The organism is Alicyclobacillus sp. CIJ1 (assembly GCF_057538885.1).
Map to the genome: position 1 here is coordinate 1 of NZ_BAAJPH010000067.1, position 115,343 is coordinate 115,343.

The following is a 115,343-nucleotide window of genomic DNA, read 5'->3' on the forward strand; positions in this document are numbered from 1 at the left end:
CGGGAGCATTACCGAGTATCCATCAAGTGGTCACGTCTTCCGCGGCGTCCAATACGCTTTTTGGCTACTCCAATCCCACTTCTCCCTTCCCAGGATGGCAACATCCGTCGCCTAACAATTACACGTTTACCCTGCCGCCGGAAGGCTGGTGGAATACGTTATTTGGTGGCGGCGCGATCAAACAAGTAGCCAATTTCATTGCCGATTTGGTGTCGCAAGGCTTAGCATGGGCCTTTCATATCGTGATCACGATCGCCGTGGACTTCACGAACCCAGCGTGGTTGGTGACCCCCATCGCGAAGCGGATGGGCGTGTCGTTTTCGCAGGCGTATTCAAATGTCTTCCTGCGTCTACTGCCGTTTCTCTGTCTCGCCGTGGCCATCTATATGGTTTGGCACTACTTGCGAGGTCACAACACCAAGATCCTGACGGCTTTGTTCACCACCACGGCGATGGCAGGATTACTGTTCGCGTTTTTTACACACTTTTCGGCGATCTTCCAGATTGTGAATAACCTCTCGGAAAACCTGGACAACACCGTGAGTGAGGCCATCGAATCCGTTGCCGATCTCAGCGCCAGCACCATCTATGATGCGGCATGGGATATTTATGTGCTGGAACCTTGGGAATTGGCTCAGTTTGGGCATGAATCGAACGACTTGGCCAAGTTTAATGTTTCCTCTGCCTCGGTGGGACAAAGTTACACGACAGACAGCGGGGATTCAGCAACGATTCAGCCTGGCGACAACTGGGTTGTACTCTTTATGAAGAATACGACCGCGCAAGCGCGGGATAGCTTACTGAACGACATCCTGAACACATCGCAACCTTTTGCCCAATCGTCGTGGACAAGCACGAGTGTCAAGAACGCCAATCCGTACAACAACATCATCTTCTTGCTGGTGATGTTCGTTCTTGGATTGCCGTGTCTCGTGTTTCTCGCGTTCATGGCGTTTATGCTTTTTGGTCTAGAATTGGCGTTTTTGTTCAGCGCGTTCATGGGGATCTTCGTGTTGCCGCTTGGCTTTGTGCCTGAGATCGGTTGGTGGATGGTGCAAAAATGGGTGAAAAAATCACTCGGTTTCTTACTGCTCAAGCTCGCCAATGTGATCTACATGGCGATCACGTTTTTGCTCGTCACGATCGTGATGGATTCGGTGTCGCTCACAGGGGATGAAGCGACGCTCATAACTGGTGCCATCACCAGCGGGCTCATCTTTCTGGGGGCACTCATGATGCGTCACCAACTGTTCTATATCTTTGTTCAACCGATCGTGGCGCGCGTCGAAAACGCCATCTCTTCAAACGGTGATGAGAAGCAGGCGAGCCTCGCAGACGAATGGCGGCGTCGTGCCCGCGAGGCTTGGAATCGGCGCTGGGATTCCCAAGGGCGGCAAGATGACGACGACAATTCAAACAACCATGGAGGCAGCGGTTCTCTTGTTCAGAAGACTTTGAGCGCAGCCTTTAGCACAGCATATCGCGGAGGTGGGACTGGGGGACACGGAACGCCATTTTCGGGTAACGCAAACTCCACAACGTCATCGCGCTGGACTTCGTCAGGAGGTCAAAACTCAGGCGGTTCGGGGAACCCTGGTAGCGCGACTGGCGGGGCGTCGATGAGCGGAGCGTCATCAACTCCGTCATTTCCCGCACCATCATCTTCTTCGTCAGTCCGTCGCGATGATGACGATACTCAAGAGCCCACCCTGAAACTTCAACCTAATTTATTGAAAAATGATCGCGACGATCACGCTGCTCAAGGTTCGTTGGTGATGTCAAAAACGAATATCTCGGAACCGAGTGTGCAATCGGGAGCGTCTCAGCTTTCCGATGAGCCTGTTGCGACTGTGGAAGAAGAGGCCAACGTGCCAGAAACCGAAAACGCAGATGTCGCTGAAAAGGCTCAAGCGTCTGATGGAGACGTGGCGGTGTCGGATCCCTTGAAAGACGAGGTCGCGGAGACAACGGGCACGCGCTCGGAAAGCGGTGAAGAAGACGGAACCCCAAGTTCTGTACAGGATAGTGCGCTTCAGCGAAAAGGCGAACCATTGAGGCGTCAACCGGAAGAGGATCTGGCAGTCGCCGCTTTGGCGGATGCTTTTGCGACCCCGGACTTTGCTTCCCGTGCCGGAGTCTCGTCGGCGCGACGTCGCACGACAGACGAATCGGGCGAGGAACCAGATGTCGCGGAATACCAGACAGAAACGACTCGCGAAGGAGCAAGAGAAGAGGACGTTCCATCGCAACAGTTGGTTTCTGAAGCGTTTGTTGCGCCGGAACCTGAATCGAGGTCTTCGGAACATCGTGACATCGATGAATGGAGGGTAGAGAACTCACCGGTTGCACAAGACGGATCTCGTGAATCGGACATTCCTGATTCAAAGGCGCGTCGTGAGGAAACGCCCGCCGTTGAACGTTCGGCTGAACGTCCGGATGAAGCTTATGACGAAGCAGGCGCATTGGCGCGGAGTTTTGATACACCTGCACCGACACAAGCAGAAGCGGCACAAGCCAGCCATCGGGCAATCTCTGAAACAGCCACGGACCCGATGGCTGATGAAGTCCACACCGTAACAATGGATGAGGCCCACGCCCATGAAGCAGCGCCCGCTTCTCAGGTGAACGCCACTCACATGAAGATCGGGGATCCTCGCGCGGACGTTGGATCGCATACCGAAGTGCCAGCAAGGGTAAATGACGCGGAGAAAACGAACGAGGCGAAAGCTGACGCAACGCTCAGTTCTGGATTCTCGCGAACATCTGAACCTGTTGCGTCCGATCCCGTTTCGGTGCCTTCTGCCACAATCCGCCGAAGCGAGGTTCCGCATGACGCAGAACGTGATCAGGACGAGTCTCTGGCACCTGCCCAATCTCCAAGCCGTCAGCACAAACCAGGTCCTGTGATTCGATTGCAACCCAAGGAACAAAGCAAGTCTGTGCAAGCTTCCAAGACATCAGCAGGGAAGCGTGATCGGCAAGACGAGAACCGACGTATACCTCCGAGCGTTTCGTCGCGGCCGACACAGCATCCGCGTCAACGGGCACGAATGGGTCAACCGCTTCGTTTTGATCCGAGGCGGAATCGAAATCCAAGGGACAATGCGTAAACCAACAAGCTGACGCAGAGGAAGTGGATCCATGAGTCGGACTTGGATACGCCTTCGTCGCGGTCTCGGAATCGTTATTCCCGCGATTGCGCTGAGCGTGAGCTCGTACTGGAGCCTTGTGCTCCATTGGCAAGCGTGTGTGATGTGCTGGTCGGAACGCCTGTTGCTACTTGCCACAATGTTGGGATGGACGATCGACGTCCCGTGGTTCGTGGCCTTTGCTTCCGCCTCCGGGTTGGTGGTCTCGGTATCGCAATGGTGGATGCAGCTTCGCGCAGTCCATGCGGCTTTTTGTTCGATGACGGCGCCATGTGACGTGTCGTACTTCCAGTGGGGGCCGTTCACGACGGCCGGGCTTGCAACCCTCGTATTTGCGGTGCTCCTCCTGCTGGCGATCGATCGGTGCGCGCCTCGGCCACTGCAATCGAACCTGCTTTCGTTTCCCCACAAAGCATCGTAAGGCCCGCCTGAACAGTCAGGCGGGCTTTTTTGCATGCCATTGGCCGTTTAAGTAGAACGGGCATTCCAACTGATTCGCCGGGAGGTTGATCAAATGGATCGTATGGATACGTTGTTGCCGTTTGAGTACGAAGGCAAGCAGGTGCGCGTGGTCGTGGTCAATGGCGAGCCTTGGTGGGTGGCGAAGGATGTGTGTGAGGCCTTGGAGATTAGCAAATACCGTGATGCTGTCGCTAAGTTAGACGACGATGAAAGGGCGTCCATGACCGTGGACACCCTTGGTGGCCCGCAAAACATGACGGTTGTGAACGAAGCCGGGCTATATAGCTTGATACTCGTGGCAAGCCGCAAACCCGAAGCGAAAGCCTTTAAGCGTTGGATCACCCACGACGTGTTGCCGACGCTCCGGAAAACGGGTCGCTATGAAATGCCCCATCGTAAGTCGACCGAAGACGAGGAAATCAAACGAGAACGGTTGGCTGTGATGCGGATGAACGCACAAGCGCGACTGGCCAAGGTCGTGCTCGACGCAGCGCAGAAGTTCCGGGATCAAATTTCCCAAACGGCGATCGAGTCGTTGCTGTTTGCAGCCGTCAATATCGCGGCTGGACGCGAACTCTTGCAGCCACCTGCCAAGGAACGCCTGTACTCCGCGACGGAAATCGCGGAAGAAGCCGGTGTCAGCGCAAATCTTATTGGCCGTATCGCCAATCAGTACGGGCTCAAAACTCCGGAATTCGGCGAGTTTGTGTTAGACAAATCGCCGTATAGCGACAAACAAGTGTCGTCGTTTCGCTATAATGCCCGAGGCAAGGCCAAACTCTTGGAACTACTCGGATTGCAAATGGAGGAACCGCTTCGTCACTGAGCAAACATCGTGGTTTGCATGCCACCCCGCTTCTCCTCAGAGAGGGGGTGGCTTTTTGATACATACCACGCACGCTGTGTTCGCAGCGGCGCTCACCGAAGTCATCTTGGCATCTGAACACGCGCCCATCACGTGGCAGGCCGTCGCCACTGCCGCGGTAGCCTATGCGGTTGCGCCGGTGCCGGACATCGATCAACCCGAGTCCTGGGTTTCTCGGCATCTTCCGGGGGCTTCGATCGTGTCCATGTTCGTGCGGCATCGGACGTTGACCCATAGCTTGCTCGCGTCCCTGTTGCTTTATTTGGTGCTCTTCGGGCTGGGCTTTCATATTCCCCAGTGGTTAGCGACCGGGATCGTGGTGGGATGGGTGAGCCATTGGCTGATCGATCTGGTGAATCCCATGGGCGTGCAGCTCCTTTATCCGCTGCCATGGTGGGTGAAACCGCCTGTTCCGTGGTTGGCCATCGGCGTAGAAAGCGCAGGCGAAACTGTCATTCGTGTCGTCTTGACAGCATTCGTGCTGATTTTTGCTCTTGCGTACCTGTTGCTTCACGCGCCTGTGGAAGTTCAGCGGGCTGCGGCACATCTTTTGCCTGCCGCGCGGCGTTTGGTGGGTGCCGTGACTTGGCCATGGCTCGGTGCGTGTTGTCGTTTCTTGCATCTTACATAAGGAGGAACACGGAAATGAACGGGACGGGAACTACGCTTTCGGATATTTCCAGCAACCCTTTGTGGAGTTTGTTGGATCCTATTTTTTCAATTATGGGCGTCGTGCTGATAGCCGTCATCGTGTACCGGCTCTTCCGGCACTACGTGAAGGGTGATCATTCCAACATGATGGTCTCCGTAGTGTTTGGCATGCTGGCGCTCTTTTTCTTGCTCGCACCCACGGTGTTCTTCCCCATTGTTCAATGGCTTGTGGGGAAGATCGCCGGATGAGTCTCAAGGCGAGGCGACGTCCTCGCCTTGAGATCGTCTGGAGGGAAACCGAGTGCCAAGGACATACCAAAAGCTGTTCAAGCAGAAAGCGGTGATTACCAATATCGACCGGAAAGTTCGCTTGGGGTTCCGGTTGTATTGGGACGATCTTGCCACGTTCGCGATCTCATGGATCGTGTTTGCGATGTTGGATATGGCCTCGCCCTATCGCATCATCAACCTTTTCATGAATCGTTGGGTCGCAGTTACGCTCAGCGCCGGGGGATTCACATGGTTGGCGCGCAAGCTGGATCCGGACGGCAAGTCGTTAGTCAAGTATTTGTATGGTTTTGTGGCGTATCCGTTTCGCAGTCATGTAAGTGATGGATTCGTGCGGAAACCGCGAACGCTGGTATGGCGCAGGGGACGACGAAGTGTATTTCGAGTGTGCGCGCGGGCGTGGTGGACGCGAGGAGACTTGCGATTGCCGGTTCGAATTCAGCTTCGTTCACCGACAACATGGCATTTCGAAAACAGCGTGCATGTAGATGTAAAACTTCGCCGTCGTCATGTGGATTTCCATCCTGCAAGGCGCATGCGTCGGCCTGGACGCTATCGACTCGTCGGCCTTCGCCCTGGCACGTATCAAGTCGAAGGGCGAAAGGTAACGAAAATCGATCGCTAAAATGCCTGCCAACTCCACATCAGATGAGGAACTTGTGTTTGAAAGGGGATGTTCAATGTGAACAAATGGACAGGATGGAGCTTGGCGTTTGTGACGATGGGGGCATTCGCATTGACAGGGTGTGGAACTCATCCAACTTCCAACGCATCAAATACCATTCCCGTAGCACACACCACGACAGGGGCTGCGACATTCCATACGCATTCCGTTGCTCCAGCGAAAGAAATTCCGGTGCCGACAAAGTCACTGCCCGTGCAGGTCACGCAGCACTTGAAACCGTATGCCAGCCGTCTGGAACACGTGACGTCCCTTCCCGTCACCGTGCCACGCGACACGCAAAATGTACTGGTCATCAGTGCCCTGACAGCGTATGCAATTCCGCAGTTTCAACAGGTATGGTCGCAGTTGTCTAGCAAGCCAGCCGTGGTGTGGGTGGGCTTGACCCAAGCCCAGACGGAGCAAGTGTGGAAGCAGGCGGGGTACTCAAGTGATCCGCTTCCGAGTCCTGTGACCCTGTACGAAAGCATCTCCATGCCCGTCCCGATCGCGTATCACCGCGTGAACAACGGTTGGGAAGCGGTGCCTGGCATCTTGCCACCATCGCAGGCGCATGACTGGGTGGCGTTCTTCGAGGGGGCAACATCGCGATGAATCGAGGGTGGACTTGGACGGTTGTTGGCTGCGCAGCCATGTTCGTGACGGCGTGTGGGCTGATGGGGGGACCTCATACGCCGTCTCACACATCGACGCACGCGCAGGTCGTCGTTTCATCCGACTCGTCTTCTGCGCGCACAACTTCGGATACGTGGGATGGATTGTCGCTGGCCCCTGCGTCTTTGGTGCAAACTTTGGAAACTGCTCAAGTCGACACGGCGTCCGGAGAAGCTGTGAAGCTTCCTCTGGATCGTCCTGTGGTCGTGTTTGCGCCGTGGTGCGAGTATTGTCATCGATTGGAACAGATGCTGAGCCGTGAGGGGTTGTTGGATCAAGCAACGTGGGTGGCGGCGGGATTTGAAATCTACGAATATCCGATCACCCAGAACGCCACGACAACGCGCTCGCTCTTGACACTTGCAGAAGCGGAACAAAAGGTGAAAGCATCCTATGCGGCTCTCCATCTCCCGATGCCAACGCATGTGCTGTATGCGATGCCTGGCACACCGCTGGCAGAGGCTGTTCGAGGGTATCCTGACGTGTTCGTTTTGCATGATGGGCGATGGTATTTGCAACCGGGATACGTAGATGCTCCAGGCTTTTGGAAGACGATCCTTGCGTAAGGGAGGGAAGCGGAGTTGACGGCGATCCTAGGGAAAATCGGACTTCGCATCGGTCTGCGATTGGCTCGCCGTTACTGGCCGCTTCTCCTTCTTCTAGCGATGCTACTGGTCGGCATGCAAGCTTTCTTTTTCATGCTCCTGTTTGTGGCGGTACTTGCGGGTGGCAATGCGTTGAATACGGCGGTGCCTTCTTCCTGGAATGGTCAGATTCCCACAGATGTCTCGCCCGCAGACGGAATTCCAGCGCCGTTTGTGGCTTATGTGCAACAAGCGAGTGAAACGTATCAAGTACCCATGCAGTATATCGCTGCCACAGCGCTGCACGAATCGTCATGGGAACCGAACGCCTACGCGGATTACGACGGAAGCCATGCCATGGGGCTTATGCAGTTTGAGCCGGAAACGTGGAGTGGGTGGTCCGATCCCTATGTGCAGATTGACGAACCGGATACCGATGCGCTTCGGATCACCCAGTACGGTGGTTATGGCGTGGATGCGGATGGGATATGGGCGCCTATCGGCACGCCGGCTGAAGCCGCGCTCCAACCTCAGCAATTGGATGTGATGAACGAACAGTGCCAAGCAAACGGCAATCAAGGATGTGCGCCCTATGCGTCGCCTTATGATCCCGACGACGCCTTAAACGCCGGAGCAAAATATTTGCACACGCTTTATCTCATGGCCGGAAGTTGGCCCGGTGCGAGCGCGAAGTACTACGGAACAAGTGACTACGCCGCAATTGAAAACTACATTAACGCCTTGGTGCGCATGACGGCGGCGTACGTGATGGATACGCCGCCTGTCCAGTTGCCGGGACAAAACGGGTATTGGTTGTTTGGTGACGCCAACCTCACGTTTACGCCGTCGCCAGGCGGATGGGAAGTAAAAGCGGACAACAACGATCATAATTCGCCACTTGCGGCGGAGTGGTTGCCCTCTCTCCCTATCATCTCGCCAGCTAGCGGTGTGGTCTCGTGGACGGACAATCCACAGACCCACATCGCGACCATTTCGTTACCGTTGCCAAGCGGCGCGACTGTAGAAATCCAAGCGCCAGAAAATCAGGTGATGAAATGGGATCTCGGAGAACAGCAAGTGTCTACGAACGTCGCGGCGGGTGATCTTGTAGGATTTATCGACGTGCTAAAGCCCATTCAAATTTCGAGCGCGATCGCAGAACTCGATCCTAGGCTGTCCGCAGGTGTCGTGACGCCACCCGGTCAGCCTGTTCACGGAGGAGCGTGAGTTCAGATGTTGGAGCCATACGTGCAGTTTCTCCATCGTTTAGCACAAGGCGTGCCGTGGCGTGAAGCGCACATGCGTTTTTGGCTCGATATGCGGGCGTTTGGTGTAGAAGTGGACACGACGGACGGTGTGCTCACGCGCGGTGTGATCACAGGATCACCTGCTTGGAAAAGCGTGTTGCGAGTGCGCGAAATTCACTGTGCAGATGGCGTCTATCGGGTCTATTTTCGTGGGGACGCAACGCCGGAAGAAGAGGAGGCCGTTCAATTTGTCTTGGCGGCCGACGGGCTCTTGCACGATCATGAGCGCCTGAAAGAAGAGGCCACTCATGATCCGTTGACAGGATGCTTGAATCGGAAGGGGCTTCAAGAGTGGTTTGAGCGTCGACAAAAAAGTTTGAGCACCACGGAATTCGTGTTGGTTCTGATGGATTTTGACAAATTCAAACATCTCAACGATACCCAAGGGCATGCAAAGGGGGACGAGGCGCTCTGCGCCATTGCCCATGCCTTGGAGAAAAGTAAACGTCCTTCAGATGTGCTAGCAAGGCTAGGCGGCGACGAGTTTGTGTTGATCTTTGAGGCGTGTGCATGTCACGAGGGCATGATTCACCGACTCCAGCAATTGAAAAATCATCTGCCGCTTGACACGTACGGGCTGGACATTACATTCGGAACAGCGTGTTATCCCAAACACGGAGACACATTGGAACAGTTGCTGGCGCATGCCGACCTGCACTTGTACCACGGGAAATACCGTGGCGGCGGAGAGATCGTATGGGGGGATCCAGCGCATGGTGGAACTTGAGATCGGAACTCAAGGGACGATCGACGCCGTGCGCGGCGATCTCGAATCCGTCTTGGGATTTAAGCCGGACGAAATTCGCGGGCTGCCGAGCGATTTCTTACACATCGATTTGGCCAAACCGGGATTACATACGCTTTGGATGCGGTGCCGGAACGGGGAACCTACCCTGTTGCATGCTTTTGCGATACATATCGAAGGACGAACCTGTGTCTACTTGGCGCCCGTCTTTGATGAACATAGTCTTGAAGTGAAATTCGCCTATCAGTCCGCGCTTTTTCGCGGACTTGCGTTTGCGGCGGAATACGGTGACCCTGAACTCCTCAATCACCTGGCGCGTGTCGAGCGGTATACCATCTGGATCGCGAAAGATGCGCTTCAGTGGTCGCAAGCCGATGTTGCGCGCATCACCCTGGCGGCTTACGTCCATGATGTCGGGAAATCAGCGATTCCTCGAGAAATCCTGTATAAACCCGCTCGATTGACACCTGAAGAATACAGACTCGTTCAAACCCACACGCAAAAGGGCCGCGACGTGCTGACGCAGATCGAAGCCTATGTGCAGCAAGAATGCGCCTGGCTCTATGACGAAAAAGGCTGGCAGTGGGCCAAGGATGTGGCGTTGCATCACCACGAAAACTGGGACGGAACGGGCTATCCTACGGGCGTATCGGGCGAAAGCATTCCGCTTGTTGCGCGCGTGGTGAAGCTGGTGGACGTATTGGATGCGCTGTTGGAAGCAAGACCGTATAAGGAAGGGTGGCCTTTGGAAAAGGTCAGGCGGGAGATCGACGCCAAAAAAGGCGTTGAATTTGATCCTTATCTGGCGGAATGGCTGCTTGCGCAAGATTGGAACCTGATTCGAGAGATTGCCTGCCATTCACCAATGAGGGTGGAGGGGTGAACATGTCCGTTGCGATTGGCGGGCTTATGACGTTAGCGGTTTTGGTGGCCGTGTTAGGCACCTATTATGCAAACCAAGCGCAGGAGCGTCTGTTTCGACAATCCGTTCGCGGCGTGTTTGCTCGTCCGTCGAAACCAAAGCAGGGTTTTTTCGATACGCTGCATCGTCAGATGGTTTGGTTCGCGCGGGAAATCGGACACCCGGAATGGGCCGATCTCGCCTATCGGATCTCCTTCGCCATGCCTGTACTGGCTACTGCGGTGCTGGTGTTGATCGGACTGTGGTGGGCCTTTCCAATCGCATTCATGGCTTTCTTTCTGCCGTATTTCTATCTCAGTCGCCTGTACAAACGTTCGCGGTTGCTGCTCAAACAGCAATTACGCCAAGCCCGATTGCTGATTGCGTTGCTGACGGAGGCGGGCGCTCCCATTGAACGGAGCATCGTGGCTGCGGAGTCCGTGACAGGATATCCACTGAAACCCTATCTTCGTGACGTATGTATCGCGATTGGTGCTGCGGAGGGAATGGAGAATGTTTCATTGCGTGTGCAGACCGTGGTGGAGGCGTTCACTTCCATGGCAGAACGACTGAAATTGCCCGAAGCGACACAGTTTGCCCAACTCCTCTCTCAAGCCACGCGCTATCATACGCCGCTTGTCGATATGATGCTTACATCGCTTGACATTGAGGAACGCATTCGGGATGCCGAAGCTGAGCGTCTACACAATGCAGCGATCAGCAAGATTGGTTTGATTACCACGTTGGGACTTGGCATCCCGGTGTTTGGGTACATGTTTTTTGCCGTGTTCTCGTACATGTTGCAATTGATGAATCACATTGGATTCTGAGTTTTGCATGCCACTTCGTCGATTAATGAGGAACACATGAAAGGAGGTGAGGGCGATGAGGCGCTGGACGCGTGTCGGTTGTCTTCGCTGGCGTCGTGCCGGGACGGGCACCACGGCTTTGATGGTGAACGCCATCTGGGCGATTGCGGGCATCGGGGTGTCGGCCAGCGGGGCCACGTTGCTTGTGTTGGCTCTGCACAACAACATCATCCCCGAAGCCATTCAGGCGTTCACCGCCATGTTTGGGTCTTGAAGTTCTCCGTTACTACATAGTCGATTTCGCTTGCGTACATAAGGGAGGACGATCAACATGTCGAAGGTGTATGCGCGGTGGCTGCGGCTCCGCAAAGCGGCACCGGAAAACACCACACTGAGCAAGTCGATGTTCATGATTTTCGGGATTCTGTTGGGGATCGCGTTTATCGCGGCCATCGTGGTGCTTGTGTTCCACTTTATTAACGTCGCAAAAACCTCCGGTGAGAACGCGATGAATTCGATCACGCAGTCTTCCGGCACGGCCTCGTCGGGCGGCTATACGTCCAGTTACTCGGGCGTCGGGAACGTCACGCTCCCGAATTTCAGCGCCACGTCGGGGTCGTCGGGATCCTAATTCACACATGCGCGGGCGGGCTTCGGCTCGCCCGTTTTTTGTAGAGGTGGAGAACATGAGATGGCGGCGAGGTGGAACGGGAATCAGCGCGCTCTTCGCCGGGCTTGTGAATACAGGAATTGGTCTCGTGATCGTGGGATTGATGCTGACCTTTGTCACTTTTTTTCATATTCGTAATGTGATCGGTATCGCTGCGGAGAACGGCGCTCGCGCCGCCTCCATCACGGGAGATCCAAATTCGGCGGAACAGGCGGTCCAAAGCACGTTGCAGGCGGCCAATCTTCCGCTGACGTATCATGGGCAAACGCTTTGGAATACGTCGATGGTGCAGGTGACTGCGGACGTAGCCTCACCTGAAGTCCAAGTCACGGTACAATACGATGCGCCCTATCTCTTCACAGATTTGTTTGCGGCCCTGGGGATGCCGAACAGTTTTCCTGCGGTTTTGCCCATGTCCGCGACCGCCACGGACGTGAATGAAAGCTACTTTGGATCGGAGGGCGTGTGACATGGCCTTTGGCGAAGTGTTTAAGGGGCTGGTGTACGCCACGATCGGATTACTGCTTTTGATCTTCAGCATGACGCTGGCGGCGACGGGTGTGGGCTATTTCGAGCTCCGCAGGGCAGCCGAAGCGGCCGCATGGTCCGGACAATCTCAAATTGAACAGGATTTCACCAATTCGTCTGAAGCTCAAGGGTACTTTTCGTCTGGTTTGCAAGAGACGGGAGATCCGGTGGAAACCGCAGAACAACAATTCCAATCGAGCGCACAGGCGGAACATCTGTCGAATCTCTTTCAGGGTCTGCAAGCGCAAGTAACGGTTCAAGGCGGCGAAGTCACGGTGGAGGCAACCGGAACCTTGGAACTTTCGTGGCTGTCTCAAGCATTCCAAGCGATCATGGGCGGAAACGAGTCGGTGAATTGGCAAGTGCCCATGCGTGTGACGGTCACAGGTGGGAGTGTATGATGTGGCTTCGAGGTGTCGTGCAGGGACTAGCGGCCAGCGTGCTTTTGTGGAACGCATGGCGCTTGGGGCATGTACCAATCTTTTTGCCGTTCGCGGTATTGTTGGCGATCGAAGCGTGGATGCTCCTCAGGAATGTAACCAAGCGACCACGAGAAGTTCATCGCAGTGGATGGGCGTGGGCAGCGTCCGTTGGAGTCGCGTGTTTTCCTGTGGTGGTGGCATGGAGCGTTCGCGGCCCGATCCAAGAGCCTTGGTGGCGCTTTGAGCTCTCCTATGTCATCCAGCTTGTGGCGCTAGGGCTTGAGGTGTGGGCGCTCATCACGCTTCGAACCTGTTTCTCGCAATTGGCCGAAGCGCATGACGTGGTGAGACACGGACCTTATCGCTATGTGCGTCATCCGTTGTACATCGCGTACGGCCTCGGCATGTTCGGAAGTTGTGTAGGCGCGAACCGACTGGTATTGTGGGGTCTTTGGTTACTATTTGTGGGCATGGAGATTTTGCGGGCGCGAGCCGAGGAACAGGTCTTAGCGCGTGTGTTTCCGACGTACCGCGCGTATCAAGCGGAAACGGGCATGTGGTTTCCGCGTTGGCGTGGAGGTGAGGGGCGATGCTGAATGTAGAACACACCCTCGTGGGTGTAACGGCATTGGGGCTTGGGGCTGCCGCGGGTTATGGTGTTTGGCGGGACAAGGACAAGGTGCGTGCGGAGCGCAAACGCTACGAAGGACAGCCCAAAGCGCTGATTCCCCGTAGCCATCACGTGTACAACCTGCGTGAGGCAAGCGCGTGGCTCGCGCGGTTGTCGCACTTCCGCCGCACAAAGTCGGAACGCAGACAAAAAGGGCCGATTTGGTTTCGATTGCGGATCGAGAAGGATGTGAACGGCGAAGTATGGTTCTGGTTCATCGTGCCAGAAGATCGTGAACAAGGCGTGAAGGGTACACTTTCACCTACGTTGGAGTTGCATGAAGTTCCAGCAGAACGAAAACCGACCATTCGCCTCAACCCGAAGGTGCGGATGGAGGTCACCGCTCGATATGCACTCTTGCCGTTTGCGCGAGATGGGAAGCAGGATCCACTGGTGACGCTCCTGCGGGCCATGGGCAAGAACATGGCAGTCGAAATCGCCTTCAGCCCCATGGAGGAGCGCGAGGCGTTACGATGGGTGAAACGGGAACATCAACGTCTTGATCCCGAACTGCGTCAATCTGGTGGCAATCCGTGGACCAAGATCGCGGCGGATACAGCGGCGGAACTCGGTGCGGCGTTCACGGGCAAATCCGCCAACAAAGGAGCAACTTCCAAACCCCAAAAGCCGCGAGTTCTGCCCCACCAAAAACGACAGATCGGTGGCATCGTCCAGCGCTATGAGGAGTTGAGCGACCTTTTTCACGTGACCCTTCGTTTTGAGGGCGACGAGAAACATCGGGCGCAACCGTTCTTCCAAGGCATGCTCGGCGCGTTGCGGGATCTGGCGGCGGAAAATCAACTCGTAGCCTCGAAATCCCTGAAGCCGTTTGTCATGTCTGCAGAAGAATTGGCGCAACTCGTGCATGTGCCCTCTCCCGATGATTGGCCGCAGATGCCCGTCATCCGTGAACATGCCAAGACACTTCGCGACGACGAGTTCGCAGAAGGCGTGGCGATAGGTTATCTTCGCCATCCCACGCAGGCGTCGCGGCTTGTGCGGATTCCGTACGCGCAGTTTACGCGGCACTTCCTGATGACAGGGATGACGGGCGCGGGGAAATCGACAACGCTTATCTTTCTCCTTCAGTCGATTTTGGACGATTGGGTCACGCAAGCGCCGGAAAACCCCAAGCCGGGACTTACACTCATTGACCCAGCAGCAGAAACGACGCTCATCTTTTTGTCGCGTCTCCAGGCGGCGCTGCCGAAGGACAGCCCGCTTTGGAAGAAAGTCCATTACATCTCGTTCTCCAATCGCGACTATCCGGTGGCGCTGAACCTGTTGCAAGTCCTGACGACGGAGGCCATCGTGGCGACATTGAGCAAAGCATACGGCGGTGGCGCGCGCATTGATGAGATCATTGACATGTGTGTGCAGGCCTTCAAGGAAGACGACGAAGTTCAGCACGTCCTCGCTGGCATGATCCCGATGTTGAAAGACGAGAACTGGCGGCTGCAAGTCCTGCGCCGTCTGAAATCGCCTTTGGTGCGCACGTATTGGGAGCAGACGTTCCCAGCGCAAGCCAAAAACCCGGACTACTACGCGCCCGTGGAACGCCGCCTGCGTCCGTTCGTCACGAGCAGCACGGCGCTTTATTTCGGCCAACCGGAGTATGCGCTGCCGATCCGCCAGTGGATGGACGAAGGTCACATTCTGCTGATCGATGTGAAGGCGTTAAGTCCCGAACTCATGAGTCTCATCATGGGTGGGCTGATTGAGCAATACTACCACGTTGCCTTGACGCGGCCGGAAAGCACGTCGCTCACACACTTCTTGCTCGTGGATGAGTGCCACCGCGTCCAGACCGACATCATGGCGAAGATCATCGCCGAAACGCGCAAGTTCGGTTTGTCCCTTGGGATGATCACACAGTCGGTTGAGCAGTTTAGCGGCGAATTGAAAAAGGCGATCAAGGACGTACTTGGGAATTTCTTCTCGCTTCGCGTAGGAGCAGACAGCGCGCGGATCATGGCGGATTTGACCCAAGGGCATTTTACCCCGGAATATCTGCGGGCGCTGCCGGACAACGTGGCGGCAGTGTATACGGTCGTGAGCGGTAAGGCGCAGTCCTGTGAGACGCAAGCGCCACCTCCGGATATTTATGAAGGATTTGCGCCGAATGCTCGCGTCGTGAATTTCTTCGACAAGCCCGCGCTTCGCAGACGGTATGAAGAGCTTCGTGCATTCGGCTATGAGTTGCAGAAAGAGTTGGGACGCCCTGCTCATGAAGCGGAAGAGCGGTTGAACTTCTATTTGGAACACGGATACTGGCCTGACGACGAGGCGAAAATCTCCAAATCGAAACGTCGCGTGTCACGAGGTCTTAGCGCAGAAGAACTTTACGGGTGAAACGCCGTACCGGAAGGTGCGGCGTTTTGCCGTACAAATCGTCATAACACAAAGAGATCATGTGTTTGGCGAGCGTTTACTACGAAGTTCGAGAATTCGTTTGAGGACGTGTTGTTTAACAATGATTGGATATGTAAAGGTGCTTGCGAAGGAAGTAACAAAACCGAATATCATTCCTTCCACAACAGGGATCGTGTTATCTGACGAAGGAATTGTATTTAGAAAGAAAGTTCCAATTAATCCAAATACAATCGAGGCAAAGGAAACAGATCTGAAAGTTTCTAGGGTGGCTTCAGAATCCATCAGTAGCATGCGAATCCGCGATGTTTTAGTTCGCCGATAGCGAACGAAAAAGCGAACGTAAAGCATTCGATAACTGAATATGTTGAATATAGACGAAAAAGGCATTCCTTGTTTTCTGAGATGAAGAAACCAATTAAGAATGGTTGCTAGGGCAAAAGCACAGGAGGCAGAAAATATGAAAAGCAATAAGTGGAATTCAATCAAAAGTGTTGCGTGTTCTGATCCGTTGCTTGGCGTAATTATCAACGGTTGCTTTTTAATGGCTGCTTCGACGTGCGTATTTCTCATCGACGAAACCCTCTTCCGCCTTGCGTATCATTGGTCATGGATTGTGAAACAGGATATAGAAATATCGGCGTGGATTTTCAAACTCACATGGCTAGAAAACCTAGCCTGGGCGATATTGGGTGCGGTTTTGTGGATTGGCGACGCCAAAAAAAGATGGTTCAACTCGGCAAATATGTTCATCGGTTTTTTAATGATACAAGCATCAGGATTACCTTTGGCTTTATTGTCTTCTTCATGTCCCATCAATCAAGTGCTTTTTTGTTTCGAATACCTCTTCATGTGTAACGTTTTCATTTGGGGGGTATTTCTTATTGTCGATCTGATTTCAGATTCACCGGTTCTTCGTCGGGTACGAGAAAAATGTTTGCACAGGATCAAGTGCACGTAAAGCCCTTTTTGCCTTACATCTCTTCACTAAGCGAGGAAGGAACGATGATGCCTGAAGAACCACAGATTTGGCATGTGAAGCCTTACACGCTTCACATCTATATCCGGGATCCGACTCTGATTGCGTGGATACAAAGTCTCCCAACCCGTCATCGCTCGCGAGCAATCGAGGCGGCACTGCGTCGCGGATTGGATCGCTCGCCTTTTGAGTGGGATCACCTTCACATAGACGAGTTGGCGAAACGCATCGCGAATGAAGTTGCTGTCATATTGCAAGCGCAAGGCCTCGCTATGGCGGTTGAACAGCCACAACCGCTCAAGACACCTGAGATCCCGCGTAACCCCGTGACAGATTTCTTAAAGAGGTGGGATCTGGATTGATTCTGGAGTGGCGTGACAATGATTTTCCTCCTGAACAGAAGTTACTTGGTGTGGTGTATGACGCAGGCGTGATCCTACGGGAAGACGCCCAATTTCTTCTCGCATGGAATCCGAGCACATTCAGTAAGTACGTTCGACGCCTAAGACAAGCTCATTCTGAGCCCCTTCTTCGGGGCGGTTGGTTGATGAATCGTACGGCCTACGCGTACTTTCTCACAGAAGCAGGTGTGCGATATGTACATCACATGTTAGGGATCGACGCAAAGCCGATCACCATGGAAGCGCAATGGTCACATGCGTTGGGGCTCAACGCCATCTTGATGCGTTACCTGCGAAAGCACGGATTTGACGGGGTGAGGTGGTTTAACACAAGAGAAGCCAGTGATGAACTATGGTTTTTGCGTAAGCTGACCACGCACGCCACTGACGCCGATTTGCGTGCAACCGCGATTCGCCCAGACGCGTCCTTGCGTACGCCTTTAGGGTTTTGGTGGGTGGAGTTTGACAACGCGACGGAGACGTCGCGTCAATTGTGGCGCAAGTTCCAATTATATGTCACCAATCTTTCTGAACTAGATGAGTCTTTCCGTCGCGTGGTTTGGGTGACGAAGAACGAGGCGAGAAGGCGAAGCATGGAAATGATCTGGGCCAGGATGCCGAGCAACGACGTGAATATGCGCTTTTTCGTAGAAGGAGAAGAAGACTTTGAAATTTAACATTCAATACAATGACGATGCAATTACTGTATAAAAACCGTATATTCACTGTGCAATTATGGTGTTCCAAGGATGGTCTCAAAAGCCGGAGTGATGCTGCGTTGCGAACTGAATTGGTTCTGCTAGAATTCAATGCCTGCGCCATGACGTTGCTTATGGCTTTCTGCGCGGTGACGGATATTCTGTACCGACGTGTAAGCGAAACGGGACTGATCGCATTCACGATCTTCATGCTCGTTGCAGACGCTACGTGGCTCCATGCCGCCTGGTGGTTCCTGTTATCCATGTGCCTGTTTGGCATCGGACTTGGTGCCCTTTGGTGGTGCGTGGATCATGGCCATGCGCTCGGCGATGCTGAAATGGTGGGGTTGATGGGCGTAGGACTAGGTCTGTTGGCCCTTGTTCCGTTATTGATCGGGCTTGTCGCTGCACTGGTGTCTCGTCCTTTATGGCCGGTGCTTGCAGGCCCTCATGTTCCAACGGAAGAACGAGACCTGGCGCCGCTTGGCGTCTATTTCTTTTTTGGGGCCGCTTTAACAACCACTCTATTTCTGGTCGTTGTACGACCATAACTCTGGGGGTGGCAAATTTGAAAACCTGGCGTTGGAGACGAGCGGGGCCTGAAAACATGCCGCCTCGTCTGTTGATCATGATCGCCGTGATGACCATGAGTTTCGCAGGCATTGCGGCTTACTGGGTGTTGGGAGCAAACGGGTTATCACAAGTTACGCAGGAGCTTGACCAAGCTGGTTACATGCTATGGGGAAAACACGGCACGGCATACACCGTGAGCGTCAATGAGGGCAATGTGAACGTCATCGAGACAGGCGTCATTGGCATGACGCTGACACTCACTGGAACACCGACGGAAGTATTAGCTGGGCAATCTGCCACGTTGACAGGCAACGCAAGCGAATCCACAAACGGATACGAGTTGGGGATCTACGATGAAACGACGGGGCAGTGGATCACGGGCGGCAGTGGACAATCGATTTCGGCCACGGTGAGTCAACAAACGCCAGGCACCCATACGTATGTGTTGTACCTCGGGACGTCAGGTGGCGCACCGATTCAATCGTCGCCCCCCGTCCAAATTACGTGGGAATCTTTCCAAGTCAGTATTCAAGCGTCTCCGTCACCTGCGAATATCGGGCAGACGATTACAGTGAGCGGTCAGGTCACGGCAAATGGCAGCGGCGTGGCCAATATCCCCGTGTCGTTGCAGGCAAGCGGCGGGAACTTGGCAGCGGCCAACGTCACGACCAATGCGCAGGGGCAGTGGTCGACGACGTTTTCGGCAACGACAGCAGGTACATACACGATCACGGCGTCAGTCTATGGTCAAAGTTCGACCACAACAGTGCAAGTGCAGGGCGCAACGTCCGTAACGCTTACCGCGACGCCGGTTTCGACAGCGCCGGGTAACACGAGCGTGACGCTCACAGCCCAGGCGAATGCGCCGCTTGCGCCCAACCAGACCTTGTCTATTGTGGATGTCACGACAGGTCAGACGATTGCGGGGCCATCTTCGCAACAGACTTTGACGACGACGTACACCTTGGCCCAGGGCGCGACCAACCAGTTCATCGCGTATCTCAATACCAACTGAGCCGCCGACGGGCGGCTTGTGTTCGGCTTGCCTTCCATCTGGGTATGCCATAGAGGTGAAAGGAGGACAAAAATGGGGTTTTATGATCCATTTTTGTTGTCGATGATACATCAGTTTCGACAAATACGCACGAGGCATTTGCATCCCATTCTCACTCACGGTGATAGTTTGGTAGAATTAATTTTGTTTATAACTTTTTGGGTTGTGCTCTCTTTTCTTTTTATCCTTGCAATAGAACCAAACTCTTGCGACGAGGCCAGCAAGAATTGTGCTGAGGAAATAAATGTCAAGAATAAACACAAGAAAAAGAATAGATAAAATAAGCTCTGCCAAATTTCTGGGAGGGAACGGAATCAAAAACAACGTTGCCTTTCCTACCGAAATGGCGACCCACGTAGCCAATAAAGCGAAAGGAGTTCCAAGGACAAGTAGGTTAAGTTGTAATACTTTCTTTCTCATATAGAACTTTCTTTTACCAGAAGTATAGATAAATAATTCTGATAAAGATTGTATAAACCAACGGATCACTTCGAGCACCTACCTTATGAAAGGAGAATTCACATATGGTAGTTTTTAGTTCGTTGTTGGTTTTGGTGTGGGCAGTTTATTGTCGAATACACCACTTTAAAAAAGGCACCCCCGTATCGGTTATGAGTGTCGCTGCCCAATGGTATGCTCTGTTCTGGATTGCACTATTAACAGTAGTCTGGATTTTCTCGGGGATTTGGTTTTAAATTCGAAGTCTATCCGTTGCTGTCCTCCTATCAACAGTAAAAAGTTTGATTGTTGTCGCCAACGGGCGGCTTTTTTATTTTTGCATGCCAAGCCTTCATCTCATGGGGGGATGAATCATGAATAAATCGGAACTCGTCGCAGAAATCGCAGTACGGACGGGAATGAAACACAAGCAGGTGTGGCAAGCGCTCAATTCGCTCTGTGAAGTGGTCGCGGAGCGACTTCAGGCAGGCGAAGACGTGTGGTTGCCTCCTCTTGGCAAGTTTCGCTATGTTGTGCGAGCTCCTCGTCATGTTCGACATCCACACACAGGTGAAATCATGGAGGTTCCAGAAAGAGCGACGGTGACGTTTCTGCCGTCTCGCGCTTTGAAAGGACGTGTGAATTGATGAAGGTGTACTTGGCTTTAGGGGATACCTCTGCGGAAGCGTGGATTCATTCCACGCTTCCTGGCGTGGAATGGGTGGAGACGCCCGATGGGGCCGATCTCGCTTTGGTCACACAATTAGCGCACGCGAAGGCGGCTTTGCAGGCCAAGGTGCCAGTGAAGCTTGTGGCGGGCACGCAACAAATCGCGAAGAAAGCGCGGCAACTGGGACTCCCAGATGATCGCATCATGGTGGTTCCCGTCCTGAATCGACTCACGGCATCTCAAGTATTGGCTTTTTTGGTTCGCGACCTGGATTCGCCACCGGTGCGATACACACCTGCGCCGTTCAAGGTACAGGTGGTGTCGAGCCGACAGGCAGGCGGTACGTTTCTGGCCTGGAACCTCTTCCACGTGCTTGTGTCCCGCGGAGTGAAAGCGAAGCTTCTCAGCGCTTCCAGTGCCAGCCCGCTGGCGACGTGGGTATCGCCACCTTATCGCGACATGGTGTTCGGTACCACGGAGGCGGATGGAGGAGAGGTCTGGGTGATCGACACCTCCGACACCACAACGGAAGTGTCGGATGCGGACGCAGTGATCCTGGTGCAGGACTGCGATCCCGCGAAGGCTTTACCCGTCGTCAAAGATGAAACGTATTGGCTCGTGGTGAATCGCGTTCCCTATGGGCTTGAAGTGGGTTCAGAAGCGCACATGGTCATCCCTGATTTTGGCGCAGCAGCATATGAGGCCATGACGACCGGGATCCCTGTGGCAGCAAAGCACACGACATTTGCCACGGCTTTGTGGGAGCTTTGGCTGGCCATCGACCAGTACGAGCACAACATCCGTTTGGACGTCACCGTGAACGAAGGTGACGGTGATGAAAGCGCCGAGGAGCAGCAGGGATTCGTCATGGATGACGACGCAGGCGATGACGAGATCCATACACCGGAAGTTGCTGGTTTCGTGTTAGACGAATGAGGAGGTGACGAAAGCGCATGCTGGCGCTTCTTTGTGCAGGCGGCGCAGAAGGGATCTTGGAGCAGTGCGACGGGATCCTGGATGTGCGACTCGTGACGGCGATGAGCGAGTTGCGACGGTACGTGGCCACAGGGTACGTGGAAGGCATTGTCGTCGACGCCAGATTGGGCGTCACGGAAGCTGTCCGACAGCGTGTGCCGCAGGTGCCCATTTACGAATTCACGCCACCATTTGATCTGGCGGCGGTGATGCGATGGGAAGAGCAGTTGCGCATGCGTCGACATGCATCTGAAACGTCGGTGCCTTCGCAAACCACAACGGAGAATGCGACAAGTTCCACGTCGGAACCTATCGCTTCGAATCCAACGCCATCACTGCCAACTTCATCGCCGGAAGTGTTGACCAAGGTCACAACTGAGAACGTTTCGCAAACTGAGCGTTCGTCGTTATCTAGCGCATCGGGAACATCTCCACCGCATCATCCCATCGAGGAACTTCGACGAACATCGAGACCTGCCGTGCGTAGACGCGTCATTCCAGTGTTGATGCTCGACAGTCCCAAGGGCGGCGCTGGAAGGTCAACGCTCGGCGCGCACACAGCGTACTACGCAGCGCTAAAAGGCAAACGCGTGGCCGTGATTGATTTGGACGTCAATGGTGACATTGCACAAAAGTTTGGTTTCACAGATGCGCAGGATGTGCGCGGCTGGCGCGGTGGGTCGGTGGATGAAGCCGTGCGGGACGGTGTGTGCCTCGTGCACGAATCAGGTCTTCACATCTTCCCGTCGCCGCAAAGCCCCGAAGTGGTGCTTCAGTCACCGGACGATGCGGAGTACCTGGTGAATCTATGTCTCGAAGAAATGGATGTGGTGTTACTCGACATGCCACAAGGCTGGACGCCAATCCATCAGGCGGTGTTGCCGTACACCACGAAAGTCATGCTGGTGGTCAACCCCGCCGTCGACCAGTTAGCCAGAATCCAGGAACATGCAGACAAACTCGCGTTCTCGGGTCTAGACGCGTCTGGGGTGTCGGCCTTCGTCAACAAGTCCAAGCGTGTGCGTGCGGATGAACGCGCGATGCGGCAGTATCTGACGCCCTACACTGTGCGCGCTGTGGTCCCGTTTGATCCCACGATCGATAAACGAGGCGGACTGAACGGCAAACGCATTGTGCAGGCGATGAAGCCGTTTTGGGATGAAGTGTTTGAGTTTTCGGCAGTCAAAGCCAAACGCCGTTGGTTCGGCGCGCGCGCTTAATGCCATGCAGTCCTCATTTGGTTAAAGGAGGAGCGAGACATGAAACGGGCCGTCCTTAGTGCATGGATTGGTGGAGCGTGGCTGTTGGCGTTTGCCCCCGTCGCAAGCGCGCAAACGGTTCAAAGCAACACCGTTACGGTCACGGCGGGGCATTACGTGCAAACGGGCACTGAACAGGTGCCTGAAACCGTCGCTGTGCCTGAGCAGCAATGTCAGATGGTCACCGTGCCGGAAGAGGTTACATATCAGACGCAGGATATCGAGTTTTATCAGATGGACTGGAATACGATGGTTCTTGGTTCCCTGGAATATTCCGGACCCGTTACGTGGTCCAACGGGGAATATCCCAACGGATGCATAGCGTATCGCGACATGACGAATCAGACGCAGACGGGATACTGTGTCACCATAGGAGCGATAACGAGCTCTACCGTGATAAACTATGTTGCCCAACAGGAATGCCAGACGGTGTACGTGCAACAAATGCAATACGTAACTCAACCGACCTACACGTGGGTTCCAACAAGCGTGTCCTGATGCGTGTGATGAGAGGGGAGAAACCGATGATTGTGGGTGTGGATCTGGGATACGGGTGGATCAAAGCCACGAACGGGGAGCGGCAGATACGCTTTCCCGCGGTGATTTGCGATGCGCATGAGCTCATCATGGCGGACTTGTTCCAATCGCCGGAGTACGAAGCATTCATAGAGACAGCTTCAGGAACTCGGCGAGTGTTTGTGGGGGAATTGGCGAGGCGTGAGGGCGTGACGGCGCTGAATCTCGCGACGAAGAAGTACGAGGACGGGGATACGGAGGCCCTGTGGCTGGTGACGCTCGCACTCCTGGCGCAGGAAGGAGAGCCGCTGCATGTCGTGACAGGTCTGCCGCTCGCGCACTTCGAATCGCAACGGGAAGCGTTGAAGGAGCGCCTGCTCCACCTGCGCGGACGAGTGACCGTGCAGGATCGAACCATGGAGGTCGCGCCGCAAAGCGTGCGCGTGATCCCGCAGGCAATGGGGGCGATGATCGGGACGTTGCTCGACCCGACCACGCTCGAGTTACGGAATCCGGCGTGGATCGACCAAGGAGGCTATCTCTTGCTGGTGGATGTAGGCACGCGTACCACGGGGTTTGTCACATTCGAGACCAAACCCGAGTTGCGACTCATCAGCCGCTTGTCGGATTCAGTGGACGTCGGCGTTCACGATTTATATTTGGCGCTCGCCGGGATCTTTCGTCAGCGAACGGGGGAAACCCCTCCACTTTCCGATCCCATCTACGATGAACTTTACACACATGGAGAAGTTTACTACGGGGGACGGGTTGTATCCATCGAGCCCGAACGTTCTCGACACATGGAGCGCATGGGGCAGCTCATCGCGCGGCGCATCCAAGAACATCTAGGGGCGGATGCGATGAAACGTATTCACACGGTGTTTCTGGCTGGTGGAGGATACCGTCTGGCTCAGAATGTTCTCCAGCAAATCTTTCCACGGGTCTACGTTGTGCCCGATCCCCAACTCGCCAATGCTGAGGGCTATCGCTTGTATGGCTTGACACGCGAAGGGGGAGGCACGCCATGACCATGCGCCTTCAGCCCATCGTGCGCATTCCTCAGCGCACATGTGTCGGACACGAATTGCTCATCGCGCATCCGCGGGATACGTTGAATCTCGTAGCCCAAGCCGGATTGTTGGGGGAGTTGGACCGATACATTGTGCATACGGCGCAAAAACTTGCACAGGAGCGTCAGGCCTACGTCTTCGTCAACGTCACTTCGGAGCTCTTAAACGCGCGTTCTCTCCCCTTTGATCACAGAGATTCACTGCGCGGGTTGGTGCTTGAAATCACGGAACGCGGCCGCCTCGATGTGGAGGCGGTCGCGGCATATTTGGAACCCTTCCGAAAACGTGGGCTCGAAGTGGCTCTGGACGATCTGGGCACAGGTTACAACGGATTCTCAAGGTGGAGCGTCCTTCGTCCCGAGTGGATCAAAGCCACATGGAGCGAGGAACTGTTGGACTTTTTTCCAATGCTCATTGCAATGGCCCGTCGCTTAGGCGCGCGTTTCATTGTGGAGCGGGTTGAAATGCCGGAACAAGAATCGTGGCTCGTGGAACTCGGTGTGGAATATGGGCAGGGATTCTTATATGGACGACCGATCCCGCTGGGGGCGGTGTCATGAGAATCGTAGGGTTTGCGGGCTTCGCGAAAAGCTTCCTGGCATGGAATCTGGCAGGTGCCGTTGAACCGAGTGTGATTTACGCTGATCCACGTGCGCCGTATCGCGTGTGGAATCGCCATGTGCGTGTATACGAACAATGGCTGGATGTGAAGCGCCTACAACCTCAGCCTCTATTGGTCTGTGTGGATCATGAGGAACCCGACGTGACACCAGAGGTCGTAGTCTATGGCGTCACCCCCGATTTGGCGAGGATTCACAGAGCACTGCAAGCTGTTCGTCATGCAGAAAGACCGACTTTCTTGGTGTTGATCGGTTACGAAGAAACAGGCGTGCCGTGGATTTTTCCACGCGAATTTCAACCTTCGCTTGTGTTGCCATGGGATATGCGGCAAGCGACGTGCGCCATGGTCGGGGAACCCCTCACCCAACGCGATCCGATATGGCGACACAAATTTGAGACCTTGTGGAGCGTGATTCGCGATGTGGCTCGTGTGTGACCACGATCCGGTGCGTGCGGAGCGATTGCGAAAATACTTGGAAAAACAAGGTGTCCAAGTGAAGATTGCCACAAAGGAAGAGGAGATCCCGAACACCTGGGCTGAGGGGAAATTGGCGCTCTTTCTCGGAGGATGGAACCCAGCTACCGTGCAACACGTCAAGAACACGTTGGGCCTGCCAACACTTTACTGCACACTGGATACGTTGGCGCCCGAGCAATTTGAAGGCTTGCGGCAACAGGGATACGACGACGTGGTGCCCTATCCGCCCGCGGTGGAGTATGCACGTCGCTGGGAACGCGAGGTGAATACCGAGAATCCAACGACCTTGGCGAGTCTCGTGAAACGCCGAAAAACGACGTACACAGCGTATGTGGAATCCAAGCCCTTTCAACCACCTGCGCCAACGCCTCGCAGAGCCACCGTCATTTGCGTGACAGGGGTCAAGGGGGGTGTCGGAAAAACTACCATGGCAGTGCTGCTTGCCAATGCGATGGTCGCACGGGGAAAGCGGATCGTGGTCGCGGAACTCGACCCGTATGGAAACCTGGCCAATCTATTTCGTGTGGAACGCACGGTGACCGCAGACCGTTTCGAAACACTCCCAGACGTCTTGACTGATCCTGAGCTAGAGCAAAACATGTTGCGGACACCCGCAGGATGGTGGTTGATTCCCAAGGGAGATCGTCCGCTCGGATTAAGCAAAGACGGCGTGGCACGACTGATTCATCTCGTGGGACTGTATGCGGATGCGCTGATTCTGGATACCCATGCTGGGCACCTGATGTCGACCGTGGTGGCAATGCGCGAAGCCGATCGGGTGCTGGGCGTAACGACGGCGGATCGTACCACGTGGACCGATTTGCGCGCGTTCCTGCACATGAGTGAGCGTCCTGTGTATCTGGTGTTGAATCGCGTGCGTGAGCGTCCGCGAAAAGCCGCAGCCATCAGTGCATTTTTACAGAAGGAGATTGGCTTTCGGGTTGCGGCCATCGTCCATGAAGATGACACGCTTTACCAGCGCGTGCAACAAGGATTGACGCCGTTAGGTTCTCGCAAAACGAATGCTCGCATTCATCAGTTGATTCAAACACTCTCCATTTCGACGAAGGAGGCGAAATCGCATGAAGCGTAGTGCGTTTCTACTGACGGGCGTAGGACTTGCGTTGGCAGCAGGCGTGCTTTTTGCGGCAGGTTATCGACTGACAACCGCTACGGTGCCGGTGATCGCCGCCAACACATACATTCCCGCAGATACGCCAGTCGAGCCCAATGAACTGACGACGATCGCCGTGCCGCGTCGTTTTGCGAAACAGGCCGGCCTTTTGAATATCTCACCCTCGCAATTGGCGGGACACTACTTGTCCGTCTCCACGGTGCCGGGTGAGCCCATTAGTGTGAACATGGTTGCGAATACCAACGACCTGCAAGCGCTGCTCAATCAATATGTGTCGATCCATCACACGCAGGGTGTGGTCATGAACTTCACCGCCAATTCTGCACTCGCCAATCTGGTGGAGCCCGGGCAAATGATCGCGCTGACGGTGACGCCGCAGGGGCAAAACGCGACGCCTCAGCTTTATCCGGTCTATGTACTGTCGGTGTTGGAACCGCAAACAAGCAACAACTCGACGTTCGGAGGAAACTCATCATCTTCCAAAGTACTCTATCTGTTCGTGCCTATGAACGAATATCCGGTGGTGGCCAGCGCCGTTCTGGCGGGTAATGCCCAGGTTGTGCTCTACCCGACGGGAATGACGCTCCCATCAACGGCAAACAGCGCATCGTCCGTCGCTCCCAATGCTCCACAGTCGATGCCGGGCACGAATACTGCCAATGCAACGGGCGAGACGAACACCACTGTAACCTCCAATCCCACAGCTCCTGTGGTGCCACCATCAGCGTCGAAGCCGCCAACGCCGAGGCTATCCTCTTCTGAACAACGCCCCGTGCATGCCAAGTAACCCATACATAGAAGGGCGGCTAGGATATGGCCGCCCTTTATGATGCGAGGAGGGTCATGAATGCCGAATCTCCAAGAAATTGAGCGCGTCCAAACGCAAATGGAACAAATGCTGAAAGAAGATCCACGTGATGACTTTTATCGTGAAGCGAGCGAACATCACAAAAAGTTGATGGCCGAAATCCGTCGGCGCCAGGAATGGTGGCGGGACTTGCCGCCTCGTCGCGCGGCCTACGCGTATTTGGGCAAGATTGCGGGCGGGCTCGGGATCCCTCCCAACTATCGTGAGTATGTCATTACCATGGCGCTCAACGATATGTACTCGTATGGTAAAATCCAACATCTGATCGATGATCCGCTCGTTTCGGACATTCAAATTTACGGAGATCATTTCACCTTCTACATCAAGGAAGGCAAGAGATACATATCCACTGAGGGGTACATGGATAACGAAGAAGTATTGACTTTTGTTCAGAAAAAGTTGTCAGGAACAAATTATCGATTTGACATGACCAATCCATCTACGGACGCCATTCTTCCGGACGGGTATCGGATGCATGTGGTGGGCGGACCTGCAGGATGGACACTGCCAGAAGACGAGGACGGGCGTCGGCTGGAGAAGGATTGTTTGATCGTGACAATTCGTAAACCGCTTCGGAATTTCACGTTGCAGGAACTTCTCTCGCTGCACGTCTTCGACGAGAAAATCTATCTGTTCTTTCAGTGGATGCAGCGCTTGGCGAGATCGTTTGTGGTGGTGGGTGGCACCGGTTCATCCAAGTCGACGCTGATGGCTGCGCTTTTGGGATTGATTCCGCCCGATCGAATGAGTTGCATTATTGAGGAAATGCCTGAACTCCAGCCTCTGTGCGCTTGGGCGGCAAGGTTGTATGAACGAGCGCCGAATGCGGAAGGTCGCGGTGCGGTACGCATGGCGCAACAGATCGTCAACACGCTGCGGATGATGTTCGACAACGTTTATATCGGTGAGGTTCGAACGAGCATCGTATTGTGGGAGTTCTTCCAAGCCGCGGCGACGGTGACGTATCAGACGGCAACAACCCTTCATGTGGCCGGATTCGCAAACGCTGGCGCAGCGATTCGGCGAATGGCAGCGTTGCTTTCGAGTCACGAATCCAGGCCATCGACTGCGATGGTGGGGGACCTGATTTCCATGAGTGTACGGCACATTATCAGCATGCGCTCAGTGCCGGAGCGCGGAGGCAAGCGTGTCGTGGAAATTGCGGAAGTCCTGCCGTATGAGCCGCGTGAACAGCGCATCCCCTACGTGACCCTTGCGAAGTGGGATCCGCGAACGGATAGTTGGGTGTTCCACGGAATAACTGAACAAATGGCTGAAGAAGCTGCGCTTCATGGCCATACGATCTCCGAGTTGCCGATCCTCGAAACCCCGAACGTGCAATACGTCTACTTATGACGGAGGGAGGGCAACCATGACTGGACAAATCGTTGGCATCCTTGTGGCGTTGGCCATGCTTTGTTTTTTTGTAGAAGCCGACCTGCGCCGCGCACAAGAGGAAGCGCTGTGGCTGGCTTCGATTCGGGAACGTTATCACGATCGAACATCGCGTTGGAAAAGTGCTCAAGCGATTCAGCAACTCAAGCGAGAAGCACAGGAGGCAGGTCTGCGTCTGCCACCTGTGCTCATGATCGCTGTGAGCGGTTTTATTGTGGGGGCCGCCGCACTGAGCTTGGCGGAACAATCGGCGTGGTTTGGTGTGCCTGTAAGCCTTGGACTCACGATTCTCGTCACCGTGCTCTTTATCCGATCTCGCGCCAAGAAGAGAAAATATCAGTTTCTCCAAGTGTTCGTCCGAGAAGCCATGCCCATCATCATCACCACGCTTCGCGCGACGGATCGCTTTGACGAGGCGTTGATGGACGTGACTCAGATTGCGCGTCATCCGACGCTTCGAAGAGAATTCCAACTTATGACTCAAAGTTGGCGCGGACTTCGTATCACACCGGAAGAAGCGTTTGTGTTGGCGGCAGAACGATGGGGCATCCAAGAACTCATTCAGTTGGCTCACGCAACGGCAGTCGCTACGAAGTATCAGGCTGATCGGGCCAAACTGTGGCTGAGGTTTCGAGATCAGATCGAACGCGACGAAGACAAGCGGCGAGTCCTTCGGGCCAAGACGTTGGCGGGCCGCCGCAACGGCTTGATCTACGCGGGACTCATGGTGTCGATGTTCGGCTTGGCATATCCGCGGGTACACCGGTATATGACCCCCTTTGCTCGAGACGGATTTTGGATTGTGTTGATCATTCTCATCGGTTGCACGTGGTGGATCTGGCGAATCGGCGAGGTGATGGAAGTTTGATATTGGAAAAAGGCAAATCTTATACACCGGTGCGAACTTCTACACGGTTGACACGGCATTACACCGTAACCGTTGAGGATGGCGTAGCCGTGATGCACCATGCGCCGTCCTCATGGTGGCCTTGGTATTGGATGGACAGAGACAAGTTTCAGCGAGAACGCCTGCGGGCATACCGAAAACTGGCGCAGAGCGGTCGGACGGACATCCGCGAAGTGCGCGGGTACAGTCTCTGGATTGACTACACCCGGGACGGGTTCCAGCAACACGAAGAGCCGGTACAGTTCTGGCGTGACCAGATGGGTCTCGTCTTTCTCTGGCTTTATAACGTCTACAACTGGCGCGTGCTGCGCATTCCGAAGCTCATGCGCTTGCTCCAGCGGGACTGTGTGCGTGTGGGCACGATGGACTGGGAAACGTTTGTCAAGCGATTTGGGTGAGCATGACTATGAATCTCCTCCGCCTGCCGCTTCGCGTCTAGGCGGAGGAGGATTATTCTTGAGTGTTTGTAGTTGGGAGGAAATCATATGCCCGTGTCGAATCATACCATCATCCCTTTTTCGGCGACTGAGCAGCGGAACGTATACATCCATGGTCTGATAGTTGGAGAATGTCGAAGCATTGTCGACGAAAATGAACCTCCTCCGCCTGCCGCTTCGCGTCTAGGCGGAGGTTTCCGCCGTCTCCAGCGGAACTTCCTGCTTCGTCGAGCCATGGCTAGCCTGCGCGGATGCAGACCCCACCAGAGGGCTCTCCACAGGCGTCACTTCGGACCGTTCCGGCCCTACGCTTCGAAATCGCACGTGCTTGGTACGCACGTGTCGTTCTTGGAGTTCTTGGCTGTATTGACCTGTGAGAATGAGTTCGACGCCGCGACGCGCGATATTGATCGCCGCATTGACATCCGCATTAGCCTGGTGCCCGCAGCGTAAGCAGCCAAACTCGGCTTGTGTTTTCCGGTTGTCTGGCGACGTGTAGCCGCACACGGCACACGCCTGCGAGCTGTAGGCTGGCGGAACCAACACGACGAGCTTCCCCGCGCGCCGCGCCTTGTATTGCGTGTAGCTCAGTACTTGCCCCCAAGCCGACGCGAGAATTGCACGATGGAGCCCTGCTTTTCGGCTTGCTCCGTTCGCCCGAAACCTACCTCGGGCGTCTTGGCGTGCCTGGGGACGCTTGGTCATGTTTTGAATTGGAAGGTCTTCGTAGACGTAAACTTGATAGCGTTCGTCTGCTACCAAATGATGACTGACCTGATGTGCATAGTCCCACCGAACATTCGCTTCGTAGGCGTTGTACCGTGCAGCGCGCGCGTATGCTTTCTGTTGGTTTTTGGAACCCTTTTGGCGGCGCGCGGCGCGGCGTTGCCACTTGACTTTCTGACGCCGAGCTTTGCGAATCCGCTCCTTTTGAATCGGGAGCAAATCAAACATGCGCCCATCCGACGTCACGAGTGGTTTCGCGACACCGCGATCGAGTCCAAGGGTCCATGACGCCAGCTCTTCTCGCGTGCGGTGCTGCAAGGTCTGAACCAACGTCCGTTCGTCGAACCCCTGCGCGTCGTCTTCACAAGAGAAGGAAACGTACCAACGCCCGTGATGAACTTTGATGTGAATGGATGCAGGGATGCCATGGGGGCGATGTGCGCGATACCGAAGTTCACCCACGGGAAACTTCTTTGTTCCAACTAACAGTCGATAGCGCAGGACTTCACCCGTTTGTGGATCAACCACAGGTTCAAAACGGAAAAGCTCCGAGGTAAGCCAAACCGATTGTTCGCCATGTTTGCGTTTGAACGTAGGACGCTTCGCTAAACCGCGCTGATAGCGAAGATACGCCTGTCGCCACAACGCCGCGCCATTGCGCAAGACGACCGATGGCACTTCGTTGAGGTACGCCGTCTGCTCGCTTTTGAACTGTTTGAAAGTCTGATCAATCGGGAGGGGCGTGCCCGTCAAGGCGAGCATCCGATCTCGGAAGCGACGATGATACCGTTCTTCCTGCACTTTGGCGTTGTAAATGACCCGTTGGCATCCGATCCAGCGAAGCAGAATCTGCTCCTGCTCCTTGGTCGGATACAACCGAAACCGGAAGCCAAGCATGTTCGCCCCTCCTTTCGAAGAAAGATGGATTCTATCGAAATATTATACAATAAGAAATATGAAACCTTCCACATCAAACCATGCTGTGTATTCTCTGCGGTTGCATGTCGTCTTTGTGACAAAGTACAGACGCAAATGCATCACACCGGAGATGTTGTGTGATCTGCGGGACATCTTTGCTCGGGTTTTAGAGGGATGGAAGTGCCGGCTCATCGAGTTTGGGGGTGAAGCGGATCACGTACACTTGCTGATCGAAATCCACCCGGCACTCCAAATCTCCACGCTTATCAACAACCTGAAGTCTGCAAGTTCGAGGCGAATTCGAAATCGCTATGCCGAACACTTAAGACGGTTCTATAGGAAGCCGGTGTTCTGGCACCGTGCATACTACGTTGGGAGCGTCGGACACGCCAGTCTTGAAGTGGTCAAGCGATACATCGAAGCACAAGGTAATAAGTAATCGCCCGCTTATCCCCCTCCTGGCGCTTCGCGCCTAGGAAGGGGAATGCGCGGGCGCAGTTTGTTCAGTGATGTAATGACAGCCGGTTGGTTATGGGATTTTGACGAGTATACCATGTATGCAGTTCTTATGAATCGAGTAAGAAAGATGGAAACTGTCGAGTAAAGCGAGTGTCTTTTATGCCCTCCACCTCTCCTTTACATGAAGGAGGGGTTTTTTTATGACCATCTGCGCCGTTTGCAGCAGACGTCTCACGCACCCTGTGTCCGTCGCGCGCGGCACCGGACCCGTCTGCGCCAAGCACGTGGCCGAGTTCATTGCCATGATCTCGGCTCAGACCGCCGAGCGCATTCGTCAGTCGTGGGCACGGCGTCGGGACGAAATGGTCGGCGTGAACGAGATGGCCATCGCGAACGCGAAAGCCCGGTTTCTGGCGAGGATTCGTCGACAGCCGACGGTGCCGACATACACCGGCATGATCGCAGACCAGTTCAGCAGAACTCGCGAGCAGGAAGAGGTGCTCGAGTTCCATCACTTCGCCGACGCCGCCGTGCAGGTGCACTCCGAGTCGGGGCGCGAGTACGTCGTGACCACTGACCGCACGGGTGCCGTGGCCGTTGCATGCTCGTGTCCGGATCATCAGCACCGCCATCGGGTGTGTCGGCACATGGAGGGCTACAACCGATTCGCCGCTGAACGCCGGATGGTCGAGCAGTCCGAAGCCGAGCGCCAGCGTGTCGCAGAGGCGATGAGGTCGGAGACAAGCTCTGAAGTGCCGCTTGAGACCACGAGCCGCGTGTCCGCCGCGCCGACGATCCTGACCCATATCGTCGACGGCGAGGTTGCGTGGGACCACGAGCGCGACCGTGCGCTTTACGCCTGGCACGAGTTGCACCGCCACGACGGCGTGTACATGAGCTGGGACGACGTGCGGTGGCAGGCGTTTCGTGAGACTGCTGCGACTTTAGAGGGCCTTGGCGAGTACGAGACGGAGCGTGTGCTGGATGAGTCGGGTCTCACCTTTGGGATTGAACTCGAAGTGGAGAACGTCAATCGCGACGAGCTAGCGCGCGAACTGTATGCTTATGGATTCTCAACTGAACGGAACCAACAATCGTACGGTACTCGTGTGAGTGAATCGACAGGCTGGGTCGTCAAGTATGACGGCAGCCTACATGATGGAGGTGAGATTGTCTCACCACCACTGCGCGACACACCGGAAACATGGGAAACAATGCGCAAAATCACAGAGATCGCGCAAAACTTGGGTGCTAAAACGGACCGACACACCGGCCTGCACATTCATATGAGCCACTCGATCCTCGACGACCGGGGTTATCGCTGGCAACGGCTTGCGCGTTACATGTACTGGTTTGGCAACGAGTACTACAAGATGGGCGCGGCGAGCGACCGTCATTCCGTCACCGAACACCGCGGTTTGCGGTACGCAGGACCGTTGCGCCTGCGCGACTTGCGTCAACTGCGCCGAAATGACACCGCGATGTCGGCTTCGCGCAAGTTGATTGGCTATCGCTGGCACGAAGACCGATACAAGATCGTTAACACGGCCAAGTTCGTGGAGCACAACGTCCCAACGGTGGAATTCCGATACCCGAATGGCTCGTTGGACCCGATCATCATCCAGCGCCAAATCCAGTTGGCGAACGCCACGGTGATGCAGGCAGCGTATCTGCGCAAACACATGCCTGGTGCTGAGCGTCTTCCGGCGCTTTTCCGCGGCGACAGTTCAGATGCGCTGGCCGAAGGAGCGGAAGGCCGCTTCCGTCAGTTCCTCGATACACTCGGTAGCGACCGTCTGCGTCGCATCGCGACAGGGCTATGGGTTCGAGGCGAAATTCCTCTCTTTTATCAAGAACAAACACATGTTGACAGCAGAGGATGACAGAAGTATACTCGACTCAAATCAAGGTGGAGATTCCAATCAAGGTAAAAGGAGGGCGGTGCGGATGATCTATTTTGCCTATGGAAGTTGCATGAACGAACGTGACTTCCGGCGGACGTGTCCGGCCGCCCAAATGCTCTATGACGACGCAATTTTGTTCGGACATCGATTGGCGTTCAACGGGTATTCGGCACATCGAAACGGCGGCGTGGCGAACATCGTCCCGGCGCGCGGGCACACGGTGCATGGGGTGTTGTGGTGGGTCCCGGATCGAGAAGTGAAACGACTGGACCGCCGCGAAGGCGCGCCGCATGTCTATCATCGATTGTTGGTGTTCGTCCGGTGCGCCGGGGAGTGGGAAGAAGCCGAGGCGTATTTTCTCGTTCATCCGTTGGCCTATGAGGTTGCGCCGTCAAATGAGTATGCGCAGCTTATTCTCAGCGGCATTGTCAATCCAACCTATCGACGCCGGATCGAACGGCACATCGCTAAATTAAGGGAGGAAGGCACGTATGGAGCAGCAATTACAGCCTAATGCGGAGGCGTTGATGCAGCGGATCATGGACGGCACATTCGACACTGCTTGGCGGGCGAAGTTCTGGACGCCACTCAGGGAAGGCGAGGTCCCCACGAAGGAGTACATGGTGAAGTTCCTCGATCGCGAGGCGGCGGAAACGCATTGCCCGGTGGGGATCCTGACCTACGTCATGGACTACCCGTTTTTCGACACGGACGACGAAATCACTCGCGCGCTGATGCGGCTGGAGATCGTCAAGCCCCTGCATCACGACATGACGATGGTGGGGATCCGTTCGAAGATTGTGTACGGACCAGTGCTGATTCTCGACAACACACAGCCGCCGCCCTATGCAGACCCGGAAGAGGCGGAGGAATACGAGGAGATGGAGTGGAGCGGCGAAGAAGTCGAGTGGAACATCTTCAACGACCGGACGCTCATCCAGTCCTTGATTAGCAACGGCGCGCTGATTGTGATGGAGCGTGCGGATGTGCACGTCCTGCGCGGCGACGCGGCGCTGCGGAAGGTCAAAGAGGGGCATTGCGGGAGCTGCCGTTACTGGCGGGACGGTCTCTGCACGGCGTACTACCAGCGAACCGGAGAAAACGCGCCCATTGGCCGCTCATGCACGGACTTCTATCCGCGGCCCGAGAAAGAAAAGTCACCCTCGGATCGATACGTGCTGTTAGAGGCGGACGACATCTACGTCCCACCGTATACGGCGAATGCATTGCTGGAGGCGGACGGCACCGAGACAGCGTGGCTCAAGGAACTGAAGCAGGAGATCCGCGACAAGGGTCTGAAGACGGACTGAGGTGAGAAGTTGTGTTTCATCACTACCATTCGTACTCCCATTATTCGTATCACCCGTTGCTCCACGAGTTTGGGCGTTCCGTCGTGCACGGGTTCGGTTGGGGCATCGGCTGGCAATTGGCGCGGCATTTGCCGTTTGCCCTATTGCTTCTCATTGTTGTCGTAGTAGGTGTAGGATGGTTCATGATGAGACGGAGATATTGAGGAGGAGAATTCGGATGCTTGTGACAGGGTACGTTCGGAAAGTCGATCATCTCGGGCGACTCGTGATCCCGAAGCGCCTGCGGAAGGACTTGGCCATTGGGCAAGATGATTCGATCGAGATCTACGTAGAGGGCGACACCGTCGTTCTGAGCAAGTACGAGCCCAAATGCGTGTTCTGCGGCGAGAAAGCCGAGAAGATCTTTCACGAGCGAGCCGTCTGCGCGGGGTGCTTGGAGGAGTTGAAGACGAAGAGTAAAGTAAGCTGAGACCTGTCCTTCATCGCAGGTCTCAGCTCACTTATCTAGATCGATTTTTGCGCATACTCAATGCCGGGTAATAGACCTTCTTGCCTAAAAACTCCGGATCTCGTTCTAATTCTTCCATAAGAGAATGGTCGACTGTAATTAAATCTAAGCCCCAATCTAGTTGGCAGCTTATATGGAATGCATCTTTCGCACCGTATGTAGAATTTGCCCAGCGATCAATGGCCGTGACAACTTCTTTGTCGCTTAACGTGACGAGTTCTACGGCCCCAGACATTAAAAGGTCACGAATCGGAGCGGCGTATAACATTCTCACATCCCTTCGGGCCACACGCCCAGTTCGTTCTTTATAATTTTGAACTAATCTATGTAAGCATTCGTTGATAATGTCATAAGTGATATAAAAGCGAGGACCATGAGAGGCATTATACACGTAATTCTCAAAGAAATCTTCTACAGCGTCATGCCACACATCGTCTTGGTCGAAATGAGCGATTAAGACACCAGCATCGATTAAGAGATCGGCCGTGAATGGCCGTGGAAGTTCATCATTAAAGCACACAGCAGTAGCGCCAATCGGATGGATTGGCGCTAAAGAACGACGCTGATTCACGTACTAATCTCTCTCCTTCTCTTCGGCTCGTTTTCGATGGATGTATTCGCTCAGCGTCTCTCCTTCTTCTCCATGCGGGATGATACCTGTCAAAAGACCGCTTGTCCTCTTCCATGCTTCAATTTGGGGATGTCGAATCCGATAACGTTCGGCTGGCTCAGCATGAACGCCGGTATCGATAGACGGTGTCATGCGAATCACCTTCTTCTTGCCCGCGTCTTTGCTATCATCGTAGTGATTTGCATGCCAAAAGTCCATAGTGCTCTTCCTCCAAATTGTGACCTTGTAAAGTGTATGAGGCTCAGAGCAACATATGTTCTTTTGGCGCGCATCCGAAAAGTCCAATATATAGAGGCCCGCGGTTCATGCGGGCCCTTCAATATCGCACGGCTTCCTCGACCTTGGCCATCCGCTCAAGCGGTACCTGGACGGAGGAGCCTTCCGCTGAACGCAGATACAACCTCGAATCCTTCACGAACGGCACGCCCTCGAGAACTTTGTCTCCAAGCTTGCTCTTGAGGGTGATCCGAATCGGAGTCTCCGCTTCAATCGCTTCGCCGATGAGAACGGAGATCTCGTGCCACTCCGCTTCGGTAAAACCGTTGATGCGAGGTTCGGGATCTTCGACGACGGTGGTCGGCTTCTTTTTGGGCATGACGTTCCCTCCCAAAAGAAGAGTGACTTTTGAGAAAATCATACCGTAGTCGGACTCGAAATGCAAACGTGTGTTCGTATATCAGGTGCGCTTTCGCTCAAGATACTCCAAGTGTTGCTGATGCAGTCGGGTGGTGAATTGGAGTAGCCAGGGGATGGTCGTCTCAATCAGGCGCTCGGACGAACCGTATCGGAAGCGCGGCCAACGGAAGGGGCACACGTTGGGCCTGCGACAGTGCTTCTGATCAGTTTCGTGTGGGGCTGATTCTGTGAGTATGGGAGTATGTGTATACAAACTGAAATCGATGGAGTATTATACAACTCCATAAATGGCAATGCCCCAGGGAACCTAGACGTCGAGTAACAAGAGAGTTACAATTCGATTGTGGGTTGAGTGGTTTTTCCTGAAATCTCTAGGTTCGAAATGCCCGCAATCGTGCGTTTTTGAGGGCCCTTGAGGTCTAGTGGATCGTTAATTTTAATCCTGGTGGGCCCACCACGGGTGCAGGACGCCCCGAAACGCCCGACGACGGGACGTTTCGGGGCTGCGGCTTTTTGGCGGCCGCGGACGAGCGGAGGTTGCCTCGGCGGCAGAAGGATGGGATTCTTCGCTCAAGTCGGTTGCCGTCCGAGGCTCACTTGTGATGGCGACGCTTGCCGCGCGCCACGACCAAGATCCGCTGTCCAGGGTGGAGGACAACCACAATCGGCTTCTTATGCTTCACAGCTGCTCCTCCCTTCTGCACCGGATGTTGCATCGTACGGCTGAGGTCGTGCGTTGTCCACGGCGCATGTGCGAAGGGGTGAGGACTGTGCCGAGTGTTGTTGGGTATCAGCCTCCGGTGGGTGAGGTGCTGCAGGAACCGAGCCTTTGGATTTGTGTTGGAATGGCCGTTCTGCTCATCGCAGTGGGGCTCTTTTGGCGCCGCGTCTTTCTGGAGCATGGGGTCAAAGGTTTCGCGACTGCCTTTTGGCTGCTCGCCTGTGTGCCGTTTCTTCTGGCGGTGTACGTCTTTGTCTCCGGTCTCCGAAGCGGTTGGCGGCTCGTCGGCGGCGTGCTGCAGGTGCGCACAGACGCTGGTGGGACCGCGGTCGATCTCGCCCGCGCGCACGCGGCCTGGGTGAGCCAGAATGGCGTCTACGGCCTGGCGGATCGACTGCTCGGGACGGCCGCGGGCGCGTATGCGAGCGGCTTGTTTCGCCTGAACAATGGGCAGGTGGCGCATGTGTACGTCCTTGCCGGTGCGCCTCGGCTCGCCGTATCGGACGGCCACGCGCTCGTCATTCTCGGCACGCCCGGACTCGACGCGCTGGTGCGCCATGTGTCCATGGGGGTCGTTCCCGCTGTGCCGCCCACAAGCGTGTTGCCCTTTCATCCTGTTGCAGGTCTTGTCACGCTCGTCGTCTCTGCCGCGACCCTGCTGGTTCACGTGGCCATGTGGCACCGCTACCGAACGCGCGTGCCGGATCGCGTGACGTCACACTGGGACGTGTCTGGGCGGCCCAATGGACAGATGAGCAGGGCTGGGTTCTACCGATGGGGGCTCGGCGTCGCCATTGGTCTGGGTATCTTGTTCACTTTCGTCTCATGCATGACCTGGGTGGGGTGTGTCTTGGGGGCGCTTGTCGAAGTAGCCATTGCCCTTCTTTGGAGGATGGTATGGCGCGTTAACATTCGACCAGCGCGTATCGCGTGATGCTGTATTTCCCCGCTTGACCGCGGGCCCGCGGGCCGGGACAAAGACCGCGTCGCTTTTGTGTCCTCCTCCGTAGCATGGTGGTGATCCTCGCGGAAGGAGGGACCATCATGTACGGCGGATGCTTTGGTGCCTACACACAGTGGGCTGTGGTGTTTCTGATCATCTTTGTGCTGTTCTTCCTGTTGGTGCCGGCGTACAACAACGGCGTCTGACGCGACGGCATTAGAACGCCGTTGACAGTCACCTCAAGCGGCATGGAATGCTCAGGCTTCGCGGATCTGGAATGGCAGGCTGCTCGCTGGAGATGCGGCCTGCCTTTTTTCGTGACCCGCGCAGACATCGGATTCGCGCATGCACTTGAATCGACCCCACGAATCTGGTATTCTCTTTACCGTGACATGCGGGTGTAGTTCAACGGTAGAACTCCAGCCTTCCAAGCTGGCGGCGGGGGTTCGACTCCCCTCACCCGCTCCATAGCGTGACCACCGTGTCAGACCTCGTCTGGCCGGTGGTCATTTCATATACGGGGGTCGATTTTCTCCCTTGAAACTTACTTTGCTCCTCCTGATGACGCTGGTTTTCAGCGCTGCTGCTTCGGCGGTTGACTGGCTGATCAATCGCCTGGCAACCAGACACGTCATACCGCTCATCGTGGACGCCGCCGCGGTACTCGTCATCTTCGTGATCACGCTTGCGACCGCGAACTGGTGGGCCGCAAAGACATGTTTTGATTTTCGCAGCGTCCCTCGTTGGCACACGAGTCTGTGGCGTTCCCTCGGTCCTCTGGTCATTGAGGGCATTCTGGTGTGGGGCGGTGCCGTCGAGATCGCACACCTGACGATGCCGCCAGGCAATCGAGCTGCGCTCTCGATTGTGAAGATTTTGATTTGGGTTGCCGTGTGCGTCTGTTACTTCTGCGCCCTCACAGTCACCGCCGTTGCGATGGTCCTGGCCATCGCCGGGCTGGGTACAAACACCTGGCACTCCTTTGCGTCCGCTGTGCAATGGTTGCGATTCCGCCCTTTGCTCCTGTTCTTGATGTCTGCCGCTCTGCTCGCGTTTGAAGAAGTGGCTTCGCTTGCCGTCGGCGCCATTTCGAAAGCGGGGGTGGCCGAGTTTTTGCGTGACACCATTCTCCTTGCGTACGGGCCTCTCTGGGTATGGTGCTTCTCCTGGGTTAACGGTGATGCGCGGTCGCCATTCCTAAAGAAGAGATGAAGTGTCTATCTGACCATCCCTGGCTGATGTGGGCCACGCGACATCTCGCGATGCATAGGCCAGCGGACATGGGCGCCCTGCTTTCGAATGAGGACCGCGACACTCGAAACGATGGGCTGCGATGTCGCGCTCCATCATCGAGACGAGCTTGCGCCACGCATGTAGCCGAGTAGCCGGCCCAAGGGGGGACTGAGCCGGCTCTGCCACCCGTCGCGCCTTCATGCGAGCGCCTTGGCCACCCGCTCCAGAGCTTGGACCATCGCCTCCCAGCCCATGCGAGCGCCCTGGTAAGCCTGTTCAGCCTGAATGTTGCGCTGTTCCAGAAGGAGCCTCGTCGTACCTTCGGCCGTTTCTTCCAGCTTCCATTCGATCTCGTTTTTCTCTCCGAGGCTCTCCCAGGTGTACACAAGGCGGCGTGGCGCTTCCACGGCGAGAACTTCTCCTTCGACGACGCCATTCCACTCGTCGGTCCCCTGCATTTTGAAGTAGAACCGATGCCCCACAATCGGGCGGAACGTGTTCTCTTTGAAAAACATCCACTGGGTCAAAAGCTCGGATTCCGTGAGAGCTCGCCACACGGCCTCTACCGGCGCATCGAGATGAAACTCCATCTGTAGGGACTTCATATCACAACGTTCCTTTCTCAAGAAATTTTGCAGGCTTAGAACCTGCGCACGCCAGAACGATTCGTAAAACGACACCCAGTCATAGACCTGCTTGAGGGGTGCGGCGTTCAGGCGGTATAACGTCTCGCGGCCTTGTCGGCGCTCCGAGACGATTCCAGCCTGTTTCAAGACCGCCAGGTGCTTGGACACCGCCGTTCTTCCGATGTCCATGCCTTGCATCAGGGCGTGAAGTGGCAACTCGGATCCGCCGGCCAGTTTCCGGATCAGGTCCCGCCGATGCGCATCCGCGATGGCTCGAAACACATCCGCCACGGCCGTTCCTCCCTCCGTCGTGCCACCCATAGGTGTCATGTGTAGAATAGGACACCTTATGGTGTCGAGTCAAGCGTGGAACGATGGGGAGCGTGAGTTCCTTCGCCTGCTCTTGACACCACATACCCGTATGGGTATATAGAAATCAGAACGGTATTAACGCATCTGAATGCGCGCAAGGGGGAGTCAGGATGCTGTCCTCTCGGGATCAGGCGGCGATTCGCGAAAGGCTCGCGGATCTTCAACAGCCCGTCGTCATCAAGTTCTTTGAGGCGTCTCTCGGATGTCCGACGTGCCCGGAGATTCGCAGCCTTTTGCGGCAGGTCGCCGAATTGTCGGATCAGCTGACGCTTGAGGTGCACAATCTCTACATCGATGAGGAAGAAGCCAAGAAGTACGGCGTCGACCGCGCGCCGACCATCGTGTTGACGGACGGATCGCGCGAGGATTACGGCGTGCGCTTCTATGGGGCGCCGTCGGGGTACGAATTTGCGACGCTTTTGGACGACATTCGCATGATGGCGAGCGGGGACTCGGGCCTTTCCGCGAGTACAAAGAGCCGCCTCGCGGAGCTGAAACAGCCCGTGGATCTCAAGGTGTTTGTCACGCCGACGTGTCCGTACTGCCCGGCAGCGGTCAGGCTTGCGCACCGGTTTGCGTTTGAGTCGCCACTTGTAACGGCGAGCATGATTGAGGCGACTGAGTTCCCCGAGTGGGCTACGCGGTTCAACGTCTATGGCGTGCCGAAGACGGTCATCAACGATTCGGAGGCGTACGCTTTGGAGGGCGCGGTGCCGGAGGACGTCCTGCTGGAGCAGGTCCTCGCGACACAGGCGTGAAGGGCGCGGTCGCGGCGAGGATTCCGCCCAAAAGAACCACACATCACAGGGGCGCGGGAAACGCACCGCGCCCATTTCACCGTGATCAGTCTTGTGGCCAATCGACGACCTTTTCTCGCTGCCACCGTTCGATCTCGCCCACAGGCACGCCGAGCATTTCCGCCAGTTCCGCGTCAGACACGGGCGCGGGCGGCCTGCGCCTGCGGAGGCGGCCGAACCGCACGCGGTTGTACGAGGACCAGCCCATGAACACGGCGGCCGCCATCGCGGCGACCGTCACGCCCATGCGGAGGACATAGAGCGGCGTGGCACTCGGCAGTAGATTGAGCACGTACAGGTGAAACTTGTGCCAGCCGAGCACCCACAAGAGTGCGGACAAAAGGATCTGCACCGCCACGGCGGCCACCCATAGCCATCCCGTCAGCGTCACCGCGGTTTCGAACCAGCGCTTCGGCCGAGTCGATCGCGACCCACGCCGCACAACGAGTTCATCCCACTCCACTCGCGAGTTCTCAGGCAGGCTCATGCCGACACCCCCCGATCCGGGCTTTTCCACGTGGCGTACCGCCCGCGCCGAGCCGACCACATGGCCCAGCACGCCTTGGGAACGGCCCAGACCACCACAAACGCGCCAATCATCCAATACGCGGCCGGATACCAGATGGCGTAGAAATAGTAGCGCCAGAGCGAGTCGCGCTCGTATCGCTGCTCAATCCAGAGGGCGACCGCGGTCTGCACGAGCGAGGTCAGGCCGAGCCACGTCCCCGCCTCCGCCACGTACGTCCAAGGAATACCGTGCGCCGCATCAAAGGCCAGGGTCCACACGAGGCTCACCACCCAAAGGTACGCCCAGGCGATGCCCAGAAGTTCTTCCACATAGAGCGGGATCATGCGCCGATTCTTCCAGGTCCAAAGGACCGAGGCGTTGCGGATGAGGACCTCCACGCCGCCCTGCGCCCAACGCGCGCGCTGTCGGATGAGGCTTCGCAGGCGTTCGGGCGCCCACATGAAGCAGAGCGCTCGCGGCTCGTACCGGATGTCCCAGGCTCTGCGCTCGAGTTTCCACGACACCGCGATGTCGTCTGTCACCATGTCCTCGTCCCACATCCCGCAGTCCACCAGGGCGCGCTTCCGGAAAGCCGCAATGACGCCGGAGACGGTCATGATCTTGCCGAGTACGCGCTGCGCGCGCTTAATGAGCCCGATGATGCTCGCGTACTCCAGCACCTGAATCTTTCCGAGCAACGTACCGCGGTTTCGAATGCGCGGGTTGCCCGTCACGGCGCCGACGCGCTCGCTGCCAGGCGCCACGAAGTGCCACACGAGGAACCGAAGCGCGTCCTTCGCCAATACGGCGTCCGCGTCCACGGTTACGAGGATCTCGCCTCGGGACGCGACGAGCCCGACGTTGAGCGCGTGCGCCTTTCCGCGCTGGACGGGCAGGTTCACTACGCGCACCCGGGCATCGCGGTCTGCCATGCGCTCCAGCACCGCGCGCGTGTCGTCTGTGCTGCCGTCATTCAGCGCGACAATTTCATACGCTGGATAATCCAACTGAAGCATCCGGCCGATGGTGTCCTCGAGGACATCTCCTTCGTTGTGACAGGGGACGAGGATGGACACAAACGGCGTCTCTGGGAGATCCGGCGGTTCGGGGGAGGTGTGGCGTTCTCGCCGCCAGGCGTAGACGCATCCGCCCACCATCCAGACGATGCTCATGACAAAGGGATACAGGAAAAGAAAATGATAGATCATGCGCCGTTTGCTCCTCACTGGACTCGGGCTTCCACCGCGGCGATCCGGCCGAGTCCCTGCGCCGGATCGCGCGAGCTCGCAGCCACTGCGCGAGCCTCGATACGAATATGTTGTGCACGATGCATTTCCGACGGCACACGCCCAAGCGGCAGCCCGGATTTTTCATTTGCGGAGACGAAGACGACGCAATGGTGGAACGGGGCCCAAAGTGATCGTACGATGGCGGGCCATCGGCGCCAAGCGGAACTTGTTTACACGACATCCGCATCTCCCGATTGTTTTTGGTCATTTCGTTGTCGTAGAATACATATAAGAATTCAGAACAGTATTCCGTATTGCAGAACAGAAGGTCGCCTCTCCCGCGACCGTTGGAGGCGATACCCCGTGCCGCTTCAATCCAAGCCACTGCCGGCCGAAACCGCGGATGCGTTCCACCGGGCGACGGGGCTTCGAGCTCGCGCCGTGCCCATGTGCACCGTCCATCCCGGCGAGTCGTCCAAGGACACCTGCGCCGTGGAGGCCAACTGCGAGGCGGACGTGATGGCCGTGCTCGCCTTCGCTCGGGAGCACCGGCTGACCGTGCTGCCCTACGGGTCCGGCCGCCACCTCGCCTACGGCCCGCCGGGTGAGGTTCCGGACCTTGCGCTCACGCTTCGGCCCATGAACCGCGTGACGAGCTTCTCTCCGGGCGATCTCGTCGTCTCCGCGGAGCCCGGTATCACTATCGGGGAACTGGCGAGCGTTCTCGGCCAACACGGACTCATGCTGCCGTTCGATCCGCCCGCGCCTGCCGATGCCACCTTGGGCGGCCTGCTCTCGGCAGGGCTCAGCGGCCCGCGCCGCGCACTTTACGGCAGCCTGCGCGATCTCGCCATTTCGCTCCGCGTCGCCCTCGCGGATGGGCGCGTCATTCGGACGGGTGCGAAGGTCGTGAAAAACGTCGCCGGCTACGACATGACCAAGCTGTTCATCGGCGCGTGCGGCACGCTCGGCGTCGTGACGGAGATCACCCTGAAACTCCGGCCCTTGCCGATGCACCGCGAGACCGCTCTCGTGCGCGGCCCAGCCGCATCGCTTGCCGAACTGCGCTCGCGCATCGCGCAGTCGACGCTCGTGCCAAGCCGCCTCGAAATGGTGTGGCATGCGGACCTGGGCTCGGACTTCGTCCTTGCCGTCGATTGCGACGAGCCGAGATCCTCTGCCAAAGCGCAGACGGACGCCATCCGCGCCATGTCGCGCGATCTCGGCCTCGCCATGGACGTCGTCGAAGGTGAGTCTGCGGACGCATGGTGGGCGGATCTCGCGCAACGCCTCGCGGAGCGCCAGGTCTGTATCCGCTTACAGGGTCCGCCCACATCGCTTCTCGCCGCCATGCCGCGCGCGGTGGAAGCGGCGTCTGCACTCGCCGAGCGAGCCGAAAGCGTCACGCTTTCCGCCGGTGGGCTCACCGGCGTCGCGCGCATCGCGTTCCAACCGGCTCGCGCCATCGCTGACCGCCAGGCGCCGTTCGGCGCCATCGCGGATCTGGCGGCCGGTGCCTCGCTCGACATGGTGGTGGAACGCGCGCCCGCCGAGGTCCGCGCGAAGCATCAGCTGGTCTTCGCGCCCGCGTCGCTCGCCCTGATGCAGCGGCTCAAACAGACGTTTGATCCCGACCACCTCTTATCGCCAGGCCGCTTTTGGGGAGGGATGTGAGATGGTGAACGAGCCAACGGCCGTCGCGGAGAAAAGGTCTGACTTTCGCTTTCCGGACGCCCCCGAGGAGGAAAAGTACTCCGTCTGCGTGCACTGCGGCTTCTGTCTAGAGGTCTGCCCCACCTATCAAGCCTGGGGCGACGAGAACCACTCGCCCCGCGGGCGCGTCTACCTCATCAAGGCGTGCGCAGAAGGTGAACTGCCGCTCGACGACAGCGTGATCGATCCCGTCTTTACCTGCCTTGACTGCCGGGCCTGCGAGACCGTGTGCCCGTCTGGCGTGCAGGTGGGGGCGCTCGTCGAGGAGGCGCGCGGCCAGGTGTTTTACGCGCGCGACGCGGAAGGGAAGCGGGATCCCATCATGCGCTTCTTCCTGCGCGGCGTGTTCCCGCGCCCTGCGCGCCTACGGGCCATCCGGCGCCTGATGCGGTTCTACCAGCGCTCGGGCCTCAGGCGCTTGGCGCGCGCCACCGGCATGCTGAACGTGCTTCCCGCGCAGATGCGCGAGATGGAAGACGTCATTCCGGACATCGGGCGTGGACCCGCCATCGACGTCCTGCCGGAAACCATGGCACCAAAGGGAGAGAAGAAAGCCACAGCGGCGCTTTTCACGGGCTGTGTCATGGACGTGTTCTTCTCCGACGTGAACGAGGCCACCGCCCGCGTCCTGGTGCGAAACGGCGTCGAGGTGCGCGTGCCCAAGGATCAGATCTGCTGCGGCGCCCTCCAGGTGCACGCGGGCGATCGCGACATGGCCCGCGAGATGGCGAAGCGAAACATCGAGGTGTTCGAGCGGTCGGGCGCCGACTATATTGCCATCAACGCGGCTGGCTGCGGCGCCGCGCTGAAGGAATACCCGGAGCTCTTCCGGGACGATCCGGCCTGGCGGGATCGCGCCGTGCAGTTTTCCTCTCGCGTGCGGGACATCTCGCAACTCCTCGTCGAGGTGGGCTTCGATCCGCCGAAGGCCGAGCTGCCGATGACGGTGACCTACCACGACGCCTGCCACCTCTGTCACGCGCAGAAGATCCGGTACGAGCCGAGATCGCTCCTCAAGTCGGTGCCGGGCCTGACGCTTCGCGAGATGCCGGATTCCGACCGCTGCTGCGGCAGTGCGGGCATCTACAATCTCACGCATCCGGCGATGGCCAACGAACTGTTCGAGCGCAAGATGGACGACGTGCCCGCGGGCGTGGAGGCGATTGTCATGGGCAATCCCGGCTGCATGATGCAGATCCGGCTCGGCGTCAAGCGCAGGAACCAGCCCTTGCGCGTCATGCACACGGTCGAGGTGCTCGATCTCGCCTATCAGAGGGAGGGATCGCGATGAGGGACGTCCACATCGACCGGCTCGTGGACATTGTGGGCGAGCGGCGCTGCCTGTGGCGGCCGCACCAGGTGAAGGCGTACGCGTGCGACGGCTACACGGCCGAAGAGGGGCTGCCGCGCGCGGTGGTCTTCCCGGAGACGACCGACGAAGTCTCGCGCATCTGCCGCTATCTCTACGAGAACGATATCCCGTACCTCCCGCGGGGCGCGGGCACGGGGCTGTCGGGCGGCGCTACGCCGACGGGGGGCGAGGTCGTCATCAGCCTCGCGCGCATGAACAAGCTCCTCGCCGTCGATTTTGACAACCTGCGCGCCGTCGTGCAGCCTGGGCTCGTGAACCTCACGCTCACGCGCCGGGTCGCGCACGCAGACTGCTACTACGCGCCGGATCCGTCCAGCCAGTCGGTCTGCACCATCGGCGGAAACTTCGCGGAAAACGCTGGCGGCAGCCACTGCCTCAAATATGGCGTGACCACCAACCACGTAGTCGCGGCCAAGGTGGTGTTGCCGGATGGCGACGTGATCGACGTCGGCGCGCCGTTTGGCGACGCGCCGGGGTACGATTTGCTCGGGCTTTTGGTCGGCTCGGAGGGGACGCTCGGCATCGCGACGGAGATCACGGTCCGCATCCTGAAAAAGCCGCAGGCGCTGCGCACCGCGCTCGCGTACTTCGATCGCGTCGCCGACGCGTCCGACACGGTGACGGACATCATCGGGGCGGGCATCATTCCGGCCGCCATCGAGATGATGGATCAGCTCGCGATGCAGGCCGTCGACAAGAGCAACTATCACGTCGGGTATCCGACGGACATCGAGGCGGTGTTGCTCATCGAAGTGGACGGCCTCGCCGCGGGGGTCGACGAGGTGATGGCGCGCGTGGTGGACATCTGCCGCCGCCACCGCGTGCGCGAAGTGCGGGTGGCGCAGTCGGACGCGGAGCGCGCGCTCTGGTGGTCGAGCCGCAAGATGGCGTTTGGCGCCATGGGGCGCATCTCGCCCGACTACATCGTGCAGGACGGCGTGATTCCGCGCACGCGCCTCACCGAAGTGCTGCAGAAGATCGACGAAGTGAGCCGGCGATACGGGCTGAAGATTGCAAACGTGTTTCACGCGGGCGACGGCAACCTGCATCCGCTCATCCTCTACGACAGCCGGGTGCCGGGCGAGGCCGAGCGCGCGGTCAGGGCCGGATCGGAGGTGCTGCGGGCGTGCGTCGACGCGGGCGGGAGCATCACCGGCGAGCACGGCGTCGGCATTGAGAAGATCGGCGAAATGACCTATATGTTTTCCGAGGACGAGATCGACGCGCAACGCGCGGTCAAGTCGTGTTTCGATCCGAAGGGCATCGTGAACGCCGGCAAGCTCATCCCGCTGCCCGGCCGGTGCGTCGAGGTGAAGCGGGCGCGCGAGATCATCGAGGAGAATTGGCAGATTCTCGACTCGTTTCCGGATCAGGCGTCCGTGCAGGTCCGTGGCGCCTTTGCGCAGGAGCCTGGCAGAGAAGCGTCGACGAGCGCGCAAGGATGAGGTGAATCGTTTGGAGGACTACACGGTCAAGTCGGTCGACAAGGCGCTGCTGTTGCTCGAGGTGGTGAGCGAACACCCCGACGGTATCGCCATCACGGAATTGGCGCAGTCGGTGGGCATGTACAAGAGCACGGTGCACCGCCTGCTTGGCACCATGATGCGGCGCGGCTACATCGAGCAGGATCCCGTGAGCGGGCGTTATAAGCTTGGCTACACGGTGCTCGATCTCGGCATGAAGCTGCTCTCTTCCATCGACCTGCGCCGCGAGGCGATGCCCGCGCTGCAGGAGCTCGCGCTCGCCTCGGGCGAGGTGGTGCACTTGGCGCTCCTGGACAGGGGTTCGGTGGTCTACATCGAGAAGGTGGAAAGCCCCAACACCATCCGCATGCACTCGCGCGTTGGCACGCGCGTGCCGGTCCATGCCACGGGGCTCGGCAAGGCCATCCTCGCGTTTCTGCCGAAGCGCGAGGTGCAGGACATCGTCAGGCGATACGGACTGCCGCGCCTCACGCCCCACACCATCACGGACCCGGACGCCTTCTTTGCGTCCCTCGAGGAGACGAGATCGACCGGCTTCGCGTTTGACGTGGAAGAGCACCAGGAAGGGGTGTGCTGCGTGGCCGCGCCCATCTTTGCGCACGACGGGCGCGTGATGGCGGCGGTGAGCGTCTCGGGGCCTGCGCTGCGCATGACGCGCGAGCGGATGGTCGAGCTGGTGCCGCTCGTGAAGCGGGCGGGAGAGCGCATCTCGGAGCGCCTCGGCTATCGACGGGAGCGCGTCGCGCCTTAAGCCGCGTCATCCAACGAGCGTCAAAAAGAACCCCGCCAGTAGGGCGGGGTTTTCACATGGGGATGGTTCAGGCGCCGCGCGCCCGGAGGCGAGATGTGCGTCAAGTGAGGTGCTCGTACCCCGGCAGCGTCAAGAAGTCGACGAAGTCGTCCCTCGTCGAGATGTCGTCGAGCAGTTCGGCCGCGAGCGGGAACTTGCTCTTTGCATACGCCTCCTCGCCGATCTCGTCCTTCAGCTTGCGCAACTCCTCGTCGAGAATCTGGCGGAACAGCTCCACCGTCACCTTGCGGCCGTCGTCGAGGACGCCTTTCGGGTGATGGATCCACTGCCAGATCTGCGCGCGGGAGATCTCCGCCGTCGCCGCGTCTTCCATCAGGTTGAAGATGGGGACCGCGCCGGAACCGCGCAGCCAAGCTTCAATGTAGCGAAGCGCCACGGCCACGTTGGTGCGCAGGCCGCCTTCGGTGATGGTGCCCTGTGGGACCGCGACGAGATCGGCCGCGGTGACCTGGACGTCCTCGCGCAGGCGGTGCAACTGGTTCGGTGTGGGCATGAGGCGGTTGAACACCTCCATCGCCACAGGCACGAGACCGGGGTGCGCCACCCAGGTGCCGTCGTGGCCGTCCTGCGCCTCGCGCTCCTTGTCCGCGCGCACCTTGGCGAGCGCCTCCTCGTTCGCCTTGGGGTCGTTCTTGATGGGGATCTGCGCCGCCATGCCGCCCATCGCGAACGCCTTGCGCCGGTGGCACGTGCGGATGGTGAGCAGGGTGTACGCGCGCATGAACGGCACCGTCATCGTCACCTGCGCCCGGTCGGGCAGGATGACCTCCGGGTGATTGCGGAACTTCTTGATGTAGCTGAAGATGTAATCCCAGCGGCCGCAGTTGAGCCCCGCGGCGTGATCGCGCAGCTCGTACAGGATCTCGTCCATCTCAAACGTCGCGAGGATGGTCTCGATGAGTACGGTGGCCTTAATGGTGCCGCGCGGGATGCCGAGCGCGTCCTGCGCGTAGTTGAATACGTCGTTCCACAGCCGCGCCTCGAGGTGGCTCTCCATCTTCGGCAGGTAGAAGTAGGGCCCGGTGCCGCGCGCCAAAAGCTCCTTGGCATTGTGGTAGAAGTAAAGCCCGAAGTCGACGAGCGCGCCCGTGGCTACCCGGCCGTCCACCCGGATGTGCTTTTCGGGCAGGTGCCAGCCGCGAGGGCGCACGATGAGCACGGCCACCTCGTCATTCAGCTTGTAATGCTTCCCCTCGGGGCTCGTGTACTCGATGGTGCGGCGAACCGCGTCCCGCATGTTGATCTGGCCCTGCACGACGTTCTCCCAGGACGGTGCGCAGGCGTCTTCAAAGTCCGCCATGAAGCACTTGGCGCCAGAGTTCAGGGCGTTGATGACCATCTTCCGGTCCGAACTGGGCCCCGTGATCTCGACCCGCCGATCCTGCAGATCCGCAGGAATGGGCCCAACAGTCCATTCGCTCTCGCGGATCTCCTTGGTCTCCGGCAAGAAGTCTGGCCACTCGCCCGCGAGCAACCGCTCGTCCCGCTCCTTGCGCAGGCGCAGCAGTTCGTCCCGCCGCGGCCCGAAGCGGCGCTCAAGCTCCGCGATGAATTGAAGCGCGTCTGTCGTCAAAATCTCGGCAAATTCTGGCCTGTACTCGCCGATAATTTCCACGCCCTGTGGGCAAGCGTACGATCCCGACATCCGAAATCTCTCCTCCCTCGCAACTTCGCAACCCTGGGTACGCTTTCATGATAGCATGTCGTTGTGCAAGAAGAAACACTGTTCTGAATTACAGAACAGCGTGGCGCAGTGTGTTGGTGACCGGCGCTGCGAAAGAGGGGCTGCGCTGCGGGTGATGGTTTGTCATCCAACGTTTGGTGGGCGGATTCTGGGATGCAGAATCTTTTGAAAGGACGCGCATGCCCCGTTCTCAGGCGCGCAAGCCCGGGACTACAATGACCTCAAAAGCGGGGAATTGGCACCCCTGGGACGAGGGAGGGACGCTCATCTCGAGTGAAGCAGCGCTACAACGTGAACGACTCGCTTGAAGCCTGAAGGCCGTGGATGGAGGGAAGCCTGTGTTTCATCAACTGTTGACGCCCATCGGGCATTCGACGGGCCTCTCGTTTTTGGTCGGCATCATTCCCATTGTCATCGTGCTCGTGTTGCTCGGCGTCGTGCGTGCACCCGCTTGGATTGCGGCGCTGTCGGGCCTCGTGGTGGGGCTCATCGAGGCCGTGGCGGGTTGGCACATGCCTGCTCATTTGGCGTTCGACTCAGTGGCCGAAGGCATGGTGTTCGCACTATGGCCCATCATGTGGATTGTGTGGAACGCGATGTGGCTCTATAACTTGAGCCAGCGGACGGGCGCGTTCGCGCAGTTCCGGGATTGGATGTACCGATACGCGACGGAGGACCGGCGCATCCAGATGCTCATCATCGCGTTCAGCTTCGGCGCGCTGATGGAAGGTATCTCCGGCTTTGGCACGCCGGTCGCCATTGCGTCGGCGCTCTTGGTTGGGCTCGGCTTTCCGGTGCTCGACGCGGTCACGTATGCCCTCATCTTCGACACCGCGCCCGTCGCGTTCGGCGCGCTCGGCGTTCCCATCGTGACGCTTGGATCCGTCACGAACCTCAATGTAAGCGCTTTATCTTCAATGGTCGGGCGGCAGCTGCCCATCTTCGCCTTCATTTTGCCGTTTTACGTGATTGGGGTCATGGGAGGATGGAAGGCGCTCCGCGGCGCCTGGCCTGTCGCCCTCGTGGGCGGACTGTCGTACGCGTTGACGCAGTTCGCTGTGGCGAACTTCATCGGCCCGGCGCTGCCAGACGTCCTGGCCGCGCTCGTCTCGCTGGTTTGCATCGTGCTGTTCACGAGGGTGTGGCGCCCGAAGGACACGGACCAATTTCGGTCATTCGCCCACACGGGGGTGTACCGCGAGATGGCTGCGACGTCTGAGGCGCCGGCTGGAGGGCTGTGGCGCGGCTGGGTGCCGTGGCTCACGGTGACGGGCGTCGTGATCGTCTGGACGTTTTTGAAAATCGCGGACATCGGCGCGACAAAGGTGCACTGGCCGGGGCTCGACAAGCAGGTGTTTCTCACGCTCTACAACAAGCCGTACGAGGCGGTCTGGACCTTCCAGCCACTGGCCACGGGCACGGCCATCCTGGTGGCGGTCATTCTCACGGCCATCTTTTTGCGCGCCGGCTGGAAGACGTTCTGGCTCGCGGCGGCCGACACGTGGAAGCAGCTCACGTTTCCCATCCTGACGGTCATGTTCATCCTCGGGCTCGCCTACCTGTACAACTACTCGGGCATGGCGTACACGCTCGGCGTGGCCGTGGCGGCGCTCGGGAGCTGGTTCCCGTTCTTCTCCGGGTTCCTCGGCTGGATTGCATGCTTCTTGTCCGGCTCGGACACGTCGTCCAACGCGCTCTTCGGCAACCTGCAGGTGGTGGCGGCGAATCGCCTGCACCTGAATCCCATCCTGATGGCGGCGACCAACTCCTCGGGCGCCGTGATGAGCAAGATGATCTCGCCGCAAAACGTCACGACGGGCGTATCGACCGGCGAGCTGCGCGGCAAAGAGGGGCTTGTCATCCGCCGCACGTTCTGGCACAGCATCGTGCTCACGGTCATCCTGGGCGTCCTCGTGGTGTTGCAGGCCCACGCGTGGAGCGGCATGGTGCCCAAACCGTAGCTGTGACGCGGCGCGCAGGGATGGGCGGCGTCAGCTTACGGGCTGGCGCCGCCGTCGCGTGGACGAAATGGCAGGAGCTGCAGCCTCCGCGTCGAACCAAGACGGCAACGAGGGGGTGCGGCGATGGTGGAGGCATGGACGCTCGATGCGCCAGACGGCGTGCAGATTTACGGCCGCACGTGGGCGCCTGAACATCGAAGCGAGCCGCGCGCCTGCGTGCAAATCGCGCATGGCATGGCCGAACACATCGAGCGATACAGCGACTTCGCGCAATTTCTGGCCTCGCGGGGGTGCGCCGTCTACGGGCACGATCACCGCGGACATGGGCAGACGGGCGAGGCCATGGGGCTGCTCGGCCATTTTGGCGATCACGACGGGTTTCAGCGCGTCATGGACGACATGGCGCGGGTCACGTCGCGCATCGAGGCGGAGCACCCGGGCGTGCCCATCGTCCTCTTGGGCCATAGCATGGGATCCTGGCTGTCGCTCGCGTACATGGAGCAGCACGGCGCGAGGCTCCGAGGTGCCGTGCTGTCAGGCGCCGGCTTCGTGAGCCGCGTGGAACTGGCTGTGGGGCTGTATCTCGCGCGGCGGGAGGCCGCGAGGCTCGGGGCGAGATCGCCGAGCGAGCGGCTGTACAAGATGACGTTTGGCAGCTTCAACAAGCCGTTTCAGCCCAACCGCACGCCGCTCGATTGGCTGTCGCGCGACGAGGCGGTGGTGGACGCCTACATCGCGGATCCGCGCTGTGGGCAGATGCACACCTGCGGCTTCTTTATCGATTATTTCGGCGGCGTGCGGGAGTTGCAGCGCGCCGAGAATCTCCGCCGCATCCCGAGCGACCTGCCGGTGCTCATCATCGCCGGCTCGCGCGATCCGGTGGGGAAGATGGGCAAGGGCGTCGAGCGGCTCGCAAAGGCGCTCACGGCAGCCGGGGTGCGCGACGTGACGGTCAAACTGTATCCCGGCGCGCGGCATGAGGTCCTCAACGAGACGAATCGCGCCGAGGTGTATCAGGACGTGTGGCATTGGTTGGAGCGCCATTTGCGGGTGTGGAAAAGGTGAGGGCCGCCGACGCGGCCCTCGCTTATTCCAGCGCCTCTCCTTTCGACTCTCGCCACAGGAGCGCCACCACAATCACCAGGATCGACGCGATGGCCACCGAGTCCGTCATGGCGTGGCCGAGTCCCCCGACCGATGGCGCCATCGACGACACGATGAGCGGCACCACCGCGCCGCCAAGCGCAGCTCCAATGTGGTACGTGGTGCCCTGCCCCGTGGACCGCACCGCGGTGGGGAAGTGTTCAGCCAAATAGGTCGGGATGACCGACCACACGCCGCCGATGGAGAACAGGCCGATGAGGAACGTGAAGACGTCCCGGTAGCCTGCGCTCTGGATGTGCAAAAACACGACGGACGTCAGCGCCGTGCCGATGGCGGACAGGATGAGCGTCCATTTGCGGCCAATCCAATCGGAAATGAAGCCGCCCAACACATTGCCGACAATCCCTGCGACGTTCAGGATGATGATGGTATTCGCCACGACGGTCGGTGAAAAATGCCCGGTCTGCTTGAGAAGCGTTGCGTAAAACGTGTTGATGGGATACGTGACGCTGAACGCGATGATGGCCACAATGGCCGCGTGCACGGTGTTCCATACGCGGCCGCGGACAAACAACTCGCCCATCGGGATGCCCCGCCGTTCGTTCGTCCGCGCCTCGCGCCAGCGGTCCGACTCCGGCAAGGCCACCGCGATGAAGATGCCGACGATCACGGCGGGAATACACGCGATGAAGAAGAGCGCGTGCCAGCCGAGATGGTTGTACCCGAGGCGATAGATGATGGCCGCGAAAATGTAGCCAAACGAAAAACCGGACTGCAGAAGGCCCGAGGCGAAGCCGCGCCAGCGAGACGGGATCATCTCCATCAGCATCGGCGTGCCGCTCGCATACATGGATCCCATCCCGAGGCCGTAGAGGATCCGCACCATCATGAGCAGCGTGAAGCCGAGCGAGAAGCCCGTTAGACACTCGAACACGCTGAACCAGAAGATGGAGAAGACCAGGCTGGTCTTGCGCCCCTTCGCATCGCTCAGGAGTCCTCCCAGAAATCCGCCGCCGAGCCGAGCGAATGTGGTCGCTGACGAGACGGAAGCTGCGAGCGTGAGCGCGACGTGGTAGTCCTTCATGATGTCCAGAATGACGAACGTGAGCAAGGAAAAGTCCATGGCGTCAAAGGCCCACGCGAGGGCGATGGAGACAAGCGCTCGGAGCGGGGCCTTCGGCTTCGCCGCGTCGGGCGAAGGCGCGTACGCGGTCGACATACGGGGTCACCTCGCTTTAGAATCAGAACAGGCCGACATGTATCCCTTTTCATCCTATACGACATTTGCACGGCGCGTAAGCCCCTGGGACAGGCGCCGTGCGCGCAGGCCTGCAACAGAAATGGAGGCCGGGACCATGACCATCCCGTGGGACACGCTGAAAGAAGAACTCGGTGACAAGCTCAGCTTTGGCGAAAGTGTTCGCCGAGCGCACGCGAAGGACGAATCGTATCACCCGGAACACCTGCCGGATGCCGTTGCCTTTCCCGAGGAGACGTCGGATGTCGTTGCCCTGGCGCGGTTCTCGCACGCGCACGGGGTGCCGCTCGTCGCGTACGGAGCCGGATCGGGCCTTGAAGGCCAGGCCATTCCGGTGCGCGGCGGCATCTCGGTCGATTTTTCGCGCATGAACCGCATCCTCGAGATCCGGCCGGACGACTTCCTCGTCTGTGTCCAGCCCGGCGTGACGCGCCAGCAGCTGAACGACGCCCTGCGCCCATACGGCCTCATGTTTCCGGTCGATCCAGGCGCCAACGCGTCCCTCGGCGGCATGGCGGCGACCAACGCGAGCGGCACGACCGCGGTCCGATACGGTCCCATGAAGGCGAACGTGCGGAAGCTCGAGGTGGTGCTCGCGGACGGGCGCGTGATGGAGATAGGCACACTCGCCGCCAAGTCCAGCTCGGGTTACAACCTCGTGGAACTCTTCGTGGGATCGGAAGGCACGCTAGGCTTGTTCACGAAGCTCTGGCTCCGCGTCTACGGCGTGCCCGAGGCGACGCTCGCCGCCTCCGCGGAGTTTGCGACCGTTCGCGACGCCGTGGACGCTGTGTGCATGCTCATCGGCAGCGGGCTCCAGCTCACGCGGTGCGAGCTCGTGACGAAGCCGTACATCGAGATCATCAACCGCCAGTTCGACACGTCGTACACGCCCGCGCCGACCCTGTTCCTCGAGCTGTCGGGCTCACAGGCCGCCGTGCAGGCCGACATGGGGACGGTCGACGAGATCCTGCACGACGCCGGCGCAGCGCGCGTCTCCGTCGTCATGGACGAGCGGGATCGTCAGAAGCTCTGGCACGCGCGGCACAACGCGGCGTACGCGCTCATGCGGACATATCCAGGTCTCGCGCACCTCTCGACCGACGTGTGCGTGCCCATGTCGAAGTTGCCCGAGGCGGTGGACGTGGCGGAGACGTGGATTGAGCGGCTCGGCATCCGCGGGGGCATCGTGGGGCACGTCGGCGACGGCAACTTCCACGTCAGCCTGATGGTCAACCCGACCGACCCGGACGATCTCGGCCGCGCCTACGAGCTCTCGCATCACCTGGTGGAGTACGCCTTGTCCGTCGGCGGCACGTGCACCGGCGAGCACGGCGTCGGGCTCGGCAAGATGAAATACCAGAAGCAGGAGCACGGCGACGCCCTCGCCCTGATGCAGGCCGTGAAGCGCCTGCTCGATCCGGCCGACATGCTCAACCCCGGGAAGCTGGTCGACGGGATCGCGTGATCTCGTCCATGCCGTGTTGCTTCAGCTTGTAGTAGAGCGCCGCCCGGGAGATGCCGAGGATTTGGGCGGCGCGCGATTTGTTTCCTCCGGACTCCTCGAGCGCCTCGCGGATGCGCGCGCGTTCCAGCTCCTTCGATTGATGGGCGAGTGGCACGCGGCGCCGGGCCGGCCTAAGGTGCACGGCCCGCACCGCTTCCGGCAGGTGCTCGGGCCGCACTTCGCCTTCCGCCAGCGACACCGCCCTCCGCGCCGCCTGCGCCATCTCCGCAAGGTTGCCAGGCCACGGATACGCCTGGATCAATCCAGCCGCCTCCTCCGACAGGCGCGGCGGCAATACCCCGCGCTCCTTGGCCCACCGCTTGAGCCAGAAGTGGAAGAAAAGCAGGCTTTCGTCCCGCCGTTCGGCCATGGGCGGAATTTCGATCACAGGGAGCGCGCGGGCAAGGGCCGGATCGACCGCGTCCGCTGTGGGTGCGGTGGCGAGGATCCGGCATCGCAAGGGAAGGTCCCGCTGGTCGCCGAGCGGCCGGAACCGCTCCTCCTCGATGGCCCGGGCGAGTTTCGCCTGCACCGCGCTTGGCATGAGGTGCACGTCCTGGAGCAGGAGCGTGCCGCCGGCGGCTCGTTCGAGCCATCCTGCCCGCCGGGCGTCAGGCGATAAGACAAGCGATCCGGCCGCCCCAAAGAGCGCCACGTCCATCAAGGCCGCGGCGCGAGGCTCGGCCCGCACGGCGAGGAACGGGCCCTGGAGCCGAAGCAGGCGATGGGACGATTCGGCAAGCGTGCGTTTTCCCGTGCCTCGTTCGCCGACCACAAGCGCGTGCCGCGGCCCCCCTGGGGCGGTCAGGGCTTCAAGGGCGCGCTCGACCGTCTGCGTCTGCAGCAGGTCGCATTGCGTCTGGACCAGATAGCGGGCGTTCTCCTCTCCCATGCGGACGAGGACAGTCATATCTCGCTCGACCGCGATGGCGCCGGCAATCTCGCCGTTTTCGTCCCGGACAGGCGCCGCGGAGATGAGCACGTGCACGTCCGGGCGCGGGCGGTGATACGCATGGTCGATGTGCGCGCCGGTCGCGAGGACGCTGTGCACGGCGAGGGATTCGAGGGCGAAGAAGTCGGTGATGGGTCGCCCGAGGATGTCTTCCGCGGGGACGCCATACAGCGCCTCGGCCGCTCGGTTCCAAGCGACGACGGTTCCCGCGCGATCCACCACGGTCACCGCGTCGTCCACGATATCGAGCAGCGCGCGCAGGATGAGATGGGATGGAAGTCCGGATGTCCGCGCGATCTCGCCCGGCATTCACATCTCCCCCAGAGGTGGCAATTGGAACATATTGCGCTTTCATAGCTCGTGTGTCTACAATAGAGACACATCACGAACTCATTGTCAAGTTTTTAGACACTTTGTGCATGTGCCCAGACAGCGAGCGCTTGCAACATGGAGGAGGGGGATGTGCATGGAGCAACTCATGCGCGACACGCTACTCTGGTTGTCTCGAAACCGCCATGCGGAGCGGTGGGCGCGCCGCTTCGGCTTCCGGCTCGGGGCGGGACGCTTTGTTCCGGGTGAGTCCCTGGAGGATGCCGTGCGAGCCGTGGAGCAACTGCATCGGCGGGGGCTCGCCGCGACGCTCGACCATCTCGGAGAATTTGTGGATCGCGCCGAGGAGGCTCGCCAGGCTGCGGACTTCTGCGTGCGCACGCTCGAGCGATTCGCCGATCTGCCGTACGACGTCTATCTCTCGGTCAAACTCACGCAACTGGGACTCGACATCGATGAAGACCTGTGCATGGAGAACATGCGCAAGATCGTCGCGCGGGCGCGCGATACGGGGCGCTTTGTCCGAATCGACATGGAGGACTATGCGCACAACGAGGTGACGCTTGCCATCTATCGCAAACTGCACGCGGAGTTCGGGACGGAGCACATCGGGACTGTGATCCAGGCGTATTTGTACAAGAGCGCCGAGGATATCCGCGCGCTTGCGCCGCTCAAGCCGAATCTCCGCCTGGTCAAGGGAGCGTACAAGGAACCGCCCTCCGTCGCCTATCCGGAGAAGCGGGATGTAGACGAGAATTACAAGCGAATCATTGATCTTCAGTTGCAATCCGGCGGCAAGACCGCCATCGCGACGCACGACGAGGCCATCATCGCGTGGGCCAAGGAGCGCGTGCGGGAACTTCGGATCCCGGATGAACAGTGGGAGTTTCAGATGCTGTACGGGATTCGCCCGCAGCTTCAGGAGTCGCTCGCCCGCGAGGGCTACAAGGTCCGCATCTATGTGCCGTTCGGCGAGGACTGGTACGGCTACTTCATGCGCCGTCTCGCGGAGCGCCCGGCGAACGTGGGTTTCGTCCTCAAGTCGCTCGTCAAGGCGTAAGGAGGAATTGCACATGGCAACGAAGGGAGAAGTCAAGGCGGGCCTTGAGCGCGCCTCTCTTCGCCAGGCGCTTCGCATGCGCCATATGACGATGATCTCGCTCGGCGGCGTGATTGGCGCAGGGCTATTTGTCGGCAGCGGCGCGGTCATCCAGACCACCGGACCGGCGGCGGTGGTGTCGTACGCGCTCGCGGGATTCCTCGTCATCCTCATCATGCGCATGCTGGGCGAGATGGCGACGGCGCGACCCGCGGTCGGGTCGTTCGCGGAGTACGGCCGGATGGCGCTCGGCGAGTGGGCCGGTTTTCTCATGGGTTGGCTGTACTGGTACTTCTGGGTCATTGTCGTGGCAGTGGAGGCGACAGCGGGTGCGCTGACGCTCCATAACTGGCTGTTTCCAGGCGTGCCGCTTTGGGTCTTATCTCTCATTCTGCTCCTGCTATTGACGCTATCGAATCTGTTGTCCGTTCGGTCCTACGGCGAATTCGAGTACTGGTTCGCGTTTATCAAGGTGGCCGCCATCGTCGTCTTCATCGTGTTGGCGGGACTGTTTGTGCTCGGCTTGTGGCCGGGATCTCGCCTGAACTTCTCCAACCTTGTCTCGCACGGCGGTTTCGCGCCGAAGGGCGTAGGAGCGCTGTTCGCCGACGTCACGACGCTCATCTTTTCGTTCTTCGGTTCGGAGATTGTGACCATCGCGGCGGCCGAGTCGAAGGAGCCTGCCAAGGCGGTGGCGCGGGCGACGAACTCCGTCATCTGGCGCGTGCTCGTGTTCTACGTCCTGTCCATCTTCCTGATTGTCACCATGATCCCTTGGAACGACAGCAAAGCGCTCGCGAGCCCGTACGTCAGCGCGCTCAGCATGCTGCACATCCCGGGCGTGGCGGCCGCGATGAACGTCGTCGTGATCACGGCCGTTCTGTCCTGCTTGAATTCCGGGCTGTACACTGCTTCGCGCATGCTGTTTGCACTGGCGTATCAGGGGAATGCGCCGAAGGCGCTGCTCCGGACCAACCGGCGTGGCGTGCCGGCTCGGGCGATTTTGTTCTGCACCATCGTCGGTTATCTGTCCATCATCATGGATTACGTGTCGCCGCAGCACGTGTTCCTGTTCCTGTTGAACTCGTCCGGCGCCGTGGGACTCTTCATCTATCTGCTCATCGCCTGTTCGGAGCTCGTCATGCGCCGGCGCATGGAGCGGGAGGGCGAGGAACTCAAAGTGCGCATGTGGCTGTACCCGTTCCTGACGTACCTCTGCATCGCGGCCATGACCGCTGTGATTGTGGCCATGGCGTTCCAGCCAGGCGACCTTTCGCAGTTGGTGCTGAGCTTGGTGAGCGTGGCGGTGCTCATGGTGGTGTATGCGGTCAAGCGGTGGTATACAGGACGCGGCAGGCGCGGGGGCGATGCAGTCCGGTCGTAACGTGGTGGGCTGCTACGGGCGGTGCAGGAAGTCGCCGCCCGCCCAAGTGTAGTGACGTGACTATTGATCTGTTGATCTGTGCGCATCGGAATTTGTGAAGACGTCCTACCGACACCCTTGCGAGCACTCAAGTCCATATGTCAGAGTATCATGTAGATTTTGATATTCTATCGTGCCGGGAGGATGCTCATGAAAGTTCCGCTCACGCCTGTCGATTGGCTGCGCCGGGCGCGCAAGCTTTATCCACACAAGACCGCTGTGGTGGATGGTGAGAAAAGGTTTACGTACATTGAATTCTCGAGCCGCGTCGGCCGGCTCTCCCATGCCCTGCTGGAGCTTGGTGTGGCCCAAGGTTCCAAGGTCGCGGTGCTGTGTCCCAACACCCATCCCATGCTTGAAGCTTTCTTTGGCATCTGCCAGTTGGGTGCCATCATTGTGCCCATCAACATTCGTCTCCAGCCTGAGGAAATCGCTTACATTCTCGATCACAGCGAGAGCGAGGTGCTCATTGTCGATAGTGAGTGGGGTCATGTGGTGGAACCCATCCTACGCGGACGATCTGGACTGCGCCACGTCATTCAGATTGCAAGCCACGATTCGCCCCTCGATGCTTACGACTACGAGGCATTGCTTGAGCGCGCTTCGGATGACTCCATTGAGACCCACATTGATGAAGATCAGCCGCTCAGTATCAATTACACGAGTGGGACGACCTCACGGCCCAAGGGCGTGGTCCTCACGCACCGCAACAGTTACCTCAACGCGGCCGACTTTTTGTTCCATCTTCGCGTCGCGCATGACGATGTGTACTTGCATACCCTGCCTCTGTTTCATGTGAACGGCTGGGGAGGGGTGTGGGCCATCACGGCGGTGGGCGGCACCCACATCTGTCTGCGCAAGGTGGATCCGGCGGTCATCCTTCGCCTGTATGTGAACGAGGGGGTGACCCTCGCGTGCGCAGCGCCAACGGTTCTCAACATGATCCTTCAACATCCTGATGTGGAGCATGTGCAACTGAATCGCCGCACTCGCATGGCCACGGCGGGTTCCCCGCCGCCTGCGGCCGTGATCGAGAAGGCGGAAAAATTTCTTAAAATGGAAATTTTACACGTCTATGGTCTGACGGAAACCTCTCCGTTCATTACCTATTGCGAGTGGACGCAGGACCATGAGCAGCTCCAAGGTGATGCTCGCGCGCGAGCCAAGGCGAGGCAAGGAGTGGAAATGGTGTTTGCCGGAGAAGTGAAGGTGGTGCGCGAGGACGGTCAGGAAGTAGCGTGGAATGGTCAGGAGGTAGGCGAAATTGTAGCGCGCGGCAACGTCGTCATGGATGGTTACTACAAAAATCCGGACGAAACGGCCAAGGTCATTCGCGATGGATGGTTTCACACGGGCGATCTGGCGGTTGTCCACCCGAATGGGCATATCGAAATTGTCGATCGGCTGAAGGATATCATCATTTCGGGTGGCGAGAACGTGTCGTCTGTGGAGGTCGAGGGTGTGCTCTATGAGCATCCCGACGTCATTGAGGCTGGGGTTGTATCGAGGCCGGACGATCAGTGGGGCGAGGTTCCCGTTGCATTCGTCGTGAAGAGGCCGGGGGCGGTATTGACGGAAGAGGAACTGAGGGCGTTTTGCCGGGCGCGACTTGCTCACTTCAAGGTGCCGAAGGCATTCTACTTCGTGGATCAGTTGCCTCGAACAGCGACGGGCAAGCTTCAGAAGTTTAAGCTTCGCGAAATGCTGTGGGCTGGCATGGAGAAGCGGGTTCACTGACGAAGGTTGAGAAGGGCACGGAGAAGGGACCAGGCAGGTGACAGCTGGTCCCTTCGTGTCGAAAGACACCTCGAGATGAACTTGTCACGACACCTGCTGCTTCTTGCACCGCGGGCAGACGCCGCGCACCTCGACGTGGTAGTCTTCCACATCGAATCCCTCGGCCTCTGGCGGAACGGACAAGCGAATCGGCTCCTCCAGGTAAAAGTCGAACAGCGCGCCGCAGCGCGTGCAGACGAGGTGATGGTGGGGTTCGACGTTGATGTCGAACCGGCTCGCGCCGTCGCCAACGCCAATCTCCTTCACAAGGCCCACCTGCGACAGTTGCTTCACTGTATTGTAGACGGTGGATACGCTCATGCTAGGAAAGCGGTCCTGGAGCGACGTGTAAATATCGTCCACGGTCGCATGACCGTTATAGTCTAGCAAAAACTGGAGAATGGCTTCTCGCTGCGGGGTCACGCGCAGGCCGGCATGTTTCAACAACTGCACAGCGTCCTTCTGCGCCTGCATGTCACCCCCTCCTTTCATCCGTGGTTTTACTCGATTCTATCCCCTTTGACAACCGTCATCACTTTTTTTATAATGCGACCTAGATGAGAACGATTCTAAAGTACAACTCGTTACGAGTTGATTATAATTCAACGTTCTCATTCTGCAAAGCGCTCACGCGTGCGAGACGAGCCCACTTCGGTCCATCCCGCTTCGGCGGAGGACATACATCTATCCATTTAGTTTACGAAGGAGGAGGATTGTCCATGTCGCTCGTGGGAAAGAAAATTCAACCTTTCAAGGCCATGGCATTCCGCAACGGCGAGTTCATTGAGGTGACGGATCAAGATCTGTTGGGCAAGTGGAGCATCCTGTGCTTCTACCCAGCGGACTTTTCGTTCGTGTGCCCGACGGAGTTGGAGGATCTGCAGGAGCACTATGACGAGCTGAAGAAGCTCGGCGTCGAAGTGTATTCCGTTTCGACGGACACGCACTTCGTGCACAAGGCTTGGCACGACGTGTCGCCGTCCATCCAGAAGATCACCTACACGATGATCAGCGACGCGACGCACGAGATTTCCCGCAACTTCGACGTGCTCATCGAGGATCAGGGAGTCGCGGAGCGCGCCACGTTCCTCATCGATCCGGACGGCGTCATCCAGGCTATCGAGATTACGGCCGACGGGATTGGCCGCGACGCCTCGACGCTGATTCCGAAGGTGAAGGCCGCTCAGTACGTCCGCAATCACCCTGGTGAGGTCTGCCCGGCGAAGTGGAAGGAAGGCGAGAAGACGCTCAAGCCGAGCCTCGATCTCGTCGGCAAGATCTGAGGAGGTGTTGGCCTAACCATGGTGCTCGACGATGACATTCGAGAGCAACTGAAGCAGTACCTCGAGCTCATGGAAGGCGACGTCGTGATCCGGGTTGCGCCCGGGTCCGACGACGCCTCCCGCGATATGATGGAGCTCGTGAACGAATTGAAATCGATGTCGCCCAAGATTCACGTGGAAGAGGCTGATCTTCCGCGGCGTCCGAGCTTCAGCGTGAACCGCCCGGGCGAGGACACGGGCATCGTGTTTGCCGGCGCACCGCTTGGACACGAGTTCACTTCGCTCGTTCTGGCGCTTTTGCAGGTGAGCGGTCGGCCGCCCAAGGTGGAGGAGTCGGTCATTCGTCAGATTCAGAGCCTCGAGGGCACGTACGAATTCGAGACGTACGTCAGCTTAAGCTGCCACAACTGCCCAGACGTGGTGCAGGCTCTCAACCTGATGAGCGTGCTGAATCCGAACATCCGGCACACGATGATCGACGGCGCCGTGTTCAAGTCGGAAGTCGAAGAGAAGAACGTGATGGCGGTGCCGACGGTGTATCTCAACGGGGAGTTCTTCGAGAGCGGTCGGATGTCGGTGGAGGACATTCTCGCGAAGCTCGGCAGCCAAGCGGACGTCTCCGACCTGAATGCGCGCGATCCGTACGACGTCCTGGTGATTGGCGGCGGCCCCGCGGGCGCGAGTGCGGCCATTTACGCGGCCCGCAAGGGCATTCGAACCGGCATCGTGGTGGACCGGTTCGGCGGCCAGGTGAACGACACGCTCGGCATCGAGAACTTCATCAGCGTGAAATACACCGAAGGGCCGAAGTTCGCCGCCCAGCTTGAGGAACATGTCCGCCATTACAATATCGACATTATCAAATCTCAACGCGCGAAACAATTGCGAAAAGGCGATCTCATCGAGGTCGATCTCGAAAGCGGTGCGACGCTCAAGTCGAAGACGGTCATCATCGCGACAGGTGCGCGCTGGCGCAACCTGGGCGTCCCTGGCGAGAAGGAGTTGCAGACCAAGGGCGTGGCCTACTGCCCGCACTGCGACGGCCCGCTCTTCCAGGGCAAGCGCGTGGCCGTGATCGGCGGCGGCAACTCTGGCGTCGAGGCGGCCATCGATCTCGCCGGGCTCGCGTCGCACGTCACCGTGCTCGAGTTTTTGCCGCAGCTGAAGGCAGACGAGATCTTGCAAAAGCGGCTCTTCAGTCTGCCCAACGTCACGGTGCTTACGAACGTGGAGACGAAGGAGATCCTCGGCACGGAGCGCGTGACGGGCATCCGCTACGCCGATCGCGCCACGGGCGAGGAGCACCAGCTGGAGCTCGAAGGCGTGTTCGTGCAGATTGGCCTCGTGCCGAACACGGAGTGGCTCGGCGATTTCGTCGAGAAGACGAGGTTCGGCGAGATTGTCGTCGATAGCCGTGGCCAGACGAGCGTCGAGGGCGTGTTTGCGGCGGGCGACTGCACCAATGTGCCGTACAAGCAGATTATCATCTCCATGGGCTCCGGCGCGACCGCCGCGCTCGGCGCGTTTGACTACCTAATTCGTCACTGATGCTCGCAACCGTCCCATCCAGTTCCCACTTCCTCCCTGCGGCTCCGCACGCCCCGCCGCAGGGGGCTTTTTTTGATCCCCGCGGCAGTGCCGATAACCGTTGTGCATCGCCCGGGCGCAAGAACGGTATTGGCGCTATTGCGCCTGCGGATGGTACATTCAAATCAACCCGGCCGGGGAAGTGCGAGCGAGATTCGAGGTGAACACCCATGCGACAACTGGTGATGGAAGCGCCTTCGCGCTTGCACCTGTGCGAAGCAGAGGCGGCGGGATCGCCGGGAGCCGGTCAGGTGCGGCTTCACACCATCATGGGCGGCATCTGTGGCTCGGATACCAAGGTGTATCACGGCCACCTGCGCCACGCGAGCTATCCCGTCCGCCCAGGACATGAACTCGTGGCCCGCGTCGTCGAAGTGGGGGAAGGCGTGGACCTTGCGCCGGGCGATCGCGTCGTGATCATTCCCAACACCTATTGCGGCGAATGCGCGCCTTGCCGCCGCGGGCAGACCAACGTGTGCGTGCACAAGGCGTCCATTGGCATCAACGCGCCGGGGGGATTCGCGGAAGATTGGCTGATGGAGGCCAAGTACGCGGTGCCGGTGCCCGACGAGGTGAGCGACGTGGAGGCCGCGATGGTGGAACCGTTTGCCGTGGCGTGGCACGCTGTCCACCGGGCACGGATTAACGCGGGCGATGAGGTGCTCGTCCTGGGCAGCGGCACGGAGGGCGCGCTCTGCGCGATGCTGGCGCAGTCGCTCGGCGCCCGAGTGACGGCGGCGGACGTCCGTGAGGATCGCTTGGCGTTCGTTCGAGGGATTGTGCCCGGGGTGCGGACGGCGCTCGCCGCGGAGCTCGCGCTCGACAGCTACGCGGTGGTCATCGAGGCCGCGGGTGCGCCGGACGCCATCGCCACGGCCGTGGCGTGCGTGCAACCAGGGGGTTGCATCGTCGCGCTGGGTCTGGCGGAGGAGGCGCGTCTCCCGATGCAGGTGTTCGTCCGCAAGGAGGCGTCCCTTCTCGGGTCCATCATCTACGTCCGACACGACTTCGAGGACGCGCTCGCGCGACTGAAGGGCGATCCCGACCTGCGCCACGCCTTCGACAACCTGTGTGCGGGCGTATGGCCGCTCGAGGCATACGCCGAGGCGTACCGTCACGCGCTTTCCGGCAAGCCAGGCAAGGCGCTCATCGCCTTCGAAGGAGGTGCATCGCGGTGAAGTGGAGCGTGTGCACCACCGGGATGAAGGAGCGGTCGCTCGACGACATCCTACAGCTCGTCCGCAGCTGGCGGAGGTCCGGCGTCCCCGTGGACGGTCTGGAACTCTGGGTCGGCCATGTGGAGCCCTATGCCGCGGCCGGCCGGTCGGCGCTCGAGGAACTCGCGTCTAGGCTCACCGACGAGGGTCTCAGCGTGCCGGTCATCAGCGGCTACACCTACTTCTCCCGCAGCCCGCGCGATCGCGACTCGGACCTCCAGGACGTGCGCCGCTACGCCGAGATGGCCTCCGCGTTTGGCGGAGCCGCCATTCGGACGTTCTTCGGGCACCTGCCTTCGCGCGCGGCGAGCCCCGAGCTGTGGGACGAGTCGCTGGCCGCATTGGTCGAAGCGCGCCTCATCGCGCAAAGCATGGGATCGGACCTCCTGGTGGAGACCCATTACCAGACGTTTGCGGACTCCCTCGACAGCCTGCGAAGCCTGCTTCACTCGGTTCCGGGTGGCGATCTCGGCCTGATTTTCGATGCTGCCAACTTCAACCCGGATCACCTCGACCCGCTCGAAGTGCTTCGGGAGGTGTATCCAGCCGTTCGGCACGTGCACTGCAAAAACTATCATTGGAATCATGAGGCGTGGTACCAGAGCGTCCCCGTCTCGGCGTTCGATCCGTCGGGGGACGTGGACAACGACCGCGTGCTGCGGGAACTTGCCGCGCGCGGATATCAGGGATTCGTATCGCTCGAGTACTTCGGCCGGCGAGGCTTTCCGGCGCTTCTGCAATCGCTTGAAGAGGCGAGATGGCGGTCGGCGTAATCCGTGAGACGAGGAGGAGATGGCGTGAAACACCGGCGTTGGTGGATCGGCGTGTTGATCGCCGTGGGCGTGATTGTCAACTACTTGGACCGGTCGGCCACTTCGATGGCCACGAAGCCAATTGAGGGCACGTTTCACCTGACGGCTGGCCAGATGGGCATCGTGCTCTCGGCCTTCAGTTGGTCGTACGCGCTGTTGCAAATTCCGGTGGGTGCCTTGCTCGACAAAATTGGCGTCAAATGGGTCATTCGCTTGGGGATGGTGCTGTGGTCCATCGCCTGCTTCGTCACGGCGGCGGCCACGGGGCAGGGGTTGCTCCTGCTGGGGCGCGTGCTGCTTGGCATCGGCGAGGCGCCGTATTTCCCGGCGGCGGTGAAGTCCGTGGGCTACTGGTTCCCCGTCGCGGAGCGCGCGCGGGCGGTGTCCCTGTATGACTCGGAGTCCAAGCTCGCGAGCGCGATTGGCGCGCCGCTCCTGGCGTTTGCCATCACGGAGTGGGGCTGGCGCGGTGGCTTCATCGCAACGGGCATTCTGAGCGTCGTTTACGTGTTCATCTACTGGGCCATGTATCGCGATCCGCGCGAAGACAAGTGGTTGTCGCGGGAAGAGTTGGCGTACATCGAGGAGGGCGGATCGCAGGAGGAAGGTCAAGCGGAAGGCGGGCTGTGGCGCAACTTGGGCCATCTGTTGCGCTACCGCAAGGTGTGGGGCGTGTTCATCGGATTTGCGGCGTACGCCTACTCGTTCTGGCTGTTCTTGTCCTGGCTTCCGGGCTATCTGGAGGACCAGATGCACATGTCCGTGTTGAAGACAGGTTGGTTCGCGGCCATTCCTTGGCTCGTCGGGTTCGCGTCCGAGTTGTTTGTCGCGGGCTTTCTCATCGACTGGCTCGTGAAGCGCGGCAGGAATCCGCTTCGGGTGCGCAAAACGGTGCTCGTGGTGTGCTTGCTCCTCGGGCTCACCGTCATCGGCGCCGCGTACACGCGTTCGCCAGGCTGGGCCGTGTTCTTCATCTCCATCGCGCTCGGCGCCTTGGTCTGCACCTCGTCCATCGCGAGCAGCATTCCGACGTTTATCGCGCCCAAGGGTACAGTGGGCGTCCTGATGGGGTTTCTCACGTTTGGCAATAACTCAATGGGGATTCTTGCTCCAATTGTAACCGGTTTCATTGTGCAGGCGACGGGATCGTTCATGGATGCGTTCCTGTGCGCGGCCGTGATCCTCTTGATTGGCGTGTTCAGCTACGCGTTCCTGTTGACCGATCTCGACCCCATCCCGTCCCCGAATGCCCAGCCGGGCGCGTCTTCGGCGGCCAAAGTGCCCATTCAATGACACGGGCGAGGCGGAGCATGCGCTCCGCCTCGATGCTTCTCAACCCTGCATGGCCTCCAGCAGAAATCGGTTGTGTCTTCGTTCGTGTCCCATGCGCGTCGCGGGCCCGTGGCCTGGGTAGATCTCGAGATCATCCGGCCATTGGAGGATGCGCTTGAGCGACGCCTGCATGGCTCCCGGATCTGATCCCTCCAGATCCACGCGGCCGATGGTGCCTGCGAACAACGTATCCCCGGAGAACACCACACGCTTGCCGACGAAACAAACGCTCCCCGGCGAATGCCCCGGCGTGTGCCACACGGTGAACGTCTCGTCGCCGAGCGTGAGCTCATCGCCGTCCTGCAGCCAAGCGTCCGGTTGGCGCAAATCCGGCGCATCGTCCGCGAGGTACGCCCGGTACCAGTGCGGGGCGCGGTTCCACGTGACGAGATCGTCCCGGTGGAGATATGACGGCACGCCGTACCGCTGGCGCAGGCGGTCCGCGCCGATGACGTGATCAAAGTGGCCGTGCGTGTTCCAGTTGGCGACGAGCTTGAGGCCCACCTCGTCGATGAATGAAAACACGGGATCCAGGGCGAGATCGCCCGGGTCAATGACGACGGCGTTCGCGCCGCGCTCCCACGACTCGGCAAGCACGTAGCAGTTGGACTGGATGGGCGAGATGACGAAGCGGCGAATTTCCACGTGAAGTCCCCTTCCCGTCGTTGAAAACGTCCACCCTCAAGTGTAGCAGGTTGCCGGGCTCGGGTAGAAATGCGGGGATTCGTGCGCGCGCTGGACGCCATGCGCGGTCTGAAACGGACGCCTCCCGGGCCGTTACGGTGCGCACATGCGCTTCACGAATGCGATGAATGCGCGGGCGACGGGTGACAGGGGCGTGTGGCTGTGCCAGGCCATGTAGACGGACCGCTTGCACGGCTCGCACAGCCGGAGGATGTGGACGGGCAGCTGAGCGATCTGGGCGTGCAGGGGCACCACGGCGACGCCGACGCCCGCAGCCACGAGCCCTGCCACGGTCAGATCCTCGACACCTTCCATGGCCACGCGCGGCGTGAATCCCGCCTCCGCGCAGTAGCGTTCAATCACGTGGCGGATACCGCTTTCACGCGCGTACGCCACGAACGGCTCGCCGGCGAGATCGGACAGGTGACACTGGTCCTTCGCCGCGAGCGGGTGATCCAGGGGGACGATGGCCACGAGTTCCTCCTGCAGAATTTCGACGAGCGTGAGGTGGGGCGCGTGCTGCGGCGTGCAGAACGCGATGTCGATCTCGCCAGCATCCAGCTGTTGCAAGAGCTTCTGGGTCGGCGCTTCGGACAGCCGGACGGTCACCCCGGGGTGCGTGCGGGTGAACGTGCGAATGACGTCGGGGAGGAAGCGCGTGCCGAGCGAGTAGATGAGGCCGACGTGGAGCACGCCCCGGGCCTGGCCCGCGAGCTCGGCGACCTTGCGAACGCCTGCGGCCACCTCGGTGAGCGCCTGGCGGGCGTGAGGCAGAAACGCCTCGCCGCACGGCGTGAGGCGCACGCCCTGCGCGGTGCGCACGAAAAGCGGCGCGCCGAGATCGCCCTCGAGCTTCTGGATGGCGCGCGACAGCGCGGGTTGCGAGACGCGGATGGCGTCCGCAGCGCGGCGAAAGCTCTGGTGCTCTGCGACCGCCAAAAAGTACTCGAGTTGGATAAGTTCCATGCGCATCCTCCCGATCCGCCGAATTTCCCCGATGCGTTTGCTACCATGACACCTGAGCTCAGGCCTTCTGTCAACCGCGGTGTTCCGCGGAACGGACCTCGCGTGAAAGTTGTGAGAATAGGGCTTGCGCAGTCGGCGGCCATCGTCATGCAACACCTGCAGCCCGTGCAGAAGTAAGGCTTGGGCGCGCGGCGGGCCTGCCCGTCACGCGCCCTCAGATGCTTGGAGCATTGCGGCGAGCTGCGTGCGGTTGTGGAGAATCATCGGATCTTTGCTGCCGAGGAATTTCGCTGCCCACTCGTTGTGTTCGTAAGCCTCCCGGATGCGCCCGAGCCGCGCGAGAATCACGCACAGTTGGATATGGGGCAGCCAGGTCTCGCAGGCGCGGTTGAGAAAGCCCACGAATCCAGGAGGGCGGCGGCAGAGGATGGCTAGCCGGTACCACGACAGCGCCGCGTCGAGATCGCCCTGTTCAAGCGCCGCGTGTCCGAGCCGGCAACACGCCTCGGAACGGGGTGCGTCGTACAGGAACGATCGCAGCACGGCCATGCGCGCCTCCTCCTGCTGACCGAGCCGGAGGTGGCAATCCGAGAGCCGATAACACGCGAAGATGGCATCTTCCTTCCAAATGTCAGGCATCTTGAGGAACGCCTCGTATTGGGTCATCGCTTCGACAATCCGGCCGTGATCGACGAGCTCGTTCGCGTAGTAGAGCGTGTCGCGTGCGCCAAGCATCTCGCCCGCGCGGATGCGCGCCTCGTAGATGCGCAGGTTGCGGTCCGCGTCGTGTCGCACGGGGCGGTGACAGACGGCCGCGTCGGCGTGGAGCACGTTGCCCCGGACCTCCAGGTATTCGTGAACCTGGCCACGCCAGAGAAAGCCGGCAGCTCGCCGCACCACGCGGACGAGTCGGGAACTGTACGATGGTGTATCGCCGTAAAATGCGAGGTGATACCAGGCGGTGACGGCGTCGACACCGGGATCCAGCGAGGTCTTCAAGTCTTTCCATGTCGAGAAATCCTCTGCGCGGATGACGTCGTCCGCGTCGAGCCAGAAAATGTAGTCGGCTGTCGCGAGGCTGAACGCGTAGTTGCGCGCCGCGCTGAAGTCGTCGCGCCACGTGAAAGGGTGCACGTGTGCGCCGAAAGATCGGGCCACTTCAGATGTGCGATCCGTCGAACCCGTGTCGACGACGATGATCTCGTCGGCGAGATCGCCGACGGACGCGAGGCAGCGCGGAAGCGTGTCCTCCTCATTTCGGACAATCATGCAAAGGGACCAGGTGGCCATGCGCATTCCTCCCAGATTGCACCTTTACCTTATGCGGCGGACGACCGTCGCGCGAAGGCGCGCGTCCGCCTGGCGCGCTTGGGCGATGGCCTGCATACAGGTGGAGGGAGGGAGGAATGCGCTGTGTCCATGCCCAATATTCCGGACATTCGGCCGGACATCGAGCTGACGAGGGAACAGGTGGTTCATCTCTTGCTCGCCTCTATCGCGATGGAGGAGCTGGGGCTGGCCCACATTCTGAACGCCGAGGGCGAGAAGTTGCAGAAGGCGGTCGCGGATCCGCACCTGTCAATGGAAGAGCTGCTGTGTGTCAACGAGGCCGTGGAGCGAACGCTTCGCACACTCATTCGCAAGGAATTGCTGCTTCAGATGAAGCTCGACGCGGTGATGAGAATGCTGCCCTGCGAGGGTGCTCCGGAATGTTGCGGGGAATAGGGGACATCGCCTCGCGTTCAGGGGCTCCATCGGCTGTTCTGGTTCTGGAGCGGCTCGCTCAGTTGGAGGCGGCGTCCGCGCGCCTGTTGGCCGCCGCGGTGCGCGCGAATGCCGGATCGACAGGGCTCATGGCGCTCGTGCATCATGAATCGCTAAAGTGCCTTCGCGAGCGCCTTGTGCGTTTGTGTCGACAAATGGAGAACACCTGGCCGTGCGCCGAGGAGGAGGCGCACGCGCGGCTTGCCATGTACGCGGGACATTGGGAGGCGTTTCGCTGGGAATGCGAGGCACTCGAGGTTGCTCTCGGCCACGCGGCAGGCGGACGGCGGAACCGCGGTTCGCAGGGCGTGTGGGAGGGCGTCGTGGTGCTGCTCCGGCTGGTTCACCTCGTGGATCAGCGGGTGGATGACGCAGGAATCGCGGAGTTGAGCGGCGCCTGGCGACGTGCGAGACAAGGGTTTCTTGAACGAATGGAGGAGGCGTGTGGCCATCTTGGCAAGTCCGCGAGGAACGCGGAGACCTTGCATTCCTTGCCCTTCCTGCGGGGCCCGGCGTCGCGCGTTTCTCGCATCGAGCGCGATCCGGCCCACCAGCTGTGGACACCGCTCGAGCGGAAGGGGGCCCAAAGCCTTCGGCGCAGCGCGCGCAGGAGACGGCCGAATCCTTGAGAGGGAGTTCGACCGTCTCCGAGCCTTGGTCAACTGATGGCAACGCCCGCCGAGGCGTAACCCGCGACGGTCTGCACGAGGGACAGGCCGCTTGCCGTCGCGGAGAAGACGAGCAAAAGCCGCGTGCCAGCGCTGACCGGGATGGAAAGCCCCGTGGCGCTGCCGGTAGCGATTTGCCCCACGGCGATGGTGCCGGTGAGAGGTGTCAACGTGACAGACGCCCCCGGGATGGGCGAGAACGTGTTGTTTGGCGTCGTCGACTCATACAGCTGTGCGGTGATGGTCACCGTCGTGCCAAGCAGATTCAGGGCGGCGGTGGCGCTGAAGTACGCTATGATGGACGTGATGGTCCCAGCGCGCGGCATGGAGAACGCGAAGTTGAGGAGCGTCCCCCCGGCGCCCGTGAGATCGATCTGGCCGGAGCCGAGCAGCGTGACGCCCGTCACTGAGCTGCCGAACCCGACAAGGCTCGTGGTGCCCACCAGACCGCCGGCCACGGTCGTCAACGCGACGGGCAGCCCAGATGCGTACGGAATGATGGCGCTCGAACCCGCGGGTCCAGTCGGTCCAGTCGGTCCAGTCGGTCCAGTCGGTCCAGTCGGTCCAGTCGGTCCAGTCGGTCCAGTCGGTCCAGTCGGTCCAGTCGGTCCAGTCGGTCCAGTCGGTCCAGTCGGTCCAGTCGGTCCAGTCGGTCCAGTCGGTCCTGTAGGTCCTGTAGGTCCCGTAGGTCCCGTAGGTCCCGTAGGTCCCGTAGGTCCACCAGCCGGACCCGTCGGTCCTGTAGGTCCTGTGGGTCCAGTTGGCCCTGTGGGCCCCGTCGGTCCGGTAGGCCCTGTAGGTCCTGTGGGACCGGTAGGGCCGACATTCGCTAGCGACATCACGTTGCTAAGCTTGCTGTCCAAGATCAACTCTTTCCGGATGATGTTGTCCAGCGTGGCGTTCACCGATTGATTGAGCGTGAGTAGGTCATCCAGCGACGGTTGGGTTCCGGTGGCGCCCGTCAGCGTGCCGAGGACGTATTGGATCTTTTCCGCCTCCGCGTTCGTGAGGTGGCCAAGTCCGAGTTCCTCGAGCGCGATGGACGAGAGAAGCAGGTTGACCGCGTCATCCCGAGTGAGCGTGATGGATGGGTTGATATTCGGAATGTTAGGCTGTGACACTGGGCGTCCTCCTCGCCGAGAGAATCTCTTTCTGCACACAATAGGCGAGCATGGGAGCGCCGGTGTCTACAAACGTCCACATCTGCCAATTTGGGCGACAAAAATAGGCCCGGCGAAGCGCCGGGCCTCACTTGCATGCGGGATTCAGCTCAAGCTGATCCAGACGTCTTTGACTTCCGTGTAGTTATTCAACGCATACGAGCCCATTTCGCGCCCGATACCAGACTGCTTGTATCCACCGAACGGAGCCGCCGCGTCAAACACGTTGTAGCAGTTGACCCAAACAGTGCCGGCCTTCAGCTTGCTGGCGATATAGTGGGCGTTGCGGATATTCTCCGTCCACACACCGGCCGCCAGGCCGTACTCCGTGTCGTTCGCCCGCGCAATGACTTCGTCCAGGTCTTCAAACGGCATCGCCGCGACCACCGGTCCGAAGATCTCTTCACGCGCGATGGTCATGTCGTCCCGGACGTTGGCAAAGATGGTCGGCTGCACGAAGTATCCGCGATCCGTGGCCTTGCCGCCGCCCACGAGGACCTCGGCGCCCTCTTCCACGCCCTTCTCGATGTAGCCGAGCACGCGCTTTTCCTGTTCATCGGACACGAGCGGTCCCATCTCCGTGCTTTGGTCCAGACCCGGGCCCTGGCGGATCTTCTTTGCGAGGGAGACGAGATCGGCCACCACGTTGTCGTACGCTTTCTTCTGCACGAACAGGCGCGATCCGGCGCAGCACACCTGGCCCTGGTTGAACATGATCCCCATGAACGCGCCTGGGATGGCTCGGCTCATGTCAGCATCGGGGAGAATGATGTTCGGGGACTTGCCGCCGAGTTCAAGCGTGACGCGCTTCAGCGTAGCCGCAGCGTTGCGCATGATGAGCTTGCCGACTTCCGTCGATCCGGTGAACGCAATCTTGTTGACGTCCGGATGCTCCACGAGCGCCTGTCCAGCGGTCTCGCCAAAGCCCGGCACGACGTTGAGGACACCCGGTGGGAAGCCGGCTTCCTGAATCAGTTTGGCCAGGTAGAGTGCGGAGAGCGGCGTCTGCTCGGCCGGCTTGAGTACCACCGTGCAGCCCATGGCCAACGCAGCGCCGATTTTCCAGCACGCCATGAGGAGCGGGAAGTTCCACGGGATGATCTGGCCCACTACGCCAACGGGCTCGTGGCGCGTGTAATTGAAGTACTTTCCTGCTACTGGGATGGTCTGTCCCACGACTTTGGTGGGCCAGCCGGCGTAGTAGCGAATGTGTTCAATCGCAAGGGGAAGGTCTGCGTTCAGGGACTCGCGAATGGGTTTGCCGTTATCGAGCGTCTCCAGCTGAGCGAGCTGCAGCTTATGTTCTTCCATGAGATCTGCCAGTCTGTAGAGCAACCGAGACCGTTCTGCGGCGCTCATGCGCGACCACGGACCGGACTCAAAGGCGCGACGAGCAGCTTTGACCGCGCGGTCGATATCGGGGGCTTCCGCCTCCGCGACTTCTACCAGGACTTCTTCCGTCGCGGGATTGATAGACTTGAAGGTTTTACCGGAGAGTGAGGGAACGAATTCGCCGTCAATAAACAAGCCCTTGGGACCCTTGAGAAACTCGACGACATCCGGATGCAGAGCGCTCGCGTTCACTTCTTGAACTGCCACCCATGTCCCCTCCTTACTTGATCAGAAAACGGTTGGAAACCGCTTTCAACTCCATCATATTAGGAGACTTGCGAAGATTCAACCCTAGAAATCGGGTTCGTAGGTCTTTCAATTTCTTGACCCAATCCGATGATATGAACGAGGATGTCCGTTCATGCCGGGAAGGTTCTTGCGCGTTCAACGATTCGGACATGGGCCGTTTTGCAAATGGAAAAGTTGAGAACTGATCGTCCATCTCGGGCGGATCGAAATCGTCCATCAATTCCAAGAAGTATCTCGGTTGACAGAGCTGAGCTCCTTGCGGCATCATGGGGCGTATGGTGGACAGTTTGTGCCCTCATACATGCGCATGAAAGCGATCACGCAGAGACACTGCGGGTGCTCCGACGCCGCGGGAGGGCACATCACGGAATCCGCACACACAAGGGAGGAATTTCATGGACAAGGGCATGCGCCGAGAGATTCATCTCGTCGCGCTGACCATGACCGGGCTCGGGTCCATCATCGGCTCGGGTTGGCTGTTCGGCGCGTGGAAGGCCGCCAAGGTCGCAGGTCCGGCCGCAATCGTCGCCTGGATCCTGGGTATGGCTGTCATTTTACTCATCGGCCTGACCTATGCGGAACTTGGCCCCATGTTCCCGCGATCCGGCGGCATGGTGCGCTACGCGCACTATTCGCATGGGTCGTTCGTCGGGTTTTTGTCCGGCTGGGCGAACTGGATTGCCATTGCGTCCGTCATCCCGATTGAGGCAGAGGCATCGATTCAGTATATGAGCTCGTGGCCTTGGCACTGGGCTCAGTGGACGCACCACCTGTACGTCAACAAGACGCTCACGCCGCCCGGCTTGCTTCTGGCAGCCATCCTCGTCTTCATTTACTTTTTGCTGAACTACTGGACGGTGAAGCTGTTCGCCCGTGCCAACACGCTCATCACTGTGTTCAAGTTCATCATTCCTGCGCTCACTGTGATTGGCCTCATCGCCGCTCACTTTGACACGCACAACTTCACGCAGTACGGCGGGTTTGCGCCCAACGGATGGGCGAGCGTGCTGACGGCCATCGCGACGTCTGGCGTCATCTTTGCGTTTAACGGCTTCCAGAGCCCCATCAACCTGGCGGGCGAGGCGCGCAACCCGAGCCGGAACGTGCCACTCGCCGTGATTGGCTCCGTTCTGCTCGCCGGCGTGATTTACCTCTGCTTGCAGGCCGCGTTCATCGGCTCAATGCCGGGGAACCTGCTGAGCCACGGCTGGGCAAGCATCAACCTGAAGTCGCCGTTTGCCGATCTCGCCCTCGCCCTGAACGTGAACTGGCTCGCCATCATTCTCTTTCTGGACGCGTTCGTGTCGCCGTCCGGCACGGGCATCACGTACACGGCGACGACCGCGCGCATGGTCCACGGCCTGGAGGCGAACGGCTACTTTCCGAAGGTGTTCGGCCGGATTCACCCGCGCTACGGCGTGCCACGCGCGGCGATGTGGCTGAACCTCGTCATCGCGTACATCTTCATGCTGATGTTCCGGGGCTGGGGCGAGCTTTCCGGGGTGATTTCGGTCGCGACGCTCATCTCGTACGTCACCGGGCCCATCGCCGTCATGGCGTTCCGCAAGATGGGCGAAAACGTCGAGCGCCCGGTGCGAGTCCCGGGGATGGCCGTCATTGCTCCTATCGCGTTCATCTTCGCGTCGCTCATCCTGTACTGGGCGCAGTGGCCGTTGACGGGCGAGGTCATCATCGTCATCATCATCGGGTTGCCGATTTACTTCTACTATACCGCGAAGGCGGGCTGGCGCGGATTTTCGGAGCACTTCCGCCGCGGGCTTTGGCTCATCGTGTATCTGTTGTGGATGGCGCTCGTCTCGTTCCTTGGCAGCGGCAAGTTCGGCGGCATCGGCGTCCTGCCCTACGGGTGGGATATGGTGGTAGTCGCCGTGTCCGCGCTTGTCTTCTACCTTTGGGGCGTGCGCAGCGGATTCCCCAAGCCCAACTTTCCCGAGGGGGAAAACCCGCAGCTTGCGGACGCCGAATAAAAAGGACCGGATTCCAGAAGGGGCGCCAGGTTGCTGGCGCCCCTTCGATTTGACTTCGTTCCCTGAGCAGGAGGATGCCTGGCGCGTGTGGAACCGAGTATCGAAGGGAAGGATGGCTGGCCGTGGAGGAGGATGTGTGTGGAAGTCGGATCGACTGTCCCGTCGGAGCAACATCAGGCCATGCATCCGGCGCTCAACGATGCGCATCGTTTTGCAAGGTTGGCCCAACGAGCGTTTTTGGATGATGTAGCCATCCTTGTGGCGGATCGGACGCGAATTCGGGCGGTGGTCCCCGCGCGGACGTTCGCGCTCGCGGTAACGGAAGGCTATGAGCTCCGGCCGGGCGACGGGCTGTATGAGGCCGTGCGCGAAGGGCGGGTGCGCGAAGTGCGCCTGGATGCCTCCGTGTTGGGCCTGCCGGTGGTCATCAAGGCGGTGCCTATCGCCGCGGAGGGCGGTGAACCCGTGGGCGCCTTCTGCGCGTGTACCCGCGTGGACGCGAAGGAGCGGCTCGTCGGCCTGGCGACGACGCTCTCGTCGTCCGTGCAGCAGACGAGCGCGACGCTGCAGGAGATGGCCGCGTCCATGCAGGTTCTGGCCACGAGCCTCGGCGACATCGCGCGCGAGTCCCGTTCCGTGCTGACCGCGGTTCGCGACGTGCGGTCCATCTCGGACGAGGTCCGGGAGATTGCCGACACGAGCCGCATTCTCGGGTTGAACGCCTCGATTGAGGCGTCGCGCGCAGGGGAGAGCGGGCGCGGGTTTGCCGTGATCGCCCGCGAGATTCGGCGGTTGGCGGAAGGGGCCAGGGAACAGACAGACGTGATTGCGCAGAACACGCGCCGGATGGTGGAGATGCTCGAGGCGCTGAACGAGGCCATCGAGCGGGTGGACCGGGAAGCGGAAGCGCAGCGGTCCGCCATGGAAGCCTTGGCGTCGGCCATGCAGGAGGTCAGCCAGGTTGCGGTCGATCTCGTCGCGTTCGCCGAGCAGACGGCTCGGGCGGACGCCGGCGGATAACCCAGGCGGTCGAACCGTGTCGAAAGGCCGGCGTGGACGAGATGGCTGAAGTCCCATACAATGGAGATGGACGCCCTGCGAGGCGTTCAATCGGAACGAGGAGAGGGATGTTCAGATGGCCAAGAAGGTGCTCATCTTAGCGGGAGACGCGGTCGAAGCCCTGGAAATCTACTATCCTTACTATCGGCTCCTCGAGGAAGGGATCGACGCCGTCATCGCAGCGCCGACCAAGAAGACACTGAACACCGTCGTCCACGATTTCACGGGCTGGGAGACCTATACGGAGAAACCGGGATACCTCATTCAGGCGCACGCGGCTTTCGCCGACATTCGGCCGGAGGAATTCGACGGCCTCATCCTGCCTGGCGGCCGGGCGCCAGAGTACATCCGGCTCAACGAGCATGTGCCGCGCATCGTGGGTCATTTCTTCGATGCCAATAAGCCTGTTGGGGCGATTTGTCATGCGGCGCAGGTTCTTGAGGTGGTGCGCGACAAGCTGCAGGGGCGCACCATGACGGCGTACATCGCCTGCAAGCCGAGCGTCGAGGGCATGGGCGCAAAGTACGCCTCGGAGACGCTGTATGTGGAGGGAAACCTCGTGTCCGGACACGCGTGGCCAGATCTACCTGGCTTCATGCGCGAATTTCTGAAACTGCTGAACGCCCGATGAAACAAGGCCGCCCGGCCGGGCGGCCTTCTCTCGACCCATGAATTCAACATTGGATGCCCCACGTCGGTTTGAAATCCTGGTCGAAGATGAGGCCGTCCAAGAGTTCGTAGCTATCCACATTCAGGTTGCGCGTGAGCAGGTGGACATTGTGAGAGCCCAGCACAGCGGCTTGCGCGGCGTTCGATTTGACGTGCGCGTCCCAGCCGCCGATGTTGATCTCGCCGATGAAAATTCCCGAGTTCTGTTGCGGCGTGTTGCTCAAAATGGCTTGAAAGGCAATGACCGTTGGCACGCGTCAACCTCCAGTCCTGGCTTGGATGGCAGCCTCCTCTACAGCGTTCCGCATTCAGAAGTTCCACTCGTAGCTTAGTTTTAGGTCTTGATCGTGGATCACGCCGTCCATCATTTCAAAGCTGTCGAACAGCGCGTTGGCGCTAATGAGGACGTTGAACACGCCTGCGTCGAGCGCCTTGCCGGCGCCATACTTTTGGTTGGCGTCCCAGCCGCCGATGTTGATTTGACCGAGAAATACGCCCGCGTTCTGTTGCGGCGTCATGGTGTTGAGCACACCGCTCAGAATCAGCACTGGAATGGGAACCGCCTCCTTCGGCGTGAGAACGTGTCTTAGACATTGCCCTCGACGTCCGGCTTCAGGCCGAGGGTGTTCACCTGACCGTCGATAAACTCGAAGCTGTCGAACAGCAGGCTCCAGATCTGCAGATTGTAGCTCATCACATCAAAGTTGCCGCTCTTTCCAGCCTGAAACTTCATGTTGGCATCCCAGCCGCCGTTGTTGACTTGGCCGATGAACGTGCCCGCGTTCTGTTGCGGCGTCATGGAATTGTTTGCCCCGATAAAGACGAGCGCAGGAATGGCCATCTCCTCCCTCACACGTGCGAGCAGGACGAGGTGCCGTGCTCATAGGTTGTTGCCGATGACCGGCTTGGCGTCCGCGTCGTTAATGGCTCCGTCCACCACTTCGAAGCTGTCGAGATTGAGATTGTAGAAGCCGGGGCTCCAGTTGAAAAAGCCGAATTCGCCGCCGTGCGCCTGGCTCATTTTTCGGTTGGCGTCCCATCCTGCGAAGTTGTATTCGCCGACGAAAGCACCCGCGTTTTGTTGAGGCGTGTTCATGAGGAGCGAACCGAGCAAGATGACGCTTGGCATGTCAACCCTCCGCCTTCGTTCTGCCCGACTCGAATGCCGTTATCCATTGGCGCCCACGGTGAGCTTGAAGTCCGTGTCGTTGATGGCCCCATCCACCCCTTCGAAGTTGTCCACATTGACGTTCACCATGCCGGCCAGGACGTTGAAGGCGCCGTACGTGCCGCTGTACGCGTTGGACATCTTCCGGTTGGCGTCCCATCCGCCGACATTTCCCTCGCCGAGAAAGATGCCTGCGTTTTGAACCGCAGCATCTGCGGCGGCTGTGCCAATCACGATGAGCGAAGGCATGAAACGTCTCCTTCCGTGGGCGAGGAGTCCGCACCCATGTGTACAGCGTATGCCTGAGGCGGTTTGTCTCAATACGGCTCAGGCTGTGTTCCAAACGCGCGGATTCACCCTTTGCGATGTTCCTGTGTTGACGGTCATCCGAATGGCGTATATCATGCGTATTTCGATTTGAAGGACTGACGATGAATCTTGGACTTGAATGGCGTGGTCCAAGATACCTGGGAGACGGAGAGATGAATGGGTAACGCACGGAAGTTTCCAAGTGGGCAAATTCCCTTGGGCACGCTTATGGTGGAACGGGGGATTCTGACGTCTGAACAACTGGAAGCTGCTCTTCTCGAACAAGCTGCCACGGGCGGGCGCTTGGGTGACATCGTCGTGGCGCGAGGCTATGCGAAGCCGGTCGATGTCTACCGTGTTCTGGCGGAACAGCTCAAGCACGAGAGGGTGGTCTGGCCTCCTCGACTCCAAACCCTACGTAAGCTCCCAGAAGACGTGGCGCGAAGGCTGGGGGCAGTCGTGATCGATGAAGATGCATCACAGATTTGGGTGGCTGTTCACGATATCCTGGACGAAGCGCGCATGCGAGAACTCACTAAGTATCTGGATAAGCCGATTCGTCAACAACTTGCTACCCGGTATGAACTTGACCAGCTTTGGAACCTGATTTACGCAGATGAAATGCGGTTCGAAAGCGTGGAGCGGCTCGCCGAAGAACAGCCTCAGAATTCGGCGTCTTTCCTACTGACCCGAGCACAAGTCGTGGTAGGTGTTTTGGTGCTGATTGCCCTGGGCACAGGCTTTGCCTTGGTGCCTCGGGCTACAGCTCTCGCCATCAATTGGGTGTTGCAGCTTGGCTACGCGTTGTTCGCGTTGATGAAGGTCGTGATGCTCTATCGCGGTGCACAAGGGGAGGGCTTCGTTTCCGTTACGGGCGAGGACCTCGCGTCCCTGTCTGAACGAGAGTTGCCGACGTATACCATTCTTGTGCCGCTCTATCGCGAGGCGAACGTGTTGCCTGGTCTTCTGGAACACCTCATGCAGCTTGACTATCCGAAACACAAATTGGATATTCGCCTTCTGTTTGAAGAGGATGACCTCGAGACGCTGCAAGCGGCACGAGCCCTCTCGCCGCCGTACTACGTCTCATTTGTCGTCGTGCCGAAATCGTACCCACAGACGAAGCCCAAGGCGTGTAATTTCGGCTTGATCCATGCGCGCGGAGAGTTTGTGGTGATTTATGATGCCGAAGATCGCCCGGAACTCGATCAATTAAAAAAGGTCATCGCAGCGTTTCGCAAGCTCCCCGCCGAGTATGCATGCGTGCAGGCGAAACTGAACTATTACAATGCGAACCAGAACTTGCTTACCCGATGGTTTGCTCAGGAGTACAGCAACTGGTTCGGCATCTTGCTTCCCGGTGTGATGGCCATGAATGTTCCGATTCCGCTTGGCGGCACCTCCAACCATTTTCGAACGGAGGTCTTGAGGAAAGTTGGCGCGTGGGATCCGTTCAATGTGACAGAGGACGCCGATCTCGGCGTGCGGCTGTACAAACATGGATATCAGACGGCTTTGGTGGATTCCACGACGTGGGAAGAAGCCAATAGTCGCATTCGTTCTTGGATTCGACAGCGAGCCCGGTGGGTGAAAGGCTATCTCATCACATGGCTCGTGAACATGAGGCATCCAGTGCAACTGTGGCGGGATCTCGGCACGAAAGGCTTCTGGGGATTTCAGGCCATGATCCTCGGAACCCCGTTTTTACCCCTTGTGAACCCGTTCTTTTGGCTGTTGTTGATACTCTGGTTCGTGCGTCATGCGCCATGGATTCCGACACTGTTTCCCGGCTTCATTTACTACTTAGCCTCTGTTCTGTTGTTCATCGGCAATTTTCTGTTTGTATACAGCAACATGGTCGGAATGTATCTCGAAGTTGAGAAGAGTCAGCGGCGTGGATCTGCGTTGTTGTCGTTCCAATTGGTGCTTTCGGCGATTCTCTCGCCGCTGTATTGGCTCCTTATGTCGGTCGCCACGTATCGCGCGTTATGGGAGCTCATTCGCAGGCCGTTCCATTGGAACAAGACGCCGCATGGTTTGACGACCAGCAAGGTGCATCTCCCATCACAAGGAGCGTTCATGAGTGACACAATGGGTTGAACTTCCCATGGAGAATGGATCCGTTCGGAGAAAAGACCGCAGTGGATGGGTCTTAGCTGTAATTGTGTTTGCGGCTGAGTTCATCTTCGGTTGCTATCTTTACGCAGTCAAGGGTGACATTCAAGAAGATGCCCTGAGCCGCGTAGCCAACGCATTTTACGTGTTGTTTAGCCGGAATCCGCATCTGGGTGCGATTGGCTTTGTGTGGAATCCACTGCCGAGCATGTTTGAGTTGCCGCCGGTCGCATTGTGGCGTTGGTTTCCGCCCGTCGCTTCAGATGCGTTAGCTGGCGTTTTCATAACCTCCGTCGCATCTGCGGCCATCGCGTTCGCACTGCACCGAGCTCTCCTTTGGGCTGAGGTTTCGAAGACCACTTCCATTGTGGTCGTTTTGTGCCTTGCGCTGCACCCCTTCATGTTCCTCTACGGCGCAAACGGCATGAGCGAGATGATCTTTGCCTGCTTTCTGGTGATCTCTCTATTAAACTACCTGTCATGGAAAGATGACCGTGCCGTTTCAAGGCTGGTCATGGCAGGGTGTGCGCTTGCCATGGCGTTTTGGGCTCGCTACGAGGCCGTTGCCTTCGGCGTGGGGCTATTTGCCGTCGTGCTGTCGGACGCGCTGCGCCGCGCCCCGGCAGATGCACAGGTGCGCTTGCTCATGTCTCGCCGAGACTACCGTCGATTCCGCCGTCAGGAGCGTTTGTGGTATGCCGCTGCCACGGCGCTCGTATTGCTCTTGCCAGCCGTATATTCGGGTATCGTGTGGATGGTGCTTAATGCCGAGATTATGCACGATCCGCTTTACTTCCTGCACTCCGCGTATTCCAACTTGTCGCTGACCAGCATGCTCTCTTCCGCGTCCAAGTATCGCGCGATCGAGCATCATCCGGTTCGCGTTCTCCTGTTCATGTGGGAACGAATCTGGGTGTTTATGATTCCCGTGGGTATGTTGCTTGTCTACAGGCTCATTCGCGGTCGACTGGTCCGGTGGGAAACGTTACAACTGCTCGTGCTCGCTGCATCCATTCCATCGTTACAGTTCTTGCTACTCCTTCATGGGGCATCGTACGGGTGGTTGCGATTCTTCTTCTATCCGCTTCCGATTGCGGTTGCCTGGTGGACGTACGAAATGCGCTCGGATGCCCGACAATTGGAGCGACGTTGGCGTGAACTGGCGCAAGTTGCGATGGCCGCGTCCATTGTGATCTCTGGTGTGTTCACGGGGATCATCATGGAGCGAAATGCGAATGTTGCGCCGGAGGAATACAGTCTCCTTCACATGGACAAAAACGAGGTGATTCAACAGCTCCGAATCCAACAGCAAATTGCCCAGTATATCAATCAGGATCTCCCCCGCGCGACTGTTCTCATGGATTCGTACTCTGCCTTCGATGTCATTCTCCATGTGCGACAGCCGCGACATCTCGTGATTACGAGCGACTACGATTTTGCCAATGCGCTGCGCTACCCGTGGACACACCACGTACAGTATATACTTGTTCCAGATCCTGTAAATGGATATCAGTTTGACGCCGTAAACCGGATCTACCCGACGCTCTACGCCCATGGGGCGCCGTGGGTACGCCTGGAGAAGAGCTTCGGCACATGGAGACTCTACCGAGTACTTAAAAACCCGTAGCTTCGCCTCGCCGCCTTGCGCCTTTCGAACCTTTGGCGCGATCCAATCGAGCTTTGCGGAGTAGCGGCGTAGAGTCAGGCCGCGTTGACGACGAACGCAATAAAGGGGCCCCGCGGGGAACGATCCGCGGGGCCTCAGGCGTCATTGCGTGAGCGTCGGAGAAGAGTTGGCAGAGGTATCAATCCGCCGCTGTTTATCCGGCTGATGGAAGATGAGCACGGCGAGGACGGAGGTCGCGGCGAGCACGGCCATGAGCCAGAAGGCGCTCTTGAAGCTTCCCGTCGCGTTCACAATCCATCCGGTAATGACTGGCGCAAGGAAGCCAGCGGCTGCGAAGAACGTGTCCATCACGCCAAGCGCGGTGCCCGTTCGCTCTCGCATGAGATCCACATTCATGGCGTAGAAGGTCGAGTTGGCGCTCATTCCAAAACCCACTGCGAGCGTGATGAACACGATGGCCGTCGTGAGGTCGTGCGTAAAGGTGAGCGGCACGACACACAGCGCGGAAAGCAGTTGCGAGATCCAGATGGGATACGATCTCGCCAGCCGCAGGCTGCCAGTCTGGCGCAAGATCCAGTCCGAGAGGTAACCCACGAGCCACAACAGCACCGTGGCAAGCGCCCACGGCAAGATGGAGAAAGCACCGACCGACTTCAGGTTTAGGTGGTATTCGCTCTTCAGATAGGATGGCAACCACGTCATGAAGAAGAAGAGATAATAGCCGAAGACGAAGAACGACCAGTTGTTCGCCATCAACGTGCGGTTGACCAAAAGGTACTTCCACAGCCGCCCTGATGACACGTGATGCGCCTGGCGAAAGCGCATTTCCTTCGCCGGTCGCGTGCGATCCACGTGTTCGGACGCGCGAATGTGGCGCAACTCCTCGTCATTGACGTGGCGGCTATGCTCCGGAAAGTCGCGGAACAAGAAGAACCAGACGGGCACCCAGAGAAGCCCCACAATGCCGAGAATGATAAACATCCCTCGCCAGCCGACACCGAGAATCAAGGACGTCACAATCGGGGCGCCGATGGCGAGCGCGAGTGGGACGGCCACGAGCGAGTTCGACAGCGCGATAGCTCGTTCGCGAGGCGACAGCCAGTCGCCGACTGCCCGGTTGACGGCTGGAAAGTTCGGCCCTTCCGCCACACCGAGAAGGATGCGCATGAGGTAGATGACGGTGAACGACGCAGCGACGCCCGTCAGTCCGATGGACAGGCTCCACAAGAGCGAAGCAAAGAACAGGGCCCATCGGGCGCCGACGTGATCGACCCAGATGCCGCCGAAGAACGTGGTGATCATGTAGCCGATGCCAAAGGCGCCGAGGATCATGCCCACCTGGCTGTCGTTCAGGTGCAGAACCTGCGCGATGTCGCCGATGGCGTACGAAATGGCGGATCGGTCGATGTAGTTGACCACTGTGATGAAAAACAAAAGACCTATGATGACCCAGCGAAAGCGCGTGGCCATGGCTCGACAGCCTCCTTTCTTGTCTTTCCCTGCAAAAGATTGATGGGGAAATCGATTTCATTCTAAGGGCAGGACGGGGTGGGGCACAAGTCTCGCTTACAGGAAGTCCCAGAGGGCCTCCTCGAGCGTGGGGAAGGCGAAGGAAAAGCCGAGATCAAGCGCGCGCTGAGGTAGGACGCGCTGGCCGTCGAGGACGAGCGTGGCGCGCCGTCCGAGTGCAAGTCGCAGCACAGGACCAGGGACATGGGCGAGGTGGGGGCGGTGGAGCACCTCGGCGAGCGCGCGCGTGAAGTCGCGCATCCGGACAGGGTGAGGCGCGGTGGCGTTGAACGCGCCGTCGAGGCGGCTGTCTGCGACAATCCATGCGGCGAGTCGGGCGGCGTCGTCGACGTGGATCCAGGAAATCCACTGATTTCCGCGCCCGAGTGTTCCTCCGAGCCCCAGTTGAAACACCGGCCACATGAGCGGCAGCGCGCCTCCGTCTTGCCCCAGCACCATGCCAAATCGAACAAAGGCCACGCGCGTGAGGGCGCGGAGGGGTTCGGCGGCTTGCTCCCAGCTTACGCAGACACGCGCCAGAAAGTCGTTTCCAGGCGGAGACGCTTCGGTGAACGTCTCCGTGAGGGACGGGCCGTAGTAGCCGACGGCGGACGCCTGCACGTACGCGGTCGGTGCCGCAGGCAAACCTTCAACTGCTGCGATCACGGCCCGGACCGTGTCGACGCGCGACTGGACGATCTCGTGCCGATAGGCCGCACTCCATCGTTTTTGGTTGAGCGAGGCGCCGGCAAGGTTGCAGATGGCGTACGGCTCGCCGCCCTGGATGCTCCTGGCGAAGTGCTCGCGAAGGGCGTGCGAGGAGTAAGGGCGTCGCACGACGATCGGGACGTGGCCCTGGCGCTCGAGTTGTTGCGCGAGGTGGTGGCCGATGAACCCGGATCCGCCAAGCAGGTAGATATGCACGGGAATATCCCCCTGTACATGGAAGGTCTATTTCGAATTGTAGCAAATCATTCTGGCGGACGGGATCGCGCTACAATGGAGGAGGGCGCGCCGATGGAACGCGCAACGTTTCGGCGAACCTGAGGGAGGGATGAGCTCATGTTGAAAGAGATGCAGGATCTCCACGATTTGTACGTGAAGGTCCACGCGACGATTCATCAAATGGTCGATGGCTTGACGGACGATCAGTGGGTCAAGAAGCCGGCGGACAACTTCAACAACATCGCGTCCATTTTGGAACACACGCTGCTCGTGGAACGCCGCTTCTTCGCGCAGTTGAAGGGAGAACCGACAGACACCGACGCGCGGGCGCCGTTTTTGGCGACGAGTTGGGATGTCGCGAAGATCAAGGCGATGTGGTCGGAAAACGAGCGGCTGGCCAAGGAGGCGTTTGATCACCTCACGGCTGAGGAGTTGGATCAGCCGGGAGCCAAGCTCGGTGTCGGCGAGGTGAACAAGCGGCAACTCGCCGCTTACGCCATCGCGCATACGGCGCACCACCGCGGGCAGATTCCGCTCGTGAAGAAGCTGCTAGGCATTTGACGGATAGATGCGCGGGCACATCGGCGAACGGCCGGTGTGTCCATTTTCTTGACTTGCGGAAAACATTTTCGGACGCAAGATGTCCAGTTGTTACACATCTTCCCCTTTACACGGCCGTCGACGCGTCGTACAATGGGCGTGATTCTCTGAAATCTCGGTTCAAATGAGAGATTTCCAGAACATTGAGGGGGTTCGAGAGACTGTGAAACGTCGCGGAAAAGGAATCGCCGCTGCAGGAATGGCGGCAGCCATCGTGCTGGGGGCCACGGGGTGTGGTGCCTCTTCCCAGGTGCAGAGCGCTTCCCACGCGGTCGGCGGAAACGCGGGTGCAGCGTCCGCCAGCGCAAACGGGGGCGTGATTGAGTACGCCGTCCAGCCGGCCACAGACCTGAACTGGTTCCTGCCGCTCTTCACCGGGCCCACGGACACGCTGGCCAATGCGCAGCTCGTGTACCAGATGTTCGTGCCGCTGCTCCAACTGAACAACAACTATCAAATTGACTGGAAGAATTCCATCGCTGAAAAGGTCACCTACAATTCCTCCGGAACGGTCTACCACATCTACCTGAACCCGAAGTGGAAATGGTCCAACGGTCAACCAGTGACGTCCTCGGATTTGCTCTTCACGTGGAACGTCATGAAAGCGGCCTGCGCTCCAAACGCGCCCTCCCCATGGCCGTACGTCGGCGTGGGCACGGGAGACATTCCGAACGGGATCAAGAGCGTCGTGGCGAATGGCCCGTACGAAGTGACGGTCACGCTGAAACAGCCGACCAACCAACAGTGGTTCATTTACAACGGTCTCATGCAGATGACGCCGATGCCGGCGAAGTACATGGATGTCAAGAAGAACATGACGGACGAGCTGAAGTATCTCGGGGCGAATGGGCCGAACATGATGTTTGACAAGGTCGTCGACGGGCCGTTTGAACCGGTGTATGCGAAGGATCGCCAGGAGTGGGTGCTCAAGCCGAACCCGATGTACGCCGGCCACAAGAGCACAGTGTCGAAGTTGATTTTCTTGTACGAGGGTTCCAACGAATCGGAGCTCGCAGCGCTGCGCAGCGGCCAGGTCAATGTCGGATACATCGATCCGTCCGAATCCGCGGCCATCCCGCAGTTAAAGTCATCCGGCTTCACGGTCGCGCCCGAATACATGTTTGCGGTCTTTTGGACCGAGATGAACATGTACCCGGCCTCGCCCAACTCGAAGATCTTCAATCAACTCTATGTCCGCCAGGCCCTGATGCAGGCCATTAACAACGACGAAATTGCGCAGGACATTTATAAGGGGTACGCGGTACCGCTTCACGGGCCCATTCCGCCCGAACCCAAGACGCAGTTCTACGATCCGGCCGTGGCCAAGCTGTATCCTTACAATCCTTCCGCCGCGAAGAAGTTGCTTGAGGCCCACGGATGGCAGCTGAAAAACGGCGTCATGACCAAGGGCAACGAGAAGATGAATTTCACCATGATCTATGCCACGGGCGTCGAGACGACGGTGCAAGAGGCCGAACTGATTCAGCAGGAGCTTGCCCAGATTGGTGTCAAGGTGTCGCTGAAGGGGATGCCGTTTGATCAGCTAATTTCGCTGACGAGCAATCCGAAGGACACCAACTGGGATCTCGCGCTCGGCTCCGGGTGGATCTACAGCGGCCCCGGCTATTATCCGTCCGGCGATGGCCTGTTTAACACGGGTGCGCCGAGTGGCACGGGCTACAGCAATCCGACCGAGGACGCGCTCATCAATGCGACGCACGAACCGTACAGCTCCACAGCCGAGACGATGAAGCACTTCTATCAATACGAGTACTACACGGCAGAGCAGTTGCCGATGCTCTGGAATGTGAACAACGCGACGGTCGCGGTCATCGCGCCGAACGTCCACAACGTGCTGCCGTACTACAACGGCGCGGTGGGGATTCCGGAGATGCAGTACTGGACAGTGTCGGGTCAGTGAGGCTGTGCACGCAAGTGTGAAGTTGTATTGAAGATCTCTTTAAAAAATGCGTGCAATGCGCAATTGGACTTGCTATACTAGGGGTGTCCTTGGTTCTACACCTGCTACTGGCCCGCATCGATCGACACCGTTCGATGCGGGCATTCTCTAGGCGTTGATAGGGAGGTACAAATGGTGCGAAAAATGAGAAAACGAGCGCTTGTTTCTGGCGCAGCTGCAGCAGCCATTGTGCTGGGGGTCACAGGGTGCGGCACGGCCGCCAACAATGCTTCGTCTAGCACGCCTTCTTCGAACGGTGCGAGTGCCGCTAGTGCATCGGCTGGCGCGGCCAGCGTCAATCCAGCTGGTGTGATTGATTACGCGCTGCCTCCGCAGACGGACCTCAACTGGTTCCTTCCCATCTTTAACGCGGCGAACGATTCGCTTTACAACGCTCAGATTGTGGATCAGATGTACATCCCGATGCTGGTGCTGAACAACGATTACAGCATCAACTGGCAGGATTCCATCGCGAAGAACATCACCTACAACAAGCAAGGTACGGTCTATCACATTTTCTTGAATCCCAAGTGGAAGTGGTCCAACGGCCAACCGGTGACTTCCAAGGACGTGCTGTTCACGTGGAACGTGATTAAGGCGGCGTCCGCGCCGAACGCGCCGAGCCCGTGGCCGTTTGTGGGTGTGGGCACCGGCGACATTCCGAACGGCGTGAAGAGCGTGGTGGCGAATGGCCCGTACGAGGTCACCATCACCCTGAAGCAGCCGGCGAACCAGCAGTGGTTCATCTACAACGGCATCATCCAGCTCACGCCGCTCCCTGCTTCCTACATGGACGTGAAGTCGAACATCGTCGACGAGATCAAGTACCTGGGTGCCAATGCGACCAACATGATGTTCGACAAGGTCGTCGACGGCCCGTTCAAGCCGCTCTTAGCCAAGGATAAGCAGGAGTGGGTGATTGTCCCGAATCCGAGCTACGCGGGCCACAAGCCTCAGGTGAGCAAGATTGTCTTCCAGTACGAGGGCTCGAACGAGGCAGAATTCGCCGCGCTGCGCAGCGGTCAGATCAATGTGGGTTACCTGGATCAGTCGCAGCTCGGCTCCGAGTCCGCGCTCACCTCGATGGGCGACACGGTGACACCGGAATACGCATTCGGCATCTTCTGGATTGAGATGAACATGTACAAGGGCTCGCCGAATGCCAGCATCTTTGATCAGCTGCCGGTTCGCCAGGCGCTGCAGATGGCGATTGACCGCCAGACCATCGTGAAGGACATCTACAAGGGCTTCGCGGTGCCCCTGTACGGGCCGATTCCGCCGCAGCCTGCGACGAAGTTCTACGATCCGGCCGTGAACGGCCTCTACAGCTTCAACCTCGCGAAGGCGAAGCAGACACTGGAGAACGCCGGCTGGCACCTGAAGAACGGTGTCATGACCAACGCGCAAGGCAAGAAGATGGAGTTCACGATGATGTACGTCACCGGCAGCGAGTCGACGCAGCAGGAGGCGGAGCTCGTTCAGCAGGACCTGGCGCAGATCGGCGTGAAGGTGCAGCTCAAGGGCGAGCCGTTCTCGCAGTTCATCTCCATCACGTCGGACTCGAGCAACCACTCCTGGGATCTCGCACTGGGCTCCGGCTGGGTGTACAACGGTCCTGGTTACTACCCGACCGGCGAGGGACTGTTCAACACCGGCGCGTCGAGCGGCACAGGCTTCAGCGATCCGAAGGAAGACCAGCTGATCAACGCGACGCACCAGCCGTATCCGACCGAAGCGCAGACCATGAAGGTGTTCGACGAGTACGAGATGTACACGGCAAAGGTTCTGCCGTTCCTGTGGACGGTCAATCCGGCCACGCTCGTCGTGGTGGCTCCGCACGTGCAGGGCGTGTTGCAGCACCTGAACGCGGCAGACGGCCTGCCCGAGATGCAGTACTGGTATGTGACGAAGTGAACGAAGAATGCAAGGCGCCTGCCCTCGTGGCAGGCGCTTTTTGAATCAGGGGGGCGCGTTGGCGCGGCCGGCGACTCACTTCTCAGGCCCCGGTGAAGTGGCACTTGCGAAATGTAACATTGTTATGTTACGATGGCGGCGTCGGAGATGATGTTCAATGGACGAGGAACTGATCTCAAAAAAGGAGTTACTCGATCTCGCCGGGATTTCCTACGGCCAATTGTATCGCTGGAAGCGTAAGAAGCTCATCCCGGAGGAGTGGTTCATCCGCAAGGCCACATTCACCGGCCAGGAGACCTTCTTTCCCCGCGACAAGATCCTGAGCCGCATCGAGCAGATCAAGCAATGGAAGGAAGACGTCCCGCTCGATGAACTGGCGAAGCGCCTTTCGCCGACGGGTATCGAGATTGAGCGGGCTGGAGAAGACCTCGTGCGCCTCGGCATTGTGGGCGATCTCGCCTGGCGCCTCTACGCCGATGCGGTTCCGAACGCCCGGATCTTGGCATTTCCGGACATCGTCTGCGTATACCTCGTGCACGAGGCGCTGGAGAGCGGCCGGGTCAGCCTGGACGAGGCGCGGCAGCTCACCGCTGCATACCCTCGTTTCGTAACAGTGTTTCGTGACATGCAGATGCGTGTCGATCTCGTCCGCAAGCTCGGCGTCGGGACCTGGCTGGCGCGCGCGCCGAATGCCGAGATCGCGCTTGATCCGCAGGCCAACGTCGCGTTTTCCGTCGATGTGGCGAGCGCTGTGGAACAGCTGAAGCTGAAGCTGATGTGAAGGTGACCATGGTCAAATCGGGGAGGGGATCGCGTATGCCTGAGGATCTAGAGGTGTCCGGCCGCACGTCGGTGGGCGGCGGGACGTATGGGCGGGTCGAGGTCAACGGCATGGCGAAGATGCAGGGAGATATCGCTTGCGAGACGTGTGAAGTGAATGGGAGCGCGCAGGTGGATGGCAACCTGCGGGTCGAGGGCCGACTCGAGGTAAACGGCCGCATGTCCGTGGACGGGGCCGTTTGGGCGGGGGCATTCGAGATCAACGGGCTGTGCGACGTGGACGGCAACTGCGAGGTGGCGGAGCAGGCCGAAGTCTCAGGCATGGCGCGCATCCAGGGTGCCCTGCGCGCGGGCGTCCTGAAGATTGGCGGGCGTGTCAAGGTGGAGGGGCCCATCGAGGCGGAGCGCGTCCGCGTGACGGGCAATGTGCACTGCGGGGCGCTGATGAACGCGGACGTGATCGAGTTTGAGTTGATGGGCAAGTCCAAAGTGCGAGAGATTGGCTGCTCGTCGCTCACAGCTGCGGTTGGAAGCGGGGGATGGTTCTCGAAGCCGAGGCTCGAGGTGGAGACGATTGAAGGGGACCGCATCGAGGTGGAGGCGGTGCTGGCCCGCCGGATCCGGGGAGACGTGGTGGTCATCGGCGACGATTGCCGGGTCGATCGCGTCGAATACCGCACGTCGTTCGAGCGGCGCGGTTCGGCCGTGGTCGGTGAAGCGGTGCAGATCTGAGGGGGCGACGGAGATGGGAGACGGGGCGAAGCCGAAGCTGACGGTGATGGGCCAGTCCACCGCAGCGGGTGGCGACTTCGGGCGCGTGCGGATCATGGGGCAGGCGGTCGTCAAGGGGCCACTCACCTGTGAGCGCCTCCGCGTGATGGGCGAGCTGGAGGCGAGGGCGGACGTGTCGGCGGAGGCGGCGACCATTATGGGACAGGCGATGTGTCGAGGCGATGTGACCGCCGCCAAGCTGAACGTGATGGGGGCGCTCGAATGCGACGGGCACTTGTCTGCGGGAGTATTCAAGACGGCGGGCGAGGTCGTCGTCCGTGGAAACTGCGGCGCCGATCGCGCTCTCATTCGCGGTGCGCTGACCGTTGAGGGCCTGTTCTCCGCGGACGAGGCCCGGTTTCGGCTGCACGGCCCGTGCCGGGTGCGCGAGATGGGGATGGGTCGGCTCACCGTGGAGCTGCCGCGGTATCTGTGGAAATCGTCGATGCGCAGGCACGGGACGCTCGAGGCGGACGTCATTGAGGCGGACGAGGTCCACCTCGTTCATACCCGCGCCCGCGTGGTGCGGGCGCAGGTGGTGCGGCTTGGCCCAGGATGCGAGATTGAACGCGTGGAATATGGTCAGTCGTATGACGCGCACCCGGACGCCAAGGTGGGGCGGGTCATCGACGCGGGTAGGCCTGAATAACGCGAGGAGGGTTTGTGTGCAGGCAGATCGGACTTCGAACCAAGGGCTCGTGGTGCTGGCCCTGCTCTTGGGCATCTTTGTCGCGGCCATGGACAACACGATTGTGGCCACCGCGACGGGCAACATCGTGGCGCACCTGGGCGGCCTCGAGCAGATTGTGTGGATCACGGCGGCGTACATGCTGACGGAGATGGCCGGGATGCCCATCTTCGGCAAGTTGTCCGACATGTACGGGCGCAAGCGGTTTTTCATGTTTGGCATCGCGGCGTTTCTCATCGGATCCATCCTGTGTGGGACGGCGCAGAACATGACCGAACTCGCCATCTACCGCGCGATTCAGGGGATTGGCGGCGGTGCGCTGATGCCCATTGCGTTCACCATCATCTTCGACGTGGTGCCGCCGAAGGAGCAGGGCAAGTTCTCGGGGCTCTTTGGCGCGGTCTTCGGCATGGCGAGCATCTTCGGCCCGCTTCTCGGCGCGTACATCACCCAGCACTGGTCGTGGCGGATCGTCTTCTACATCAACGTGCCGATTGGTGTTGTCGCGTTCCTGCTCATCCTGTTCGCGTACCGCGAGTCTGCGCGGCACGGCCGGCAGGCCATTGACTGGCTCGGCATCTTCACGCTGGTGCCCGGCGTGACGGCGCTCACGTTCGCGCTGGAATTCGGCGGACAGACGTATCCGTGGAACTCCGCGCCCATCCTGGCTGGTTTCGCCGTTTCCGCGGCGCTCCTCGCGCTCTTTTTCGCCGTGGAGCTGCGCGCCAAGGAGCCCGTAGTCTCGCTTCACCTCTTTCGAAAGCGATCCTTCGCCGTCTCGAACGTGGCGGGCATCTTGAGCGGCAGCGCGTACATCGTCGCGGTCGTGTGGGTGCCGATTTACGTGCAGGGCGTGCGCGGCGGATCGCCCATCGACGCGGGGCTGTTTCTCCTGCCGATGATGGTCGGATCGTCCGTGACCGCGGCGATGGCGGGGCGCTTCGCGAGCCGCGCGCCTTATCGCACCGTGCTCTTGCCGTTCGCCATCGTCTTCGGCGCCGGCATCGCGCTGCTTCTCGGGCTTGGGGCAGATACGCCGACGTGGCGTGTAATCCTCGACATGGCCGTGGTGGGGCTTGGCATCGGGCCGTTCTTCTCCGTCACCGGCATGGCCGCGATGGGCGATCTCGACGCACAAAACCGCGGCGCGGGCAGTTCCACGAACAGCTTCGTCCGCGAACTCGGCATGACGGTCGGGATTGTGATCTACGGCGCGATTCAGAAGCACGCGTTCGCCCACCAGGTGGCAGAGGCGTTTCGGGGTGTGCCGCAGGCGCGCGCGTTCAGCCACATGGATCCTCGCGCCATCATGTCGCCTGAGACGCGCGAGCACATGCCCGGCTTTGTGCTGCAGAAGCTCACAGACGCGCTGAATCAGTCCATTCACTCTGCGTTCCTTTGGGATCTCGTTCCATGTGTGCTGACCGTGGTGGCGGTGTGGATGTTTGGAACATCTCGCTTTCGGGCGCCGGCCTGGTCCAACGCTCCGAGCGGCGAGACGGTGGAGTGACGTCAAATCCAGTGAGGAGAGAGCGCGATGTTACGGGTATTCCGATGGCCGGCGTTCACCTCGGTCTGGCTGGGGCAGGTCCTGTCGCAGCTCGGCACGCAGTTGTTTTTCATCATGGCGTACTGGGAAGTTCAGCTCCGCTCGCCGTATCTGTTGTCCGCCGCGGGCCTGGCCCTGACACTTCCCAACCTCCTGTCTGCGGTGGGCGGCAGCCTCGTCGATCGCTGGGACGCCCGGTACGTGATGCTTTGGACAGATCTCGCTCGCGCCTCGGTCTCGCTGTTCGGCGCCCTCGTGTACGCCCTTTGGCCCCACGCGTTTGTGGCGGTCACGCTTGTCATCCTGGCCGCGCACGGCCTCGGAGGGAGTCTCTTTGGGCCGGCGGAGAACGTGATCCTGCCGCGCCTGGTGCCCGACGAGGATCTGACGGCGGCCAATGGTCTGGTCATGACGACGTCGCGATTGGCGCTGTCCGTCGGGTCGGCCATCGGCGGCGCATCGCTCGCGGCCATCGGCATCCCTTGGATCGCGGCCATCGACGGCCTGAGCTTTCTCGCGAGTGCCGCTGCCGTGGCGAACGTCATTCGCCTGTGGCGGCGCGAGGGCCGGATCTGGCGGGATGGCGCGGCGGAACCGAGGCCGAAGGCTTCTGTGGTCTCGCAGGTGATGGAGGGCTGGCGCGCCGTCGGGCGCATTCGCTGGTACGTGGCCGTCCTGCCCCTCATCGTGCTCCTGAACTTCTTCTTTGCAGGCGTGGACGTGCTGTTGTCGGTGTGGACGCACCGCGTGCTGCACGGAGGCGCTCTCCAATTCGGCGCCATCAACGCGGCGCTGTCGCTCGGACAGTTGCTCGGGAGCCTCTTCGCGGGACTCGCCGCGCGGATGAGCGCGCGCACCGGACTTCTCACCTTCGGCGCCCTGACGTCCTTTGCCATGCTCATCTTCAGCTTCTCCCGCTCGGTGTGGCTCTCGCTCGCGATGAATGTTGTGCTGGGCGTGTCGCTCGCCATCATCAACGCCATCGGCTTTGCCCTGATGCAGCGCGCGATTCCTGGGGAGGTGCGGGGCCGCGCGTTTGGCCTCATCTACTCGTTCGCGGGCGTGGCCGTCCCGCTTGCGTCCGCGCTCGCCGGCGCTTCGTTGCACGTGGTCCCCGTCGCGGCGTGGATGTGGCTCTGTTCCGCCGCCTGTGCCGCGCTCACCATCGGCTGGTGGCGCGTCGCGCCGAAAGGCACCGCCGGTGGTCCCTCGGCAGATGTGGCGTCGAACGCATGATGCCCCGCGATTGGTGCAAACAGGCCCTCCGACCTGATATACTGGATTCGAATGTTTACAAAATCGCTTGGAGGAGTCGGCTGCATGGCGAAGCGCTTGATTTTCGGCCATCGAAATCCGGATACCGACGCGATCACGTCCGCGATCGCATACGCTCACCTGAAGCGCGAACTGGGGGAGGACGTGGAGCCCGTTGCGCTCGGCGAGCCCAACCCTGAGACGCAGTTCGTCCTGAGCCATTTCGGCGTGGCCGCGCCGCGCGTGGTCGAAAGCGTGGCGGGAGAAGTGGACGAGGTCATCCTGGTGGATCACAACGAGCGCCAGCAGAGCGCGCCGGACGTCGACCAGGTGAAGGTGGTGGAGGTCATTGATCACCACCGCATCGCGAACTTCGAGACGGCGGATCCGCTCTACTACCGCGCGGAGCCGGTCGGGTGCACGGCCACCATTCTCAACAAGCTGTACAAGGAGAAGAACGTGTCCATCCCGCGCCACGTGGCTGGCATCATGCTTTCCGCCATCATTTCGGACACGCTGCTGCTCAAATCGCCGACCTGCACGGAGGAGGACGTGAAGGCCGCGCGCGAGCTCGCCGAGCTGGCTGGCGTGAAGCTCGAGGAGTACGGCCTTCAGATGCTCAAGGCGGGCGCGGACCTCAGCCAGAAGACCGTCGACGAACTGCTGACGCTCGACGCGAAGGAGTTCCAGATGGGGAACCACAAGGTCGAGATCGCCCAGGTCAACGCGGTCGACGTGAACGACGTGCTCGCCAAGAAGGCCGAGATCCTGCAGGCCATCGAGAAGAAGATCGCCGAAAAGGGCCTGGATCTGTTCTTCTTCGTCGTGACGGACATCTTGAACAACGACTCGGTCGGCCTGGCACTTGGAAGCGCGGCGCACGCGGTCGAAGAAGCGTACGGCGTGAAGCTCGAGGATCATCAGGCCTTGTTGAAGGGCGTCGTGTCCCGCAAGAAGCAGATTGTGCCGGTGCTGACGGAGGCGCTCTCGAAGTAAGTCCACAAAAACTCGGATAGCTGCCGATGCGGCGGCGCGTTTGCGAGGTTCAGACTGGAAACCTGCCGTGCCCGATGGGGTGCGGCTTTTCTTTTGGAGATGACAGCATGACCCATGTGCTCCATGTGTTGAGTGATCGCGCCCGCGGCGCAAAGGTTCCGCTCGAAGACGCGCTGTGGCTTGCGGCGTTAGGCGGGGCCGACGTGATTCAGGTCCGGGAGAAGAAGGCGCCGGCTCTCGCGGTGTTCGAGTTCGCGTGTGCGCTTTTGGCGCGAATTCGCGAGGCGGGATCGAGCGCGCGCGTGTTGGTGAACGACCGCCTGGACGTGGCAATGGCGGCAGGCGCGGACGGCGTGCATCTGGCGGCCAAGTCGCTGCCGGTGGCGGTCGCGCGCGAGGTGGTCAAGCGGGCGGGCGGCGGGCTTGTCGTCGGCTGTTCCGTGCATTCGCTCGAGGAAGCGAAGGCCGCCGAGGCCGCGGGCGCGGACTACGTCACGTTCGGCCACATCTTTCCGACCGCGTCTCACCCGGGACTGCCGCCAAAGGGCGTGCGTGAGCTCGCTCGGGTGGTCGAGGCGCTGTCCATCCCGGTGGTGGCGATTGGCGGCATTGACGCGGGAAACGTGGGCGAGGTGTTGGCGACCGGCGCGAGCGGCGTGGCCGTGATCGGCGCGGTGGTGGAGGCCGCGGATCCGCGTGCGGCCGCGGCGAGGCTCAAAGAGGCCATGGCGAGATCGCCCGTGGCGCCCAAGGTCCCGTTTCCGACGCTGGAGGGGGGAATGCGGCGTGCGCGCGTATGACGCCGTGGTGGTGGGCGGCGGCGCGATTGGCATGGCGTCGGCGCGGGCGCTGGCGCGCGAGGGGCTGTCCGTGGCCGTGGTCGATCGCGGCCGACTGGGGGGCGAGGCCTCGAGCGCGGCGGCGGGGATGCTCGGCGCGCAGCTCGAGGCGCACGCGCCAGACGCGTTTTACGCGCTGTGCCGCGAGAGCCGCGCGATGTACCTGGAGTTTGCAGCGGCGCTCCTTGAGGAGACCGGCATTGATGTCGAGTGGGTGGAGAATGGAATTGTGCAGCTCGCGCGCTCCGAGGGCGCGGCCACGCAACTGAAGGAGCGGATGAACTGGCAGCGCGCGGCTGGCGATGAGGCCGTTTGGCTGGAACCCGGGGAGGTGCGCGAGCTCGAGCGCGGCGTGGCGGGCGATGTGCTCGGCGCCCTCTACCTGCCGCGCGACGGGAACGTGCACGCGCCGAGGCTCAGCGCGGCGCTGCGGGCGTGTGTGGCCAGCGCGTGCGACGTCTACGAGGGCGAGGAGGTGCTGCGCGTCGAGCGCGATGGTGAGCGCTGGCGCGTCCGGGGCGCGCGAGAGGTGTACGCGGCGGATTGTGTCGTCGTTGCGGCGGGCGCGTGGGCCTCTCCTCTGCTTCGCGCGCTCGGGGTTCCGCTCGAGGTGCGCCCGGTGAAGGGGCAGATGCTCGCCGTCCGCCCTCCGCGCGGCGCTGGGCTGCGCCGCACCGTCTACGACGCCGGAACGTACTTGGTGCCCAAGCGGGATGGCACAGTCGTGATCGGCGCGACGGAAGAGCCGGACGCCGGTTACGACAAGCGCAACACCGTGGATGGCCTCGCTGCACTCGCGGCAAGGGCGCTCGACGCGGTGCCCGGCCTTCGCGGCGGCGAGTGGCTGCGCGCCTGGAGCGGGCTTCGCCCGCGCCTCGCGGGAGAATCGGCCGATCCGGTCATCGGGCCGTGGCCCAGCGCGGAGGGGCTCATTCTCGCCGTGGGCCACTTTCGCAACGGCGTGTTGCTCGCGCCCATCACGGGCCGCATCGTGGCGAGCGCTGCGCTCGGCCGCGCGCCCGAGGATCTGTGGTTGCCGTTTTGGCCGCCAACGCGCTTCTCGGTCTTTGGAGGTGAGGTGCGTGCGGATACGATTGAACGGTAAGGACGTCTCCCTTCCGGACGGCATGACGCTGCGCGATCTCGTCCGTCACTACGATCTCGACGGCGAGCCGGTTGCCATCGAGCGGAACGGCCAGATTGTGGACCGGCAGGCGTTCGAAGCCGAAGTGATTCAGGAGGGCGACGTCATCGAGATGGTGCGATTTGTCGGCGGCGGTTGAGGGGATTTGGGCCGCTTCGCAGACGGGTCGCCCTGTCGCAGACATCCATACGATGGGAGGAGCATGTTTCCCGTGGAACCTTTGGTGATTGCAGGTCGCTCGTTCAACTCCCGGCTCATGGTGGGCACGGGCAAGTACGAATCTCTCGAGGTCATGCGCGAAGCGCTCGACGCTTCGGGCGCCGAGATCGTCACGGTCGCGGTGCGCCGGGTGAATCTCGATGCGCGCGAGACGTCCATCCTGTCCTACATCGATCTCGAGCGCTACACCCTGTTGCCCAACACGGCGGGATGCCACACGGCGGAAGAGGCCGTCCGCACGGCGCGGTTGGCGCGCGCCGCGGGGCTGTCGAACTGGGTGAAGCTCGAGGTCATCTCGGACGACGGCACCCTGCTTCCGGATCCCATCGCGACCGTGGAGGCCGCCGAGACCCTCGTCAAAGAGGGATTCGTCGTGCTTCCCTACACCACGGACGATCACGTCGTGGCCCGGAGGCTTTTGGAGGTGGGCTGCGCGGCCGTGATGCCGTACGGGTCCGCCATCGGCACGGGGCGCGGTCTCGAAGCGGTGGAGCGGATTGCGCGCATCGTCGACGAGATCCGCGGGCGCGTGCCCGTGGTGGTGGACGCGGGCATCGGCGCGCCGTCCGACGCCGCGCTCGCGATGGAGACCGGTGCGGACGCCGTGCTCGTCAACACCGCCATCGCCCGGGCGGGCGATCCGGTCGCGATGGCGCGGGCGATGCGGCTGGCGGTCGAGGCTGGCTATCTCGCGCGGCGCGCCGGTCGGATCCCGAAATCGAGCGTGCCATCGCCTTCGAGCCCAGAGGCGGGCGTCGTTGGCCGGAGTTGAAAGGAAGGCCGCGCCATGACGGATTTCGACTTCAAGGACCGATACTCGCGCCAGATTCGCTTTCGGCCCATCGGCGAGGCGGGACAGGCGCGCATCTCGCAAGTTCGCGTGGCCGTGGTGGGGCTCGGCGCACTCGGGACCGCGAGCGCCGCGCAGCTCGCGCGCGCCGGCGTGGGCTATCTGCGCCTCATCGACCGGGACGTCGTCGAGCCGTCGAATCTGCAGCGCCAGTTGCTGTACACCGAGGAGGACGCCCGGAACGCCACGCCGAAGGCCATTGCGGCGCGCAACGCGCTTGCGGCCGCCAACAGCGGCATCGCCATCGAAGCCGTGGTGGACGATCTCGACGCCTCGAACGCGGAGCACCTGCTCGCCGACGTGGACGTCGTGATCGACGGAAGCGACAACTTCGAGGTCCGATATTTGGTGAACGAAGTCGCGGTCAAGCACAACATCCCGTGGGCCTACGCGGGCGCGGTGGAGGCGCACGGCACGAGCGCGTTTCTGCGCCCCGGCCGGACGCCGTGCCTCGTGTGTCTGCTGGGCTACGGCGCCCGCGTGGGACACGACACGTGCGACACCGTCGGCGTCATCTCGCCCATTGTGCAGTGGATGGCGTCGTACCAGGTGGCGGAGGTGCTGAAGTACCTCGCGGGCCGCGAGGACGCCCTGTCGAACGCCATCCTCCAGGCCGACGTCTGGCATACCGACGTGCGCCTCATCCGCATGGGCGGGCCGAAGCGAGACTGCCCGTGTTGCGGGCGACGCGACTTTGTGGCCCTCCGCGCTGGCCGCCGGGCGCTTTCCATCACCTTCTGCGGCCGCCAGACGATTCAGGTGCGGCCTCAGGAGGACGTGGCGCTCTCGCTGTCAGCGCTCGCCGAGCGCCTGCGGCCGCTTGGCACTGTGCGCGCGAATGACGCTCTGCTCCGATTCGAGACAGAAGGCATCGCGCTCACCGTGTTTCCCAACGGCCGGGCGCTGGTGCACGGTACGGACGATCCCGCCCGCGCCCGTTCGCTTTACGCGCAGTACATCGGCATGTGATACCTAAAGCGGCAGCGTCAACTGAATGTAGTGGGAACCGGGCGCGGTATTCCCTGGTTCCGCGCGCGCAAGTCTTGCCGTCTGCGCGGCCGGCTCGGCGTCCTGCGAGTCCGCGGGCGTCTGCCGCGGCGCAAGACCCGCCATTCGCCTGGCGAGGGTTTCAACCGCGTACAACCGCTCGGCGTACGCGCGCGATGGATAGGCGCGGCCCGCGTACAGCCGTTCGTATCGGGGAACCATCGCCGGGTACGCGCGCTTGAGGACGGAGAAGAACCACGGCTTGACCTCGGGTGCCAGCCGCAGAGGAGACACCATGGCATCCGTAGCGCCTGCCGCCCGGGCGGCCTGCATCACCGCGGCGATGGAGTGGGCGTCGTCCGTCAGGTAGGGGAGCACGGGTGCGACGAAGACACGCACGGGAATTCCGGCCTGCGCGAGCTTCGCCATCGCGCGCAGCCGGACGGCGGGCGGTGGCGTGGCTGGCTCGAATGCGCGCCAGATCTCGGCATCCAGCGTGTGCAGGCTCACGTGCACGCCCTCCAGCCTGGCGCTCCGCAGAAGGTCGATGTCTCGCAGCACGAGTGGCGATCTCGTCGTGATGCTGAACCGGACGCCGTACCGGATGAGGATCTCGAGGCACTGGCGCGTGATGTGGAAGCGCGCTTCGGCTGACTGATACGGGTCCGTCGCCGTGCCGACGGCCACCGTGCCGAGCGAGGCAGCCATCCGCTCGAGGTCTCCGCCTGCTCGCGCCAGCCGCGCTTCGAGTTCGGCCTCGAGAACGGCCGGCAGATCTCGCTTCACGTGGATGCGCGAGCGAAACGTGTCGTCCGCGCTGTACCCGAGATACTCGTGCGTGCCTCGCGCATAGCAGAAGGCGCAACCGTGTCCGCAGCCTCGATACGGATTCAGCGACCATGTAAAGGGCATGTTCGAGGCTCGGACCCGGTTCAGCGCCCGTTTCACCTCGAGATGAAGAAACTTCGGCGCCTCCACCCTGGCACTCCCCCTAGGCTCGACCTGCACAAAACCGAACATATGTTCTGATCCCAGTATACCCCCGCTCCCCCCGTTTCGCAAGTCCCGCGCAATTTCCAGGTGAAACGCCACGCTGTGTGTGCTACTGTATATACAGTTGATTAGACAGATGCCGTGCGCCTGGCTAGGTGGCGAGGCGCGCAGGAGGAGGCGTGAGGGCGATGTGGCTCGACGTGGTGACGCGCGATCTCGTCCGCCTTGCGCTCGCGGAAGACCTGGGCCGTGGCGATCTCACGACCGAAGCGGTCATCCCAGCCGATGCGACAGCGCGCGCGAGCGTGTGGATCAAAGAGCCGTCCAGGGTGTGCGGCACGGACGTGGCCGCGTGGGTGTTTCATGAGGTGGATCCGACTCTCCGGGTCACAGTGGCGTGCGCGGACGGGATCGATCTCGACGGACCTCAAATCGTGATGCGGGTGGAGGGTGCGGCGCGGTCCATCCTCGGCGCGGAGCGCACGGCGCTCAATTTTCTGTCCCGCTTGACGGGCATCGCCACCGCTGCGCGCGACGCCGTCCGCGAGATCGCGGGAACGAGGGCGCGCATCCTGGACACGCGGAAGACCACGCCCGGATGGCGGGCGCTGGAAAAGTACGCGGTCCGCGTTGGAGGCGCCTGGAATCACAGGTTTGCGCTCGACGACATGGTGCTCATCAAGGACAACCACATCGCCATCGCGGGCGGCGTCCGCGAGGCCGTGTTGCGCGCCAAGGCGCGGGCTGGGTTTGCCCACAAGGTCGAGGTGGAGGTCGAATCCCTGGATCAGCTGGAGGAGGCCATTGCGGCGGGGGCCGACGTCGTGCTCCTCGACAACATGGACCTCGAGATCATGCGCGAGGCGGTGCGGCGCACCGGGGGCCGCGTGCCGCTGGAGGCTTCTGGCAACATGCGCCCGGGGCGGCTGAGGGCTGTGGCGGAGACGGGCGTCGACTTCATCTCCATGAGCCACATCACCATGCGCGCCCAGGCCGTGGACGTGGGGCTCGATATCGACGTGGAACTCGCGTAAAGGGGGCTTGTCGACATGGAAGCGGCAGGCGTCGTGATCGTCGGAGCCGGGATCGCAGGGCTCACCGCCGCGCTCGCCGCGGCCGAGGCCGAGGACGTGTGCGTCATCGCTGGGGACGGGCCGCGCGCGTCGAGTTCAGCGCGGGCGCAGGGGGGGCTTGCGGCCGCGCTCAGCGAGGGTGACGAACCGGCACTGCACGCTGCAGACACGCTGCGCGCGGGTGCCGGGCTATGCGACGCTCAGCGGGTGCGCGAATTGACCGACGAAGCGCCGGGTGTCGTCGCGTGGCTCGCACAGCTCGGGGTTCCGTTCGATCGCGACTCGTCCGGGCGGTTCGCCCTGGGCCGGGAAGGCGGCCACACGAGAGGGCGCATCGTCCACGCGGGCGGAGACGCCACCGGGCACTTCATCACCGAAGCGCTTTGGCAGGCGGCCGCGCGCCATCCGCGGATCGAAATCCGTCGGGAGCACTGCGTGGGCCTTGCGCAGGACGCGACGGGGCGGGCCGTCGGCGTGTGGACCTGGGACGGGGCTCGTCAACGATTTGTCGCGGCTCGGCGCGCCGTGGGGCTCGCCACGGGCGGGGTGGGCGCCCTCTTCGGCCGCACGTCGAATCCGCCGAGCGCGGTGGGCGCAGGCGTCGCGCTCGCCTATCACGCGGGCGCCACGCTCGCGAATCTCGAGTTTGTGCAGTTTCATCCGACGCTGTGGCTTGGGCGGGATGGCGAAGCGATGCTTCTCTCCGAGGCGCTGCGCGGCGCAGGCGCGGTGCTCGTCACGGAGGGCGGTGCGCCGCTTTTCGCCGATCCGGCGGACAACCTCCGCACGCGGGACGTGGTCGCGCTCGCCATCGCAAGAGCGGAGGCGGAAGGTCATCGGGTCTATCTCGACGCGACTCGGGTTCCGGATGTCGCGGCGCGCTTCCCGTCTATCGCGGATCGGCTTCGCCGCGCCGGCCTGGACCTCGCTTCGCAGGCCATTCCTGTGACGCCCGGCGCGCACTTTCTCATGGGCGGGATCGAGGCCGATCTCGTCGGTCGCACCTCGGTGCCAGGGCTCTTTGCGCTTGGCGAAACGGCGTGCACGGGCGTGCACGGGGCCAATCGGCTGGCGAGCAATTCGCTGCTCGAGTGTGTCGTCATGGGGCGGAAATTTGGGAAAGCCGTGCGGGAGGAGCCAGTTGGGATGCACCCCCCAGAAGATCCCGTGTGGCTTCTTCATCCAGAGCAAGACCAGGCGGCACTCTCCGAACTCGCCCCCGTCCTGTGGCGATCCGTCGGACTCGTGCGCGACGAGTCGGGGCTGCGGGCGGCGCTTGTCGAGCTTGAAGGCATGGCGGACCGATATCCCGGCTCTGGGGCGGTGCTGGCCGCGTCGCTCATCGCGCGCTCGGCACTCTGGAGAAAAGAGAGTCGAGGCAGTCACGTGCGAATGGACGCGCCGGCGCCCGTTCCGGCGTACGCTCGCCCAAGCCGAATGTGCAAGGCGCATCGGGCTCCTACGTCTGTCGCGATCACGACCTGAGGGGGAATGCATGTGCTGGAGACGAAGGCGGAACGCCAAGATTTGATTGACGAAATTCTGGCGTGGAAGAAAAAGCGGAACGCCCTGATCCTGGCGCACAACTATGAGCTGCCGGAAATTCAGGACATTGCGGACGTGCTGGGGGATTCGCTCGCGCTCGCGCGCGCTGCGATGCGCGCCGATGCCGACGTGATCGTGCTCTGCGGCGTCCACTTCATGGCGGAGACGGCGGCCATCCTCAACCCGGACAAGACGGTGCTGTTGCCTGATCCGAACGCGGGCTGTTCGCTGGCGGATTCCATCACGGCGGATGAGCTGCGCGCGTGGAAAGCGGAGCACCCGGGCGCCGTAGTGGTCTCCTACGTCAACACGTCGGCGGACGTGAAGGCGGAGAGCGACTACTGTTGCACGTCTTCGAACGCCGTGCAGGTGGTCCAGAGCATTCCTGAAGACCGAGAGATCCTGTTTCTGCCTGACATGTTTCTCGGCTCGTACGTGAAGCGGGTGACCGGGCGAGAGAACTTGCACATCTGGATGGGCGAGTGCCACGTCCACGCGGGCATCCGGCCGCACGACATCGAGGCGACGCTCTCGGCTCATCCCGATGCGGAACTCCTGATTCACCCAGAGTGCGGTTGCTCGACGTCCAACATGTACCTGCTCGCCGAGGGGCAGTTGCCGGCGGATCGCACGCACGTTCTGTCGACCAGCGGCATGCTTGAGCGCGCTCGCGAATCCGACAAGCGCGCGTTCATCGTGGCGACGGAGGTCGGCATCCTGTACCAGATGGAGCGCCAGAACCCGGATAAGACCTTCATCCCGGCGAACCGCGCTGCGGTCTGCCCGTTCATGAAGATGATCACGCTCGAGAAGGTGCGGGACGCGCTCGCCCGGCTCGAGACGGTCATCTCCGTGCCGGCTGACGTGGCGGAGCGCGCGCGGGTTGCCATCGAGCGGATGGTGGCCATCGGCTGAAGAGGCCGAGGCAGGTATCGCCACGCGAGGCGTCGAATCCTCTCTCCTGCAAGCCGGTGGGAGGGGATTCGATATGCCGTCTCGCGTGTCCAAATCGATTTTTTGTAATCAAGTTGGGTATCTGACCGGTGGTGACAAGCGCTTTTGGATTCGGGCTCGCGAGGCTCAGCCGTTCGCGCTGCGCACGCCGGAGGGGCAGGCCGTGTTCGCGGGGATGACGAAGCCCGTGGGTGGGGATTGGTACGTTGGCGATTTTACCGCGCTTCGCGTGCCGGGAACCTACCTCCTGACGGTGGGGCCTCTCGAGGCGCGAATCCATGTGCATCGCCGGGCGTATCGCGACGTGCTCGAAGCCATGGTGCGATTCTTCGACTATCAGCTCTGCGGCGTCGCGCTGCCAGAAGAGGAAGCAGGTCCATGGGCGCATGGTCCGTGCCATACGAGCGACGCCAGGGTGTTGGGCGCGGAGCGCGCCGTGGCCTGCCCGGGCGGTTGGCACGACGCTGGCGATTACGGCAAATACACGGTCCCCGCCGCCAAGGCCGTCGCGGATCTTCTTCTTGCTCACGAGTACTTCCCGGGGGCGCTTGCGCACGTCCGCCCCATGCGCTCGGTGCACCGGGAACCTCACCTGCCGCCGGCGCTCGAGGTGGCGCGCGAGGAGATTGTCTGGCTGCTCACCATGCAGGATCCGGCGACAGGCGGCGTATACCACAAAGTCACCACGCCTTCCTTTCCGCCGCTCGACACCCGCCCCGAAGACGACACTGCCCCGCTCGTCCTCAGCCCTGTCTCTTACGCGGCAACGGCCACATTTTGCGCCGCCATGGCGCACGCCGCCCTGGTGTACCGCGCCCACGATCCGGCTCTCGCCTCGCGCTGCGCAGACGCTGCGCAACGCGCGTATGCGTGGCTCAGCGAACACGAAATGCGGCCGTTTCGCAATCCCGCGGGAATCCTCACAGGCGAATACGGCGACAGCGAACTCCGCGACGAGTTGTTGTGGGCGTCCAGCGCCATGCTTCGCATGACCGGTGATCCCGGGTGGGCACGCGTGTGCGAGCCCCTGCTCGATCTCGACCTCCCCTGGGAGCTGGGATGGGCGGACGTGGCGCTCTACGGCGTCATGGAATACCTGCGCGCGCCCAGCGCCGCCGTGTCGGAAGACGTGCGAAGCTGGGTGAAAGGTCGGCTTCTCCGAGAACTCGACGCGCTCGGCGCCATGGCCGAATCGCATCCCTTCGGCATTCCCATGCGGGACGAGGATTTCATTTGGGGCAGCAATATGGTGCTCTTGAACCGCGCCATGGCGTTTTTGTTGGCCGAAGGCGTCGGGATCCCTCATCCCGCGGCGCGAACGGTGGCCCAGCGCTCGGCAGACTACCTGCTTGGCGCCAATCCGCTCGGTCAGTGCTACGTCACGGGCTTTGGCCAACGCCCCGTGCGTCATCCCCATCATCGCCCCTCGGCTGCGGACGATGTGGACGATCCCGTTCCAGGCATGGTGGTGGGAGGCCCAAACCGGAACCTGCAGGACGAGATCGCCCGCGCGCGACTTTCGGGGAGGCCCGCGATGGAGGCGTACCTCGATCATCAGGACAGCTACTCGACCAACGAGGTCGCCGTCTATTGGAATTCACCTGCCGTGTTTGTCATCGCGGGTTTGCTTGAAGCGCGCGAGAGGTGAAGGATGGCCTCACGAGCACAAGCTTAAAAAGACAAGGATCGCCCAATAAGACTATTGATTTTGGCATGTCTCAATTTTATGTTTGAGACATCAGCCAAATCGTTTTGTCTAAAGGCAAATCGATTTGTGCGCCTTGATTCCACTCCGCTGGAAGGGGATCAGGGGGTGGTGTACGCGTCCAGGCCTGGGCGGTGCATGAATCGCATGAGGCATGATGGGGGTCGTTGAAAGCGTTCTCGACGGGCGAAAACGCCAAGACACAGGAAGAAGGAGTGAGCAACGTGGCCAAGCGGAAACTCAGAAAGTGGCATGTGCCGGTCGCTGTGCTTGTGGCAAGCGGAGGTCTGGTGGGATGCGCCACCTCGGCCCAGAATCACAGCACGACGTCCAACAGCGGCGCAGCTTCGGCGGTTCCCGTGCGGGCGGCTGGGGCCAATGGAACCGTGACCATCACGTATCCTTCTCCGCCGGGCATCTCATCGCTTGACCCGTCGCAGTGGGCGGCGCAGATCCTGGTGGACCAGGGCACGATTCTGGAAGGACTCTACGGATACAATCAACAAAATCAGATTGTGCCGAAAATCGCTTCGGGCTATTCTCTTTCTAAGGACGGACTCACCTGGACCATCTACCTGCGCCACGACGCGCGCTGGTCTAACGGGGATCCGGTTACGGCGCAAGACTTCTATTACGCATGGATGCGCCAGCTGAACCCGGCCAACTCGCAGGCTCAGCTGTGGGCGAGCGTGCTCAACAACGTGAAGAACGCTTATCAGTATCACTCGGGCGCCGTGCCGGCGAGCCAAGTGGGCATCAAGGTCATCAATAATTATGAGTTGCAGATCACGACCACGACGCCGCACTACATCCTGGGCGAGTTGGCGGTGTCCGCGTCGATGCCGCTGGATCCCAAGGTGGTCAATGCGCACCCGACGAACTGGTATCTGCCGCAGTACTTCGTGGGCGACGGGCCGTACATTGTGAAATCGTTTACGCCGAACGGGACCATCACGCTGGTGCCCAACCCGAAATACGTGGGCCATCCTGGTGAGGTCAACCACGGGAACGCGAAGGTCATCAACCTGGTGCCGGGCACCACGGTCGCCGTGGAGGACTACATGGCGGGCAAGTTGGACGTCGCGCTCGTCGGATCGCCGTCGGATCTGCAGTACATCAAGACGCACAACTTGAACAGCCAGCTCCACGTCGCACCGGATTACAGCATCGAATACCTCGAGTGGGACCATTCCGCTATTCCGTCGCCGTATTACAACACGAAGGTGCGACAGGCCATCGCCATGGCCATCGAACGCCAGCCCATTGTGCAGGACGTGTTGGACGGGATGGGCGGCGTAACCAACACGTTCTCGACGCCAGGCTGGCCGGCCGCCAAGTACGAGAAGGGGTTGCCTGAGAACGTAGCCGAAGCCAAGAAGCTCTTGGCGGAAGCCGGTTATCCAAACGGCAAGGGGCTGCCGGTTCTGTACTTGTACGCGCCGGTGCCAGACGTGAACCAACAGGGCGTGCCGGTCGCCGAGGCCATTTCCCAGGAGCTGCAGCAGAACCTCGGCATCCAGACCAAGATTGTCCAGGAAAATCAGACGGACTACAGCGCGCTCGTCTGGGAGGGGCCGCTCAAGGGCATCCAACCCGGATTCGTCGTCGCGGCGGGCGCTGTCAACTGGTTCGAGCCGGCCAACATGGACATCCAGGCGAGCCAGGGCATCTACTTCCCGGGCGATTACGGTTGGACACCGCAACAGGTGCAGCACGTGCTCCCGTGGTACAACACGCCGTATGATCCGGCGTCTGTCGCCAAGTACGGCAACCCGCAGAATCCGAACACCGGCGTGAGCTGGAACGACTGGATCCCGCTGCAGAAGGAAGTGCAAAAGGACATCGCTATCATCACCAAGTGGACAAAGGAGCAGCCTGCGCAGTGGCAGGCCATCCTGAGCCCGCCGGGGACGCCGTCGCTCCAGCAGCAGTGGAACCAGATTGTGCAGCAGTGGAAGAGCGCCAAGACGGCGAGCGCGAAACATGCCGCGTTCGTTCTCGCGTGGGAGTTCGTCGCGCCGGAGTCTGCGACGACGACGCTCGGCGGCACGAACACGGGCGCGCTCGACGTGCAAGCCTGGTGGGACACGAACGAGTCCGAGCAGGAGCGCGAGTGGCGGATGTGGCAGGCCTACGAGCAAAACAGCATGACCTCGTCTCAGGCGGCGGTGTGGGCCGGCAAACTCGTCACGTCGCTTGAGCAGCAGGCCTGGGTCATCCCGCTTTACTACAACGAGACGTTCTACCTGGAGAAGCCGTGGGTGACCGGCGCGCAGCCCAACCCGTGGGCGTGGGGCAACTTCTATCAGTTCCAGTATCTGTCCACCAAGTGACAGCAGCGCAGCATGCCCGCGGGCGGGAGCCCGCGGGCGCGTTGAAGGGAGGCCTGCGATGTTTTACGTCAAATTCCTCGCCAAGCGCTTCGTGGCCATCATCATCACGCTGGCGGCTGTCATCGCTATTTCGTACGTCATGATGTACTACTCGCCAGGGGGCTTCATGAACACGACGCAGCTCGCCTCGGCACTAGCGCCGCTCGCCGCTCAGGATCCCGCTGCGTACCAGAAGCTCATGGAGCAATTTCAGAGCCGGTACGGCCTGAATCTGCCTCTGTGGAAACAGGTGCTGCTCTATGAATGGCACACCTTCACATTCAATTTCGGCAACTCGATGCAGAACCCCACGTTGAGCATCATGTCGCAACTCAAGGGCGCGCTGCCCATCAGCGTGTTTCTCGCGTTTGGTTCCGTCGTGGTGTCGGTCGTCATCGGCATTCCCATGGGCGTCATCGCGGCGCTCAAGCGGAACTCGTGGGTCGATTATCTTGTGACGACCCTGTCGATGTTCGGCCAGGCCATCCCTTCCTTTGTGCTGGCTGTCCTTTTTGTTCTCATTTTCGGCGTCGTGTGGCAGAACGTCCTGCCCGTCACGGGGTGGGGAACGCCTGCAGATGCGGTTTTGCCCATCCTGTCGCTGGCCGCAGGGAACATCGGCGTGGTCGCCCGATACATGCGAGGCAGCCTGATTGAGACCATGAGACAAGACTTCATCCGGACCGCCAAAGCGAAAGGCGTCAAGTACTGGGCTCTGGTGCTTCGGCACGGCGTTCGCAACTCGCTCACCGCGCTCATCACCGTGATCGGGCCCCAATTTGCGTTTACCGTCGTCGGCACCGTCTGGGTCGAGAACATCTTCGCCATTCCCGGGCTGGGCAAGGTCATCTCGACAGCTTTTACCAACTTCGACTTCCCCATGGCCATCACGGCGGTCTTCATTCTCGGCGCGACCATCATGCTGACGAACCTGGTCGTCGATCTCATCTACTCGTGGATGGATCCGCGCGTGAAGCTCCAGTGAGTCGCCACTTGCAGTAGACGGACGGGAGGGATGATCGTGGCCATCGCAGTAACCCAGCCTCAGGCGGCGGCACAGCGCGCGAGGCGCAACTCACCCATGTATCGCGCCTGGCAGCGCTATCGAAAGAATTGGTTTGCCGTGGCAGGGCTTGTTTGGGTCATCATCTTTTTTATCATCGGCATCATCGGCCCGTGGATTGCGCCGTACAGCTACACGTACGCGGACTTCCTCCATATGCACTCGGGTCCTTCTTGGCAGCATTGGTTCGGCACGGATACGGTCGGATACGACGTCTTCAGCCAAATTCTTTACAGCATTCGGTACGCGCTGGAGATTGCGCTCGGCGCCACGTGCGTCAGCTTTTTGATTGGTGTCATCCTAGGGCTATGGGCCGGGCTTGCCGGCGGCATCATCGACATCATCGTCATGCGCGCCGTGGACTTCATGTTCGCGCTTCCTTCGTTCTTCTTCGCCCTGATCCTCATGGTGCTCCTTGGGAAGGGCATCTTCCCCATGATCTTGGCCATCGGCGTTCCGGGGTGGGCGGGCTACGCGCGCCTCATCCGCTCGCTCGTGCTCGCCATGCGCAACGGCGAGATGGTCGAAGCCGCAAGGGCACTTGGGGCGTCTCAGTGGCACATCGCGCGCAAGTACATGTTTCCGAACGTCGTGGGCAGCATGGTGGTCTCGCTCGCCTTCGGCATTCCGTACGATCTCACCGCGCAAGCCGGGCTCAGCATCGTGGGGATGGGCCTCAATCCGCCGATGCCGTCGTTTGGCAACATGCTCGCGCAGGCGGGGGCCAACATCCTCGGCTTCCCTTGGCTTCTTTATTTTCCGGCCGGCGTGTTCGCCATCACTTTGTTGTCGTTTCTATTCGTGGCCGACGGCCTGCAGGAAGCGTTCAATCCGAAGGGAGGCGTGTGATGGTGTCACAGCCGCTCTTGTCCATCGAAGATCTGCGCGTCGAGTTCGATCGCGGCGAGGACACAGTCTACGCCGTCAACGGCGTGAGCTTCTCCATTGCGGAAGGGGAAACGCTCGGCATTGTCGGCGAAAGTGGCTCCGGCAAGTCGGTCACGCTGATGTCGGCCATCGGCTTGATTCGGGAAAACGGGCGCATCCGCTCGGGCCGGGCGGTGTTTCAGGGAACGGACCTCTTGAAGCTATCGGAGCGACAGCTCGAGGATGTCCGCGGCCGCGAGATCGGCGTGGTGTTCCAGGATCCGATGACGAGCCTCAATCCGGTCATGCGGATTGGGGATCAGATCATGGAGGCGATGCTCGCGCACCATTTCTGCAGTCACCGCGAGGCGTTTGAGCGCACGCTGCAGCTTTTGCATGAGATGGGCATTCCCGAGCCGAAGGCGCGTTTTCGAAACTATCCGCACGAGTTTTCAGGCGGCATGCGCCAGCGCATCATGATCGCCATCGCCCTGGCCTGTGAGCCGCAACTGCTCATTGCGGACGAGCCGACGACCGCGCTCGACGTGACGGTGCAGATGCAGATCCTCGCGTTGCTTCAGGAGCAGCGGCGCAAGCGGAATATGGCCGTTGCCATCATCACGCACGACTTTGGCGTTGCGACCAACTTCTGCGATCGGATCATCGTCTTGTACGCGGGTCAGATCATGGAGGTTGCGGATACAGCCACGTTCATCCGCGAGTCGGTGCATCCGTACACCGTCGGATTGAAGCATTCCATCATCGAGATTGGCCATCGCTCGAAACCGCTGAAGCCCATTCCTGGCATGGCGCCCACGGTCACGGAGATGCCCCGGAGTTGCTCGTTTGCGCCGCGGTGTCCACTCGCTACGGATCGGTGCCGGAACGAGTTGCCGAAGCTTCGGGAGATCGGGCCGGGCCATTGGGTGGCGTGTCATCGGGCGGAGGAGGTGCTTGAGGATGTCATCTGAGGTGCTGCTCGAAGCGCACGAGGTGTCGAAGCGGTTTCGCGTGCAAGGCCGCGATCTCCATGCGGTGGAGAAGGTTTCGTTTCAACTTCAGCGCGGGCAGACGTTCGGGCTCGTCGGCGAGAGCGGGTCCGGAAAGTCCACGTTGGGGCGGCTGGTGCTCAAACTTCTCGAGGCGACGGAGGGCCGGATCGTCTACCAGGGGAAGGACATCACCCGCTTTACGCAGAAGCAGATGCGACCGCTTCGGCGGGAGATGCAGATCATCTTCCAGGACCCCATGGCGAGCATGAGTCCGCGAATGACCATCGGCATGGCCATCGAGGATGCGATGATCATTCACAAAATGGGGACCAAGGAGGAGCGGCAGAAGCGGGTCGATGAACTGCTCGAGCGCGTGGGCCTTCCTCGGGAAGTGAAGTGGGCGTATCCGCACGAGCTGTCGGGCGGTCAACTTCAGCGCGTCGGCATCGCGCGCGCGTTGTCGCTCCAACCGAAACTCGTCATCTGCGACGAGCCCATCTCGGCACTTGACGTCTCGATTCAGGTGCAGGTGATTCAACTCCTGCGCGAACTTCAGCAGGATTACGACCTGACGTACATCTTCATCTCGCACAACCTGGCTGTCGTCGAGTACTTGAGCGACGTCGTGGCGGTGTTGTACCTCGGCGAGGTGGTGGAACAGGCGCCCGCGGAGGAGCTGTTCTCGCGCCCGACGCACCCGTACACCCAGGTGCTGATCCAGTCCATCCTGAAAATGCCGCGGAGCTTGGAGGAGCGCCAAGCGCTCACGCCGATTCAGGGCGAGATCCCGTCGCCGTTCGACCCGCCGAAGGGCTGTCCCTTCCACCCCAGGTGCCCGATGGCCGTCGAGCGGTGCCGGACGACCAAGCCGGAACGCCGGAACATCGGGCCAAACCACGCCGTGGCATGCCATCTGGCCACCTGACGATTCACGCCAGGGGAGAGCGTCCGCAAGGCCCGCTCTCCCTGCCGCCTCATGCTCGCTTTTCTTCTGGACGCTCCGCTATCGTCGTGAGAAACGAGCGCCAATCCATCCCTTCCAAACTGCTTCGAAATCGACATCCTTCCGGAAACGGCATGTGCTCCGTGATGGCGTTCGGCACACACAGCACCTGAAGGCCTGCGGCGATTGCGGCTCGCGCGCCGTTGGGCGAGTCTTCGATGGCGAGTGCTTCCGCAGGCGCCACACCGAGCCGCCGACACGCCAACTGATACAACTCGGGATGGGGCTTCACCTGGCTGACATCGTCGGCGGTGGCCATCGCGTCAAAGTAGGATTGAATTCCATACTTCACTAGAAAAGGTTCGACGTACGCGCGCCGCGAACTCGTGGCGAGACCAAGGGACACTCCAAGCCGCCGGAGATCCTGTAGAGACGACCGCACACCCGGGCGAAGAGGCTCTTCATCGAGCAGCTTTCGGTGTTCACGCTCCACCACACGCTCCGCGTCCTCCGGTCGGATGGACGTGTCCGAATCGCACAGGTGCCGGACGGGATCGAACGCGTCGGCGCTGGTCCCGACGGTTTTGGCGTACAGGTGAAACGGGAACTCCCGTCCGTGTTGGCGGTACAGTCCCACATACGCTTCATACCACGCTCGCTCGGTGTCGACGAGCGTCCCGTCGAAGTCGAAGATCACCGCTCTCATATAGACCTCCCGATGGCTGTCGTCGCTTGGAGTATAGCACGAGATGGAACGTTGAAGCAGGTGTGTCCACGGCAGGCGCCATGTCGTTCGTGGAAGCGTTTGCGTTAATCAACATAACATTATTGACTGAAAGCGCTTTTCAATGCACCTGTGTCAGTATGTTATCTTTTTGTACGTTAGAATATCTAACATTTTTCGTTGACGTCTCCGATGTCCGCGTGTATCGTTATAAAAAAATTCACGCAAAGGAGTGGGCAGAGAAGATGCTCAGAACACGGTGGAAGTGGCTTCTGTCCGCAATGGCTGGGCTCGGTGCCGCTATGATTCCTGCGACTTGCTTTGCTGCGACCACGGCACCCCCGGTCAACTCTGGCGACGAGGCCTGGATTCTCGCTTCCTCGGCCCTTGTACTTCTCATGACACCAGGACTCGCCTTCTTTTACGGTGGTTTGGTGCGCACGAAGAACGTGATCACCACCATGCTGCAGGTGGTGGCTGTCATCCTGGTGGTCTCGCTGCAATGGGTCATTGTCGGGTACAGCCTGGCCTTTGGACCTGACTTTCATCACATCATCGGCAACCTGAACTGGTTCATGATGCGCGGCGTGGGCGCTGAGCCGGACTCGGACTACGCGCCGACCATTCCGAACCTGCTGTACGCCATCTTCCAAATGATGTTTGCCATCATCACGCCGGCACTGATCGTGGGAGGGCTTGCGGAGCGCGTCCGCTTCGCTTCGTTCGTGGTGTTCATTGTCCTGTGGGCGACCTTTATCTATGATCCTCTAGCGCACTGGGTGTGGGGTGCAGGCGGTTGGCTCCACAACCTCGGCGTGCTCGACTTCGCGGG

Annotated in this window: 114 protein-coding genes and 1 tRNA gene (1 of these 115 running past the window's edge); 90 read left to right on the forward strand and 25 right to left on the reverse strand. The window is 60.2% G+C overall.

The genetic code is table 11. The annotated features are described in order from the left end of the window. Positions 1-26: 26 nt before the first annotated feature. The 35 genes from AC27E8_RS03415 to AC27E8_RS03585 all read left to right on the forward strand — a co-directional run bounded on the left by AC27E8_RS03415 (position 27) and on the right by AC27E8_RS03585 (position 30,192). Positions 27-3,110: an AI-2E family transporter gene (locus AC27E8_RS03415; RefSeq protein WP_487098608.1), complete on the forward strand. Its 3,084-nt coding sequence runs from the start codon at positions 27-29 to the stop codon at positions 3,108-3,110. A gap of 31 nt (positions 3,111-3,141) precedes the next feature. Beyond that, positions 3,142-3,570, forward strand: a complete 429-nt coding sequence (locus AC27E8_RS03420) for a disulfide bond formation protein B (RefSeq protein WP_041695215.1) — start codon at positions 3,142-3,144, stop codon at positions 3,568-3,570. Between the two features lie 93 nt (positions 3,571-3,663). Then, a complete protein-coding gene (locus tag AC27E8_RS03425) occupies positions 3,664-4,437 on the forward strand; it encodes a BRO-N domain-containing protein (protein WP_041695214.1) in 774 nt (257 codons plus the stop codon). Between the two features lie 55 nt (positions 4,438-4,492). After that, a complete protein-coding gene (locus AC27E8_RS03430; RefSeq protein ID WP_237699862.1) occupies positions 4,493-5,107 on the forward strand; it encodes a metal-dependent hydrolase in 615 nt (204 codons plus the stop codon). A 14-nt stretch (positions 5,108-5,121) separates the two neighbouring features. After that, positions 5,122-5,376, forward strand: coding sequence for a TcpD family membrane protein (locus AC27E8_RS03435; protein WP_195867048.1), 255 nt, complete (start codon positions 5,122-5,124; stop codon positions 5,374-5,376). A 52-nt stretch (positions 5,377-5,428) separates the two neighbouring features. Further along, positions 5,429-6,040 carry a TcpE family conjugal transfer membrane protein gene (locus AC27E8_RS03440; protein WP_014464538.1) on the forward strand — a complete coding sequence of 204 codons (612 nt, stop codon included), beginning with the start codon at positions 5,429-5,431 and terminating at the stop codon, positions 6,038-6,040. A gap of 231 nt (positions 6,041-6,271) precedes the next feature. Further along, positions 6,272-6,691: a hypothetical protein gene (locus tag AC27E8_RS03445; RefSeq protein ID WP_326832520.1), complete on the forward strand. Its 420-nt coding sequence runs from the start codon at positions 6,272-6,274 to the stop codon at positions 6,689-6,691. Beyond that, positions 6,688-7,317 (forward strand): hypothetical protein, encoded by a 630-nt coding sequence (locus tag AC27E8_RS03450; RefSeq protein WP_487098607.1) that lies wholly within the window; start codon positions 6,688-6,690, stop codon positions 7,315-7,317. The genes AC27E8_RS03445 and AC27E8_RS03450 overlap by 4 nt, the downstream gene beginning before the upstream one ends. A 15-nt stretch (positions 7,318-7,332) precedes the next feature. Then, on the forward strand, positions 7,333-8,562 hold the full coding sequence (locus AC27E8_RS03455; protein ID WP_487098606.1) for a transglycosylase SLT domain-containing protein: 1,230 nt from the start codon (positions 7,333-7,335) through the stop codon (positions 8,560-8,562). Positions 8,563-8,568: 6 nt separating this feature from the next. Further along, a complete protein-coding gene (locus tag AC27E8_RS03460; RefSeq protein WP_195867053.1) occupies positions 8,569-9,369 on the forward strand; it encodes a GGDEF domain-containing protein in 801 nt (266 codons plus the stop codon). Further along, complete coding sequence (locus AC27E8_RS03465; protein WP_487098605.1) at positions 9,356-10,270, forward strand: HD-GYP domain-containing protein; 915 nt, start codon at positions 9,356-9,358, stop codon at positions 10,268-10,270. The genes AC27E8_RS03460 and AC27E8_RS03465 overlap by 14 nt, the downstream gene beginning before the upstream one ends. 2 nt (positions 10,271-10,272) lie before the next feature. Continuing rightward, positions 10,273-11,118, forward strand: coding sequence for a type II secretion system F family protein (locus AC27E8_RS03470; RefSeq protein ID WP_487098604.1), 846 nt, complete (start codon positions 10,273-10,275; stop codon positions 11,116-11,118). Positions 11,119-11,173: 55 nt separating this feature from the next. Then, complete coding sequence (locus AC27E8_RS03475) at positions 11,174-11,371, forward strand: hypothetical protein (RefSeq protein WP_041695210.1); 198 nt, start codon at positions 11,174-11,176, stop codon at positions 11,369-11,371. 57 nt (positions 11,372-11,428) lie between these two features. Next, a complete protein-coding gene (locus tag AC27E8_RS03480) occupies positions 11,429-11,728 on the forward strand; it encodes a hypothetical protein (protein WP_014464529.1) in 300 nt (99 codons plus the stop codon). A 127-nt stretch (positions 11,729-11,855) separates the two neighbouring features. Continuing rightward, complete coding sequence (locus AC27E8_RS03485) at positions 11,856-12,236, forward strand: hypothetical protein (RefSeq protein WP_041695765.1); 381 nt, start codon at positions 11,856-11,858, stop codon at positions 12,234-12,236. Between the two features lies 1 nt (position 12,237). Then, a complete protein-coding gene (locus AC27E8_RS03490; RefSeq protein WP_487098602.1) occupies positions 12,238-12,696 on the forward strand; it encodes a hypothetical protein in 459 nt (152 codons plus the stop codon). 209 nt (positions 12,697-12,905) lie between these two features. After that, a complete protein-coding gene (locus tag AC27E8_RS03495; RefSeq protein WP_487098601.1) occupies positions 12,906-13,313 on the forward strand; it encodes a methyltransferase family protein in 408 nt (135 codons plus the stop codon). Further along, on the forward strand, positions 13,307-15,739 hold the full coding sequence (locus AC27E8_RS03500; protein ID WP_487098600.1) for an ATP-binding protein: 2,433 nt from the start codon (positions 13,307-13,309) through the stop codon (positions 15,737-15,739). Before AC27E8_RS03495 ends, AC27E8_RS03500 begins: the two co-directional genes overlap by 7 nt. Positions 15,740-16,217: 478 nt before the next feature. Continuing rightward, positions 16,218-16,718, forward strand: coding sequence for a hypothetical protein (locus tag AC27E8_RS03505; protein WP_487098599.1), 501 nt, complete (start codon positions 16,218-16,220; stop codon positions 16,716-16,718). A gap of 44 nt (positions 16,719-16,762) precedes the next feature. Beyond that, positions 16,763-17,098, forward strand: a complete 336-nt coding sequence (locus AC27E8_RS03510; RefSeq protein WP_487098598.1) for a hypothetical protein — start codon at positions 16,763-16,765, stop codon at positions 17,096-17,098. Then, complete coding sequence (locus AC27E8_RS03515) at positions 17,095-17,814, forward strand: replication-relaxation family protein (RefSeq protein ID WP_487098597.1); 720 nt, start codon at positions 17,095-17,097, stop codon at positions 17,812-17,814. Before AC27E8_RS03510 ends, AC27E8_RS03515 begins: the two co-directional genes overlap by 4 nt. 101 nt (positions 17,815-17,915) lie before the next feature. Beyond that, the gene (locus AC27E8_RS03520) at positions 17,916-18,386 is read left to right on the forward strand and encodes a hypothetical protein (protein WP_487098596.1); all 471 of its coding nucleotides are present in this window, start codon (positions 17,916-17,918) and stop codon (positions 18,384-18,386) included. A gap of 8 nt (positions 18,387-18,394) precedes the next feature. After that, positions 18,395-19,423: an Ig-like domain-containing protein gene (locus AC27E8_RS03525; RefSeq protein ID WP_487111333.1), complete on the forward strand. Its 1,029-nt coding sequence runs from the start codon at positions 18,395-18,397 to the stop codon at positions 19,421-19,423. Positions 19,424-20,274: 851 nt separating this feature from the next. Continuing rightward, a complete protein-coding gene (locus AC27E8_RS03530) occupies positions 20,275-20,547 on the forward strand; it encodes an HU family DNA-binding protein (protein WP_487098594.1) in 273 nt (90 codons plus the stop codon). Then, complete coding sequence (locus AC27E8_RS03535; protein WP_487098593.1) at positions 20,547-21,506, forward strand: hypothetical protein; 960 nt, start codon at positions 20,547-20,549, stop codon at positions 21,504-21,506. The genes AC27E8_RS03530 and AC27E8_RS03535 overlap by 1 nt, the downstream gene beginning before the upstream one ends. 101 nt (positions 21,507-21,607) lie before the next feature. Further along, a complete protein-coding gene (locus AC27E8_RS03540; protein ID WP_487098609.1) occupies positions 21,608-22,765 on the forward strand; it encodes a CpaE/TadZ family protein in 1,158 nt (385 codons plus the stop codon). A gap of 39 nt (positions 22,766-22,804) precedes the next feature. After that, complete coding sequence (locus tag AC27E8_RS03545; RefSeq protein ID WP_487098592.1) at positions 22,805-23,302, forward strand: hypothetical protein; 498 nt, start codon at positions 22,805-22,807, stop codon at positions 23,300-23,302. Between the two features lie 26 nt (positions 23,303-23,328). Continuing rightward, the gene (locus AC27E8_RS03550) at positions 23,329-24,348 is read left to right on the forward strand and encodes a ParM/StbA family protein (protein ID WP_487098591.1); all 1,020 of its coding nucleotides are present in this window, start codon (positions 23,329-23,331) and stop codon (positions 24,346-24,348) included. A 2-nt stretch (positions 24,349-24,350) separates the two neighbouring features. Next, positions 24,351-24,950: an EAL domain-containing protein gene (locus AC27E8_RS03555; protein ID WP_487098590.1), complete on the forward strand. Its 600-nt coding sequence runs from the start codon at positions 24,351-24,353 to the stop codon at positions 24,948-24,950. Beyond that, on the forward strand, positions 24,947-25,447 hold the full coding sequence (locus AC27E8_RS03560; RefSeq protein WP_487098589.1) for a hypothetical protein: 501 nt from the start codon (positions 24,947-24,949) through the stop codon (positions 25,445-25,447). Before AC27E8_RS03555 ends, AC27E8_RS03560 begins: the two co-directional genes overlap by 4 nt. Beyond that, positions 25,431-26,582 (forward strand): MinD/ParA family ATP-binding protein, encoded by a 1,152-nt coding sequence (locus AC27E8_RS03565; protein WP_487098588.1) that lies wholly within the window; start codon positions 25,431-25,433, stop codon positions 26,580-26,582. Before AC27E8_RS03560 ends, AC27E8_RS03565 begins: the two co-directional genes overlap by 17 nt. Then, on the forward strand, positions 26,572-27,411 hold the full coding sequence (locus AC27E8_RS03570) for a CpaB family protein (RefSeq protein WP_487098587.1): 840 nt from the start codon (positions 26,572-26,574) through the stop codon (positions 27,409-27,411). The genes AC27E8_RS03565 and AC27E8_RS03570 overlap by 11 nt, the downstream gene beginning before the upstream one ends. A gap of 60 nt (positions 27,412-27,471) precedes the next feature. After that, positions 27,472-28,848 carry a TadA family conjugal transfer-associated ATPase gene (locus tag AC27E8_RS03575; protein WP_487111335.1) on the forward strand — a complete coding sequence of 459 codons (1,377 nt, stop codon included), beginning with the start codon at positions 27,472-27,474 and terminating at the stop codon, positions 28,846-28,848. Between the two features lie 16 nt (positions 28,849-28,864). Continuing rightward, a complete protein-coding gene (locus tag AC27E8_RS03580) occupies positions 28,865-29,755 on the forward strand; it encodes a type II secretion system F family protein (RefSeq protein WP_487098583.1) in 891 nt (296 codons plus the stop codon). A gap of 89 nt (positions 29,756-29,844) precedes the next feature. After that, entirely contained in the window at positions 29,845-30,192 is a 348-nt protein-coding gene (locus AC27E8_RS03585) for a hypothetical protein (RefSeq protein ID WP_487098582.1), read from the forward strand. A gap of 222 nt (positions 30,193-30,414) precedes the next feature. Here the strand turns inward: AC27E8_RS03585 and AC27E8_RS03590 are convergent, their stop codons facing one another. Next, entirely contained in the window at positions 30,415-31,854 is a 1,440-nt protein-coding gene (locus AC27E8_RS03590; RefSeq protein ID WP_487098581.1) for an RNA-guided endonuclease InsQ/TnpB family protein, read from the reverse strand. A 58-nt stretch (positions 31,855-31,912) separates the two neighbouring features. Between AC27E8_RS03590 and tnpA the strand changes: the two genes are divergently transcribed. From tnpA to AC27E8_RS03615, 5 genes are all read left to right on the forward strand, one after another. After that, on the forward strand, positions 31,913-32,314 hold the full coding sequence (gene tnpA, locus AC27E8_RS03595; RefSeq protein ID WP_487111359.1) for an IS200/IS605 family transposase: 402 nt from the start codon (positions 31,913-31,915) through the stop codon (positions 32,312-32,314). 220 nt (positions 32,315-32,534) lie between these two features. After that, positions 32,535-34,217 carry an amidoligase family protein gene (locus tag AC27E8_RS03600; protein ID WP_487098579.1) on the forward strand — a complete coding sequence of 561 codons (1,683 nt, stop codon included), beginning with the start codon at positions 32,535-32,537 and terminating at the stop codon, positions 34,215-34,217. A 64-nt stretch (positions 34,218-34,281) separates the two neighbouring features. Then, positions 34,282-34,752: a gamma-glutamylcyclotransferase family protein gene (locus AC27E8_RS03605; RefSeq protein ID WP_487098578.1), complete on the forward strand. Its 471-nt coding sequence runs from the start codon at positions 34,282-34,284 to the stop codon at positions 34,750-34,752. Then, positions 34,730-35,548, forward strand: coding sequence for a hypothetical protein (locus AC27E8_RS03610; RefSeq protein WP_487098577.1), 819 nt, complete (start codon positions 34,730-34,732; stop codon positions 35,546-35,548). Before AC27E8_RS03605 ends, AC27E8_RS03610 begins: the two co-directional genes overlap by 23 nt. 217 nt (positions 35,549-35,765) lie before the next feature. Then, a complete protein-coding gene (locus tag AC27E8_RS03615; protein ID WP_487098576.1) occupies positions 35,766-36,017 on the forward strand; it encodes an AbrB/MazE/SpoVT family DNA-binding domain-containing protein in 252 nt (83 codons plus the stop codon). A 31-nt stretch (positions 36,018-36,048) separates the two neighbouring features. On the opposite strand, the gene AC27E8_RS03620 is transcribed toward AC27E8_RS03615, so the two are convergent. The 3 genes from AC27E8_RS03620 to AC27E8_RS03630 all read right to left on the reverse strand — a co-directional run bounded on the left by AC27E8_RS03620 (position 36,049) and on the right by AC27E8_RS03630 (position 37,282). Beyond that, positions 36,049-36,627 (reverse strand): hypothetical protein, encoded by a 579-nt coding sequence (locus AC27E8_RS03620; protein ID WP_487098575.1) that lies wholly within the window; start codon positions 36,625-36,627, stop codon positions 36,049-36,051. Positions 36,628-36,630: 3 nt separating this feature from the next. After that, entirely contained in the window at positions 36,631-36,885 is a 255-nt protein-coding gene (locus tag AC27E8_RS03625; protein WP_487098574.1) for a hypothetical protein, read from the reverse strand. Between the two features lie 118 nt (positions 36,886-37,003). Further along, positions 37,004-37,282 (reverse strand): hypothetical protein, encoded by a 279-nt coding sequence (locus tag AC27E8_RS03630; protein ID WP_487098573.1) that lies wholly within the window; start codon positions 37,280-37,282, stop codon positions 37,004-37,006. Positions 37,283-38,093: 811 nt separating this feature from the next. Here AC27E8_RS03630 and AC27E8_RS03635 point away from each other — a divergent pair. From AC27E8_RS03635 to AC27E8_RS03645, 3 genes are all read left to right on the forward strand, one after another. Further along, positions 38,094-38,978: a DUF1648 domain-containing protein gene (locus AC27E8_RS03635; protein ID WP_487098572.1), complete on the forward strand. Its 885-nt coding sequence runs from the start codon at positions 38,094-38,096 to the stop codon at positions 38,976-38,978. Between the two features lie 403 nt (positions 38,979-39,381). Then, positions 39,382-39,455, forward strand: a tRNA-Gly gene (locus tag AC27E8_RS03640). A 69-nt stretch (positions 39,456-39,524) separates the two neighbouring features. Further along, entirely contained in the window at positions 39,525-40,199 is a 675-nt protein-coding gene (locus AC27E8_RS03645; protein ID WP_487098571.1) for a hypothetical protein, read from the forward strand. 218 nt (positions 40,200-40,417) lie between these two features. Here the strand turns inward: AC27E8_RS03645 and AC27E8_RS03650 are convergent, their stop codons facing one another. Beyond that, entirely contained in the window at positions 40,418-41,137 is a 720-nt protein-coding gene (locus AC27E8_RS03650; RefSeq protein ID WP_487098570.1) for a metalloregulator ArsR/SmtB family transcription factor, read from the reverse strand. A 191-nt stretch (positions 41,138-41,328) separates the two neighbouring features. Here AC27E8_RS03650 and pdo point away from each other — a divergent pair, with 191 nt between their 5' ends. Next, entirely contained in the window at positions 41,329-41,976 is a 648-nt protein-coding gene (gene pdo / locus AC27E8_RS03655) for a protein disulfide oxidoreductase (protein WP_487098569.1), read from the forward strand. An 85-nt stretch (positions 41,977-42,061) separates the two neighbouring features. Here pdo and pgaD read toward each other — a convergent pair whose 3' ends face one another. Beyond that, entirely contained in the window at positions 42,062-42,502 is a 441-nt protein-coding gene (gene pgaD, locus AC27E8_RS03660) for a poly-beta-1,6-N-acetyl-D-glucosamine biosynthesis protein PgaD (protein ID WP_487098568.1), read from the reverse strand. Beyond that, positions 42,499-43,731, reverse strand: coding sequence for a poly-beta-1,6-N-acetyl-D-glucosamine synthase (gene pgaC, locus AC27E8_RS03665; protein ID WP_487098567.1), 1,233 nt, complete (start codon positions 43,729-43,731; stop codon positions 42,499-42,501). Before pgaC ends, pgaD begins: the two co-directional genes overlap by 4 nt. 384 nt (positions 43,732-44,115) lie before the next feature. On the opposite strand from pgaC, the gene AC27E8_RS03670 reads away from it, so the two are divergent. Genes AC27E8_RS03670 through AC27E8_RS03685 form a run of 4 tightly spaced genes read left to right on the forward strand, consistent with a single transcriptional unit; the run spans position 44,116 to position 49,072 of the window. Further along, positions 44,116-45,426: an FAD-binding oxidoreductase gene (locus tag AC27E8_RS03670; protein WP_487098566.1), complete on the forward strand. Its 1,311-nt coding sequence runs from the start codon at positions 44,116-44,118 to the stop codon at positions 45,424-45,426. Position 45,427: 1 nt separating this feature from the next. Continuing rightward, complete coding sequence (locus AC27E8_RS03675; protein WP_487098565.1) at positions 45,428-46,756, forward strand: (Fe-S)-binding protein; 1,329 nt, start codon at positions 45,428-45,430, stop codon at positions 46,754-46,756. Continuing rightward, entirely contained in the window at positions 46,753-48,282 is a 1,530-nt protein-coding gene (locus AC27E8_RS03680; RefSeq protein WP_487098564.1) for an FAD-linked oxidase C-terminal domain-containing protein, read from the forward strand. The genes AC27E8_RS03675 and AC27E8_RS03680 overlap by 4 nt, the downstream gene beginning before the upstream one ends. Before the next feature lies 1 nt (position 48,283). Then, positions 48,284-49,072 (forward strand): IclR family transcriptional regulator, encoded by a 789-nt coding sequence (locus AC27E8_RS03685; RefSeq protein ID WP_487098563.1) that lies wholly within the window; start codon positions 48,284-48,286, stop codon positions 49,070-49,072. A 100-nt stretch (positions 49,073-49,172) separates the two neighbouring features. Here AC27E8_RS03685 and aceB read toward each other — a convergent pair whose 3' ends face one another. Next, complete coding sequence (aceB, locus tag AC27E8_RS03690) at positions 49,173-50,777, reverse strand: malate synthase A (protein WP_487098562.1); 1,605 nt, start codon at positions 50,775-50,777, stop codon at positions 49,173-49,175. A gap of 377 nt (positions 50,778-51,154) precedes the next feature. On the opposite strand from aceB, the gene AC27E8_RS03695 reads away from it, so the two are divergent. Beyond that, positions 51,155-52,777 (forward strand): L-lactate permease, encoded by a 1,623-nt coding sequence (locus tag AC27E8_RS03695; RefSeq protein WP_487098561.1) that lies wholly within the window; start codon positions 51,155-51,157, stop codon positions 52,775-52,777. A 123-nt stretch (positions 52,778-52,900) separates the two neighbouring features. Continuing rightward, entirely contained in the window at positions 52,901-53,842 is a 942-nt protein-coding gene (locus AC27E8_RS03700; RefSeq protein WP_487098560.1) for a lysophospholipase, read from the forward strand. 22 nt (positions 53,843-53,864) lie between these two features. Here AC27E8_RS03700 and AC27E8_RS03705 read toward each other — a convergent pair whose 3' ends face one another. After that, positions 53,865-55,100 (reverse strand): MFS transporter, encoded by a 1,236-nt coding sequence (locus AC27E8_RS03705; protein WP_487098559.1) that lies wholly within the window; start codon positions 55,098-55,100, stop codon positions 53,865-53,867. 136 nt (positions 55,101-55,236) lie between these two features. Here AC27E8_RS03705 and AC27E8_RS03710 point away from each other — a divergent pair, with 136 nt between their 5' ends. Next, a complete protein-coding gene (locus tag AC27E8_RS03710; protein WP_487098558.1) occupies positions 55,237-56,607 on the forward strand; it encodes an FAD-binding oxidoreductase in 1,371 nt (456 codons plus the stop codon). Here AC27E8_RS03710 and AC27E8_RS03715 read toward each other — a convergent pair. Then, entirely contained in the window at positions 56,573-57,907 is a 1,335-nt protein-coding gene (locus AC27E8_RS03715) for a sigma 54-interacting transcriptional regulator (RefSeq protein ID WP_487098557.1), read from the reverse strand. The genes AC27E8_RS03710 and AC27E8_RS03715 overlap by 35 nt on opposite strands. A gap of 157 nt (positions 57,908-58,064) precedes the next feature. On the opposite strand from AC27E8_RS03715, the gene AC27E8_RS03720 reads away from it, so the two are divergent. The 3 genes from AC27E8_RS03720 to AC27E8_RS03730 all read left to right on the forward strand — a co-directional run bounded on the left by AC27E8_RS03720 (position 58,065) and on the right by AC27E8_RS03730 (position 62,187). Then, a complete protein-coding gene (locus AC27E8_RS03720) occupies positions 58,065-58,988 on the forward strand; it encodes a proline dehydrogenase family protein (protein WP_487098556.1) in 924 nt (307 codons plus the stop codon). A 13-nt stretch (positions 58,989-59,001) separates the two neighbouring features. After that, positions 59,002-60,411 carry an amino acid permease gene (locus AC27E8_RS03725; protein ID WP_487098555.1) on the forward strand — a complete coding sequence of 470 codons (1,410 nt, stop codon included), beginning with the start codon at positions 59,002-59,004 and terminating at the stop codon, positions 60,409-60,411. A gap of 189 nt (positions 60,412-60,600) precedes the next feature. Further along, positions 60,601-62,187, forward strand: coding sequence for a long-chain-fatty-acid--CoA ligase (locus AC27E8_RS03730; RefSeq protein WP_487098554.1), 1,587 nt, complete (start codon positions 60,601-60,603; stop codon positions 62,185-62,187). An 84-nt stretch (positions 62,188-62,271) separates the two neighbouring features. Here the strand turns inward: AC27E8_RS03730 and AC27E8_RS03735 are convergent, their stop codons facing one another. Beyond that, the gene (locus tag AC27E8_RS03735) at positions 62,272-62,700 is read right to left on the reverse strand and encodes a Fur family transcriptional regulator (RefSeq protein WP_487098553.1); all 429 of its coding nucleotides are present in this window, start codon (positions 62,698-62,700) and stop codon (positions 62,272-62,274) included. Positions 62,701-62,945: 245 nt separating this feature from the next. Here AC27E8_RS03735 and ahpC point away from each other — a divergent pair, with 245 nt between their 5' ends. From ahpC to AC27E8_RS03760, 5 genes are all read left to right on the forward strand, one after another. Further along, complete coding sequence (gene ahpC, locus AC27E8_RS03740) at positions 62,946-63,509, forward strand: alkyl hydroperoxide reductase subunit C (protein WP_487098552.1); 564 nt, start codon at positions 62,946-62,948, stop codon at positions 63,507-63,509. A gap of 18 nt (positions 63,510-63,527) precedes the next feature. Beyond that, a complete protein-coding gene (gene ahpF, locus AC27E8_RS03745; protein ID WP_487098551.1) occupies positions 63,528-65,057 on the forward strand; it encodes an alkyl hydroperoxide reductase subunit F in 1,530 nt (509 codons plus the stop codon). Between the two features lie 209 nt (positions 65,058-65,266). Beyond that, a complete protein-coding gene (locus AC27E8_RS03750; RefSeq protein WP_487098550.1) occupies positions 65,267-66,274 on the forward strand; it encodes a zinc-dependent alcohol dehydrogenase in 1,008 nt (335 codons plus the stop codon). Continuing rightward, the gene (locus AC27E8_RS03755) at positions 66,271-67,086 is read left to right on the forward strand and encodes a sugar phosphate isomerase/epimerase family protein (protein ID WP_487098549.1); all 816 of its coding nucleotides are present in this window, start codon (positions 66,271-66,273) and stop codon (positions 67,084-67,086) included. Before AC27E8_RS03750 ends, AC27E8_RS03755 begins: the two co-directional genes overlap by 4 nt. A gap of 24 nt (positions 67,087-67,110) precedes the next feature. Further along, positions 67,111-68,418, forward strand: coding sequence for an MFS transporter (locus AC27E8_RS03760; RefSeq protein WP_487098548.1), 1,308 nt, complete (start codon positions 67,111-67,113; stop codon positions 68,416-68,418). Between the two features lie 39 nt (positions 68,419-68,457). Here AC27E8_RS03760 and AC27E8_RS03765 read toward each other — a convergent pair whose 3' ends face one another. The 3 genes from AC27E8_RS03765 to AC27E8_RS03775 all read right to left on the reverse strand — a co-directional run bounded on the left by AC27E8_RS03765 (position 68,458) and on the right by AC27E8_RS03775 (position 71,397). Continuing rightward, positions 68,458-69,102, reverse strand: a complete 645-nt coding sequence (locus AC27E8_RS03765) for an MBL fold metallo-hydrolase (protein WP_487098547.1) — start codon at positions 69,100-69,102, stop codon at positions 68,458-68,460. Positions 69,103-69,234: 132 nt separating this feature from the next. Beyond that, positions 69,235-70,107 (reverse strand): LysR substrate-binding domain-containing protein, encoded by an 873-nt coding sequence (locus AC27E8_RS03770; RefSeq protein WP_487098546.1) that lies wholly within the window; start codon positions 70,105-70,107, stop codon positions 69,235-69,237. A 204-nt stretch (positions 70,108-70,311) separates the two neighbouring features. Next, complete coding sequence (locus tag AC27E8_RS03775; RefSeq protein WP_487098545.1) at positions 70,312-71,397, reverse strand: glycosyltransferase family 2 protein; 1,086 nt, start codon at positions 71,395-71,397, stop codon at positions 70,312-70,314. Between the two features lie 129 nt (positions 71,398-71,526). Between AC27E8_RS03775 and AC27E8_RS03780 the strand changes: the two genes are divergently transcribed. Beyond that, positions 71,527-71,832, forward strand: coding sequence for an alpha-helical endospore appendage domain-containing protein (locus AC27E8_RS03780; protein WP_487098585.1), 306 nt, complete (start codon positions 71,527-71,529; stop codon positions 71,830-71,832). Then, positions 71,817-72,500: a hypothetical protein gene (locus tag AC27E8_RS03785; RefSeq protein ID WP_487098544.1), complete on the forward strand. Its 684-nt coding sequence runs from the start codon at positions 71,817-71,819 to the stop codon at positions 72,498-72,500. The genes AC27E8_RS03780 and AC27E8_RS03785 overlap by 16 nt, the downstream gene beginning before the upstream one ends. Positions 72,501-72,529: 29 nt before the next feature. On the opposite strand, the gene AC27E8_RS03790 is transcribed toward AC27E8_RS03785, so the two are convergent. Both AC27E8_RS03790 and AC27E8_RS03795 read right to left on the reverse strand, forming a co-directional pair. After that, positions 72,530-73,660, reverse strand: a complete 1,131-nt coding sequence (locus tag AC27E8_RS03790) for an exosporium glycoprotein BclB-related protein (RefSeq protein ID WP_487111337.1) — start codon at positions 73,658-73,660, stop codon at positions 72,530-72,532. A gap of 144 nt (positions 73,661-73,804) precedes the next feature. Continuing rightward, positions 73,805-75,298: an aldehyde dehydrogenase family protein gene (locus tag AC27E8_RS03795; protein WP_487098531.1), complete on the reverse strand. Its 1,494-nt coding sequence runs from the start codon at positions 75,296-75,298 to the stop codon at positions 73,805-73,807. 437 nt (positions 75,299-75,735) lie between these two features. Here AC27E8_RS03795 and AC27E8_RS03800 point away from each other — a divergent pair, with 437 nt between their 5' ends. The 3 genes from AC27E8_RS03800 to AC27E8_RS03810 all read left to right on the forward strand — a co-directional run bounded on the left by AC27E8_RS03800 (position 75,736) and on the right by AC27E8_RS03810 (position 79,018). After that, complete coding sequence (locus tag AC27E8_RS03800; RefSeq protein ID WP_206832262.1) at positions 75,736-77,328, forward strand: APC family permease; 1,593 nt, start codon at positions 75,736-75,738, stop codon at positions 77,326-77,328. A 132-nt stretch (positions 77,329-77,460) separates the two neighbouring features. After that, on the forward strand, positions 77,461-78,348 hold the full coding sequence (locus AC27E8_RS03805; RefSeq protein WP_487098530.1) for a methyl-accepting chemotaxis protein: 888 nt from the start codon (positions 77,461-77,463) through the stop codon (positions 78,346-78,348). Between the two features lie 115 nt (positions 78,349-78,463). Continuing rightward, positions 78,464-79,018 (forward strand): DJ-1/PfpI family protein, encoded by a 555-nt coding sequence (locus AC27E8_RS03810; protein WP_014465518.1) that lies wholly within the window; start codon positions 78,464-78,466, stop codon positions 79,016-79,018. Between the two features lie 43 nt (positions 79,019-79,061). On the opposite strand, the gene AC27E8_RS03815 is transcribed toward AC27E8_RS03810, so the two are convergent. From AC27E8_RS03815 to AC27E8_RS03835, 5 genes are read right to left on the reverse strand one after another with little or no spacing between them, the layout of a single operon-like run. Next, positions 79,062-79,310 carry a hypothetical protein gene (locus AC27E8_RS03815; protein ID WP_487098529.1) on the reverse strand — a complete coding sequence of 83 codons (249 nt, stop codon included), beginning with the start codon at positions 79,308-79,310 and terminating at the stop codon, positions 79,062-79,064. 54 nt (positions 79,311-79,364) lie between these two features. Then, on the reverse strand, positions 79,365-79,604 hold the full coding sequence (locus AC27E8_RS03820; RefSeq protein ID WP_407929334.1) for a hypothetical protein: 240 nt from the start codon (positions 79,602-79,604) through the stop codon (positions 79,365-79,367). 38 nt (positions 79,605-79,642) lie between these two features. Continuing rightward, complete coding sequence (locus AC27E8_RS03825) at positions 79,643-79,897, reverse strand: hypothetical protein (protein ID WP_487098528.1); 255 nt, start codon at positions 79,895-79,897, stop codon at positions 79,643-79,645. Positions 79,898-79,936: 39 nt separating this feature from the next. After that, on the reverse strand, positions 79,937-80,185 hold the full coding sequence (locus tag AC27E8_RS03830) for a hypothetical protein (protein WP_014465514.1): 249 nt from the start codon (positions 80,183-80,185) through the stop codon (positions 79,937-79,939). Between the two features lie 39 nt (positions 80,186-80,224). After that, complete coding sequence (locus AC27E8_RS03835; protein WP_206832259.1) at positions 80,225-80,473, reverse strand: hypothetical protein; 249 nt, start codon at positions 80,471-80,473, stop codon at positions 80,225-80,227. 237 nt (positions 80,474-80,710) lie between these two features. Here AC27E8_RS03835 and AC27E8_RS03840 point away from each other — a divergent pair, with 237 nt between their 5' ends. Together AC27E8_RS03840 and AC27E8_RS03845 are read left to right on the forward strand one after the other, a co-directional pair. After that, positions 80,711-82,633 (forward strand): glycosyltransferase family 2 protein, encoded by a 1,923-nt coding sequence (locus AC27E8_RS03840; protein WP_487098527.1) that lies wholly within the window; start codon positions 80,711-80,713, stop codon positions 82,631-82,633. Next, a complete protein-coding gene (locus tag AC27E8_RS03845) occupies positions 82,617-84,275 on the forward strand; it encodes a hypothetical protein (protein WP_487098526.1) in 1,659 nt (552 codons plus the stop codon). Before AC27E8_RS03840 ends, AC27E8_RS03845 begins: the two co-directional genes overlap by 17 nt. 141 nt (positions 84,276-84,416) lie before the next feature. On the opposite strand, the gene AC27E8_RS03850 is transcribed toward AC27E8_RS03845, so the two are convergent. Then, positions 84,417-85,745 carry an MFS transporter gene (locus tag AC27E8_RS03850; RefSeq protein ID WP_487098525.1) on the reverse strand — a complete coding sequence of 443 codons (1,329 nt, stop codon included), beginning with the start codon at positions 85,743-85,745 and terminating at the stop codon, positions 84,417-84,419. Positions 85,746-85,841: 96 nt separating this feature from the next. Beyond that, positions 85,842-86,708: a TIGR01777 family oxidoreductase gene (locus AC27E8_RS03855; protein ID WP_487098524.1), complete on the reverse strand. Its 867-nt coding sequence runs from the start codon at positions 86,706-86,708 to the stop codon at positions 85,842-85,844. Positions 86,709-86,846: 138 nt separating this feature from the next. Between AC27E8_RS03855 and AC27E8_RS03860 the strand changes: the two genes are divergently transcribed. From AC27E8_RS03860 to AC27E8_RS03925, 14 genes are all read left to right on the forward strand, one after another. Beyond that, on the forward strand, positions 86,847-87,290 hold the full coding sequence (locus tag AC27E8_RS03860) for a DinB family protein (protein WP_487098523.1): 444 nt from the start codon (positions 86,847-86,849) through the stop codon (positions 87,288-87,290). Positions 87,291-87,492: 202 nt separating this feature from the next. Next, on the forward strand, positions 87,493-89,250 hold the full coding sequence (locus AC27E8_RS03865; RefSeq protein WP_487098522.1) for a peptide ABC transporter substrate-binding protein: 1,758 nt from the start codon (positions 87,493-87,495) through the stop codon (positions 89,248-89,250). A 171-nt stretch (positions 89,251-89,421) separates the two neighbouring features. After that, a complete protein-coding gene (locus tag AC27E8_RS03870; RefSeq protein ID WP_487098521.1) occupies positions 89,422-91,203 on the forward strand; it encodes a peptide ABC transporter substrate-binding protein in 1,782 nt (593 codons plus the stop codon). Positions 91,204-91,360: 157 nt separating this feature from the next. Next, positions 91,361-91,984 (forward strand): YhbD family protein, encoded by a 624-nt coding sequence (locus AC27E8_RS03875; protein WP_487098520.1) that lies wholly within the window; start codon positions 91,361-91,363, stop codon positions 91,982-91,984. Positions 91,985-92,019: 35 nt separating this feature from the next. Then, positions 92,020-92,715: a polymer-forming cytoskeletal protein gene (locus AC27E8_RS03880; protein WP_487098519.1), complete on the forward strand. Its 696-nt coding sequence runs from the start codon at positions 92,020-92,022 to the stop codon at positions 92,713-92,715. Positions 92,716-92,728: 13 nt separating this feature from the next. Next, a complete protein-coding gene (locus AC27E8_RS03885) occupies positions 92,729-93,403 on the forward strand; it encodes a polymer-forming cytoskeletal protein (protein WP_487098518.1) in 675 nt (224 codons plus the stop codon). A gap of 16 nt (positions 93,404-93,419) precedes the next feature. Further along, a complete protein-coding gene (locus tag AC27E8_RS03890; RefSeq protein WP_487098517.1) occupies positions 93,420-94,952 on the forward strand; it encodes an MDR family MFS transporter in 1,533 nt (510 codons plus the stop codon). A 27-nt stretch (positions 94,953-94,979) separates the two neighbouring features. Beyond that, positions 94,980-96,227 carry an MFS transporter gene (locus AC27E8_RS03895; RefSeq protein WP_487098516.1) on the forward strand — a complete coding sequence of 416 codons (1,248 nt, stop codon included), beginning with the start codon at positions 94,980-94,982 and terminating at the stop codon, positions 96,225-96,227. 84 nt (positions 96,228-96,311) lie between these two features. Beyond that, the gene (locus tag AC27E8_RS03900) at positions 96,312-97,241 is read left to right on the forward strand and encodes a manganese-dependent inorganic pyrophosphatase (RefSeq protein WP_487098515.1); all 930 of its coding nucleotides are present in this window, start codon (positions 96,312-96,314) and stop codon (positions 97,239-97,241) included. A 107-nt stretch (positions 97,242-97,348) separates the two neighbouring features. Then, positions 97,349-98,041, forward strand: a complete 693-nt coding sequence (gene thiE, locus AC27E8_RS03905; protein WP_487098514.1) for a thiamine phosphate synthase — start codon at positions 97,349-97,351, stop codon at positions 98,039-98,041. Further along, on the forward strand, positions 98,028-99,185 hold the full coding sequence (thiO, locus tag AC27E8_RS03910; RefSeq protein ID WP_487098513.1) for a glycine oxidase ThiO: 1,158 nt from the start codon (positions 98,028-98,030) through the stop codon (positions 99,183-99,185). The genes thiE and thiO overlap by 14 nt, the downstream gene beginning before the upstream one ends. Beyond that, positions 99,163-99,363: a sulfur carrier protein ThiS gene (thiS, locus tag AC27E8_RS03915; protein WP_067846974.1), complete on the forward strand. Its 201-nt coding sequence runs from the start codon at positions 99,163-99,165 to the stop codon at positions 99,361-99,363. Before thiO ends, thiS begins: the two co-directional genes overlap by 23 nt. 63 nt (positions 99,364-99,426) lie before the next feature. Next, positions 99,427-100,215, forward strand: coding sequence for a thiazole synthase (locus tag AC27E8_RS03920; RefSeq protein ID WP_487098512.1), 789 nt, complete (start codon positions 99,427-99,429; stop codon positions 100,213-100,215). A 15-nt stretch (positions 100,216-100,230) separates the two neighbouring features. Next, positions 100,231-101,262 carry a ThiF family adenylyltransferase gene (locus AC27E8_RS03925; RefSeq protein ID WP_487098511.1) on the forward strand — a complete coding sequence of 344 codons (1,032 nt, stop codon included), beginning with the start codon at positions 100,231-100,233 and terminating at the stop codon, positions 101,260-101,262. A 3-nt stretch (positions 101,263-101,265) separates the two neighbouring features. Here the strand turns inward: AC27E8_RS03925 and AC27E8_RS03930 are convergent, their stop codons facing one another. Further along, a complete protein-coding gene (locus AC27E8_RS03930; protein ID WP_487098510.1) occupies positions 101,266-102,258 on the reverse strand; it encodes an SPL family radical SAM protein in 993 nt (330 codons plus the stop codon). 203 nt (positions 102,259-102,461) lie between these two features. Between AC27E8_RS03930 and nadC the strand changes: the two genes are divergently transcribed. The 9 genes from nadC (at position 102,462) to AC27E8_RS03975 (ending at position 113,769) form a co-directional block, all read left to right on the forward strand. Continuing rightward, positions 102,462-103,307 carry a carboxylating nicotinate-nucleotide diphosphorylase gene (nadC, locus tag AC27E8_RS03935; protein WP_487098509.1) on the forward strand — a complete coding sequence of 282 codons (846 nt, stop codon included), beginning with the start codon at positions 102,462-102,464 and terminating at the stop codon, positions 103,305-103,307. 15 nt (positions 103,308-103,322) lie between these two features. Continuing rightward, entirely contained in the window at positions 103,323-104,831 is a 1,509-nt protein-coding gene (gene nadB / locus AC27E8_RS03940) for an L-aspartate oxidase (protein WP_487098508.1), read from the forward strand. Between the two features lie 6 nt (positions 104,832-104,837). After that, positions 104,838-105,806, forward strand: a complete 969-nt coding sequence (gene nadA / locus AC27E8_RS03945; RefSeq protein WP_487098507.1) for a quinolinate synthase NadA — start codon at positions 104,838-104,840, stop codon at positions 105,804-105,806. Positions 105,807-105,879: 73 nt separating this feature from the next. Further along, positions 105,880-107,493 carry a glycoside hydrolase family 9 protein gene (locus tag AC27E8_RS03950; RefSeq protein WP_487098506.1) on the forward strand — a complete coding sequence of 538 codons (1,614 nt, stop codon included), beginning with the start codon at positions 105,880-105,882 and terminating at the stop codon, positions 107,491-107,493. 281 nt (positions 107,494-107,774) lie between these two features. Continuing rightward, entirely contained in the window at positions 107,775-109,883 is a 2,109-nt protein-coding gene (locus AC27E8_RS03955; RefSeq protein ID WP_487098505.1) for a peptide ABC transporter substrate-binding protein, read from the forward strand. Positions 109,884-109,941: 58 nt separating this feature from the next. Then, positions 109,942-110,907 (forward strand): ABC transporter permease, encoded by a 966-nt coding sequence (locus tag AC27E8_RS03960; protein WP_014465485.1) that lies wholly within the window; start codon positions 109,942-109,944, stop codon positions 110,905-110,907. 30 nt (positions 110,908-110,937) lie between these two features. Continuing rightward, the gene (locus tag AC27E8_RS03965; RefSeq protein ID WP_487098504.1) at positions 110,938-111,834 is read left to right on the forward strand and encodes an ABC transporter permease; all 897 of its coding nucleotides are present in this window, start codon (positions 110,938-110,940) and stop codon (positions 111,832-111,834) included. Further along, positions 111,834-112,823 carry an ABC transporter ATP-binding protein gene (locus AC27E8_RS03970; RefSeq protein ID WP_487098503.1) on the forward strand — a complete coding sequence of 330 codons (990 nt, stop codon included), beginning with the start codon at positions 111,834-111,836 and terminating at the stop codon, positions 112,821-112,823. The genes AC27E8_RS03965 and AC27E8_RS03970 overlap by 1 nt, the downstream gene beginning before the upstream one ends. Next, on the forward strand, positions 112,813-113,769 hold the full coding sequence (locus AC27E8_RS03975) for an ABC transporter ATP-binding protein (protein ID WP_487098502.1): 957 nt from the start codon (positions 112,813-112,815) through the stop codon (positions 113,767-113,769). Before AC27E8_RS03970 ends, AC27E8_RS03975 begins: the two co-directional genes overlap by 11 nt. Before the next feature lie 49 nt (positions 113,770-113,818). Here AC27E8_RS03975 and AC27E8_RS03980 read toward each other — a convergent pair whose 3' ends face one another. Further along, the gene (locus AC27E8_RS03980) at positions 113,819-114,493 is read right to left on the reverse strand and encodes an HAD family hydrolase (protein ID WP_487098501.1); all 675 of its coding nucleotides are present in this window, start codon (positions 114,491-114,493) and stop codon (positions 113,819-113,821) included. A gap of 320 nt (positions 114,494-114,813) precedes the next feature. Here AC27E8_RS03980 and AC27E8_RS03985 point away from each other — a divergent pair, with 320 nt between their 5' ends. Then, positions 114,814-115,343 carry the beginning of an ammonium transporter gene (locus AC27E8_RS03985; protein ID WP_487098534.1) on the forward strand. 826 nt of this gene lie beyond the right edge of the window, so the window shows 530 of its 1,356 coding nt (coding positions 1-530); it begins with the start codon at positions 114,814-114,816; the stop codon falls past the right edge of the window.

Bases quoted from the DNA above. Each gene is read 5' to 3' on its own strand.
- AC27E8_RS03540 (WP_487098609.1), top strand. From the start codon at position 21,608: ATGAGCGAGTTGCGACGGTACGTGGCCACAGGGTACGTGGAAGGCATT.
- AC27E8_RS03605 (WP_487098578.1), top strand. From the start codon at position 34,282: ATGATCTATTTTGCCTATGGAAGTTGCATGAACGAACGTGACTTCCGG.
- AC27E8_RS03950 (WP_487098506.1), top strand. From the start codon at position 105,880: ATGCCGTCTCGCGTGTCCAAATCGATTTTTTGTAATCAAGTTGGGTAT.
- AC27E8_RS03830 (WP_014465514.1), bottom strand. From the start codon at position 80,185: ATGCCAAGCGTCATCTTGCTCGGTTCGCTCCTCATGAACACGCCTCAA.
- AC27E8_RS03470 (WP_487098604.1), top strand. From the start codon at position 10,273: ATGTCCGTTGCGATTGGCGGGCTTATGACGTTAGCGGTTTTGGTGGCC.
- AC27E8_RS03925 (WP_487098511.1), top strand. From the start codon at position 100,231: ATGACGGATTTCGACTTCAAGGACCGATACTCGCGCCAGATTCGCTTT.
- AC27E8_RS03825 (WP_487098528.1), bottom strand. From the start codon at position 79,897: ATGGCCATTCCTGCGCTCGTCTTTATCGGGGCAAACAATTCCATGACG.
- AC27E8_RS03960 (WP_014465485.1), top strand. From the start codon at position 109,942: ATGTTTTACGTCAAATTCCTCGCCAAGCGCTTCGTGGCCATCATCATC.
- AC27E8_RS03710 (WP_487098558.1), top strand. From the start codon at position 55,237: ATGACCATCCCGTGGGACACGCTGAAAGAAGAACTCGGTGACAAGCTC.
- AC27E8_RS03920 (WP_487098512.1), top strand. From the start codon at position 99,427: ATGTTTCCCGTGGAACCTTTGGTGATTGCAGGTCGCTCGTTCAACTCC.
- AC27E8_RS03875 (WP_487098520.1), top strand. From the start codon at position 91,361: ATGGACGAGGAACTGATCTCAAAAAAGGAGTTACTCGATCTCGCCGGG.
- AC27E8_RS03835 (WP_206832259.1), bottom strand. From the start codon at position 80,473: ATGCCTTCGCTCATCGTGATTGGCACAGCCGCCGCAGATGCTGCGGTT.
- AC27E8_RS03435 (WP_195867048.1), top strand. From the start codon at position 5,122: ATGAACGGGACGGGAACTACGCTTTCGGATATTTCCAGCAACCCTTTG.
- AC27E8_RS03840 (WP_487098527.1), top strand. From the start codon at position 80,711: ATGGGTAACGCACGGAAGTTTCCAAGTGGGCAAATTCCCTTGGGCACG.
- AC27E8_RS03880 (WP_487098519.1), top strand. From the start codon at position 92,020: ATGCCTGAGGATCTAGAGGTGTCCGGCCGCACGTCGGTGGGCGGCGGG.
- AC27E8_RS03555 (WP_487098590.1), top strand. From the start codon at position 24,351: ATGCGCCTTCAGCCCATCGTGCGCATTCCTCAGCGCACATGTGTCGGA.
- AC27E8_RS03510 (WP_487098598.1), top strand. From the start codon at position 16,763: ATGATGCCTGAAGAACCACAGATTTGGCATGTGAAGCCTTACACGCTT.
- AC27E8_RS03715 (WP_487098557.1), bottom strand. From the start codon at position 57,907: ATGCCGGGCGAGATCGCGCGGACATCCGGACTTCCATCCCATCTCATC.
- tnpA (WP_487111359.1), top strand. From the start codon at position 31,913: ATGAAACCTTCCACATCAAACCATGCTGTGTATTCTCTGCGGTTGCAT.
- AC27E8_RS03480 (WP_014464529.1), top strand. From the start codon at position 11,429: ATGTCGAAGGTGTATGCGCGGTGGCTGCGGCTCCGCAAAGCGGCACCG.
- nadA (WP_487098507.1), top strand. From the start codon at position 104,838: ATGCATGTGCTGGAGACGAAGGCGGAACGCCAAGATTTGATTGACGAA.
- AC27E8_RS03425 (WP_041695214.1), top strand. From the start codon at position 3,664: ATGGATCGTATGGATACGTTGTTGCCGTTTGAGTACGAAGGCAAGCAG.
- AC27E8_RS03565 (WP_487098588.1), top strand. From the start codon at position 25,431: ATGTGGCTCGTGTGTGACCACGATCCGGTGCGTGCGGAGCGATTGCGA.
- aceB (WP_487098562.1), bottom strand. From the start codon at position 50,777: ATGTCGGGATCGTACGCTTGCCCACAGGGCGTGGAAATTATCGGCGAG.
- AC27E8_RS03800 (WP_206832262.1), top strand. From the start codon at position 75,736: ATGGACAAGGGCATGCGCCGAGAGATTCATCTCGTCGCGCTGACCATG.
- AC27E8_RS03530 (WP_487098594.1), top strand. From the start codon at position 20,275: ATGAATAAATCGGAACTCGTCGCAGAAATCGCAGTACGGACGGGAATG.
- AC27E8_RS03545 (WP_487098592.1), top strand. From the start codon at position 22,805: ATGAAACGGGCCGTCCTTAGTGCATGGATTGGTGGAGCGTGGCTGTTG.
- AC27E8_RS03535 (WP_487098593.1), top strand. From the start codon at position 20,547: ATGAAGGTGTACTTGGCTTTAGGGGATACCTCTGCGGAAGCGTGGATT.
- AC27E8_RS03675 (WP_487098565.1), top strand. From the start codon at position 45,428: ATGGTGAACGAGCCAACGGCCGTCGCGGAGAAAAGGTCTGACTTTCGC.
- AC27E8_RS03705 (WP_487098559.1), bottom strand. From the start codon at position 55,100: ATGTCGACCGCGTACGCGCCTTCGCCCGACGCGGCGAAGCCGAAGGCC.
- AC27E8_RS03965 (WP_487098504.1), top strand. From the start codon at position 110,938: ATGATCGTGGCCATCGCAGTAACCCAGCCTCAGGCGGCGGCACAGCGC.
- pgaD (WP_487098568.1), bottom strand. From the start codon at position 42,502: ATGAGCCTGCCTGAGAACTCGCGAGTGGAGTGGGATGAACTCGTTGTG.
- pgaC (WP_487098567.1), bottom strand. From the start codon at position 43,731: ATGATCTATCATTTTCTTTTCCTGTATCCCTTTGTCATGAGCATCGTC.
- AC27E8_RS03625 (WP_487098574.1), bottom strand. From the start codon at position 36,885: ATGGACTTTTGGCATGCAAATCACTACGATGATAGCAAAGACGCGGGC.
- nadB (WP_487098508.1), top strand. From the start codon at position 103,323: ATGGAAGCGGCAGGCGTCGTGATCGTCGGAGCCGGGATCGCAGGGCTC.
- AC27E8_RS03980 (WP_487098501.1), bottom strand. From the start codon at position 114,493: ATGAGAGCGGTGATCTTCGACTTCGACGGGACGCTCGTCGACACCGAG.
- AC27E8_RS03735 (WP_487098553.1), bottom strand. From the start codon at position 62,700: ATGCAGGCGCAGAAGGACGCTGTGCAGTTGTTGAAACATGCCGGCCTG.
- ahpF (WP_487098551.1), top strand. From the start codon at position 63,528: ATGGTGCTCGACGATGACATTCGAGAGCAACTGAAGCAGTACCTCGAG.
- AC27E8_RS03725 (WP_487098555.1), top strand. From the start codon at position 59,002: ATGGCAACGAAGGGAGAAGTCAAGGCGGGCCTTGAGCGCGCCTCTCTT.
- AC27E8_RS03610 (WP_487098577.1), top strand. From the start codon at position 34,730: ATGGAGCAGCAATTACAGCCTAATGCGGAGGCGTTGATGCAGCGGATC.
- AC27E8_RS03680 (WP_487098564.1), top strand. From the start codon at position 46,753: ATGAGGGACGTCCACATCGACCGGCTCGTGGACATTGTGGGCGAGCGG.
- AC27E8_RS03600 (WP_487098579.1), top strand. From the start codon at position 32,535: ATGACCATCTGCGCCGTTTGCAGCAGACGTCTCACGCACCCTGTGTCC.
- AC27E8_RS03560 (WP_487098589.1), top strand. From the start codon at position 24,947: ATGAGAATCGTAGGGTTTGCGGGCTTCGCGAAAAGCTTCCTGGCATGG.
- AC27E8_RS03505 (WP_487098599.1), top strand. From the start codon at position 16,218: ATGAAAAGCAATAAGTGGAATTCAATCAAAAGTGTTGCGTGTTCTGAT.
- AC27E8_RS03570 (WP_487098587.1), top strand. From the start codon at position 26,572: ATGAAGCGTAGTGCGTTTCTACTGACGGGCGTAGGACTTGCGTTGGCA.
- nadC (WP_487098509.1), top strand. From the start codon at position 102,462: ATGTGGCTCGACGTGGTGACGCGCGATCTCGTCCGCCTTGCGCTCGCG.
- ahpC (WP_487098552.1), top strand. From the start codon at position 62,946: ATGTCGCTCGTGGGAAAGAAAATTCAACCTTTCAAGGCCATGGCATTC.
- AC27E8_RS03895 (WP_487098516.1), top strand. From the start codon at position 94,980: ATGTTACGGGTATTCCGATGGCCGGCGTTCACCTCGGTCTGGCTGGGG.
- AC27E8_RS03550 (WP_487098591.1), top strand. From the start codon at position 23,329: ATGATTGTGGGTGTGGATCTGGGATACGGGTGGATCAAAGCCACGAAC.
- AC27E8_RS03770 (WP_487098546.1), bottom strand. From the start codon at position 70,107: ATGGAACTTATCCAACTCGAGTACTTTTTGGCGGTCGCAGAGCACCAG.
- AC27E8_RS03900 (WP_487098515.1), top strand. From the start codon at position 96,312: ATGGCGAAGCGCTTGATTTTCGGCCATCGAAATCCGGATACCGACGCG.
- AC27E8_RS03590 (WP_487098581.1), bottom strand. From the start codon at position 31,854: ATGCTTGGCTTCCGGTTTCGGTTGTATCCGACCAAGGAGCAGGAGCAG.
- AC27E8_RS03720 (WP_487098556.1), top strand. From the start codon at position 58,065: ATGGAGCAACTCATGCGCGACACGCTACTCTGGTTGTCTCGAAACCGC.
- AC27E8_RS03575 (WP_487111335.1), top strand. From the start codon at position 27,472: ATGCCGAATCTCCAAGAAATTGAGCGCGTCCAAACGCAAATGGAACAA.
- AC27E8_RS03970 (WP_487098503.1), top strand. From the start codon at position 111,834: ATGGTGTCACAGCCGCTCTTGTCCATCGAAGATCTGCGCGTCGAGTTC.
- AC27E8_RS03870 (WP_487098521.1), top strand. From the start codon at position 89,422: ATGGTGCGAAAAATGAGAAAACGAGCGCTTGTTTCTGGCGCAGCTGCA.
- AC27E8_RS03465 (WP_487098605.1), top strand. From the start codon at position 9,356: ATGGTGGAACTTGAGATCGGAACTCAAGGGACGATCGACGCCGTGCGC.
- AC27E8_RS03785 (WP_487098544.1), top strand. From the start codon at position 71,817: ATGTTGCGGGGAATAGGGGACATCGCCTCGCGTTCAGGGGCTCCATCG.
- thiE (WP_487098514.1), top strand. From the start codon at position 97,349: ATGACCCATGTGCTCCATGTGTTGAGTGATCGCGCCCGCGGCGCAAAG.
- AC27E8_RS03850 (WP_487098525.1), bottom strand. From the start codon at position 85,745: ATGGCCACGCGCTTTCGCTGGGTCATCATAGGTCTTTTGTTTTTCATC.
- pdo (WP_487098569.1), top strand. From the start codon at position 41,329: ATGCTGTCCTCTCGGGATCAGGCGGCGATTCGCGAAAGGCTCGCGGAT.
- AC27E8_RS03475 (WP_041695210.1), top strand. From the start codon at position 11,174: ATGAGGCGCTGGACGCGTGTCGGTTGTCTTCGCTGGCGTCGTGCCGGG.
- AC27E8_RS03885 (WP_487098518.1), top strand. From the start codon at position 92,729: ATGGGAGACGGGGCGAAGCCGAAGCTGACGGTGATGGGCCAGTCCACC.
- AC27E8_RS03750 (WP_487098550.1), top strand. From the start codon at position 65,267: ATGCGACAACTGGTGATGGAAGCGCCTTCGCGCTTGCACCTGTGCGAA.
- AC27E8_RS03775 (WP_487098545.1), bottom strand. From the start codon at position 71,397: ATGGCCACCTGGTCCCTTTGCATGATTGTCCGAAATGAGGAGGACACG.
- AC27E8_RS03805 (WP_487098530.1), top strand. From the start codon at position 77,461: ATGTGTGTGGAAGTCGGATCGACTGTCCCGTCGGAGCAACATCAGGCC.
- AC27E8_RS03490 (WP_487098602.1), top strand. From the start codon at position 12,238: ATGGCCTTTGGCGAAGTGTTTAAGGGGCTGGTGTACGCCACGATCGGA.
- AC27E8_RS03860 (WP_487098523.1), top strand. From the start codon at position 86,847: ATGTTGAAAGAGATGCAGGATCTCCACGATTTGTACGTGAAGGTCCAC.
- AC27E8_RS03975 (WP_487098502.1), top strand. From the start codon at position 112,813: ATGTCATCTGAGGTGCTGCTCGAAGCGCACGAGGTGTCGAAGCGGTTT.
- AC27E8_RS03730 (WP_487098554.1), top strand. From the start codon at position 60,601: ATGAAAGTTCCGCTCACGCCTGTCGATTGGCTGCGCCGGGCGCGCAAG.
- AC27E8_RS03700 (WP_487098560.1), top strand. From the start codon at position 52,901: ATGGTGGAGGCATGGACGCTCGATGCGCCAGACGGCGTGCAGATTTAC.
- AC27E8_RS03580 (WP_487098583.1), top strand. From the start codon at position 28,865: ATGACTGGACAAATCGTTGGCATCCTTGTGGCGTTGGCCATGCTTTGT.
- AC27E8_RS03615 (WP_487098576.1), top strand. From the start codon at position 35,766: ATGCTTGTGACAGGGTACGTTCGGAAAGTCGATCATCTCGGGCGACTC.
- AC27E8_RS03420 (WP_041695215.1), top strand. From the start codon at position 3,142: ATGAGTCGGACTTGGATACGCCTTCGTCGCGGTCTCGGAATCGTTATT.
- AC27E8_RS03810 (WP_014465518.1), top strand. From the start codon at position 78,464: ATGGCCAAGAAGGTGCTCATCTTAGCGGGAGACGCGGTCGAAGCCCTG.
- AC27E8_RS03450 (WP_487098607.1), top strand. From the start codon at position 6,688: ATGAATCGAGGGTGGACTTGGACGGTTGTTGGCTGCGCAGCCATGTTC.
- AC27E8_RS03500 (WP_487098600.1), top strand. From the start codon at position 13,307: ATGCTGAATGTAGAACACACCCTCGTGGGTGTAACGGCATTGGGGCTT.
- AC27E8_RS03780 (WP_487098585.1), top strand. From the start codon at position 71,527: ATGCCCAATATTCCGGACATTCGGCCGGACATCGAGCTGACGAGGGAA.
- AC27E8_RS03460 (WP_195867053.1), top strand. From the start codon at position 8,569: ATGTTGGAGCCATACGTGCAGTTTCTCCATCGTTTAGCACAAGGCGTG.
- AC27E8_RS03630 (WP_487098573.1), bottom strand. From the start codon at position 37,282: ATGCCCAAAAAGAAGCCGACCACCGTCGTCGAAGATCCCGAACCTCGC.